Here is a 110,565-nt window from a genome sequence, read left to right on the forward strand (position 1 = left end):
CGGCAACCATCGGGTCGAGGCGCAGGCGGCGAGCGTTTTCGCGCGTCATCGGCGCGCAGACGATGCCGGAGGTGTGGCGGACCATGAAGGCCATCTGTTCCGGCGTGATCAGCGAGGCGGCAACGATCAGGTCGCCCTCGTTCTCCCGGTCGTCGTCGTCGGTAACCACAAGCATTTCGCCGCGTTCGAAGGCGCGCAGCGCCTCCGCAACGCGTGTCTGGGACATGTCCACGTTTGAAGATCCTTTCAAGCCAAGCAGGTCGTTCGGGGTCACGGCGCCACCGGTGGCGGCGGCGATCCGTTCCGCGCTTTCGCGCGAGACCCAGACGCCCGGATCGTTGCACAGGGCGGTCACAGCCGCCGGCGACAGGCCGGCGCGGCGGGCAAAGGCCGACCGGGTTTCCTTGTTGAGGGTAAGCCAAGCATCCAGACGCATGCCCGGATGCTAGTCTCGGACAATTTCAGTTACAATGAAAAATATCGAGAAATTCAGTGATACTGAATTTATCCGACCTGCCCGCGGTGGCGCAGATAGTGATCGGCGATGACGCAGGCCAGCATCGCCTCGCCCACCGGCACGGCGCGGATGCCGACGCAGGGGTCATGCCGCCCCTTGGTCCGCACATCCACTTCCTCGCCCGACCGGGTCACCGAACGGCGCGGGGTCAGGATCGACGAGGTCGGCTTGACGGCAAAGCGCGCGACGACCGGCTCGCCGGAGGAAATGCCGCCGAGAATGCCGCCGGCATGGTTGGTGAGGAACACCGGGCGCCCATCGGCGCCGATCCGCATTTCGTCGGCATTTTCCTCGCCGGTCAGGGAAGCCGCTTCGAAGCCATTGCCGATCTCCACACCCTTGACCGCGTTGATCGACATCAGGGCGGCGGCGATCTCCTGATCGAGCTTGCCGTAGAGCGGTGCGCCGAGACCGGCCGGCACGCCCTCGGCCACCACCTCGACCACGGCGCCGACGGAAGAGCCGTCCTTGCGGATCTGGTCGAGATAGTCCGACCAGCGCGCGGCCGTCGTCGCATCGGGACAGAAGAACGGATTGTTGCCGATCTCGTCCCAGTTCCAGCGGCTGCGGTCGACCTTGTGCGGCCCGACCTGCACCAGTGCGCCGCGCACCACGAGCCCCGGCACCACTTTGCGGGCGATGCCGCCGGCGGCAACGCGCGCCGCCGTCTCACGCGCGGATGAGCGCCCGCCGCCGCGATAGTCCCGGATGCCGTATTTGGCGTCATAGGTGAAATCGGCATGGCCGGGGCGGTAGCTCTCACGGATCTCGGAATAGTCCTTCGAGCGCTGGTCGGTGTTCTCGATCATCAGCGAGATCGGCGTCCCGGTGGTGCGCTGAACGCCGTGGTCGTCGCTCATCACGCCGGAAAGGATGCGCACCGCGTCCGCCTCGCGCCGCTGGGTCGTGTATTTCGACTGGCCGGGCTTCCGCTTGTCGAGAAAGGTCTGGATCTCGGCTTCGGTCAGTTCGATGCGCGGCGGACAGCCGTCGACGACGCAGCCAAGCGCCGGGCCATGGCTCTCGCCCCAGGTGGTGACACGGAAAAGATGGCCGAAGGTATTGTGCGACATCTGGGGATCCGGAACATGACCGACAAACGGACTGGCACAGGTCTTCTAAAGCGCCCGGCCGCGCAGGGAAACCGCAAAAGCGACAAGGAGCTTTCAGGCGGCAGCGCCGGACGATTGCTCTGCCAGCCGCTGCTTGAAATCCTGCGCGGCGCGCGCATAGCCGCCATCGGCTCCATCGATGAAATGGATATGGCGGTTTTCCTCAAGACTGAAGACAAGGCAGGTCATCAGCGCCTCGTCGGAGAGATGCAGGCCGTAGACCAGATGCCCCGCCGCCTCTCCCTTTTGCAGATAGGCGGTAAGAGCCTCCAGTTCGCGCCCGTCGAGGTCGAGCACGAGGCGCAGCATGTCGTCGAACTTGCGAAAGTCGGTGTTGAGCGCGAGCTGATGCAGATAGTGCTCCGGTTCGAACGGGCCGATGCGCCGGCCAGTGGCAACGCTGACGACGACGGCGACGCATGCAGCCAGCCCGGCCAGGTAGGCGCGCCACCGGCTGCGGCGCCAGCCAACCATCCGCGCCTCGATCTTCAGCCCCGCAGGGGGAAAACGGAACTTCAGCGAACTGCGGCGCACCGGAGCGCTCGCGGGGTCTGCTCCCGTCAGATCGATGCCGAGCATGCCGCGAAGATCGTCGAGAATCCCGCTCAACTCCTCCATGCGGCCGCTGGCGGGCCGCAGGAGCAGCGTCGCGATCCTGCCACGGCGCGCCGGCAGCGGCTCCCAGCGACAGGACAGGCCGTCGAGCGGCGCGGGCTCCACGACATCCGGCTCGACGAGCCGGTAGGGGGCGACGCGCGCCTCGTCCTTGAGAATCGTCTCCGCAAGCTCGATGCCGCCGCCCGAGAACATGGCCAGGTTGTTGCCCCGGCTGAGTTCGAACTTCGCGACCCGCAGATCGGCCCCCTCTGCCCGCAGGGAGACGACCGGAATGGCCGCGACCCGCAGATCGAGGCTGGCCGTCTCCCGCGCCATCGCGCGAACGGAGACGAGCGCACGACCGGCCTCCTCGGCAAGCGCCGGAGGCACCGCCACCAGCGCGCCGTCACCGCCGAACACGAACGGAAGCTCGATGCGCCCCGCCACGTTCAACACCGCAGAAACGACTGCCGCCGCAACCATATTGACATGTTTGTAGCGCCCGGCGGCGATGGCATCGCGCGAGCGGACGATGTCCGAGGCCAGAAGGATCCAGTCATCGGGAAGCGGCTCGAAGGCGGCCGCATCGCTCACTTTCGCGAACTCGCTGAACACCGGTAAGGCTTGGTAGAAGTGTCCGGTTCCCTCGGTCATATCGCTCACGACACCATCCTTCCGCCTCACGCGGCAGTGTCCGCCACCGCTGCACCGCAGGCAAGGCATTCCGCCCTGCCAGTTGCCGATATCAGGAGCGGATCGAATCTCTTCAAGAACGGATATGGGCGCCGTCAGGCCTCCAGCAGACGCTTCCGCAAAGCGTGCAGACGCCGGGAGAGATCCCTCACCTCCTCCGGGTCGAGTCCGACGGCGGCCGCGATGCAGTCGGGCACCGCGCCCGCCGCCTGCTCGAGATCGCGCCCTTTGGGCGTCAGATGAACCCGCACGACCCGCTCGTCCTCGGCGTCCCGCGTGCGCCGGATCAGCCCGAGGCTTTCAAGCCGCTTGAGCAGCGGCGTCAGCGTGTTGGACTCCAGGTCCATGTGCCGGCCGATGTCCTTCACCATGCGGTTGTCCGCCTGCCACAGCAGCAGCATCACCAGATACTGCGGATAGGTCAGGCCGATATCGGCCAGCGCCTGGCGGTAGAGATGGTTGAAGGCGTGGGATGCCGCGTAGACGGAAAAGCACAGAAGCTCTTGCGGCAGACCGCGGGTCGCCCCGTCATCGTCAAGCATGTTGGGGTCAAGCATGTTGGGGTCGGGCGTATCGGGCACCATGTCGGATCTCCTATGAGCTGGATATAGATCGCGCGCGATCTTTTATCAAGCCCCTGTTCCCGGCCATGCAAAGCCGCCGCGGCCGACGCCCTTCGCCGGCTGGCGACCCGGTCGATGCGGCGACCGGCGCCATCGAAACGCCATGCTTGACTGGCAGACTGAAAGACGTGTGGACATTGCGTCCGGGCAGGAGGCGTAGCCGCCGATCACATCGGCGAAGCAGTCACAACTGGCACCCCGCTTCAAAGCGCCGATGAACCGGCGACGTCCATTCGCGCTTCTGCCGATCCCCACTTGACGCCAGAGCCGAGGTTTTGTTCGATCCCGCCCCGGACCATAAGGGCGGGTCCACGGAGAACACGATGAAACGCATGCTGCAGATGATCCTTGCCGCCGTCATGCTGACGCTTGCCGGAACGGCCGCGTCCCTGGCCGGCGAAGTCGAGGCGACCATTGTCGAGATTCGTCCCGACGCATCGGTGATGGTGCTGTCGGACGGCCAGACCTATGCCATCCCGGTCGACTTCTTCGTCGACGACCTGAAGACCGGCATGCGGGTGCTGGTGTTCTACGACGAGACGACCAGCAACCGCATGCTGACCGACGTCCAGATCCTCGACTGACCGCCTCCGGCGGTCAGACCCACTCTATCTCCCCGTCCTTCCAGACGAGAAACCGATCCTGCGGGATGTCGAGCGTCGGGATGTCCTGAGGCGGCATCGGCAGCAGGCGGCCTTGCAGCACGCGCATCACTCCGCCGTGGGAGACCACCACGGCGGGGTGCGTGATCGTGGCGAGCCAAGCGTCGATCCGGCTCGACAGCATCCGGTAGCTTTCGCCCTCCGGCGGCACGAACCCCCACTTGTCGGCCTTTCTGGCCGCGGCCTGTTCCGGGGAGCGCGCGGCGATCTCGGGAATTGTATAGCCTTCCCAGGCGCCGAAGGTGATCTCCCGCAGCCGTTCATCGCGCTGGTAGAGATCCGTCGGCAGGTCGAGTTCGCCAAAGATCAGATCCATGGTTTCGACCGCCCGCGACAGGGGCGAGACGAAATAGGACAGGTCCTGCAGCGAGATGTCCTGTTCCTTCAGGTAGTCCCGCAGGGCGGCGCCATTGCGCCTGGCCTGGTCGCGTCCCGTGTCGTTGAGCGGGATGTCGCGCTGCCCCTGCATCCGGCCTTCGGCATTCCAGTCCGTCTGCCCGTGGCGGATGAAGATCATGAAGGGGGGAGCGAAGCGGGCCGCACCCGCCCCGGAATTGTTCCCGGACTTGTTCATTGCACCTCCGAAGACGCGCCATCGCGGCCGACGCTCACCCGCCCTTGCGGACAGGGGGACCGCTGTTCGGCGCTCTTGCCATTTCGGGAAAGGTCAGTCCTTGACCACCGAGATGTCGGGAGCATCGACTGCCTTCATGCCGACAATGTGGTAGCCGCAATCGACGTGCTGGATTTCGCCGGTGACACCGCGCCCAAGGTCCGACAGCAGGAACAGGGCGGCATCGCCCACCTCCTCGATCGTGACCGTGCGGCGCAGCGGGGCGTTGTACTCGTTCCACTTGAGGATGTAGCGGAAGTCGCCGATGCCCGAGGCGGCGAGCGTCTTGATCGGGCCGGCCGAGATCGCGTTGACGCGGATCGCGCCCTTGCCGAGGTCCGCCGCGAGATAACGCACGCTCGCCTCAAGCGCCGCCTTGGCGACGCCCATGACGTTGTAATGCGGCATCACCTTCTCGGCGCCGTAATAGGTGAGCGTCAGCATCGAGCCGCCGTCGGTCATCAGCTTCTCGGCGCGCTGCGCGACGGACGTGAAGGAGTAGCAGGAGATCTGCATCGTGTTGCGGAAGTTCTCCGCCGAAGTATCGACATAGCGACCGGTCAGTTCGTCCTTGTCGGAGAAGGCGACCGCGTGCACGAGAAAGTCGATCTTTCCCCACATCTCTTCGAGGCGGGCGAAGACGGCATCGATGGTGGTCTCGTCCAGCACATCGCAATGACCGACCACCTGTGCGCCCAGTTCGGCGGCCAGCGGCTCCACCCGCTTGCGCAGCGCATCGCCCTGATAGGTCAACGCGATCTCCGCGCCGGCATCGGCGAGCGCCTTGGCGATCCCCCAAGCGATGGACCGATTGTTCGCGACACCCATAATAAGGCCGCGCTTCCCAGCCATCAGTCCCTGCGTCATCGCCATGCTCAAGTCTCCAGCAAGTCCATACACGCGGCGTTCGCCATACGGGCCGAACGCCAACCGCCCCGCACCGCAACCGGCAGTCCGGGACGGTTCCTATGGCACAGCCCCCCCACCGCTTCAAGCCATCGCCAGCCGCCTGTCCCACATCGACTGCTTCGTAAAATGTGATATGCGTGACCCTCCACGCTCCCTGTCCTCGTTTTCCAGATCCCGGTCCAGCCATGTCCGACGCCAGCCTCCTCGCCCCGCTCATCGACATTGTCGGGCCGCGCAACGCCCTGACCGACCCTGCCGATACAGCCCCCTATCTGCGGGAATGGCGCGATCTCTATCAGGGGCGCACACCGGTCGTGCTGCGGCCGGGCTCGCGCGAGGAAGTGTCGGCGATCCTTGCCCATGCCGACAGGACAGGCCTGAAGATCGTGCCGCAGGGCGGCAATACCGGGCTCGTCGGCGGGCAAATTCCCGATGATTCCGCTACGGAAATCGTGCTCAGCCTCGGCCGACTGAACCGCATCCGCGATGTCGATGCGCAGGGCTATACGATGACCGTGGAGGCCGGGTGCACGCTGCAGGCGATCCATGACGCAGCCGGAGAGGTCGACCGCTTCTTCCCGCTGACGCTCGGCTCGCAAGGCTCCTGCCAGATCGGCGGCAACATCGCGACGAATGCCGGCGGCACCGCGGTCCTTGCCTATGGCAATACCCGCGACCTCGTTCTCGGACTGGAGGTCGTGCTCGCCGACGGCCGTGTCGTCGACGGTCTCCGGGGCCTGCGCAAGGACAATACCGGTTACGATCTGAAACAATTATTTATCGGCTCGGAAGGCACGCTCGGCATCCTCACGGCGGCGGTCCTGAAGCTCTATCCGCGCCCGCGCGCGCAGGATGTCGCCTTCGTCGGACTGGCCTCGCCGCAGGACGCGCTGGAGCTGTTCACCCGCGCCAGGGCCCGCGCCGGTGCCATGCTGACCGGGTTCGAACTGATGCCGCGCGTCGGGCTGGAGTTTTCCGTCCGCCACCTTGCCGGTGCGCGCGACCCGCTGCAGGCCCCCTCGCCCTGGTACGTGCTGATGGAGCTTTCCTCCGGCACGGACGGCGAGGAAGGCGAAAACCCGACCCGCATCCTGATGGAGACCATTCTCGGCGAGGCTTATGAAGCCGGACTGGTCGAAGATGCCGCCCTTGCCGAATCGGTCGCCCAAGCCTCCGCCTTCTGGCATTTGCGGCACGGCATGTCGGAGGTGCAGCGCGAAGAAGGCGGCTCGATCAAGCACGACGTCTCCGTCCCCGTCGCCAGCGTTCCGGCCTTTCTCGACGAGGCGATCGCCGCCGTCGAGGCCATGGTGCCCGGCTGCCGGCCGGTGCCGTTCGGCCACATGGGCGATGGCAACATCCACTTCAACGTCAGCCAGCCGGTCGGCGCCGACAAGGCCGCCTATCTGGCGCGCTGGGACGAGATGAACGACCTCGTTCACGGCATCGTCCTGAAATATGGCGGATCGATCTCGGCCGAACACGGGATCGGGCGGCTGAAGCGGGACCTGCTCGCGCAGGTCAAGTCCCCGGTCGAGCTGGAGCTGATGCGCCGGATCAAGGCGGCCTTCGATCCTAACAACACGCTCAACCCTGGGCGTATTCTCTGACCGTCAGAACAGGTCGAGCTGGCCGGCCGCGGGTCCGGCCGGCTGCTCCTTCGCTGTCTTTCCGACCGATGCCTCGCGCGACGACGGCGCCGGTCCGCCTGGCGTCTTCTCAAGGGTGATCGGCGCGGTCAGGGCTTCGTCGTCATCGCGGGCCGAATTGACCCTCCGCGACACCGGAACGGCCTCGAAGAAATCGTCCGGCGCCGGTTTGAGCAAGGCGACCGCCTCCTTGACCGGCGTGCCGCCGACATCGAGCCAGGCGTCGAAGTCCGGTCGCGCGATCACGGCCGGCATCCGGTGATGGATCGGCGCCAGCGCGCCGTTCGCCGGAACGGTCAGCAAGGCCCCGGTCTCGATCTCGCCGCCATCCGGATCGCACCACTCTTCCCAAAGACCGGCCAGGGCGACGAGGCCTCCCTGACGGGGCCGTATGTACCAGGGTTGCTTGGAGCCATCCTCGGCAAGGTGCCATTCGTAATAGCCGCTGGCCGGCACGAGGCAGCGGCGATGGCGAATAGCCGCGCGGAACGAGGGCTTGTCCGCAACCGTCTCCGCCCTTGCATTGACCAGCAGCGAGAAGGTCGAGGGATCCTTCACCCATCCCGGCACCAGCCCCCAGCGCACCAGGGCAAAGCGTCTCGCCCCATGGGCCTGGCGGATGGTCGCGATAGGCTGGGTCGGCGCGATGTTGAAGCGCGGGGGCATGCCCTCGGCGCCCGGCGCGGCGCCGAGATAGTCGAAGACGCTGCGCAACTCCTCCGAAGAGGCCTTGAGGGCAAAACGGCCGCACATGAGATCCCGATCCTGTTGCCGGTCGCCGCCGGACCATCGTTTCAAGTTGCCAGTTATCGTATTCGCGCAATTAGGCAAATCGAAACCCCATGCAGTTAAAACTGCCGAGATGAGTTCGTCAAAGGACGTCAAATGAGCCTCGCGGAACCGACATTGGGAGAAGGGCACCTATCGGCTGAGCGGCTCCTTGCGGCGAACATCAATCCGCGCACGGGGCTTGCCACCGATTACCTCAATCATTTCAACGAGGTGGTGATGCTGCTCGAGATGCTCCCGGACATGCCGGAATGCGCCGAGGACGTTCTTGACTGGCAGCCGCTCAGCTATGAGCAGCATTTCGAGGCCTCGAACTTCGCCGAGAAGCATCTGGCGATCGAGGCGTTCCAGGCGGCCCCTTCCACCGTGCGCAAGGCACTGAAGGACGTTGTCGCGACCCTGGACACCGCCGTGTGCGAGAAGCAGGGCCGTTTGCGCGAAACCGACGATATCATGGCGGTGGCGCCGGCCGTCGCCCTGCAGACCGTTGAAGAGATCAAGCCGCTGATCGCCACCGCAAGCGCGATCATTCACGGCCATCTCGATGCGTCCGATGTTTCCGAGACGGACTCGCAAGCCTCGATCGACGCCCTGTTCGCTTGAGAGCCATGGGCGGTGCGAATCACCCACGGCTCGGGGTCAGCATTCTCCTGCAACAGCGGGACGAGGTGCTGCTGATCAAGCGTGGCAAGCCCCCCTTTGCCGGCCACTGGAGCCTGCCGGGCGGGACGGTCGAGTTCGGAGAGCGGCTGCGCGAGGCGGCGGCGCGCGAACTCTTCGAAGAGACCGGGCTGTCGGCGCAACTGGAGCCGGTACCGGTCGAGATCGTCGAACTGGTGCCCGACACCGCCACCGGGACACGCCATTTCGTCATCGCCATCTTCCTCGCCCGCCAGCCGGAAGGCAGGCTGCGGCCCGGCGACGACGCCGCGGATGCCGCCTTTTTCGGTGCCGACACCCTCGGCGGGCTCTCCATGACGCCAGGAACCGCCGCGCGGATCCTCCGCCTGATCGGCGGCCTGCGCCCCGAATGAGGCGCGCCGCCTCCCCTTGCGGAACGAACCGGGACAGCGCATCTTGCCGGCCATGACCCGCCGACCCCGTTCCGCTTCCGGCTCCAAGCGCCTGCGAGCACTCGCCCTGCCGCTGGCCGTCCTGCTCCTTGCCGGGCTGGGGCATCCTGCCCTCGCCCAGGTGCCTCCCCGCACCGACGACCCGCCCTACGAGGCCGATCTGATGCGGCTTTCGGAGATCCTTGGCGCCCTCCATTACCTTCGCCCGCTCTGCGGGTCCCCGGACGGCAGCGTCTGGCGCGACCAGATGGAGGCGCTGCTGGAGGCGGAAGTGCAGGATGACGAGCGCAGGCGGCGCTTCATCGAGCGCTTCAACCAGGGTTATCGCGGCTTTTCCTCGGTCTATCTCAAGTGCACGCCAGCGGCCGAAGCCGCACTTGCGCGGTATATCGAGGAGGGCAGCGCCCTGACCCGCAATGTCACCACCCGCTACAACCGCTGAATTGCTAAACCGGCGTTAACCATATTCCGCGGATTTTAACGAACGAGTTAAGCTTTTCTTTACGGTCCCGCCGCGACTCACGCAAAGTGAGCGCATCAAAATGCCACGCCTTTTCCGGGGCGGAGGCCAGCAGGCGGGCCGAAATGCGCGACACCGACAACACCGACGCCGAGTTCGACGAGGCGACAGCCACCGACCAGGACATCCGGCGGATGGCGCTCGGCTATATCGACCATGCCTTCGCCGAGGCCGTGGCCGACGGTCTCGATTCGGCGGCGGTGGCGCATGCCGCCTTGTTTACAGCCTTTGCCGACCTTGTCATGACCTTTGGCGAGGAAGCCGTCGCGCAACTGGCGGAAGGCCTGCCGGAGCGGGTCCGGCGCGGCGACTACACCCTGTTCAAGCCCATGCATTGATCCGCCGCGCCTTTCGCGCGGCGCTTGTCGAGACGTCAGGGCAACCCACCTGACCGCCAAACCTTGGGCCCTGCTCCTACAGATACAGATGGGCGAAGATCGCGAGGCCGAACAGACAGAGCGTGCCGCCCGCCACACGGTTGATCCACAGCAGCCAGGTATCGTTCATCCGCTCGCGAAGATAGGACACGAGCGAGGCAAGAACGATCCACCAGCCCAGCGCCCCGGCCAGCACGCCGGCAACGAGAAACACCGCCCCCATATAGTTTCCCGGATCGGGCGCCCAATCGCCCAGGCTTCCGAAGATCGCCAGAAACCCCAGAACGACGCCGGGATTGGTGATGGTCATCACGAAGCCGCCGGCGAGCCCCGCCGTGAACCCCTTGGGCGCAGCGGCGCCGGCCTCGAAATGCGGTCTGGTCATCAGGACGCGAAGGCCGAACAGGATCACGATCAGACCGCCCACCGACTGGATGATCCAGCTCTGCTTCTCCACGAAATCGGACACGACGGTCACGCCAAACGCCGCAAAGGCCGCATAGAGCCCATCGGCCAGTACAGCCCCCAGGCCTGCGGACAGTCCGGGCAACAGGCCGGATCGGAAAGAGCGCTGGATGACAGCAATATTGACGGGACCGACCGGAGCACTGGTGACAATGCCGATGCCGAGGCCGATGATGAAGAAGAAGATTGGTTCCTGCAAAAGCTACCGACCCTTTGCCCGCGGATGTGACCGCAGCTTGCCCTGTCGACAATCCCTATCCAAGGGCGCTGGCAAGCTCAACAGTCCGATAGAGACATTCGTGGATAGCCGCTTCGGGCGGCCGCCCATCCCTCGAAGGGCGTGACAAACCACATACCTTGCCAAGGCGCGATTCCACCGCCAGATCACTTGGTATAGGGTCGAGTTCCACGACCTCCCCCAACGACAGGAAGGATCGACATGCACCCTGTTCCCCCGCTCGCTGCCCTCCTGCTCGCCGTCGCTTTCGGCGGCCCGGCGGTCGCGGAGGCCGCAACCGTGAAGACGGAACGGATCCAGGTGGCGCCGAGCGAGGACCCCGCAGACGGGACGCGGATCCCGTCCGACGCGCTGGAGACGCCGGCAGCGCCCCCCGAGCCCGCCACCGACGCGTCCGGCGCGCCGGGCGTGCAGCCCGAGGCCCTGCCCGAGGTGCTCTACGGCGAGGCGGACCTGCCCAAGCCCGTCGCCCGCACCCGGGCCCAGTTGCTGGAAGCCGCCTATGCGGGCGACCTCGACCGCCTGCGCATGGTGCTGGAGGCCAACGAGATGATGCCGACGCTGACCTTCGGCGAGATGGACGACCCGATCGAGTTTCTCAAGGCCAGTTCCGGCGACGGCGAAGGCCTGGAGGTGATGGCGATCCTCACCGAGATCCTTGAGGCCGGCTATGTCCATGTCGACAAGGGCACGGCACAGGAAATGTATGTCTGGCCGTATTTCTCGCGCATCCCGCTGGCCCGGCTGACCCGGGAGCAGAAGGTCGAGATGTACCGGGTGGTCACGTCCGGGGATCTCGCCGACATGGAAGCCATGGGAGCCTGGACTTTCTATCGGGTCGGCATCGGCCCGGACGGCACCTTGCATTATTTCGTCGCCGGCGACTGAGCGAGCGGCGGGCCGCAAGCAAGCGCCGCCCCGCATCGGTCCTGTCGCGGCACGCCCCTCCAGGCGAGCGCCTATTGCCGCGTCATCACGACGAAATCGGTGCCAAGGCCCGAATGCAGGTTGAACGGCCGGTCGGTCACCATCAGCGACGAGCCGAGCGCCAGGTTCTCCTCGACGAAGGCGCGTGCCTCGTCGGTCCACTCGATCCGGTCGAGAATGGCGTTGGGTGAACGGCTGCCCGTTTCCTCCGCCGCAACGGTCATCCAGCGCGGCGCGGCGCCCGGTTCGACGTCGGCGATGGCCGTGAAGAGATGGGTGCCCAGCGGCTGATCCGCGTCCTTCAGCACCACGTTGCCGGAGTAAACCTCCTTGAAGTTGCGCCGCACATAAAGGCGACCGGTGGCAGGCCCCACCTCCCCGGCTTCGGCATAGAGGGCGCGCAGCACCAGGTCGGTCGGATTGCCGGTGATCGGCAGTTCTGCCCCCTCCTGGAACAGCCGGATGGCGGCACGGGTCTTTTGTCCCAGCACCCCGTCCACCGGTCCGGGACCATAGCCGAGACGGTCGAGCACGCGCTGCATGTCGCGGATGCGCTCCTGGGGCGATGCCGGCGTCACCAGGATGCGCAGCGGCTCGGTGGGAAGCTTCAGCCCGACATCGGCGGCACCGACGGACCCGACCGTCGCCGCATCGCCGTCCGTAACGGCGCCGGGCAGGCCGGGGCGCAGTTTCACGTCAAGGCTCGCGACCGCCATCGCCGGCAGGCGGAAGGCGGGCAAGGCCGAATGGCTGACCGCGCGCGGCTCGGCGCGTTTGCGGGTGACGATCACATGGGCACCGCGATCCGTCATCGAGAAAAGCTGCTGCGCGAAGCCGCGCGGCATCCGGATGCAGCCGTGCGAGGCCGGATAGTTCGGCACCACACCCTCATGCAGGGCAATGCCGGACCAGGTCAGGCGCTGCATGAAGGGCATCGGCGCGTTGTTGTAGAGATTGGAAAAATGCCGCCGGCGCTTTTCCAGGATGCTGAAAACCCCCGTCGGCGTGCCGTGCCCGCTCTTGCCGGACGAAATGCGGCTCGTCTCGACCAGGGTCGTCCCGCGATAGACCTCGAGCATCTGGTCGTCCAGTGACACGAGGATCTGCAAGGGCATGTCCGTGGCGGGCTCGGCATCCGTGCCGGCCGCCGCGCCGGCACCCGCGACTACGGTCATCGGCGCGGGATCGCGGGCGACCGCCGGGCCGCCGGAAATGGCCAAGGCTCCAGAGGCGGTCAGCATGGCGGCAAGGGCCAGCGGAAAGCGGCTCGCCACCGGGGACGTCTTGCGTGCGTTCTCGATCATTCGCCCAACCTTCAAAGTCTCGCGGATGCGACTTGGTCCGAAACCTAGCCGAAAGCCGTAAATCCCTCGTTATTTCCAGCAGATCCTTCGCATTCGGGGCCTCAACTTACCGTGATTGCCGTCACAGGCCTGCGTTTCCCGGCGCCGGGACCGATTCGCGACTGTCCACATGAAAGCGCCCATCAACACAAAAATAACCTTGCGCAGACCGGACAGTTCCTGATTGCGACTCAGGTCGCGATTCGGAATCGTTTAACCAAGACGGCCCCTCCGGCCGGGAAGCCCAGACGACAAGACAAATGATCGCGCCGCCCAAGTCGGGGCCGGCAAAGGAGATTGCCGTGTTCAAGTGCCAGAACAGCCAGAACCGCGCCAGCACCCCGCTCTTCACGGATATCAACGACATCCGCATGTCCGATTGCCCCGTCGAGGTCGACGCCCTGCCGGCGGTGAACAGGCTGCTGCAACATCATCCCTGCTTCCGCAACATGAGCGAGACCTTCGAGGCCGGGCTTTTCGACATTTTCGAGATGAATTTCGTGGAGTGCAATCCGGTCCAGGAGCGGGCCTTGCGCGAATTGGTGCATCTGCTGTCGCGGCGCATCCTCGACATCTTCGAGGCCTCGCTCCTGATGAAGCAGCTCGCGCTGGAGGACGGCACGGCGGTGCTGGCGAGCGGCCAGATCTCCGCCTTCATCGAGACCGCCCGAGAGGAGGCGCAAATCCAGTGCCTCGACATCAACGAGTTGCGGCCGGCCTCCGAGGACCTCGCCTATGCGGCGGTGCTCAGGACGATCTTCGAGGAACTGCGCGCCTATCTCGGCTTGCCGACGCTCGATCTCGAATTCCTCATCACCGACATCAAGACCTGCATGGATCTGGTGATCCAGCGGCATGTGTGGCGGCGCATCCGCATCGAGACGGAAACCCATCGCCGGGTCGGCGAGCAGATCGAATCGCTGATGGCGCTCGCCAGCGACGCGGGACACACCCGGATCCCCCGGCTCTTCACCATTCGCCCGATCCCGGCAAGCGCCCGCATCGCATCGATCACGGCAGTCTTCGGCAGCGGTCGCGGCTCCCTGCCCAGCCCGGCCTAAGCCCGTCCCCTCGCCCGTCCTGACCGACGCGTTCAGCCGCGCGGCAAGGCTTCGTGAAACAGCACCGGCTCGCCGGTCGAGGGCGCGGCGAGGTCCCCCTGCCACATGGCAAGGCGGCCCCGCACCATCGTGCCGACCGGCCAGCCCTGAACGGACGTGCCGTCATAGGGCGTCCAGCCGCATTTCGAGGCGATCCAGCCGTTGGAGATCGTCTCGCGGCGCTTCATGTCGACGATGGTGAAGTCGGCGTCATAGCCGAGCGCGATCCGCCCCTTGCGGGCGATGCCGAAGAGCCGCTGCGGCCCGGCCGAGGTCATGTCGACGAATCGGGCAAGGCTGAGCCGGCCGGCATTCACATGGTCGAGCATGATCGGCACCAGGGTCTGCACGCCGGTCATGCCGGAGGGCGAGGCCGGATAGTCCTTCCGCTTTTCCTCCAGAAGATGCGGCGCGTGGTCGGAGCCGAAAATATCCAGCAGCCCCTGCTCCAGGCCCCACCAGAGCCGGTCGCGATGGCGCTGTGCCCGCACCGGCGGGTTCATCTGCGCCAGCGTGCCGATCCGGTCATAGGCTTCGTCGGTCAGCGTCAGGTGGTGCGGCGTCACCTCGATGGAGGCGACATCCTTGTGCGGTATGAGGAAATCCACCTCCTCCGCGGTCGACAGATGCAGGATGTGGACGCGCGCTCCGACGGAGCGGGCGATGCCGACCAGCCGCTGCGTGCAGGTCAGCGCGGCGATCTCATCACGCCAGACCGGGTGCGAGCGGGGATCTCCCGGCCGGCGTTCGCCGGCGCGCTCGCGCAGGCGGAACTCGTCCTCGCTGTGAAAGGCCGCACGCCGCCGCGTCTTCGACAGGATGCGGGCAACGCCCTCATCGTCCTCCACCAGCAGATCGCCGGTCGAGGATCCCATGAACACCTTGATGCCGGCGGCTCCCGGCAACCGCTCCAGTTCGGGCAGGTCGTCGACATTGTCGCGCGTGCCGCCCACCCAGAAGGCGAAATCGCAATGCATCCGGTGCCGGCCGCGAGATACCTTGTCTTCCAGCGCTGCGGCGCTGGTCGTCAGCGGATTGGTGTTGGGCATCTCGAACACGGCGGTGACGCCGCCCATCACCGCGGCGCGCGAGCCGGATTCAAGGTCTTCCTTGTGCTCCAGTCCGGGCTCGCGGAAATGCACCTGCGTGTCGATCACCCCGGGAAGAACGTGCAGGCCCCGGCAGTCGACCACCTCACCGGCCGAGGTTTCGGCAAAGCTGCCGATCCCGGCGATCCGGCCGGCGGAAACGGCGATATCCCGCTCGATCGCACCGTCCTGATTGACGACGGTGCCTCCCTTCAGGACGAGATCGAACGTAGGGGACATGCGGCGCTCCTTGCTGCCTGGACCTGATCGATTGCATGAACGGCGAGCCGCTCAGGCCCCAGTTCATACAGGAGATCCGGCTCGACCGCACGCCAGCGTGCGCAACGTCCTTCCAGCGGCTCGGAGGCAAAGGCCCGCCCGCCGTGGTCGAGGCAGTCGGAGAGATAGAGCGTCGGCGCCTGGCCGTCGTCGGCGAAACGGAAGGCGAAGATCCGCGCGCCATCGCTGAAGGCGCAGGTGAGGCGGATCGGCTGGCCGGCCGTCCCGCGCCGCCCGGCGATCGCCATGAGCTGTGCCAGCGTCGTGCGAAGCGCGGTCGGCGCATCCTCGTCGAGGCCGTTGGACAGCATCATCAGGAAGAACAGCTCCGAATCGGTCGTGCCCCGGCGCAAAGCGTAGTAGTCGTCGGCGATCACCGCCTCCATGTCGCGCCGCAGATGGCCGAAATTGCCGATGCCGCCGTTGTGCATGAAGGCCCAGCGCCCATGGGTGAAGGGATGGCAGTTCTCGCGGGAGGAGGCGCCGGTCGTCGCCGCCCGCACATGCGCCAGGAAGAGGCCCGAGCGCACCAGCCGGCAGATGCTCGGCAGATTGGTGTCGGCCCAGGCCGGCAGCACGTCCTTGAACAGGCCGGGTTCGGGAAGGTGGCCGTACCAGGCGATGCCGAAACCGTCGCCATTGACGCGCAGCTTCGCCTCCTGGGCATCCTGGCTCTGCACCAGCAGCGAGTGGCGCGGACGGGCGATGATGTTTTCCAGCGGAATTTCGGCACCGATATAGGCAGCCAGGCGACACATGTCAGCAAACCCCAGAAACCGCCGGACATGCCGGCTGCAGGCCAGAAAGTGGAGTACGAGTCCGGTGAGGATGGTAATGTCAATGGGGTAACAAACCGTGTCGAATTTTCGGCATCCGGTCCCGCCCTCAGGCTTTTGTGCGAATTTCCCACCGAGCGGCCACGGAGCCCGCCCTCCCCTTGTTGGCCGCGCCGTTCAGGCCTAAGTCGCCAGAAACGGATTGCGGTCGGCATGAGTCGGACTGCACCATCGGCCTTCACCGCGACGAGATCGAAGGAGCGGCCACGCGATGAGTGAAGACACTTGCAGGACGGATCCCGCCCCGGCCACCGGCCAGGGGGCAGAGACCGTCTTCGTTCCCCTTCCCGCACGCGCCGTGCTTCGCGTCGCGGGGGCGGACGCACACGGCTTCCTGCAGAACCTTTTGACCTGCGACATGGACGCCGTCGATGCGACCGGAGCCGGCTATGGCGCCCTGCTGACGCCGCAGGGCAAGATCCTGTTCGACTTCCTGGTGATGCCGACCGACGGCGGCTATCTCCTCGACACCTGGCGAGAGACGGCAAGCGAGCTGGCGCGCCGGCTCGGCTTCTACAAGCTGCGCTCGAAGGTGGACATCGCCGATGCCAGCGAGACGCTGACGGTCGCAGCGGCCTTCGGGCGCAAGCCGGAGGCGGAGAGCTGCCTCGTCGTCGCCGACCCCCGCCTTGCCGGGTTCGGCTGGCGCGTGATCGGCCCGCCCGCCATCGTCGGCGCCCTTGCCGGTGGCGAGACCGAGGCGAGCTACCACGCGCGCCGCGTTGCCTTCGGCCTGCCGGAAGCGCCGTTCGATTTCGCGCTCGGTGATGCCTTCCCGCATGACGCGGACATGGACGATCTCAACGGCGTCGCCTTCGACAAGGGCTGCTTCATCGGCCAGGAAGTGGTCAGCCGCATGCGCCATCGCGGCACGGCGCGGCGCCGCATCGTCCAGGTGACCGGCGCGCGCGACCTGCCCGCCACGGGAACGGAGATCCTCGCCGGCGACAGGCCGGCCGGGACGCTGGGGACCGTCGCCGGCGGCGCTGGCCTCGCGCTTGTCAGGCTCGACCGGATCGCCCAGGCCCGGGCTCGCGGCGAGCCGGTGACGGCGGGCGGCGTGCCGCTGGAGCCGGCCTTGCCGGCGTTCGCCCGCTTCGCCTGGCCGGAGCCCTCCGCCAGCGCCGAGACAGCCGAATGACGGCGGGCGCCGCGATGCCCCGTCCGGCACGAAAGAAGCCGGAGCCCGCGCGGGCCTGGCAGCGCATGCTGTCCGGCCGGCGGCTGGACCTGCTCGACCCCTCGCCGCTCGATGTCGAGATCGAGGACATCGCTCACGGCCTTGCGCGCGTCGCGCGCTGGAACGGCCAGACGGTCGGCGACCACGCCTTCTCCGTCGCCGAGCATTCGCTGCTGGTGGAGCGGCTCGCGCTGCGGATCGAGCCCGGACTTTCGCCGGAAAGCCGCCTGACGATCCTGCTGCACGATGCCCCCGAATATGTCATCGGCGACATGATCTCGCCGTTCAAGGCGGTGATGGGCGGCAGCTACAAGGAGATCGAGGCGCGGCTGCAGGCCGCGATCCATCTGCGGTTCTCCCTGCCCGCGACGACGCCGGCGGTCCTGCGCAAGCTGACCAAGAAGGCCGACCACATCGCCGCCTATTTCGAGGCGGTGGAACTGGCCGGCTTCGACGACGAGGAGGCCGTCCGGCTGTTCGGCGCGCCGACGGGGTTTCCGACGCGGCGCGGCCAGCCGCCCCGACTCGGCCTGCGCGCCTTGCCGGCGGCGGACGCACAAAGACTGTTCCTCGAACGATTTTCCGAGTTGGACCGACGCCGTTCCCCGTCCGGCCGGTGACAGGCCCCGCGTCACACCCTAAATAAATCGGAACCTGGAATATAGAACCTCACCGACCTCGCGAGGCGATGGGGCCGCACCGCAGACCGCCACCGGAGATGCCATGATAACCGTCTGTTCGCTCGCCCGTTTGCAGGACACCGTGGAGCGGACCGGCGCGCGCCGGATGATCACCTTGATCAATGCGGGAACGCGGGTGGATCGGCCCGAAATCATCACTACCGAGAACCATCTGTTCCTGGCCTTCAACGACATCACCGCCCCGGCGGAAGGGTTGACGCCTCCCGGCGAGGCGCATGTTCGCGACCTGCTCGATTTCGTTCACGACTGGGACCGGACGACGCCGATGGTGATCCACTGCTTCGCCGGCATCAGCCGGTCGACGGCGGCGGCCTTCATCACCACCTGCGCACTGGCGCCCACCGCCAATGAGATGGTCCTGGCGACGGCCCTGCGCCGCGCCTCCGCCTCGGCAACGCCGAACTCCCGGCTCGTCGCGCTCGCCGACGAGGTGCTCGGGCGCAACGGCCGCATGGTCGAGGCCGTCCGCTCCATCGGCCGGGGAGCCGATGCCTTCGAGGGCACGCCGTTCAGCCTGTCCGTCGCACCGCGCGACCCGCGCCCGGTTCCGGGGCGCGCATGATCGAGATCGGTCTCAACGCCGTCATCGTCTCCGTTGCCGCTCCCCAGCCGCAGGTTCTGACCATCGCGGCCCCTCCCGACACCCGCGCCCCCTCGCTCCCGTTCGGGCCCTTCGATCCGACCCGCCACCGGACCTTCGAGATCGGCCTGCGCGAATGGGTGGAGGAGCAGACCGCCTTGAAGCTCGGCTATGTCGAGCAGCTCTACACGTTCGGCGACCGGGGCCGTCACCACATCCATTCCGATGCCGGGCCGCATGTGGTTTCCGTCGGCTATCTCGCGCTGGCGCGCCAGACCCCGAAGTCCGACGAAACCCTGACCCAGCAGAACGCCCAATGGCGGTCTTGGTACTCGTTCTTCCCCTGGGAGGACTGGCGCGACGGCATGCCGGCCATCGTCGAGCGCGAGATCCTGCCCGCCCTGGAGCGATGGACGAATGCCCCCGTTCCCAGACACAGCCCGCCGCGCGGCAACACCCGCGAGGACCGGGTGCACCAGGCCTTCGCCATCACCGACGGGATGTGGAACGAGGAGCGCGTGCTCGACCGCTACGAGATGCTCTATGAAGCCGGGCTGCTGGAAGAGGCGCGCCGCGACGGGCGTCCCGCGGCGCAGGGGCGCGACAGCCTGCCGCCGCTCGGGCAGCCGATGCTGCACGATCACCGCAGGATCCTGGCGACCGCCATCTCGCGGCTGCGGACCAAGCTGAAATACCGGCCGCTGATCTTCGAGCTGATGCCGCATGTCTTCACCCTGACCGACCTGCAGCGCTGCGTCGAGGCGATCTCCGGCCGGCACATTCACAAGCAGAACTTCCGCCGGCTCGTCGAGAAGGGCGATCTGGTGGAGCCCACGGGCGAAACCTCGACCCAGACCGGCGGGCGCCCGGCTGCCCTGTTCCGCTTCCGCCACGAGGTCCTGAAGGAACGCCCGGCCCTCGGGCTGCGGGTCGGCGGGCGCTAGAGCATATTGAATCTGGGCCGATTTCTTATCGACCAGGTGGTTCCGCCCGATCGGAAAGCGCTCTAGCGCCCCGTCTTCTGCACATAGGTCTGCGTCGCCGCCTCGGCCTCTTCCAGCAGATCCCAGAGCTGCGCCACCTTGTCCGGCCCCATGGCTCGGCGCAGGGCGCCCTCAGCGCGGCGCCAGCCGGAAACTGCCACCTCGAACTCCGTCCGGCCGACCGCTGTCAGCGTAAAGCGGCGCTCGCGGCGGTCGGTCCCCGGCGCTCCCACGACCAGACCTGACGCATCGAGGCGCTCCAATGCACGGGTCAGGGTACTGCGGTCCGCCCCTACCACGTCGGTCAGCTCGGAAGCCGTCATCGCCTGGACTTCAGCAAGCGCAGCGAGAACGGCGAACTGCTGGGGCGTCAGGCCGCTGCCGCTGTCGGCGATGGCCCGCTCGTAGAGACGCGTGACGACACGTCCGGCCCGGTGGATGCGGTGACAGGAGCAAAGGAGGTTGGATGCCATGCAGCAGCCTATCACACCGACCCTATGCGTGCATAGGCACGCAGTTCCGGCATTCCCTTGATCGGAAGAAGCCCCGGCTGTTCGCCCTGCCTGTTCAGCCTGTCGCGCTTGCGCCCGCTCTCGCCTCATGTTTAGGTGCATATGCACGCTTATGAGAGGACTGACAGATGAATATCGAGACTCGGAGCTTCGGCCTTGCCGATCCGGCTGAAGCGGCAAAGCTCACAGGCATCGGGCAACTGGAGGCGATGCTGACTGGCCGCTTCCCGGCCCCGCCCATCTGCCGGACGATGAATTTCATTCTCACAGCGGCGACGGAGGACGGGTTCGCCCGTTTCGAGGGCGAGCCGTCCTTCGATCATTACAATCCGCTCGGCACGGTGCATGGCGGCTGGATCGCAGCCATTCTGGACTCCGCCCTCGGCTGCGCGGTTCACGCAACCCTCGGTGCCGGTGAGGGTTATACGACCATCGAGTTCAAGGTGAACAACGTGCGGCCGGCCTTCGAGACCAGCGGCCTTCTCACCTGCGAAGGCAGGGTGCTGCACCGGGGCCGGCGCATGGCGACCTCCGAAGCCCGGCTCGTCGACAGGGCCGGGAAGCTGATCGCCCATGGCGTCGAGACCTGCATGATCTTCCCCGCCGGCGAGCCACGCTGACAGCAAGCCGCTTGCACTGGCGCGTTCCGGCGCTATTGATCCGCTCATGTCGAGCCCGCATCAGCCCCAAGTCCGGCCCCTGCCCGAGCGCATCTATGCCCCCGCACGCGAGCCGTTCCTCGTCGTGCTGCATCGCGACGCGGACATTCTGGTGATCGACAAGCCGAGCGGCCTGCTCACCGTTCCGGGCAAGGATCCGGCGCTTGCGGACTGCGTCGCGGCGCGGGCCCTGGCGCTCCATCCGGAAGCCCGCATCGTCCACCGGCTCGACATGGACACGTCCGGCGTGCTGGTCCTCGCCCTGCACCCGGCGGCGCAGCGGCATCTCGGCCTGCAGTTCGAGCGGCGCCATGTCGCCAAGACCTATGTGGCGCGGGTCGCCGGCAATGTCGGCGAAGACAGCGGCACCATCGACCTGCCGCTGCGCTGCGACTGGCCCAACCGGCCCCGGCAGATGGTCGATCCGCAGCAGGGGCGGCCGGCGCGCACTCACTGGAGCGTCATCGCCCGCGAACCGGACGCGACACGGCTGCTGCTGGAGCCGGTGACCGGCCGGTCGCATCAGTTGCGGGTGCATATGTGCGCCCTTGGCCACCCGATTCTCGGCGACCCGCTCTATGGCAGCGCTGAGTCGCGCGAGGCCGCCCCGCGGCTGCACCTGCACGCGGCCAGCCTGACGCTGCATCATCCCGAGGGCGGAAAGCGCATCACCTTCTCCTCCCCCTGCCCGTTCTAGAAACGCCTGTCCGGCAAACCATTTCCGCCGGTTCGGCGCTCCCGGCATTAACCAAGAGAAGGCCCGCGCTCCCCCGTCCGGCGGAAGATTTCCGCGGAGTTTCGGCCCTATTAACCCTCTCTCAAGGTTAAAAGGCGACGATCAAGTCGAACGATCCCGCGTCGGCCCCTGGCTCGGCGCTCAGACCAGATAGCCGCATGGACCGGAGTTGCCGCGTATGACTGGCACGGTGCAGACATTCGAACCCCGCCAGGTTCCGAGCTGGCTCCTCACACGGGACGTCGGCCCGACGCGCAAGCGCCGGAGCGGCAAGACCCGCAGGATTGCCCGATGGCGCCTCGCGGTTCTCGCGCCGGCCGCCTATCTTGCCTGGACCGGCGGCATCGCCCAGCAGGACATCACCGCCCTCATCGAAGCGACCCGGGGCAACGCCCCGCGCTGGATGTCCGCCATCGAGGCGGCTCCGCATTCGAGCAGCATCGCGCCCAGCCTCGTTCTGGCCGATGCCTCCCAGGGGCGCACGCCCGAGACGCCCGACTACGCCGTGACCAATGCGGCTCCCGGAACCGATGCTGCCGTCATTCGCGGCCTTGAGAACTTCGCCAAGGAAAGTGCGCCGAAGGCTCCTCCCGCGCAAACGCCGGTCAACCGCAAGGTCAAGGGCGATCGCTTCGTCTCGCTCGCTCCGGACCGCCAGATGACCGGCGTCGCCGCCGGCTCGGTCTACACGATGGCCAGCCTGATCGGCACCAAGAGCCAGCCCGACCTGCCGCACGTCGCCTTCGTGCGCCCCAATCTTCCGACCGCGGCCGAAACGACGGCAGTGGCCAGCGCCAAGGGCAAGACGAAGGGCGAGGCGCTCGACCTCGTTCGCCTTGCCATGGCCCGCAACGTTGCCGCGACGAGCGTCTCCTATGCCAGCGCCTATGCGCCGCAGGGCATGGACAACGTGCGCGCGCCGTTCGAGGCGCTGCTGGGCGGCTCCGGCCTGCCGCAGAGCGCGGAAGACGAAGCGGCGCTCGAGACCAATGCCAGGAGCGATCCGTTCTGGTGGGCGGACCGGGCCTTGCCGGCAAGCGTGATCACCGCCAAGGAGCAGCGCTGCCTGGCCGAGGCCGTCTATTTCGAGGCGCGCGGAGAGCCGCTGGACGGTCAGGTGGCCGTGGCACAGGTCGTCCTCAACCGGGTTCGCAACCCGGCCTATCCGGAGACCATCTGCAAGGTGGTCTACCAGAACCGGCATCTGCGCAACCGCTGCCAGTTCTCGTTCGCCTGCGACGGCATTCCCGACGTGATCAACGAGAAGCCGCAGTGGGAGCTTGCCCAGAAGGTGGCGCGCGAGACGGTCTCCGGGCAGCGCTACCTGGAAAAGGTCGGGGCCTCGACCCATTACCACGCCACCTATGTGAACCCCCGCTGGTCGCGCTACATGAAGCGGCTGGAGCGGATCGGCCAGCACATCTTCTACCGCACGAAAGGTGGCGGCTGGAGCTGATACGCTCCGCCCGCCCGTTCCCCCTCCCGCTTTCCCGGCCGCGCGGCGGCGTTTTCCCCGCTATCCAGACGGCGAGGCTGCCGCGCTGCGCGCCGGCAGGCTTCCGTTCAGCATTTTGCCTTAAGTCGTTTTCCAGTTCCGGCGCGCCAGCGCATTGACCGCAATTCCATTCAATTGATCGATTTCCGGGAGAGGGCGGTTTCATGTTTCTCCTGTATGCACGCGCACAGCTTTCCGCAGTCATATCGTCATCCTCCACATGCAAACTGGACAGGCGTCAGTCTGAGTCGTCCTCCCTCCGTGACGGGCTGATGGCCCGCACGGTTCTGCGCGAGGCGATCGCGCCGGCGTCCTCCGGCGACGGGGGCACGAACCGCGAGGTCATCCGAAAACCTTTGGAAGACGGCCAGCGAGCAAGGGCAACCGGAATGGCAGGGGCAACCGGAATGAAAGACACAGCCGAAGGGATCGCCGGCAACCGGCGTACCGGTCCCAGCCTGCCGCTCTTCATGACCCAGGCCGAGGCCGCGCTCGACTACGCCTTCCAGCCGATCATCGACATCCATTCGGGCGAGGTCTACGGCTACGAGGCCCTGCTGAGGCAGGTCGAGAAGCTCGGCTTCCGCGCCCCCCGCGACGTTTTCGATCATGCGGCCGACATCGGATGCCTCGCCGAGATCGAGACGCTGTTGCGGCGCAAGGCGATCGCCAAATTCTCCCGCATGGGCGTTTCGGACAAGATCAAGCTGTTCCTCAACATTGACGCGAGGAATATCGCCGCGATCGACGAGATGCTCGAAGCGACCGTCTCGGCGGCCAGGGTCTACGGCCTTTCACCCGGCAACATCTGCCTGGAAATCCCGGAGATCCACGAACGGCTGGCTCAGGACGGTCTGCGCAGCCTCGTCGGCAAGGCGCGCGATCGCGGCTTCGGGATCGCGCTCGACGATTTCGGCCAGGGCTATTCGCAGCTTCGGGTGCTGTACCAGTACGAGCCGGGCATCCTCAAGATCGACCGCTTCTTCATCACCGCCCTGCAGAACGACGCGCGCAAGCGGCTGTTCGTGTCGAGCGTCGTGGAACTGGCGCATGTGCTCGGCATCCGCGTCGTCGCGGAAGGCGTCGAGACACCGTCCGAGCTGCGCGCCTGCCGGGATGTCGGCTGCGATCTTGTTCAGGGGTATGTGATCGCCCGCCCGTTCACCGACCTTGCCGAGGCCCGTTCGATCTATGCCGTTCCCACGGACCGCCCACACCGCGCCGACATGCGCAAGTCCGTCGACCGGGACTTCCTCGAACGGGAGATGGTCAGGCTCGAGGCGATCGTTGAGACCGGCAGTGTCGCGCAGGCGCTGGAGATCTTCCAGGCCAATCCCCAGCAGACGGTGCTGCCGGTGGTCAATTCAGCCGGCGAGCCGCGCGGGCTGATCCGCGAACCGGACCTCAAGAGCTTCCTCTATCTCTCCTTCGGCCGGGACCTCCTGCTCAATCCGACGATCGACAACCACCTGCGCCGCTTCATCCGCCCCTGCGCGGTGGCGGACATCAACGCGCCGCTCGACCGTCTCGTGGACCTCGGTTCTGACGACTTCTCCGACGGGCTGCTGGTGACGCGCGGCGGACGCTATGCCGGGTGCCTGCTCGCCGGTTCGCTGCTGAAGATTTCCAACGAGGTTCGCCTGCAGATCGCCCAGGACCAGAATCCACTGACCAAGCTGCCTGGCAATTCGGCGATTTCCGACTATGTCTCGCGCGCCTGTGCCGACCCGTCCCGCGACCGCGCCTTCTGCTATGTCGACTTCGACAATTTCAAGCCGTTCAACGACGCCTATGGCTTTCGCATCGGCGACCGGGCACTGATCCTGTTTTCGGAGTTGATGAAGCGCCGGCTCGACACGCTGCGCGCCTTTATCGGCCATGTCGGCGGCGACGACTATTTCGTCGGGCTGGAGGAATGGTCGCCGGATCGCACCCTTCGTCTGATGTCGGATCTGCGCGGCGAATTCGCCCGCAATGTCGAGAGCCTCTACAGTCCCGAACACCGGCGGCAGGGCTATATCCAGGCCGAAGACCGCAAGGGACGGTCGCAGACCTATCCGCTGCTGACCTGCTCCATCGCCATCCTGCACATCCCGACCGGGCTTTCGATCGAGAATCTCGACCTTCTGAGCAATCACATCGCCCGGCTCAAGCACCGGGCAAAGGCCGAGCCCGGCGGCGTCACTGTTGCCAGCTTCGGCGCCGACGGCGAGGATCGCTCCTCCAGCGAGGCCCTTCACAGGATGGCCGACAGGCTGCGCGAGGCGCTGTAATCCGCGCGGTTCAGCCGATCTCGATGTCGAGCCCCAGGTCGAGCACCGGCGCGGAATGCGTGATCCAGCCGACCGAGATCAGATCGACGCCGGTTTCGGCAATCGCGGCGACAGTGTCGAGGGTCACCCCGCCCGAGGCTTCCAGCACCACACGTCCGCCGGCGATGGCGACCGCCTCGCGCAGCGTTTCGGGGGGCATGTTGTCGAGCATCACCACGTCGGGACGCGCCTGAAGCGCCTCGCGCAACTGGTCGAGCGTGTCGACCTCCACCTCGATCCGCACGAGATGCCCGGCGAAACGCCGCGACGCCTCGATGGCGTCCCGCACCCCGCCGGCGACCGCGATGTGGTTGTCCTTGATCAGGATCGCATCATCCAGCCCGAAGCGGTGATTGGCGCCGCCGCCGCAGCGCACCGCGTATTTCTCGAAAGCCCTGAGACCCGGCGTCGTCTTGCGGGTGCAGACGATGCGCGCCTTCGTGTGGGCGATGCGGTCGGCGAACGCGGCCGTTGCCGTCGCCACGCCGGACAGGTGGCCGAGATAGTTCAGCGCCACCCGCTCGGCCGACAGCATGCCGCGCGCAGGTCCCAACACCCGCATCACGACATCCCCCGGCTCCAGCCGGTCGCCATCGCGGGCGAGCCGCTCCACCTCGATCGACGGATCGCTGAGACGGAAGGCGGCGGCGGCAAGATCCAGGCCGGACAGGCGGCCGGGACGGCGGGCGGCGATGACCGCTCTTGCGCCGATCTCCGGCGACAGCGTCGCCTGGGCAGTGATGTCGCCCGCCCTGCCCCAGTCTTCCAGCAGCGCGGCGCGCACGGCATCCTCCACCATCAGGGCAGGCAGAACCGGCAGGTTGGTCGCGGTGCCCGCCATCAGCCCTCTCCGCCGGCCGGCAGCGCGGCGACGGCCTTGCGGCCGATCTCGCTGTCCGCCGCCTCGCGCACGACGGCCGCGACATCGCTCGCGGTCAGATAGGAGCGCCGGGCGAAGGCCGCATCCTCCTGCGGATAGTCGGCGCGCGAATGGCTGCCCCGGCTTTCCTGCCGCAGCAGCGCCGCCGCGGCGACCGTCTTGCCGGCGGTCATCATGTTGCGGATCGAGCGGCGGGTGCAGCGGGTCTCGAGCGCATCGATCACGGCGAGTGCCGCCGTCAGGCCCTCGGCCGTGCGAACGACGCCGACCCCGTCGGCCATGGTCCGCCGCAGCAGGCTGATCGCCTCGCGCTCCACCTCGTTGCGCCGGCTCGGCTCCTGGATATGGTCGTCGATGCCGGGCCAGTGGGCGGTGCGCGGGTTGGGCATCTGGTTCTGGATGTCCTCGGCGACGCGCGCGGCGAAGACCACCGTCTCCAGCAGCGAGTTGGAGGCCAGCCGGTTGGCGCCATGGGCGCCGGTCGAGGCGACTTCGCCGGCCGCCCAGAGATTGTCCAGCGAGGTGCGGCCGTTGGCGTCGGTCAGCACGCCGCCCATGTGATAGTGCTCGGCCGGCGCCACCGGGATCGGCTGGCGGACGGGGTCGATGCCGGCCTCAAGGCAGGCCGCATGGACGGTCGGAAAGCGGTCCGCGAAACTCTCGCCGATCGCCTCGCGGCAATCGAGAAAGGCCCCGCGCCCGGCAAGGTTCTCCGCGAAGACGGCGCGCGCCACCACATCGCGCGACGCCAGATCCTTGAGGGGAACCTCCGCCATGAAGCGGCGGCCATCGGCATTGATCAGCGTCGCGCCCTCGCCGCGCAGGGCCTCGGAGGCGAGCGGCGCCGGATCGCGGCCGACATTGAGCGCGGTCGGATGAAACTGCACGAATTCGGCGTCGGCGATCACCGCCCCCGCATTGAGAGCCATGGCGAGGCCCTGGCCGTTGGCCTCCGGCGGATTGGTCGTGACGGCGTAGAGATGGCCGATGCCGCCGGAGGCCAGCACCACCGCATGCGCGGGAAACGCCAGGCGCTCGCGGTCGCCGCGCCGGCGGGCGAGCACGCCGGTGACGATGCGTCCTTCATGCTGAAGCTGTTCGCCGAGATAGCCCTCGACCACCCGGATCGACGGGGTCTTGCGCACCGCCGCCACCAGCGCGTCCATGATCGCCCGGCCGGCCATGTCGCCGCGCACGCGCACGATGCGGTTCATCGAGTGGGCGGCCTCGCGCGACAATTGCAGGCGGCCCTCCAGGTCCATGTCGAAGGGAACGCCATAGCCGAGCAGGTCGCGAACCCGGTCGCCGGCCTCCTCGGTCATCAGGCGGACGATCTTTTCCTCGCACAGCCCGCCGCCGACGGCGATCGTGTCGGCGGCATGGGCGGCCGCGCTGTCCTCGTCGGAGACGGCTGCGGCAATGCCGCCCTGCGCCCAGGCGGAGGAGGCGCCCTCGCCGATGGGCGAGGCGGAGAGGATGGTGACCGGGCGCGGCGCCAGTTTCAGGGCGCAGAACAGGCCGGTCAGGCCGCCGCCGAGAATGACGACATCGTCGATATGGGAAGTCACGGGACGTGGCGACGTCATGAATTTCGTCCGGAAGACCGGCTGCCGGGCGGCAGCCGGAGGAACGACGGTCGGGGCGGGCCGCCACGCGGCGCTGCCGGACGCCAAGCGCCCGGCACCGTCTCAGTTGCCGTTCGACCGGCGATCAGCTCTTGAGGTTGATCATCCGCTCGACCGCACGGCGTGCGCGGGTGGCAACCTGCGGATCGACCGTGACCTCATCCCGCATTTCCAGCAGGCAGTCGAGGATCTTCGACAGGGTGATGCGCTTCATGTGCGGGCACAGGTTGCAAGGCCGCACATAATCGACACCCGGCGTCTCCGAGGCAATGTTGTCGGCCATCGAGCACTCGGTGACCAGCATCACCTTCTCCGGCCGGTTGGTCTTGACCCAGTCGATCATGCCGGCGGTGGAGCCGGTGAAATCGGCCTCGTCGACCACCTCCGGCGGGCATTCCGGATGGGCGATGATCTTCACGCTCGGCTCGATCTCGCGATATTCGCGCAGCTCCGCCGCCGTGAAGCGCTCATGCACCTCGCAGGCGCCGGCCCAGGTCAGGATCTCGACATCGGTCTGCCGCGCGACATTCGCCGCCAGATACTGGTCGGGGATCAGCAGCACGCGCGGCGCGCCGAGGCTCTCCACCACCTGCACCGCATTGGCCGAGGTGCAGCAGATGTCGCATTCGGCCTTCACGTCGGCCGAGGTATTGACATAGGTGACGATCGGCACGCCCGGGTGCTTCTCGCGCAGCGCCCGCACATCGGCGGCGGTGATCGACTCGGCCAGCGAGCAGCCCGCCTTCATGTCCGGGATCAGCACCGTCTTGTCCGGATTGAGGATCTTCGCCGTCTCGGCCATGAAGTGGACGCCGCACTGGACGATCACGTCCGCGTCGGTCTTCGCCGCTTCCTTCGCCAGCGCCAGGCTGTCGCCGACGATGTCGGAAACGCCGTGGAAGATCTCCGGCGTCATGTAGTTGTGGGCGAGGATGACGGCGTTGCGCTCCTTCTTGAGGCGGTTGATCTCATGGATCACCGGCGCCAGCACCGGCCACTCGATCTCGGGGATCAGGTGGCGGACCTTCTCATAGATCGGCGCGGTCGCCTCGGCGACTTCCGCAGTATAGGCAAGATGAGGACGCGGCAGCATCGAATAGCCGCTGGCCCTTGCGGGTGCGGCGGTCGAGCATCCGGACATGCTGCCGATATCGAGTGCGATGGTGGCCATGGCGACCTCCTGACTTCATCCGGGCTGCGGCACCGCCGCGACACCCGCCCCCTACCGAGCGGCCTGACATCCATTGGCCTTTCGGCCGGACGAATGTCGTTTTGCTCAACTTGAGCATAAACTGGTGTTTAAAAAACGCGGCCTTAGCCGACGCTTATGCTCTCTTGGCGCATATATAGGCGTGCCGGACGCGCTTGCCAACGCGTTTGTTGATGAGAAGCCGGCTTTTTGTCGGACAAATCCGGAAAGCCCATTTTCCGCAAAGACTTGCGGCACGGATGCGGCGATGGACCGAATTGTCGCAGCCGGGGCCGACAGGCGGCCGGCGACCATCCTCCGGACGGCAAACCGGGCGCGGAAGCCGGGAGAGGTCTCCGTGCCGAGGACGGAGACCTTACGGACCTTGACTGCCGGATCGCATCCGACCGCCCCCAACTCATTCACGCCGTAAATGCAAAGCGCAAAGATCTTTCACTTTTCGACATGGGCGGCTTCCTCCATAGTCGCGATCAAACTGTCAGCCGGGCCCGGTCCAGCCGGGCCGCCGATCTCAGGACCCCCGTCATGACGTCCCCCGTCTCCGCCCCGCTTCCCAAGGCGTCCGTCAACCTGCCGCTGATCATCCTCTGCGGCTGCCTGATCGCCCTGCTCAGCTTCGGCCCGCGCTCCGCGCTCGGCCTGTTCCTCGCCCCGATGACCGAGGCGCGCGGCTGGTCGCGCGAGATCTTCGCGCTGGCGCTGGCCATCCAGAACCTCGTCTGGGGCGCGGCGCAGCCGGTCGCCGGCATGGTCGCCGACCGGTTCGGCACGGCGCGCACGCTCGCCTTCGGCGGCATCGTCTACACGCTCGGCCTGTTGCTGATGGCCCAGGCGGAAAGCCCCCTGCTGCTGCATGTCGCCGGCGGCGTGATGATCGGCCTCGGCGTCGCCTTCTCGTCCTTCTCGCTGGTGCTCGCCGCCTTCGGGCGCTCCGTCACGCCGCAGCGCCGCTCGCTCGCCTTCGGCATCGGCACGGCGGCCGGCTCCTTCGGCCAGTTCCTGTTCGCCCCGCTCAGCCAAGGCCTTATCGACGGGCTCGGCTGGCACGACAGCCTCTATGTGCTGGCCGGGCTGATGCTGCTGATCCCGTTCCTGGCCGTGGCGCTGAAGGGCAAGCCGGCCGCCTATGTGCCGGGCTCGGCCATTGCCGACCAGAAGCTCACCGAGGCGATTGCCGAGGCCTTCCGCACCCGCGGCTTCATCCTGCTGACCTTCGGCTTCTTCGTCTGCGGCTTCCACGTCGCCTTCATCACCGTGCACCTGCCGCCCTATATCGCCGACCTTGGCCTCGACCCGAAATGGGGCGCCATCGCCATCGCGCTGATCGGCCTGTGCAACGTCTTCGGGGCGCTGGCCTCGGGCTATATCGGCGGGCGCTGGTCCAAGCCCTATTTCCTGTCGCTGATCTATCTCGGCCGGGCGATTGCCATCACCCTGTTCCTGATGGCGCCGGCAACGCCGCTGAGCGTGCTGATCTTCGCCGGCACGATGGGCTTCCTGTGGCTCTCCACCGTGCCGCCGACCTCGGGCCTCGTCGCGGTGATGTTCGGCCCGCGCTACATGGCGACGCTGTTCGGCTTCGTGTTCTTCTCGCACCAGATCGGCTCGTTCCTCGGCGTCTGGCTCGGCGGCCGGCTCTACGACCAGACCGGCTCCTATGACGTGATCTGGTATCTCGGCATCGCGCTCGGCCTCTTCGCCGCCATCGTTCACTGGCCGATCAAGGAAGAGCCGGTCGCGCGGCTGGCCGGCGCACCCGCCCAGTAAGGCAGGCGGGACCGCATCACCTCCACGACACACGAAAGGGCGCGGGACCTGCCGGTTCCGCGCCCTTTGTCGTTTTGCAGTGCCTGCCGTGTCAGCCGGCGATCTTCGAGAAGTCGGCGACCTCGCGGGTCGCCTCGCGGATCTCGGCGAGCAGCCGCAGGCGGTTGAGGCGCAGGTTCGCATCCTCGGCATTGACCAGGATGTCGTCGAAGAACCGGTCGACCGGCGCGCGCAGGCCGGCCAGCGCCGTCATCGCACCGGCAAAGTCCTCGCGCGACAGCGCGGAGCGGATCTCGGCGCGCGCCGTGTCGATGGCCGCCGCCAGGGCGATCTCCGCCGGCTCGGCCAGGTGATCGGCATGCGGCGCGCCGGAAATGACAACGCCGTCCTTCTTCTCCTCGGCGCGCAGGATGTTGGCCGCGCGCTTGGTGCCGGCCAGGAGGTTCGCGCCGTCCTCGGTGGCGAGGAACGCACCCAGCGCCTCGACCCGGCGCACCACCATCAACAGGTCGTCCTGCCCCTCCAGCGCGAAAACCGCGTCGATGAGGTCGTGACGGGCGCCCTGCTCGCGCAGATGCACTTTCAGCCGGTCGGCGAAGAAGGCGAGAAGGTCGCCGCCGGCCTCCGCCATCGCGGCATTCGCGCGGACAAGAAGCCTGGACAGCGACAGCCGCAGCCCGTTCTCCAGCACGATGCGGATCACGCCGAGTGCGGCGCGGCGCAGGGCGAAGGGATCCTTCGAGCCGGTCGGCTTCTCGTCGATGGCCCAGAAGCCGGTCAAGAGGTCGAGCTTGTCGGCGAGCGCCACGGCGACGGCAACCGGATCGGTCGGCACCGCGTCGGACGGGCCTTGCGGCTTGTAATGCTCCTCGATGGCGCGGGCGACAGAGGCGTCCTCGCCTTGCCGCTCCGCATAGGTGCGGCCCATCTGGCCCTGCAGCTCGGGGAACTCGTAGACCATCTGCGTCGGCAGATCGGCCTTGGCGAGACGGGCGGCGCGCGCCGCCTTCTCCACATCGGCTCCGACCAGCGGCGCGATCTCGCGCGCCAGCGCCTCGAGGCGGTTCACCCGCGCGCCCTGCGTGCCGAGCTTCTCGTGGAAGACGACGCTGTCGAGCTTCGGCAGCCGGCTTTCCAGCGGCGCCTTGAGGTCGGTTTCCCAGAAGAAGCGGGCGTCCGACAGGCGGGCGCGGATCACCTTCTCGTTGCCGGCGATGATCGTCGCGCCGCCGTCCGAGGCAACGATGTTGGACACGGCGACGAAGCGGTTCGACAGGCGGCCGGTTGCCGGATCGCGCAGCACGAAGCACTTCTGGTTGGCGCGGATGGTCAGGCGGATGACCTCGTCGGGCAGGTCCAGGAACGCCTCGTCGAAGCTGCCGACCAGCACCACCGGCCATTCCACCAGGCCCGCCACTTCCTCCAGCAGCCCCTCGTCCTCGACCAGTTCCAGACCCAGCGCCATGGCGCGGTTGCGCGCGTCGTTGACGATGATGTCCTTGCGCCGGTCGGCATCGAGCACGACCTTGGCCTTTTCCAGCTTGTCGGCATAGTCGTCCAGCCGCCGCACCTCGAAAGCGTCCGGCGAAAGGAAGCGGTGGCCGCGCGTCGTGTTGGACGAGACGATGCCGTCGATCTCGAAGGGGACCACTTCCGGCTCCTCGGTCTCCGGCCCGAAGGTCGCGACGATGGAGTGGAGCGGGCGCACCCAGCGAAGCTGCCCGGCGCCCCAGCGCATCGACTTCGGCCAGGGGAAATTGCGGATGATGCCGGGCATCGCCTCGGCGATGATGTCTGCGGTGGCGCGGCCGGGCTTTTCGATCACCGCGACATAGAAGTCGCCCTTCTTCGGATCGGAGACGACCTGCGCCTCGTCGATGGAGGCGAGCCCCGCGCCGCGCAGGAAGCCTTCCAGCGCCTTCTCCGGCGAGCCGACACGCGGGCCCTTGCGCTCCTCGCGGGTCGGCTTCGACCCCGCCGTCAGCCCGGCGATATGCAGCGTCAGCCGGCGCGGCGTCGAAAACGCCTTGGCGCCCTCATAGGTGACACCCGCATCGACCAGCGCATTGGTCACCAGCGACTTCAGGTCCTCGGCCGCGCGGCGCTGCATGCGGGCGGGAATTTCCTCGCTGAAAAGCTCCAGGAGAAGATCGGGCATCGGGAGGTCTCGAATGGTTGCGCCGCCGGAACGCGGCGGCCAGGACTGTTGCGCGTCCGTTAGCAAGAGCGGGGGAAAAAGTCACCCCCCGCGCGAGCTGTCAGAGCATGGGCGGGGCCTACCAGCCGCCGCCGCCGCCACCGCCGCCGCCACCGCCCGAGAAGCCGCCACCGCCGCCGCCGGAGCTCGACGACTTCGGTGCCGGCAGCGAGGAGGTGAAGGTCGACGACATCGCCCCGACGCTCTTGCCGAGCGTGCCGGCGATGTTGCGCGTGTCGAAACTGCGCCCGGAATACCATTTCGGCGCATAGGAGGCGGCGACAGCCGCCCCGGCGGCGGTGAGAAGCCAGGCCTCGAACGCCTTCGACCAGGGTTTCTCGACATCGAGGGCGACCGCATAGGGCAGCAGCGTCTCGAAATGCGAGGGGCTCATCTCCGGCGCGCCCTGCATGTTCATCCGGTCCTTCTCGGCGACCTGGAGATACATCTTCAGGCCCTCGATCTCGTCCATCACGCTGCGGCCGAGCGCCGTCGGCGCGCCGATCAGGAAGTAGAACAGGAAGTTCACCGCCAGCAGCGCCACGGCGACGAGCGCCAGCGGCGGGATGTCTCCCAGCGTCTGCAGCAGCAATGCGGAGACCGTCAGATGCCCCATGGTGATGATGGCGAAGACGATGAAGATGAAGGCGATGCGCACGGTCACCCCGCGCGAGCGGCGCATGCTCTGGCCGATATGGACGGCGAACAGGACGCCCATGAAGGTCACCATGAAGATCGGGGCCATCAGGGCGACCTGGTCCTCGGTGAGGCTGCCGAAGACGAGAAGAACGAAGATGGTGATGACCGACAGGACCACGCCGGGGATCAGATAGGCGCTGTTGGCCTTGTAGTAGCGATTGCGGTTCTCGCCCTCGATGGCGCCGCGGAAGGCCTTGCCGAGCGACTGGACCGAGGTGCCGTTGGCCTTGGAGACGGTGAAGTCGCCGCCGCGCTTGTCGAGCCAGCGGGCGATCGCCTTCTCGCCGCTGGGCAGGTCGGCGTAGTCGCCGCGCGCCGCTGCCGGGCGGATCATCGTCAGGTCGCCAGCGAGGTCGTCCAGAACCAGCTTGCCCTTGACCGCCAGGCTGAGACAGGCGGCGGACAGCGCCCGCCAGCCCTCGTCGCCGAAGCCCTTGCGCGCGATGTAGTTGGACAGGGCCGGCGAGATGCCCTCCGGTCCCTCGAAACGCGGAAAGATCACGCCTTTCGGCGGATCGCGGCCGACCTGCCACCAGGCCCAGAAATAATAGCCGAACACCAGCACCAGGCCGATGCCGCCAAGGATCTCGCCGAGATGATCCTGGAGAAAGTAGCCGAATTCCTGCTGCGCGGTCGGCGGCGCCACCACTCCCTTGGGCATCTCCACGACGACGGTCAGCCCCTCGCGCGGCGCAAGCGGCCGCGTCGCGACGAAGAGCACGCTGCCGCCGCCGTCCTCGACGCGGGCAGTGGCGTCCCGCCCGGTGGCGCCATAGGCGCCGGTATAGGCGGCGTAGTCCGAGACGGTCGCCCCGCTCGGCAGCACGACGCGCGCCACCGCGCGGTCGATCGGGAAGCCCCACTCGTTGCCGGTGGCGTTCCAATAGACCTCGTCATGGGTCTCGAAGAACCTGATCTGCCGGTCCGTGCGGTAGACGATGGTGTAGGTGTAGATGCCCGGCTGCAGGAAAACATCCTCGTGGCCGATATAGATGCGCACGCCGCTGCCGCCGCGGTTGACCGAATAGCCGTCCTCCTCGCCGTCGCGGGTCACCGAGACGAGATCGAACCCGGCCCGGGCGCGGCGCCCGTCCGCCGTCTCGAAGACGAGAGGAATGTCGCGATAGATGCCGCGGCGGATCTGATTGCCTTCGGCGCGAACCCGGATCGACTCGGTGACGGTCAGTTCGCCGTCCGGGGCGACCTCCACCGTGGCGTTGAAGGCGAGGATGCGTTCGTCGGCCCGCACGGTCGCGGGGGCGAGCAGCAGGACCGCCAGGACCAGCGATGCGGCCAGGGCGTTGAGGAGAGAGAGGGCGCGCATGGTCGCGGCGCCCTCAGAAGCTGACCTTGGGCACCGCCCGGTCGGCGGGATCCTCGATCTCGAAATACGGCTCCTGGGTGAAGCCGAAACGGCTGGCGACCAGGTTGGAGGGGAAGCTCTCGACCACCACGTTGAGGGCGCGCACCGCGCCGTTGTAGTAGCGGCGGGCCATCTGCAGGGCTTCCTCGACCTTCTCCAGCGACGCCTGAAGCTCGCGGAAATTGTCGCTCGCCTTGAGGTCCGGATAGGCCTCGGCGACGGCGAACAGCCGCCCCAGCGCCTGCGACAGCAGCCCTTCCGCCTGCGCCCGGCCGGCGACGTCGTTGCGGTCGATGCCCGCCGCCCTCGCCCGCATCTCGGTGACCGCCTCCAGCGCCGCCCGCTCGTGCGTCGCGTAGCCCTTCACCGTCTCCACCAGATTGGGGATCAGGTCGGAGCGGCGCTTGAGCTGCACGTCGATGCCGCTCCAGCCCTCGCGCACCATCTGCCGCTTCCGCACCAGATCATTGTAGAGATAGACGAGATAAAGGCCGATCAGGACGATCAGGCCGAGCACGATCCAGGTAGCCATCAGGCGACACCCTCTCCGGTCACGATTGGCGCTTACGCTACTGCAAGCCGGCCGCAGTGGAAACCGCGACGACGCCGGGAGATGTGACGCAGGTCACCGGCCGGGTGTTTGTCTCCCCGTCCGGCCCGGTCTCACGCGGGAGCGTAGCCCACTCCGCCCGCTTCCGTCTCCAGGAAGGCGGCGCCGCAGGCCTTGGCGAGTTCGCGCACCCGCAGGATGTAGTTCTGCCGCTCGGTGACGGAGATCACGCCGCGCGCGTCCAGCAGGTTGAACGCGTGGCTCGCCTTGATGCACTGGTCGTAGGCCGGCAGCACCATCTGGTGGACGTTGGTCCTGGCGGCGGCGCCGGCGGCGAGAATGGCGCGGCACTCGCGTTCCGCGTCCTCGAAGTGGCGGAACAGCATGGCGGTGTCGGCATGCTCGAAATTGTGCCGCGAATATTCCTGCTCGGCCTGCAGGAAGACGTCGCCATAGGTCACCTTCTCGGCGCCCTCGCGGCCGTTGTAGTTGAGGTCGTAGACGTTATCGACCCCCTGGATATACATGGCGAGACGCTCCAGGCCATAGGTCAGCTCGCCGGCGACCGGCGCGCATTCGAAGCCCGCCACCTGCTGGAAGTAGGTGAACTGCGACACTTCCATGCCGTCGCACCAGCACTCCCAGCCGAGCCCCCAGGCGCCCAGCGTCGGGCTTTCCCAATCGTCCTCGACGAAGCGCACGTCATGCAGCGAGGGATCGAGGCCGATGGCATAAAGAGAGCGCAGGTACAGGTCCTGCAGGTTCTCCGGCGACGGCTTCATGATCACCTGGAACTGGTAATAGTGCTGCAGCCGGTTCGGGTTCTCGCCATAGCGGCCGTCGGTCGGCCGGCGCGAGGGCTGCACATAGGCCGCCTTCCACGGGCGCGGGCCGAGAGAGCGCAGGGTCGTCGCCGGGTGGAACGTGCCGGCGCCGACTTCCATGTCATAGGGCTGCAGCACGACGCAGCCCTGATCCGCCCAGAACCGCTGCAGCGTCAGGATCAACCCCTGGAAGGAGTTCTCGGGCCGCATATGCGCCGGCACCGTTTCGCTCGTCATCTGCGTCGTCCTTGAATGCAAGAATGGATTGGCCCGGCAGGGCCCGGGCGACAGGTGCCATCAACACCCGGTGCCGTCAAGGTGCGGAAGTGCCTAGATCCGCCGGTTTCGCCCAAGGCTGCAAACTGTGTCCGGGGTCACATCGCCTCAGCTCCCGTTACGTCATTCTCATGGGGCGATGACGATAGAGGAGGAAGATAAATCCCGCGCCATCGAGGACCGGACGCCGGGGATGGTCCCCGGCCCGACACTCGGAGGATTGAATCATGTTGAAACTTCGCACTCTTGCAATGGCCGGCCTCGCCACCCTGGCGATCGCCCTGATGGCCACCGGCGACATGGCCCATGCCAAGAACAACAATGGACAGGGCGGCACGTCGAGCGGATCCGATCCCTCGGGCGGCCGCGTGTGGAGCCACCAGGAACCCGCGGACGGCGTCATTCTCTGCGCCACGCGGAGCTGCATGAAATCGTCGCCCGCCGCCGCGGTGACGCATGTGCCCAACAATCCGAACGGGCGGCCGTACCGGCGGCCCATCGTCGAGAACGAGACCTGCAGCACGACGCGCTACGTCTATCCGAACGGCACGGTCATCGTGCAGTCGAGCTGCCCGCGCGCGGTGATGGGCGTCATCTCGACCCATCGCTAGGATCGGGCTTCGACGCAGATATCAGACGCCTGACAACGACCGGCAGGGGGCTGCGATCCGATCGCGGCCCCTGTCGTTTGCCTTACCGTCAGTCCTTGGGGCGGTAGCGCCCCGTCTCCGGATCCTGCTCCAGCGTCTTTGCCGGCAGTTCGCCGCCCGTCCGTCGGGCCGCCTCCGACACCCGGCGCTCGACACGGGCGATTTCGCGCCGCACCGCGCGTATCAGCAGATAGCCACCAATGGCGAGGCCCGCCGCCGCGATCACATTGACCATCCCGTCCTCCCGATCCTCACAGTCCGAAGCGGGCCCAGAGCGCGCGCTGTTCCAGCGCACCGATCGCCTCGTCCGCCCATCCCTGCGCCAGGCCGGCGCCGATCTCGACACCCACCCCCTGACGCCGCGCGAACAGCGAGCGCGGTGCCCCGATCAGCCGCATCCGCACGCTCTCGCCGAAGCGTTCGCGCAGCACCGACCGAATATCGCCGATGCGGTCGACAAGGCCAAGGTCGCGCGACGTGGTGCCGGTCCAGAACAGGCCGGAGAACAGGTCGGGCGTCTCGGACAGCACATCGCCGCGCCGCCTGCGGACCAGGGCGATGAAGCTCTCGTGCACCTCCTGCTGGATCGCCTTGAGATGCCGCACATCCTCCTCGCGCTCGGGGCGGAAGGGATCGAGGATCGCCTTGTTCTCCCCGGCCGTGTGGACCCGGCGCTCGATGCCGAGACGGGCGATCGCCTCGGCGAAGCCGAAACTCGCCGAGACGACGCCGATCGAGCCGACGATGGAACTCTCGTCGGCGATGATCTCGTCGCCGGCCAGGGCGAGCATGTAGCCGCCGGAGGCCGCCACGTCCTCGACGAAGACCAGCACCTCCTTCTTCTTCTCGCCGGCAAGCTGGCGGATGCGGTCATGGATCAGCCGCGACTGCACCGGCGAACCGCCCGGCGAATTGACCACCAGCGCCACCGCCGGCCCGTCGAAGGCGAACAGCTTGTCGATCAGCGGCGCGGCCGTTGCCAGCGACAGGCCCGGCCGCAGGGGCGAGGCCATGCCGATGGCACCTTGAAGGCGCAGCACCGGGACGGTGGTCGGGACATCGCCCCATTTTCCGGGAAGGTGCTTGCGGAGTCTGTCGAACAAGGGGTGTCCTCGGGCTCTGAGTGGTCTGGCTGAAATACCTGTGTCTTCGGCATATAGGTCTGCGATGCGGCGATAAAAGAGCCGCCGTCAGGTGCCGGAGGCCTCGTCGAGAGCCGCCCGGATCGCCAGGAAATCGCGCCAGGCATAGCGCTTCTGCACCGGGCTGCGCAGCAGATAGGCCGGATGCAGCGTCGCAACGGCACGGATCGTCGCGCCTTGCGCGGCCGGTCCCAGCGGCAGGTCGAGCCAGCGGCCGCGCAGCCGCAGGATGCCGTCCTGCACGCCGGTCAGCGCCTTGGCCGAGGCTCCGCCCAGGAACACCAGCACCTTCGGCTGCACCAGCTCGATCTGGCGCAGCACGAAGGGCTTGCAGATCTCGGTTTCCTGCGGGCTCGGCGTGCGGTTGCCCGGCGGGCGCCAGGGCACGACATTGGTGATATAGACCTCGCCGCGCGCCAGGCCGATCGCCTCCAGCATGCGGTCGAGCAACTGGCCGGAACGCCCGACAAAGGGCAGACCGCGCGCGTCCTCCTCCCGGCCCGGCGCCTCGCCGACAAACATCACCCGCGCATTGGCCGGCCCGTCGGCGAAGACCAGCGACTTGGCGGTAAGCTTGAGGTTGCAGCCGTCGAAGCGGGACAGCGTCTCGCGCAGCGCGTCCAGCGTCGCCGCCGTGCGGGCGGCCTCGCGGGCGGCAACGACCACCTCGTCTCCCGGCACGACGGCGGCACCGGCCGCCATTGCACCTTGTGCGGGAGCTGCCGGCGCCCGCATCGGTGGCTGAGACTGGGGCGGCTGAGACTGGGGCGGCATCTGCCGCGCAGCGGGCCCGGCAGTTGGGGCAGCCGGCACTCCGGCCGGCGCTGCGCGCGCGGCGGGCACCGTCTCGGACAGGGCGAAGGCGTCGGAGGGCTCCAGTTCCAGCCATCCGTCGGCGCCGGCAGAGATGTAGAAATCGAGCAGCGCCTCGAGCGCCGAGGAGACCTTGCGCTCGCCCTCGGCCACCGTCGCGGACGGGCCATCGTCGTGCCTGCGGTCTGTCGGGTCTGCGGGTTCCATGCGGCTGTTGTGCCGCATCGCTCCCGGCAGCGCAATCGTTCCCGCCTTGACGGCGAGCGACACGTTCGGAATATTCCTCTTACGTAAACGTCATATGACAGCCATTGGCTTATCGACATTGCGGCGCCTTTCGCGCTGCACTAAACAGAAAACGCTGAGACCGAGGCACGCGGCACGAGAGGGAGAGAGGCATGAGCGACACGGAGACGCTTGGCGAACGCGAAAGCATGGAATTCGACGTCGTCATCGTCGGCGCCGGACCGGCGGGACTGTCGGCGGCCATCCGGCTCAAGCAGATCGCCGAGGAAAAGGGCGAGGAGCTCTCCGTCGTCGTGCTGGAAAAGGGCTCCGAGGTCGGCGCCCACATCCTGTCGGGCGCGGTGGTCGATCCGATCGGCGTTGACAGGCTGCTGCCGGGCTGGCGCGAGGAGGCGGACACGCCGTTCAAGACGCCGGTGACTGCCGACCACTTCCTGGTGCTGGGTCCCGCGGGCTCCATGCGGCTGCCGAACATCATGATGCCGCCGTTGATGAACAATCACGGCAACTACATCGTCTCGCTCGGCAATGTCTGCCGCTGGCTCGCCGGCAAGGCGGAGGCGCTCGGCGTCGAGATCTATCCGGGCTTTGCCGCCGCCGAAGTGCTCTATGACGACACCGGCGCCGTGGTCGGCGTCGCCACCGGCGACATGGGCATCGGCCGCGACGGCAAGCCCAACGCCAATTTCACCCGCGGCATGGAGCTGCGCGGCAAATATGTGCTCATCGCCGAGGGCGTGCGCGGCTCGCTCGCCAAGGAGCTGATCGCCCGCTTCGATCTCGATGCGCATTCCGACGTGCCGAAATTCGGCATCGGCATCAAGGAACTGTGGCAGGTCGACCCGTCGAAGCACCGGCCGGGCCTCGTCCAGCACAGCTTCGGCTGGCCGCTCGACAACCGGACCGGCGGCGGCTCGTTCCTCTATCACCTCGAAGACAACCAGGTCGCGGTCGGCTTCGTCGTCCACCTCAATTACAAGAACCCCTACCTCGCCCCGTTCGAGGAGTTCCAGCGGTTCAAGACCCATCCGGCGATCCGCGAGACCTTCGAGGGCGGCAAGCGCATTTCCTATGGCGCGCGCGCCATCACCGAGGGCGGCTTCCAGTCGGTGCCCAAGCTCTCCTTCCCCGGCGGGTTGCTGATCGGCTGTTCCGCCGGCTTCGTCAACGTGCCGCGCATCAAGGGATCGCACAACGCGATGCTGTCCGGCATGCTGGCGGCGGAGGAGATCATGGCCGCGCTCGGCCGCGGCGAGGCGAATGCCGAGCTTACCGGCTACGACGCTGCCTGGCGCGCAAGCGAGATCGGCAAGGACCTGAAGAAGGTCCGCAACGTCAAGCCGCTGCTGTCGCGCTTCGGCACGCTGCTCGGCACCATGCTCGGCGGCTTCGACATGTGGACCAACGAGCTGTTCGGCATCTCCCTGTTCGGCACCGTCTCGCATGGCAAGCGGGATTCGGAGAGCCTGGAGCCGGCGGCAAGGCACAGCCCGATCGCCTATCCCAAGCCGGACGGCAAGGTGTCCTTCGACAAGCTCTCCTCGGTGTTCCTGTCGAACACCAATCACGAGGAAGACCAGCCGATCCACCTCAAGGTGAAGGACATGGCGCTGCAGAAGGCATCGGAGCACGATGTCTATGCCGGTCCGTCGAACCGCTACTGCCCGGCCGGCGTCTATGAGTGGATCGAGGAAGGCGAGGACGCCCCGCGCTTCCAGATCAACGCGCAGAACTGCGTCCACTGCAAGACCTGCGACATCAAGGACCCGAACCGGAACATCACCTGGACGGTGCCGGAAGGCGCGGGCGGCCCGAACTACCCGAACATGTAAGGGCGTTCGATACCAAGTGCAGGCAGGGGATGCCCTCAGGCAAATCCCCTGCCCGCCGCCAGCGCCTCCTCGACGAAGCCGTCGATGAATGCGTCCAGCGCCGGCCAGTCGGTGAACTCCATCTCGCCGGACGGGTCCATCTCGACGCCCTTCTGCCGCAGGATGCGGTGGATCACCCAGCGCTTGAGAAACCCCATCTGCCGGTCGCGCACGGCGCCGGCGGCAAGATGCAGGCGCGTCGGCTCCCAGTCGAGATCGTCGAACATCACTTCTACCGCCTCGCGGGCATTGTCGATGTCCTCCGCCTTTTGCGAGGAGGCGGACAGGCTGACGGAGACAAAGGCGGTCGGGACGCTCTCCAGCCGCGCCCGCTGCCGGCGGATGAAGTCGAGCATTTCGGGCTGATGCCGGCTGACATGCAGGGAGGCGGCGAGCACCGCCGCGTCGAAGGAGCCGAGCTCCAGCGAAGCCGCCGCCTTGGCGTCGACCAACGTCACGCTGTGCCCCGCGCCCTTCAGCCTTGCGGCCACCCGCTCGGCAATCTTGCGGGTCTGTCCCTCGGTCGTGGCATAGACCACGAGGAAATGTGCCATTCCGTCCATCCTGCAGCGCCGCGTCAGACATGGCAGGATGCATCAGCCGGACGAAGCTTTCATGACGGAAGTCAACACGATCATGACAAAGCCGGCAAAGGAAATCGCGCCGTCAGGCGCGATTTCGCGTCAGCGCCTCCACGGCGGCGAAGGCGGACATGTTGACGACGCCGCGTGAGGTCACCGACGGCGTCAGGATATGCACCGGCTTGGCCGTTCCCAGCAGGATCGGGCCGACATGCAGGCTGTCCGTCATCACCTTCACCAGGTTGAGCGCGATATTGGCGGCATCAAGCGAGGGGAAGACCAAAAGGTTCGCCTCTCCGGTCAGCCGCGAATCCGGCATCACCCGGCCGCGCATGGCCAGCGACAGGGCGCTGTCGCCATGCATCTCGCCGTCGACTTCCAGGTCCGGCACCATCTCCTTGAGCAGGTCCAGGGCCGCGCGCATCTTGTCGGCCGAGGCCATGTCGCGCGAGCCGAAGTTCGAGGCGGACAGCAGCGCTGCGCGCGGCGTGATGCCGAAGCGGCGGATTTCCTCGGCCGCCAGCATCGTCGTCTCGGCGATCTCGCGCGCCGAAGGATCGACCGTCACATAGGTGTCGGTGAAGAAGGTCGCGCCGTTCGAGTTGATCAGCAGCGACAGGGCGGAGAAGTCCTGCACGCCCGGCGCATTGCCGATGATGCCGCGCACATCGGCCAGGTGCTTGGAATAGCGCCCCTCCAGGCCGCAGATCAGCGCGTCGGCCTCGCCCCGGTGCAGCGCCAGCGCGCCGATCACCGTGGTGTTGGAGCGCACCATGGTGCGCGCGGCCTCCGGCGTGACGCCGCGCCGGCCGATCAGCGAGAACAGCGTGTCGACATAGTCGCGGTAGCGCGGATCGTCTTCCGGATTGGTGCATTCGAAGTCGCGGCCCGGCCGGATCTTCAGGCCGAAGCGCTCGCAGCGGCTCTCGATCACCGAGGGGCGGCCGATCAGGATCGGCCGCGCCAGCCGGTCCTCCAGCAGCACCTGCGCGGCGCGCAGCACGCGCTCGTCCTCGCCGTTGGAATAGATGATCCGCGTCTCGCTGGCGCGCGCCGCCGCGATGATCGGCTTCATGATCAGGCCGGAGCGGAAGACGAAGCGGTTCAGCCGGTCGTGATAGGCGTCGAAATCCTCGATCGGGCGCACCGCGACGCCGGTCTCCATCGCCGCCCGCGCCACTGCCGGGGCGATGCGCAGGATCAGCCGCTGGTCGAAGGGCGAGGGGATCAGATATTTCGGGCCGAAGGTCTCGGAGACGCCGCCATAGGCGCGCGCGGCCACTTCCGAGGGCTCCTCGCGGGCGAGTTCGGCGATCGCGGCAACGGCGGCGAGCTTCATCTCCTCGTTGATCGTGGTGGCGCCGACATCCAGCGCGCCGCGGAAGATATAGGGGAAGCACAGGACGTTGTTGACCTGGTTCGGATAGTCCGAGCGGCCGGTGCACATCATCACGTCGTCGCGCACAGCGAGCGCGGCCTCCGGCATGATCTCCGGCTTGGGATTGGCCAGCGCCAGGATCAGCGGCCGCGCGGCCATCGCCGCGACCATCTCCGGCTTCAGCACGCCGGCGGCGGACAGGCCGAGGAAGACATCGGCGCCGGGGATCACCTCGGCCAGCGTGCGCGCGTCGGTCTCCTGCGCGAACAGCGCCTTCCACTCGTCCATCAGGGTCTCGCGGCCCTTGTAGACGACGCCCTCGATGTCGGTGACGAAGATGTTCTCCCGCGAGGCGCCGAGCGAGACCAGCAGATTGAGGCAGGCGAGCGCCGCCGCCCCCGCGCCGGAGGCGACGATCTTGACCTTGGCGATGTCCTTGCCGGCAAGCTCCAGTGCGTTCTTGACGGCGGCGCCGACGATGATCGCCGTGCCGTGCTGGTCGTCATGGAAGACCGGAATGTTCATCCGCTCGCGCAACGCGCGCTCGATCATGAAGCATTCGGGGGCCTTGATGTCCTCCAGGTTGATGCCGCCGAAGGTCGGCTCGAGCACGGCGACCGCGTCGACGAACTTGTCGACATCGAGCTCGTTCACCTCGATATCGAAGACATCGATGCCGGCAAACTTCTTGAAGAGGACCGCCTTGCCTTCCATCACCGGCTTGGAGGCCAGCGGCCCGATATTGCCGAGCCCCAGCACCGCCGTGCCGTTGGAGACGACGCCGACGAGATTGGCGCGCGCGGTGTATTCGGCCGCAAGCGAGGGATCGCGGGCGATCTCCAGGCAGGGCGCGGCGACGCCGGGCGAATAGGCCAGCGCCAGGTCGCGCTGGTTGCCGAGCGGCTTGGTCGCCTGGATCTCCAGCTTTCCCGGGCGCGGATGGCGGTGATAGTAGAGCGCGGCCTCATCGAGATCGTTGGCGGGCAGGGTATCGGTTTTTTTCTCGGTCATCGCGATCCACTTAAGGCTGGCAGGCGGCGGGTCCGCTGGCACATCCGGTCCGCGGCGGTCACCCGCCCCTCGCGCCCCCCGGCTCGGCGGCGCGGGCGAGCGGCGCGAACAGGACGAGGATGCGAATCAGCAGGTACAGGACCAGCGCGTTCAGGCAATGCCATACGAAATGCGTTCCCAAAGGGAAAGACGGGCAAAATGGGATATCGCTCATTCTGAAAGCAAGCGAAATCACGAAAACCGTGCCCGCAAGCGCCAGCGGCGCGCTGGCCGGCGGGCAGCGCCGCGCTGCAAGGGCGGCAACGCCGAAGATGGCGAGCGCGGCCGGTGCATAGCCGGCGGAGGATCCGAGGACCCCGGAGAGCTGCGGCGCCACGCCGTAGCTGGCGGCGAGGAAGGCCAGCGTCGCCCCGATCGACCAGCCGAGGCCGAGGCCGAGGATGCGCCGCATCGCCAGGAAGAAATAGGCGTAGATGAAGACCGCGATCGGCACCACGTCGGCCAGCGCCGACCAGCGATTGGCGAAGGTGTGGAACAGGAAGGAGCCGATGCCGACCACGGCGACCACCACGACCAGAAACAGCACCCCGGCATCGCCCGGCGCCCTGCGCCGCCACAGCAGCCAGGCGAAAAGGGCGGCGATCAGGAAGGCGCCGTTGGTCACCGCGTTGACCGGCTCGGCCCAGAATTCCGGTCCCAGCCGCTCGCAATAGGCATTGATCGGTCTCGTCCAGTCCATCGTCCGCTCCTCGTGCCGCCCCACCGGTCCCCTGCCAGTCGGTCCTCGCTGGCGCCCGAGTGTGACCCGCCCTATCCTTGCGGGCAAATAGCAACCATCGCCTCAGGGCAGGGCCCTGCGCTCCACGAGGATCATCACGCCGATGCATCGCATTGATGACAGCCGTCCCTTCGTTCCGCTCAACATCGCCGTCCTCACCGTCTCCGACACCCGCTCGCTGGAGGAGGACCGCTCCGGCAGCACCCTTGCCGCGCGGATCGAGGAGGCCGGCCACCGCCTGGCGGACCGCGCCATCGTCACCGACGACGTGGAGAAGATCCGCGCCGTGGTTAGCGCCTGGACCGCCTCGCCCGATGTCGACGTGGTGATCACCACCGGCGGCACCGGCTTCACCGGCCGCGATGTCACGCCGGAGGCGATCGAGCCGCTGTTCGAGAAGACAATGGACGGTTTTTCCGAAGTCTTCCACCGCATCTCCTACGACAAGATCGGCACCTCGACCATCCAGTCGCGGGCGACCGGCGGCGTCATCCGCGCGACCTATGTCTTCGTGCTGCCCGGCTCGCCGGGCGCCTGCAAGGATGCCTGGGACGGCATCCTCAAGTGGCAGCTCGACTACCGGCACATGCCCTGCAACTTCGTCGAGATCATGCCTCGGCTCGACGAGCATCTGAAGCGCGGCAAGCTGCGCGAGGCGTGAGACGCGGGGCCGCGGATCCACGCATCCTCTTCACGGATGCGTGAGCGCCGCTTTCCGTCATGCCCGGCGGGCCTAAGTGCCGCTGGGGAGCCTTGGGATCAATGGGAGGGTTTACGGACATGATCGAACTCAGCCTCAACCGCAGGACGCTGCTGACCGGCGCCGCCGTCACCGCTCTTGCCGCCCCCGCCATCGTCTCCGGCAGCGTGCGCGTGCGCGCCGAAGCGCCGATGCTCGGCGCCGCCGGCCCCACCTTCAACCGCATCAAGCTCGGCGACTTCGAGGTCACCACCCTGCTGGACGCCGCGCGCGCGATGGACGGGCCGCATCCGATCTTCGGCGAGAATCAGGAGGCGGCGGCGGTCGCCGAACTGCTCGACGCGAACAACCTGCCGTCCGACAAGATGGTCAACGGCTTCACGCCGGTTCTCGTCAACACCGGCGCGCAACTCGTCCTCTTCGACACCGGCCTTGGCGGCGATGCCGGCACGCTGACCGCCCAGCTTGCCGCGGCCGGCTACACGCCCGAGCAGGTCGACATCGTCGTGCTGACCCACATGCACCCGGATCACATCGGCGGGCTGATGACCGGCGATGCGCCGGCCTATCCGAACGCCCGCTATGTCGCCGGTCAGGCCGAATACGACTTCTGGTCCGCCGAGGAGCGCCTGTCCGGGCCGACCGAGCGCGTCGCAACGCTGGTGCGCTCCAACGTGACGCCATTTGCCGAAAACATGACCTTCATCGGCGACGGCGGCGAGGTCGTCTCCGGCATCACCGGCATCGACACGTCCGGCCACACGCCGGGGCACCTGTCCTTCCATGTGGAGAGCGGCGGCAAGCGGCTGCTGATCTGGGGCGACGTCGCCAACCATTTCGTCGCCTCGATCCAGCGTCCCGACTGGCATGTCCGCTTCGACATGGACAAGGAGAAGGCGGCGGCGACCCGCAAGCGCGTCTTCGACATGGTCGCAGCCGACAGGATCCCGGTGACGGGCTATCACATGCCCTTCCCGGCGCTCGGCTATGTCCAGGCGAGCGGCGAGAGCTATCGCTGGCTGCCGGCCGCCTATCAGTTCGCTCTCTGAGCAGACGCTCGCCGGCGCCCTTCGCCACCCCTTTGGCCCTCCCGGACGGCGCACCGCGCCGAGCCGGGGCGGGCTGGGGGGGCAGGACCGGCGGAAACGATGCACAGGCCGGCGCCTCGCCCACAGGCTGTCATCCCGGCCAAAGGCGAAGCCGGAGAGCCGGGAACCATTGGCACCCTCAGTGGGTGTTTGTCGCTCCACCCTCTCCTTGCGTCTTCCCGGGCGTCTTCCCGGGCAAGGCGCAGCGCCGAGCCGGGAGGACGAAGGAGGGGGCGGAGCGCGTGGAGGACCGCATGGGTGAGGCAATGCCGTGGGGGCACGGCGTGTCCTCGCACCCGCTCCGGGAACGAATGGTCCCCGGCGCGCGCTTGCGCGCGGCCGGGGTGACGGACTGACCAAAAGGCGCGATCTCTCCTCACTCTGTAGCCCCAACCGATCCCGTTCCGACCTCAGCGCTGCCACTGGGGCGGAAGGCAACAGCCCTCGCATCGGCCTGACATTTTCAACAATGCTTTATCTACCTAAGTAACACAAAGTATCTCATCCAATTTTCGCCCGATTCCCCTCATAACGGCGCGGCTTTTCTGCTCACATTCCGGTCACATCTTCGTTATGCCATGTTTTTTCCCCGAAATAACCCTGCATACACCGCGGACGAGCCAAGATGGGCTTCCAGTTTTTGCCTCGTGGACGGCACGACGCCGCCACCGGCGCCAACAGACCAAGACCTGCGGCACCGAATACTGAATGCTCACGGAGGCCAATATCATGAAGAAGTTGCTCATCGCCCTTGCGGCTCTGACCTTTTCCGGCTCCGCTTACGCTCAGGACACGTCCTTCGCGTCGGCCGATCTCGACCAGAGCGGCGACCTGACCTTCAGCGAGGTGATCGCCGTGCTGCCGAATGTCACCGAGGAGGCCTTCGCCGCCGCCGATGCCGATGGCAATGGCGTGCTCTCCGAGGCCGAGTACACGGTCCTGCTCGAGAGCAGCGGCGGCTGACACCGCTCCCTCTTCCTGCCCGGTCGCCCTGTTTCCCCTGCCGGAAACGGGGCGATCTGCCGTCTGCCCCCGACACGTCTCGCCTGCCCGCTTCCCAGGTCCATTTGTTCCTGTTATGTTCCGAGTATCGACAACAGGGAACATCCGGGACCTCCCATGGCCACTCCGGCACCGTTGCGCAGCACCATCCCCGATCCGACGGACGCCTCCGAGGAGGCGCTGTCGGCCAGCGTCAACGCCCATCGCGGCCGCGGCCGGGCCGCCGGCCTCAACATGGCCGGCCGCTACGAGCGCGAAAGCCGCGACAGTTTCGACGATGGCTGGGGCTCGCTGGACGACCTGCCGCCGCTCAAGACCCATGTGCAGGAAGAGCGGGCGCGCACCATCATCACCCGCAACGAATCGCCCGACATTTCCTTCGACCGCTCGATCAATCCCTATCGCGGCTGCGAGCATGGCTGCATCTACTGCTTCGCCAGGCCGAGCCACGCCTATATCGGCCTGTCGCCCGGCCTCGACTTCGAAACCCGGCTGACCGTCAAGCCGAATGCCGCCGAGCTGCTGGAGCGGGAGCTGTCGCGGCCCGGCTACAGCCCGCGCACCATCGCCATCGGCACCAACACCGATCCGTACCAGCCGATCGAGCGCGAGCGGAAACTGATGCGCGAGATCCTCGCCGTGCTCGACCGCTGCAACCATCCGGTCGGCATCGTCACCAAGTCGGCCCTGGTGCTGCGCGACCTCGACATCCTGGCGCCGATGGCCGAGCGCGGGCTGGTGCGCGTCGCCCTCTCCGTGACGACGCTGGAGCGCAAGCTCGCCCGCGCCATGGAGCCGCGCGCGGCAACGCCGGCCAAGCGGCTGGAGGCGATCCGCGGCCTGTCGCAGGCCGGCATTCCGACCTCGGTGATGGTCGCGCCGGTGATCCCGGCGCTGACCGATTCGGAGATGGAGAAGATCCTGGAGGCGGCCAGCGAGAACGGCGCCATCGGTGCCGGCTACATCCTGCTGCGGCTGCCGATCGAGGTCAGTCCGCTGTTCCGCGACTGGCTGCTGCGGCACCGGCCGGACAGTTTCCGCCATGTCATGAACCTCATCCGCTCGATGCGCGGCGGCAAGGACTACGATGCTGCGTGGGGCAAGCGGATGCGCGGCGACGGGCCCTATGCCAAGCAGCTCGCCAACCGCTTTGCGCTCGCCTGCAAGCGGCTCGGCCTCAACCGCAACCGCAAGCCGCTGGCAACGGATCTGTTCCTCCCCCCAACCGCCGGCGGCGTCCAGCTCCAGCTCTTCTAGGCCTGCCGGTCCTTTGCCGGCCCCGGACGTCAGCCCGCCGGCCTGCGGCGGCCAATGCTTCGGTGCATTTCGCGAAGATTTCTGTTGCGCGTCGGCGCCGGCGCCGGAACGGTGGGCGCATGGTCTTCGCGCTCTCGTCCACCCTTCAGCTTGCCCTGCCGGCCACGCTCGACCCGGCGGCCGAGCGGGAGCTCTCCCGCCGTTTCGACCGGCGGCTCGCCGGCATCGACGAGGCCGGCCGCGGCCCCTGGGCCGGTCCCGTCGCCGTTGCCGCCGTCATTCTCGACCACGCCGCGGTTCCGGACGGGCTCGCCGATTCGAAGACCCTCAGCGAGGCGCGGCGCGAACGGCTCTACGAGGAGATTCTCGCGACCGCCGCCGTCGCCGTCGCCCTCGCCTCGCCGCGCGAGATCGACGCCCGCAACATCCGCGCGGCAACGCTGCAGGCGATGGCCCGCGCTGCCCGCGCCCTGCCGCTCGCCCCGCTCGCCTGTCTGATCGACGGACGCGACGTGCCGCCGGGCCTGCCCGCCCCCGGACAGGCGGCGGTGAAGGGCGACGGCCGCCTGCTCTGCGTCGCCGCCGCCTCGATCGTCGCCAAGGTCACCCGCGATCGGCTGATGACGCGGATGGACAGCCTGTTTCCCGGCTACGGCTTTGCCGGCCACAAGGGCTATGGCACCGCGCAGCATGCCGCCGCGCTTGCCCGCCAGGGTCCCTGCCCGCTGCACCGGCGCAGCTTCCGCCCGGTCGCCGTGGCGCTCGGCCTGCGCGAGGCGTAATGGACGCGCGCGACGCGCGCGCGCCCTGCGCCGCCATCCCGCATGCACGCCCCCTCCCGGCGTCCTCCCGGACGGCGCTCGCTCTCGCGCACCACCCCCTCCCCGCGTCATCCCGCACGCAGCGAAGCTGCAGATGCGGGATCGGAGAGCCGAGGGCGTTTGTGGAAATGCGTCACACCTGCCTCAGGCACCGTGCCTCCCCGGTCCCGGATCGTCGGCCTTCGGCTTCGTCCGGGAAGACGCAAGGAGAGGCCTCGGTAGAAAACGCAAGTCCGAAGGGGCCGCACCCGAACCCGGTCAACCTTCACGCCGCCCCAAACGAAAACGGCCCCGCGAAGGGGCCGTCTCGAAGCGGAATGGGAAGGTGCCGGCTCAGTTGAGGCGGGTCTTCACTTCCTGAATGCTCTTGGCGAGCAGGTCGTCGCCAACGCTGCCGGCGACCTTCTTGGCGAGGATCGTCTCGGCGGCGGCCACCGCGATATCGGCGGCGCGCGAGCGCACCTCGGCGATCGCCTGGGCCTCGGCCTGGGCGATCTTGCGCTCGGCGGCCACGGTGCGGCGGGCGATCAGATCCTCCAGGGCCGCATTGGCCTCCAGCGTCAGGCGGTCTGCCTCGCGCTTGGCCTCGGCGACGATGCCCTCGGCCTCGCTCTCGGCCTCCTGGCGGCGGCGCTGGTAGTCGGCGAGCAGGGCCTGGGCCTCCTCGCGCAGACGGCGGGCGTCCTCGAGTTCCTTGCGGATCGTGTCAGCCCGCTTGTCCAGCGAGGACCCGACCATGCCGGGGACCTTCATGTAGACGATCAGCCCGAGAAAGATGACGAGGCCGACGAGAGCCCATGCAGAAGCGTCCATCAGGCTGTCCTCACTTCATCGCCGTATCGACGGCCTTGTTGAGTTCGGTCGCGGTCGGCGCCTTGCCGATCAGGGCCTCGACCAGCTCGCTGGTGGTGTCGCGGGCGATCTCGCTGACGTTGCCCAGCGCGGCGGCCTTGACCTCGGCGATGCGGGCCTCGGCCTGCGCCAGCTTCTCGGAGAGACCCTTCTCGGTCTCCGCGCGGCGACGGTCGATGTCGGCCTTCAGCTTCTCGCGGGTGTCCAGGGCGATCTTATGCGCGTTGTTGCGAGCCTCCGCCAGCGCCTGCTCATAGGCGGCGATCGCGGCGTTGCTCTCGTCGTTCAGGCGGTTCGCCTCGGCGATGTCGCCGGCGATCCGGTCGCGGCGATCCTCCAGGATGCCGCTGAGGCGCGGCAGCGCCACCCTGGTCATGATCCAGTAGAGCACGCCGAAGGTTATCGCCAGCCAGAGAAGCTGCGATGCGTAGGTCGCCCCGTCGAAAGGAGGGAACGTGCCGACCGAATGTTCGTCGGCCGGGATCTCGATGACAGCGTGGGTAGAGCTATCGTGTTGGGTCTCGGCGCCGGTCGTGGCCATTATCATCTCCAATGCCGCAGCCATGCACGCATCGCGGCTTGCGCGAAGCGCCGGCCGGGCGCGTCATGCCCCCGGCCGGAGAATTTGCGTCGCTGACGCAATCCGACGTCTTAGACGGCGAAGAGCAGGAGAAGGGCGACGAGAAGCGAGAAGATGCCGAGCGCCTCGGTCACGGCGAAGCCGAAGATGAGGCGGCCGAACTGGCCATCGGCGGCAGACGGGTTGCGCAGGGCGCCCGACAGGTAGCTGCCGAAGATATTGCCGAGGCCGAGAGCGGTACCGGCCATGCCAAGGCAGGCGAGACCCGCACCGATGTACTTTGCTGCTTCAGCTTCCATGACACTAGCTCCTTGAGGTGAGATTGCAGCGACGTAACGACGGCCCCGCCTTATTGCGGGGCCGAACCAAACTGACTCTTAGTGGCTCGGATGCAGGGCATCGTTGAGGTACATGCAAGTCAGAACCGTGAAAACATAGGCCTGCAGGAACGCCACCAGGAATTCCAGGCCGGTCAGCGCGACGGTCATCGCCAGCGGCAGGATCGAGAACACCGGACCCATGATGCCGAGGCCCTCGGCCGCGATCAGCGAGGTGACGAAGCCGGCGAAGACCTTCAGCGTGATGTGGCCCGCCAGCATGTTGGCGAACAGACGAACCGACAGGCTGACCGGGCGCGACAGGAACGAGATGATCTCGATCGGCGTCACCAGGATGTACAGCACCGGCGGCACCCCGGCCGGGGTGAACAGCTTCAGGAACTTCGCGCCGTGCTTGGCGAAGCCGTAGACCATCACCGTGCCGATCACCAGCATCGCCAGGGCGAAGGTGACGATCAGGTGGCTGGTGACGGTGAAGAAGTAGGGGAACATGCCGATCAGGTTGGCGATCAGCACGAACATGAACAGCGAGAACACCAGCGGGAAGAAGCGCATGCCCTCGTTGCCGGCGGCATTTCTCAGCGTGTTCGCCACGAATTCGTAGGACATTTCCGCGACCGACTGCCAGCGCCCCGGAACGAGCCCGCGCCCGCTGGTCGACAGGATCAGGAAGGCCGCGACGACCGCCGTGGTCGCCACCATGAACAGCGAGGAATTGGTGAAGGAAAGATCGAGGCCGCCGACCTCGATCGGAACGAGCTTGGTGATCTTGAACTGCGAGATCGGATCGTTCGCCACCGGGTCAGCCCCTCGTCTAGCGGTCGCATGACATGCCGGCGCGCGAACCCGTCGCGAACCGGCCTGAATTCAGCTTCGAACTATCCGTCGCGCGACCCGTCATGCGGCTCGGCCACCAGACCGGCGGACCGCAAGACGTTCAGCACGCCCGCGACAAAGCCCAACAGGAGGAAGACGATCAAGCCCCAGGGGCTCGTCCCGAACCCCTTGTCGATCATCCAGCCGATGGCAGCCCCTACCAGAACGCCGGCGACGAACTCCGTCGACAGCTTCATGGCCTGAGCATACCCCTGTCCCGTGCCCGAGGACGACCCGCTTTTCGGCCCTTCGGCCTGCGTCGCCTTTTCCTCGAGCGCCCGTGCCAGCCGGCTTCTTCGCTCGGACAGTTCCGCTTCCGTTGGCCGCAATCCGCGCGAACCCGGTTCGTCCTCGTCGGGAGACATCGCTAAAGTCCCCTTTCCCGATACGCTCCGGCGCAGGTCGCCGACCCCTGGAAGCCGGGCGCACCATAGTCGGCGCCCCTGCCCCTGTCAAGAACACGCAAAAAACCTTCAAGCCCCTGTAATATCACATCTTTCATGGCAAAAGACGCCCTGCGTCGAACTGTCCGGGAGCCGTCTTCGCAAGACCGTGCTGCATTGCACGGCGCGGGAGGCGCTCACACCGCCTCGCGAAACCGCTCCGCGGTCTGCAGATCGACGGACACGAGCTGCGAAACCCCGCGCTCGGCCATGGTGACGCCGAACAGGCGGTTCATCCGCGCCATGGTGATCGGGTTGTGGGTGATCACCACGAAGCGGGTGGCGGTGCTGCGGGTCATCTCGTCCAGGAGGTCGCAATAGCGCTCGACATTGGCATCGTCGAGCGGCGCGTCGACCTCGTCGAGCACGCAGATCGGCGCCGGATTGGTCAGGAACACGGCGAAGATCAGCGCCATCGCCGTCAGCGCCTGCTCGCCGCCCGACAGCAGCGTCATGGTCTGCGGCTTCTTGCCCGGCGGGCGGGCGATGATCTCGAGGCCGGCGTCGAGCGGGTCTTCCGCATCGACCAGTTGCAATTCGGCCGTGCCGCCGCCGAACAGATGGGTGAACAGGCGCTGGAAATGGCCGTTCACCGTGTCGAAAGCCGACAGCAGGCGCTCGCGCGCCTCGCGGTTGATGTTGGAGATCGCTCCGCGCAGCCGCTTGATCGCCTCGATCAGGTCGTCGCGCTCGCTGATCAAGGTGCCCCGCTGGCCCTCGATCTGCGACAGTTCCTCCTCGGCGCGCAGGTTGACGCCGCCGAGCCGCTCGCGCTCGCCCTTCAGCCGCTCCACCCGCCGCTCGATGCCGTCCGGATCGGGCAGCGGCGCGCCCTCCCTCAGCCCGGCCAGTCCCGGCAGGGCGGAGACGGCGACTTCCAGCGTCTCGTCGATTCGCGCCTCGATCTCGCTCTTGCGGCTCGATGCGGCGGCCAGCCGTTCCTCGGCGCGGATGCGCCGCTCGCGCGCCTCGCCCAGCATCGCCAGCGCCTGATGCGCCTGCTGGTCGGCCTCGCGCTGTTTCGCCTCGGCGGTGGCGAGCGCGTCGTCGGCGGCGCGGCGCGCCTCCTCGGCGGCCGAAATCTCCCCGAGCAGCGCCCGGCGCTTCAGCTCGATGTCCTCCGGCGCCTCCATCAGCGCCATCCGCTCGTCCTCGGCGGCGGCGATGCGTTCGCCCAGCACCTCGATCTGCTGGCGGGCGCCGGCCGCGCGGGCGATCCAGCTCGCCCGTTCGCGGGCGATCGCCTCCATCCGGCGGCGGCGCAGATCGCTCTCGCGCGCCAGACCATCGGCGGCGGCCTGTTCGCGCGACAGCGCCGCGCGCGCTTCCGCCGCTTCCGCCCGCGCCGCGTCGATCGCGCCCTGCAATCCCTCGCTGCCGGAAATCTCCTCCAGCGCCGCCGCGGTCATTTCCGCCGCCTCGCGCGCCTCGGCCAGATCGCCGGCGAGCCGCTCCACGGTGGCGCGCAGGCCCGCAAGCCGCGCCTCGGCCTCGGCATGGGCGCGCTCCAGCCGCAGCACCTCCTGGCGCGCCGCATCGGCGGCCGCGCGGGCCGCGCGTACCTCCTGGCGGGTCCCGTCCTCGGCATCGGCCGCCATGCGCAGCGCCGCCTCGGCGGCCGCGAACGCCTCGCGCAAGGCGTCCATCCGCTCGGCAGCCGCGGCGATCTCCAGGTCCAGCGCCGCCAGCCGGTTCTTGCGGGCAAGGCGCTGCGCCGCCGCCGTCGGCGCATCGGCGGAAACCACAAAGCCGTCCCAGCGCCAGACGGCGCCGGCACGGCTGACCAGCCGCTGGCCGGGCCTGAGCTGCCGCATGAGACGCTCCGCGTCGCCCTCCTCGACAAGGCCGATCTGGGCCAGCCGCCGCGCCAGCGCCACTGGGGCCCGCACCACCAGCGACAAGGGTCGGCAGCCCTCGGGCAGCTTCGGATCGGCGGCGAGTACCTCGCCGTCCGCGGCCTCCGCGCTCCAGCGCATCGGTGCCTCGCCGCCCACCGGCGCGTCGAGATCCTCGCCGAGCGCGGCGCCCAGCGCCGTCTCGAAGCCCGGCTCCACCGTCATCGCCTCGACCACCGCCGGCCATTCGCCGGCCTGTCCGGCGGACAGAACCTCATTGAGCGTGCGCGCTTCCGTTTCCAGCCGCGACAGCGCCGCCTCCGCGTCGCTGAGCGGCTGGCGCGCGGCCTCGACGGCGGCGCGGCGGGCGCGGGTGCGCTCTTCCGTCTCCAGCACCCGCTCTTCGGCGAGATCCAGCCGGCCTTCCGCGTCGAGCAGCGCCTCGCGGCCCATTTCCAGCGCCGGCGCGCCCTCGATATCCGCCTCCAGCGCCACCACCTGCGCTGCCGCCTCGCCATGCTGGGCAAGGAGCCGCTCGGCCCGCTGGACCGCCGTGCGATGCGCCTCCTCGAGCTGCCGCCGCCGCGCGACGATGCCGGCCTGTTGCTGGGTCAGCGCCGACAGCCGCTCCTCGGCCGCCGCGACCAGTTCGCCCGCCGCCGCCACCGCGAGCCGCGCCTCCTCGGCGCGTTCCTCCTGCGACAGGTCCTCGCCGCGCAGCTCTTCCTCTTCCTCGGCGAGCAGCGACAGGTGCTCGTCGTTCTCGCCGACCAGCGCCTGTTCGCGGGCGATGTCCTGCTGGAGCTGCTGCAGGCGGCCGGAGAGGTCCGACAGGCGCTCGCGGATACGGCGCTCCTCGCCGTCCAGCTCGTTGCGGGCAATGACCAGCCGCTGCACCGCCGCCCCGGCGCGGGCCGAGGCCTCGCGCATCTCCGGCACCTTGTGGGCGGAGATCGCCTGGTTCTTCGCCGCTTCCGCCTGGGCCAGCGCGACCAGCCGCACCCCCTCCTCGGCTTCCGCAAATTCGGCCTCCGCCGCCTTCAGCCTGTCGCGGCAGTCGAGCCAGCGCAGGTAATAGAGCCCGGCCTCGGCCGAGCGGATCTCGGCGGAGAGGTTGCGGAAGCGGCTCGCCTGGCGGGCCTGGCGGCGCAGGTTGTCGAGCTGGCCGTCGATCTGGACGAGAACGTCCTCCAGCCGGTCCAGGTTCTGCTCGGCGGCGCGCAGGCGCAGCTCCGCCTCGTGGCGGCGCGAATGCAGGCCGGAAATGCCGGCGGCCTCTTCCAGGATCTGGCGGCGGGAGGTCGGCTTGGCGGCGATCAGCTCGCCGATCTGGCCCTGGCGCACGAGCGCGGGCGAGCGGGCGCCGGTCGAGGCGTCGGCGAACAGAAGCTGGACGTCGCGTGCGCGCACGTCGCGGGCGTTGATCTTGTAGTTGGAGCCCGCCTCGCGCTCGATCCGCCGGGTCACTTCCAGCGCGTCGCTGTCGTTGAAGCCGGCCGGCGCGGTGCGGTCGGCATTGTCGAGGAACAGCGTGACTTCGGCGGTGTTGCGGGCCGGGCGGTTGAGGCTGCCGGAGAAGATCACGTCGTCCATGCCGGACGCGCGCATGTTCTTGTAGGAATTCTCGCCCATGACCCAGCGCAGGGCCTCGACGAGATTGGACTTGCCGCAGCCGTTCGGCCCGACCACGCCGGTCAGGCCGTCGCCGATGATGAATTCCATCGGTTCGACGAAGGACTTGAAGCCGAGGACGCGGAGCTTGCTGAACTTCATCGCGGCGGCGTCACAGGCGTTGCCGAAGGATCGGGCCGGGCAATACGCCAGGCACTACGTCAGGCGCGACGCCGGGCGCTACATCAGGCGCGACGCCGGCCACAGGATCTCTGCGGCCGGCGTCAGCGGTCCTAGAGATACTTGGCAGCCTGCTTGTCGAGTTCGTCAGGCGAGATCGCACCGCTGACCTTGTTCCCGTTGAAGAAGAACGTCGGCGTCGAGTTGACGCCGAACTGGCTGGATGCACGGTCGCGCGTCGCATTGATCGCGTCAAGCAGAGCCTGATCGGTCAGGGTCTTTTCGAAGGTCTCCTGGGTGAAGCCGATCTGCTTGGCGAAGTTCAGCAGCGAGTTGTAGGGGTCCTGGGTGAAGGCCCAGGCCCGCTGCTCGGCGAACATGAACTCGATCACGTCGAAGTATTTTTCCTCCGGCACCGCCCGCGCCAGCATGAAGGCGGCGGAGGCAACCGGATCGAGCGGGAACTCGCGGAAAATCAGGCGCGCCTTGCCGGTGTCCAGATATTCCTTCTTGAGATGCGGATAGGTGTTCTTGTGGAAATTGGCGCAGTGGCCGCAGGTCATCGAGGAATATTCGACGATGGTGAGCGGCGCGTCCTCGCTGCCCAACACCTTGTCGGGAAGCGCGCCCGGCTGCATCAACTCCTCGACATTGACCGTCTGGGCGAAGGCGGGCAGCGCCGGCAGCACGGTGCCGGCCACAAGCAGGCCGGCGGAGGAACGCAGGATCAACTGACGACGGTTCAGGCTCACGGGTCTCTTCCCACTCAGTGAAAGGGTCTATCGGCGTTAGGTCGTGTTAATCGCCTTTTGCGCGAATTTCAAACGACACCCACATTGTGGCGGCATTGGGAGCGCGGAAACCGGCGGAGTTCTGCCTGCTTCACAAGATCGCGAGCAGGTTCAGCGGGTGCGGGCGAGCACCGCCCGGCCCAGCCGTTCCAGCGCGGCGCCGAGCGGCGTGCCCTCCACGGCGACCAGCCGCTCGGCAAGCTCGGCCTCCTCGGCGCCAGTGAGCGGGCGCAGCTTCGGCGGCGGCTTGCGGCGGCGGTCGGTGACCGGGCGCTGCAGGATGCGGATGCGCTCCACCGCGGCCCAGCCGAAGAAGCCGTTGATGCGCTCGACGAGCTGCGGCATCTCATGGGTCAGCAGCAGCGCGGTCGCCCCATCGGTCTGCACCACCAGCGTCGCCGGGCGCGGCACGTCCTCGAAGGCGCTGTCCCGGCCGCCGCGCGGCCAGTCGAGCCGCACCGGCTGCACCCGGCCGGCATAGCGCTCGCCGACGATCTCCGGCCAGTCGGACAGCAGATCGGCGGCGGCAAAGCCGCGCTTGCGGCAGGCCGGCTCCAGCGTCTTGCCGATCAGGTCGGCAAGCGGGCGCGCGCGCGTCACCCGGCGCATATAGCCGGGGCTCGCTCCTGCCTTCGGTCGAGAGTGCCGCGAATCAGACATGTCTCCTTTTTCATGCATGAATTGCGACCCTTTTGCGACAGTTCGCGCGCAAGGACCGGTTCGTCACCGCTGTCCCCGGAACCCCGCCATCCACAGATCGCAGGCCCGCGGGGGGAGCGCGCCCTTGCAATCGCGCCCGCAGCACCGATTCTGATGTCCCATGACCGCACCGCACCTTGCCCCCGCAGCCGATCTCGCCGCCGCCCTGCTTGCCTGGTACGACCGCCACGCCCGTGTGCTGCCCTGGCGCGTCGCCCCGCGCGACCGCCGGCAGGGTCAGGCGCCCGATCCCTACCGGGTCTGGCTCTCCGAGATCATGCTGCAGCAGACCACGGTGCAGGCGGTGAAGCCCTATTTCGCCGCCTTCACCGAGCGCTGGCCCACGGTCGCGGATCTTGCGGCGGCCGACGAGGCCGAGGTGATGAAGGCCTGGGCCGGGCTCGGCTATTATTCGCGGGCGCGCAATCTCAAGGCCTGCGCCGAGGCCGTCGTCGCCGCGCATGGCGGCGTCTTTCCAGACACGGAGGACGCCTTGCGCGCCCTGCCCGGCATCGGCCCCTATACGGCGGCGGCCATCGCCGCCATCGCCCATGACCGGCCGGCCACCGTCGTCGACGGCAATGTCGAGCGCGTCACCTCGCGCCTGCATGCCATCGAGACGCCGCTGCCCGCCTCCAAACCCGACATCCGCGCCGCCGTCGAACGGATGGTGCCGCGCGAGCGGCCCGGCGACTTCGCCCAGGCGATGATGGATCTCGGCGCCAGCCTCTGCAGTCCGCGCAAGCCCGCCTGCGCGCTCTGCCCCTGGTCCGCCCCTTGCGAGGCGAGACGCCTCGGCATCGCCGAGACCCTGCCGGTCAAGCAGCGCAAGGCGGCCAAGCCCACCCGCTTCGGCCTCGCCTTCGTCGTGAAGCGCCAGGACGGCGCGGTGCTGCTGCGCCGCCGCCCGCCGAAGGGCCTGCTCGGCGGCATGAGCGAGCCGCCGGTGAGCGCCTGGGGAGAGGACATCGACGGCGGCGACGTCACCTTGCTGCCGCCGGAGCTTGCCGCCGCGCGGCTGCGCTGGAGCCGCGTTGCCAGCGACGTGCGCCACACCTTCACGCATTTCCATCTGGAGCTTGCGGTCTGGCATGCGTCGGCGCCGATGAGCCTTGCCGCACCCGAGGGATGCTGGTGGTCGGCGCCATCGGAACTGGCCGGCGAGGCGCTGCCGACGGTGATGCGCAAGGCGGTCGAGGCGGGGCTTTCCGCCTGACGCAAGGGGCCCTCCCAATTCGATTGCGTTTTCCGGGGAACTGCCGCATAGACGCGCAACTTTCGCCGTTGCGGAGACTTCGGCCGATGTTCACGCGTTCCATTCCGGCATTGTTTTCCAAAGAAGAAGCCCGCGAGGTCATCCGTCTTGCGGACGAGGCGCAGATGGCGGCGGGCGGCCTCGTCGGCGGCCAGCAGCATCAGGACATCCGCCGGGCAAGGATCGCCTGGCTCGACGACACCGGCAGCGCCGCCTGGGTGATGGAGCGGATCGTTGCGGGCGTGGCCGCGGCCAATCGCGAGCATTTCGACTTCGCCATCACCGAGTTCGGTGAGCGGCTACAGGTCGCGACCTATGACGAGAGCGATGCCGGCCATTACGACTGGCATTCCGACATCGGCGACGGCCCCATCGCCCGGCGCCGCAAGCTGACCATCGTCGTGCAGCTCAGCGAGCCGGCCGCCTATCGGGGCGGCGAGTTGCAGATCAACCTCGGCAGCGCGCTATGGACGGCCGAGCGCGGCATCGGCGACGCCACGCTGTTCGCCTCCTTCATGCTGCACCGGGTGGCGCCCGTCTCCCTCGGCCGGCGGTACTCGCTGACCTGCTGGTGCCACGGGCCGCAGTTCCGCTGAACGCGGCGGCGTCCCTTTTTACTGGAACGCCGTCTCGGCGAAGGAGCGCAGCTTTCTGGAGTGGAGCCGCTCGCGCGGCATCGCCCGCAGGATCTCCATGCTGCGGATGCCGATGCGCAGATGCTGCGCCACCTGCCGCTTGTAGAAATCCGTCGCCATGCCCGGCAGCTTGAGTTCGCCGTGCAGCGGCTTGTCGGAGACGCAGAGCAGCGTGCCGTAGGGCACGCGGAAGCGGAAGCCGTTCGCCGCGATCGTCGCCGATTCCATGTCGAGCGCGATGGCCCTCGACTGGGAGAAGCGCTGCACCGGCTCGCGGTGGTCGCGCAGTTCCCAGTTGCGGTTGTCGATCGAGGCGACCGTGCCGGTGCGCATCACCCGCTTCAGCTCATAGCCGGCAAGGCCGGTGATCTCCTCCACCGCCCGTTCCAGCGCCACCTGCACCTCGGCCAGCGGCGGGATCGGCACCCAGGTCGGCAGGTCCGCGTCCAGCACATGGTCCTCGCGGACATAGCCATGCGCCAGCACATAGTCGCCGAGCTTCTGGCTGTTGCGCAAGCCGGCGCAGTGGCCCAGCATCAGCCAGGCATGCGGGCGCAGCACCGCCACATGGTCGGTGATCGTCTTGGCGTTGGACGGGCCGACGCCGATATTGACCATGGTGACGCCGGAGGATCCCGGGCGCACCAGGTGATAGGCCGGCATCTGCGGCAGCCGCTGGCCCGGCCCGTCGCACCGTTCGCAGCCCGCCTCCGTCACCAGGTTGCCCGGTTCGACGAAGCGGGTGTAGCCGCTGGCCGGATCGGCCAGGAGTTCCTGGGCCAGCCGGCAGAACTCGTCGATATAGAACTGGTAGTTGGTCAGGATGACGTAGTTCTGGAAATGCTCGGCCGCCGTCGCGGTGTAGTGCTGCAGCCGGTGCAGCGAATAGTCGACGCGCGGCGCGGTGAAGGGCGCCAGCGGCCGCGGCGCGCCGGGCGGCGCCTCATAGGTGCCGTTGACGATGGCATCGTCCAGGATCGACAGGTCCGGCAGGTCGAAGACATCGGCGAGCGGGCGCTGCAGCACCTCGGCCGCCCCTTCCACATGGGTGCCGTCATAGAAGGCGAAATGCAGCGGGATCGGCAGGGCGCTGGTCCCCACCTCCACCGGCACCTCGTGGTTGCGCAGCAGCAGCTCGATCTGCTCCTTCAGATAGGAGCCGAACAGGTCCGGGCGCGTCACCGTCGCCGCATGGACGCCCGGTCCCGACACGAAGCCATAGGACAGCCGGCTGTCGATGCGCGAATGGGTGGCGGTGGCGATCCGCACTTCCGGATAGCAGGCCCGCACCCGCCCTTGCGGAATGCGGCCGGCGAGGAACTCGGCGAAGGCCTCGCGCAGGAAGGCGGTGTTGGCCTCGAACAGTTCCCGCAGTCGCTCGACGGCGGCCCCGGCATCGGTGAAGGCCTGATACGGCGTGTGCGGCGGTTCGAGCACCGCTAGGTCTTCCGGACGGTCCATGTTCGAGGTGTCGATGCCCATGAGGTGCCTTTCTTCTGTTGTTATTCTGGCAAGCCAGTATGAAATTTATTTCATGTCCCGAAAAGATTTTTCTGAACGGCCACTGCAGCCGCTTCCTGTCCGGCCGCCGTTAACCTTCCGGGCGCCGGGGTCTTGCATTCCGCAACAGCGCCGGCCCGGCACCGCGAAAATCCGCAAGCGCTCCAGAGCATTAGGCAAAACTTGCCGGGAGGCCCCTTGCGCCCTCTCGTTAACGAAGCGAAGCAGTGCGCCCGCGACGGCCGGGAAAGGTAAACAGAGGATTGATTCAAAAGGCGTTTTTTCTCCAGCGCCTTAACTCCCGATTTACCAGACGCGGTAACCATGATGCTCGTAATTGCGTGAGGTTCTGCGTCGCAATGAGTGTACAGCGTATCGGGGTGCCCGTCGTGGCACCCCACTCCTTCCGAGCCCGATCGACCGCCCCCAATGCCGCTTCCGGCGCAGACTGGCTGGACACGATCATCAAGGGCGACTGCGTGGCGGCTCTCGAGCGCCTGCCGAGGGCGTCGGTGGATCTCGTCTTCGCCGACCCGCCCTACAATCTCCAGCTCGGCGGCGATCTGCACCGCCCGGACCAGTCGCGGGTCGATGCCTGCGACGATCACTGGGACCAGTTCGACAGTTTCGAGGCTTACGACGCCTTCACCCGCGCCTGGCTGATGGCCGTGCGCCGCGTGCTGAAGCCGGACGGCGGCCTGTGGGTCATCGGCTCCTATCACAACATCTTCCGCGTCGGCGCGATCCTGCAGGATCTCGGCTTCTGGATCCTCAACGATGTCGTGTGGCTGAAGACCAACCCGATGCCGAATTTTCGCGGCAAACGCTTCACCAATGCCCATGAGACGATGATCTGGGCGTCGAAGTCTAGGGACGCGAAATACACCTTCAACTACGAAGCCCTGAAGACGTTCAACGACGATTTGCAGATGCGCTCCGACTGGAACCTGCCGATCTGCACCGGCGGCGAGCGGCTGAAGGATGGTTCGGGGCAGAAGGTGCATCCGACCCAGAAGCCGGAAAGCCTGCTCTACCGGGTGCTGCTTGCCTCCAGCAATCCGGGCGACGTGGTGCTGGACCCCTTCTTCGGCACCGGCACCACCGGTGCGGTCGCCAGGCGGCTCGGCCGTCATTTTGTCGGCATCGAGCGCGAGCAGGACTATATCGACGCCGCCCATGCCCGCATCGCGGCGGTCACGCCGGCGGAGGACACGGCGCTCGCCATCAGCCAGGGCAAGCGCGCCGCCCCGCGCATTCCCTTCGGCAACCTGCTGGAGGCCGGCCTGCTGGCACCGGGGGCGGAGCTGACCTGCGCCAAGGGCCGCAAGCGCGCCACCGTGCGCGCCGACGGTTCGCTCGCCAGCGGCAGCCATGCCGGCTCGATCCACAAGGTCGGCGCCCTGGTGCAGGGGCTGGAAGCCTGCAACGGCTGGACCTACTGGCACTATGAGGACGCCGGCACCTTGAAGCCCATCGACGCGCTGCGCGAGACGCTGCGCGGCGCCAACGCCGCCTGAGACCCGATCCGGCGCCTTACCATTTCTGAGAAGCGCTTCCCCGCGCGATGGGCCGCCTCCGACCGGACACTCCGGCGGGGGCGGTTCCGCATCCAGCGTTCGGATCACGAGACGCCGAGAGGCCCCTCGCCGCGCTCGATCATCAGGGGCACGATCAGGTCTTCCTCGTCGTCGAGATGCCGCAGCAGGCCGGTCACCAGCAGGTCGCTGTCGGCGGCATAGGTGTCCGCCGCCCGGCGGATGCGGTCGCTGTCGCCGCCCTCCAGCAGGCCCAGCAGCCCGTTGGCGCTGGCGATCACCCGGCCGATGCGCTCGTGGATCAGCTCGTGATCGTTTTCCAGGATGTCGAAGCCGCGTTTGAGCCGCGTCTCGGCCGCCGCGAAGACCGGGAAATAATGCTGGTCCTCGATCATGTGGTGGTGGTGCAGCTCGCTCAGGAAGTGCTGCAGGCGCGGCGCGAAATAGCCGCCGAACTGCATCGCCTCGACCTCGCCCTCGCGAAACCGCGTCAGCGCATCGCTCAGCGCCCCGCCGAGCTGGCGGAAGGCATCGTGCCGGGACAGCCAGAAGCGGGCGAGATCGCCAAGACCGGCATTGTCGTCCCAGCCCTCGCGCGGATGGCGGCGCAAGAGATACAGCAATTCCTCGTTGAGCCCCTGCCGCCTGTCGAGATCGTCCGTCACACCGCCGCTCCTGACGTTTCGCTGCCCGCCTCATGCGGCAAGATGGGGTGCAAGGTCAAGGCGACGACGCCGGATCGGGCAGCGATGCCCCTCCTTGCGAACCGCACGCATCGCCCTCTCCTTCGTCAATCCCGGACGCAATCCTCTCGGTTCGTCATCCCGGGCAAGGCGAAGCCGCGACCCGGGATCGGCGAGCCGAGGGCCTTACGAAGGCACTCGCGAACGAACCCGCAACCGCCGTGCCTCCCCGGTCCCGGATCTTCGGCCTGCGGCCTCGTCCGGGAAGACGCGGGGAGAGGCATGTGCGTCAGGAACGGCGGAAACGACACGCCGACGCGAACCCCACCCGCAGGATGTCGTCCCGGTTCCGGCGCAGCCGGAGACCGGGAACCAGTAACCTCGAACGGTTTGAGTGAGGACTCAACATTGCCGCCGGAAGGCGGAAAGCTTCTGCCTTCGCGCCGCCATAGGCCGCAGCGGATACTGGATACCTGCCTTCGCAGGTATGACAGCCGGGGAGGTGGCGAAGCGCTCCCGCCTCGCACCCGCTGAGGTTGCCAATGGTTCCCGGATCTTCGGCCTTCGGCCTCGTCCGGGACGACGTCCATGGGGGAGGCACGGCCTCGCATCCTCTCTGCCGTCACACCGGGCAAGCGCAGCGCGACCCGGTGCCCATTGGCTGCCAGAGCGGTCGCGACGGCACACCGCCGCTCCTGACGTTTCGCTGCCCGCCTCATGCGGCAAGATGGGGTGCAAGGTCAAGGCGACGACGCCGGATCGGGCAGCGATACCCCTCCTTGCGAACCGCACGCATCGCCCCCATTACGGCGGCTGAGGGCACCAATGGTTCCCGGCTCTGCGCTACGCGCGGCCGGGATGACCTCCGAGGGGGAGGCTGGACCGGGATAACAGCCGGGCAGATTGGCGAAAGGCCTTGCATCCCCTCGGCTGTCACACCGGGCAAGCGCAGCGCGACCCGGTGCCCATTGGCTGCCAGAGCGGTCGCGACGGCGCGCAGATCCTTTCCCGCCCCCCAAACGAAAACGCCCGGCGCGGGGCCGGGCGTTCGTGTCGTTCAGCCGGCGCAAATCCCCCGGCGTTACTCCGCGGCCTGCGGCTGCACCGCGGTCGCTGCCGGGCGCTCCCACTTGAGCACGGGGCTGCGCGCTGCCCGCGTCTCGTCGAGGCGCCCGCGCGGGGCATGGAACGGCGCCCCCTTGAAGCGGTCCGTCTCGCCCTTCTGCGCGCTCATGACGAGGTCGCGCATGGTGGCGATGAACAGGTCGAGCGAGGCGCGGCTTTCCGATTCCGTCGGCTCGATCAGCATCGCGCCGTGGACGACCAGCGGGAAATACATGGTCATCGGGTGGTAGCCCTCGTCGATCATCGCCTTGGCGAAGTCGAGCGTGGTGACGCCGGTGTCCTTGAGGAAGCTGTCGTCGAACAGCACCTCGTGCATGCACCAGCGCTGGCCGAAGGGCAGGCTCATCAGGTCCTGCAACCCGACGCGCACATAGTTGGCGTTGAGCACCGCGTCCTCGGAGGCCTGCTTCAGCCCGTCGGCGCCGTGGCTCTTCATATAGGCGAGCGCGCGCACATACATGCCCATCTGGCCGTGGAAGGCGGTCATGCGGCCGAACGGCTGCTCGCCGTCCTTGAGCTCGGCATCCGTTTCCACCCACTCGATGCCGCCCTCGCCCTTGCGCAGGAAGGGCAGCGGGGCAAACGGCGCGAGGCGCTCCGACAGCACCACGGGACCGGCACCGGGACCACCGCCGCCATGCGGGGTGGAGAAGGTCTTGTGCAGGTTGATATGCATGGCATCGACGCCGAGATCGCCCGGACGGGCCTTGCCGACGATGGCGTTGAAATTGGCGCCGTCGCAGTAGAAATAGCCGTCCGCCGCATGGATCGCCTCGGCGATGGCGATGATGTCGCGCTCGAACAACCCGCAGGTGTTGGGGTTGGTCAGCATGATGCCGGCGATGTCGCCCGCATGCTCGGCAATGCGCGCCTTGACCGCCGCCGGATCGACCGTGCCGTCCTCGCGCGCCTCGATGGAGACCACCTTGTAGCCGAGGAGCGCTGCCGTCGCCGGGTTGGTGCCATGGGCCGATTCCGGCACCAGGACGATCTTCGGGTCGCGCCCGGCCGCCTGGTGCGCGGCCTTGATCGCCATCATGCCGCACAATTCGCCATGGGCGCCGGCCTTCGGGCTCATCGCCACCGCGCTCATGCCGGTCATGGTGACCAGCCAATGCGCCAGCTCAGCGATCAGATCGACCGCGCCGGTCACCGTCGACAGCGGCTGCAGCGGATGCACGTCGCCGAAGCCCGGCAGGCGCGCCATCTTCTCGTTGAGGCGCGGATTGTGCTTCATCGTGCAGGAGCCGAGCGGGTAGAGGCCCGCGTCGATGGCGTAGTTCTTCGAGGACAGGCGCACATAGTGGCGCATCGCCTCCGGCTCGGTCAGCGCCGGCAGGTCCGGCACCGCCTTGCGGGCATGACCGCCCAGCGCCGGCGCGAAGTCCTCCGCCTCGTCGAGGTCGACGCCGCACACATCCATGCGGCCGATCTCGAAGAGCAACGGCTCTTCCATGGCGAGCGCCTTGTTGCCGGTGAAGGTCGCACGCTCGCTGGTGATCGCCGTCTCGCTGGGCGCGGACGGACGGCCCTGAGTGTTCATGCTCATGCCAGCACCTCCTTCAGTGCCGCGACGAAGGCCGCGCGGTCCTCATCGGAATTGACTTCGCTCGATGCCACGAGCAGCAGGTCGGCGAGCTCGGCCTTGCCCGGCTCCAGCCGCGACACCGGCACGCCGCCGAGCACGCCCTTTGCGGCCAGCGCCTCGACCACCTCGGCCGCCGGCTTCGGCAGCTTGACGGTGAACTCGTTGAAGAAGGCGTCGTTGAGCACGCTTACGCCGGCAACGCCGTCCAGCGCGCCCTTCAGCTTCACCGCGTTGGCGTGGTTGATGCGGGCGAGCTTCGCCAATCCGTTGCCGCCGAGCAGCGTCATGTGGATGGTGAAGGCGAGGCAGCAGAGCCCCGAATTGGTGCAGATGTTCGAGGTCGCCTTGTCGCGGCGGATGTGCTGCTCACGGGTCGACAGCGTCAGCACGAAGCCGCGCTTGCCATTGGCATCGACCGTCTCGCCGCACAGGCGCCCCGGCATCTGGCGGATGAACTTCTGCCGCGTCGCGAAGAGGCCGACGTAGGGACCGCCGAAATTGAGGCCGTTGCCGATGGACTGGCCTTCGCCGACGACGATGTCGGCGCCCTGCTCGCCCGGCGCCTCGATCAGGCCCAGCGACACCACCTCGGTGAAGACGGCGATCAGCAGCGCGCCATGGGCATGGGCCTTCTCGGCGATCGGCTTCAGGTCGATGAGCTGGCCGTAGAAGGACGGCGACTGCACCACCACGCAGGAGGTCTCGTCATCGATGGCGGCGAGAATGTCCTCGGTCCCAGTGGGGTCGGCCGGCAGCGCCGCGACCCGGTCGCCGGCCATCGCGCTCAGCCCCTCGACCACCTGGCGGTATTGCGGGTGCAGGCCGCCGGACAGCACCGCCTTGTTGCGGCGGGTCACCCGGTGCGCCATCAGCACCGCCTCGGCCGTGCCGGTCGAGCCGTCATACATGGAGGCGTTGGCGACCTCCATGCCGGTGAGCGCGGCGACCTGGGTCTGGAACTCGAAGAGATATTGCAGCGTGCCCTGCGTCACCTCCGGCTGGTACGGCGTGTAGGAGGTGAGGAATTCGGAGCGCTGGATCAGGTGGTCGACGCTGGCCGGCACATGGTGCTTGTAGGCGCCGGCACCGACGAAGAACGGCACCGAGGAGGCGGCGACGTTCTTGCCCGCCATGCGGGTCAGGTCGCGCTCGACGGCGAATTCGCTCTGGCGGCGCGGCAGGTCGAGCAGCCCGTCGATGCGGGCGCTTTTCGGGATGTCGACGAAGATCTCGTCCACATCGGAAATCCCGACCCGCGCCAGCATGTCGGCGCGGTCGGTATCGGACAGCGGCAGATAGCGCATGTCACGCTCCTTGGGGGTTGTCGGCAAGCGTGGCGGGCAAGGCCTCGACCACGATCTCGCTTTTCACGGAATTGGCGATGAAACAGGCCTCGTGGGCCTGGTGATGCAGGGCGTCGAGCCGGCCCGGCTCGGGCAGCGCGTCGCCGGCCAGCACGATCCGCGGGCGCAGCACCACACGGGTCACGGCCATCTTGCCGGGGCCGACCCGCTCCATGATGCCCTCGGCCGCGTCGCGGTAGCTCTCGACAGTGAGCCCGTCGCGGCGGGCAAGGTCGAGGAACCACAGCATGTGGCAGCTCGAGATCGCCGCGACGAAGGCCTCTTCCGGGTCGATCGCCGCCTCGACGGAGTTGGGCAGCGGCACGACGCTCGGCGAGGCCGAGGCCGGCACGGTGATGCCGCCGTCGAAGGACCAGTCATGGCCGCGGCTATAGGCATTGGCGGCGAAGTCGCCCTGCCGCCGCCAGCTCACATCGGCCCGGTAGAGATGCCGTGCCATCGCTCAGAGCGTCTCGATATAGGCCTTGTAGGCCGCCGCATCCATCAGGTCGTCGAGCTGCGAGGCATCGGACATGCGGATCTTGACGAACCAGGCCGCGCCTTCCGGATCCTCGTTCACCTTGCCCGGCTCGTCGGCCAGCACGCTGTTGGCCTCGACCACCTCGCCGTCGAGCGGGGCATAGACCTCGGAGGCCGCCTTGACGCTCTCGACGACCGCCGCCTCGTCGCCCTTGGAGACCGTGCGGCCGACCTCGGGCAGTTCGACGAAGACGACATCGCCGAGCTGTTCCTGGGCGTAAGTCGTGATGCCGACGGTGGCGACGTCGCCGGCGACGGTGATCCACTCGTGATCTTCGGTGTAGCGGGTGCTCATTTCACTTGTCCTCCGGAAGGCCTTCAGGCCGCTTCAGGTTATCTGCAACGATGGAGTTTCGAGGCCGTCAGGCCGACGGCTTGCGATGGTAGCGCTGGGGAACGAAGGGCATGTCGGCGACGTTCGCCTCCAGTTCGCGGCCGCGCACGACGAGCTTCACCGGCGTGCCGACGCCCGCATGGGCCGGGTCGACATAGCCCATGGCGATGGGGGCGCCCAGCGTCGGCGCGAAGCCGCCCGAAGTCAGAACGCCGATGGCGCTGCCGTCGGCCGAGCGGATTTCCGCGCCCTCGCGGGCCGGGGCACGGCCGGCGAGCGTCAGGCCGACGCGCACGCGGGAGGGTCCCTCCGCCAGTTCGGAGAGGATGCGGGCAGCGCCCGGGAAATTGGCCTCGTCCTTGCGGCGCTTCTGCAGCACGAAGGTGATCGCGCCCTCGACCGGCGAGGTGGTCTCGTCGAGGTCGTGGCCATAGAGACAGAGCCCGGCCTCGAGGCGCAGCGAATCGCGCGCGCCGAGGCCGATCGGGGCGACGCGCTCGTCGGCGAGCAGGGCGCGGGCCAGCGGCTCGGCAGCCCCCGCCGGCACGGAGATCTCGTAGCCGTCCTCGCCGGTATAGCCGGAGCGCGACACATAGACGGCGATGCCGTCGAATTCCATTTCGGCAACGCCCATGAAGGCCATGTCCGCGGCGGCCGGCGCATGGGCGGCCATCACCTCGGCCGCCATCGGCCCCTGCAGCGCGATCAGCGCCCGGTCCTCGATCGGCTCCAGCCTCACGTTGCCCGGAAGACCCGCTGCAATCAGTTCGTAGTCGACCGCCTTGCGCGAGGCGTTGACGACCAGGAACAGCCGGCCGTCATTCTCCGCGCCTTGCGGCCGCGCCACCATCAGATCGTCGACGATGCCGCCCTCCTGGTTCAGCAGCACGGTGTAGCGCTGGCGGCCGGGCTTCAGCACGGCGACGTCGGAGGGAACCATCGCCTCGAGCGCGCGGGCCGTCGTCGCGTGGTCCGGGCCGATGAGCCAGGCCTGGCCCATATGCGACACGTCGAAGAGGCCGGCCTTCTCGCGGGTGTGGCTGTGCTCGGCGATGATGCCGGCGGGATACTGGACCGGCATCTCGTAGCCGGCGAAGGGCACGAGACGCGCACCGAGCTCGCGGTGCAAATCGGTCAGGGGCGTTGAAAGCAGGGATCCGTCGGCGTGATCGGCCATGTGGTCGTCCTGGCGCTAGAGGGTCTGGTGACGCGAACACGTTTCGTATCCACGCACCCCCTCTGTCCTGACGACCTGAGAGATTTCCCGCCCGGCCTCCGGTCCGTGACCGGCGCCCGAATGTGAGGCGGTTACTCCTTCGGTGAGCCCGGTCCCGACCCGAAGGGCGGTCCGGACTGCTTTCCAGAGCGTTGCTCGACCTGCGGTCCTTTTGCCTGAGAGTTTCCGGGGCGGTTGCTCCTTCGGCGCCGGCATCCGGGATGCCGACCTCTCCCGCAAGTCCTTGAAGCAGGATCGCGAAGACGTGCCGTCTTCAGGTCCCTGCCGGCGGCGCACAACGTCCACGCCGCCTTGTCACCCATATCTGAAGTTCGTCACGTTTCACAGCACGCTCTGAACGAACTTCAGATATGGGCGACAGGAAAATTCACGTTTTCTGGTGCGGTTTTCGAATTTGAAATACGCTCTCAGCCTGCTGCCACCCGAAGGCGTATTTCAAATTCACCGCACCAGCATGTCGCATTGTCGACAGCGCCTGTCGCCCTGTCAACACGCCCCTCCTATTGCCGCCGTTTTCCCTTCTCGTCCAGCGCAATCTGCACCTTGGTCGAAGCGGTCTGGGGAATAGCGACATTCTCCTCCACCAGCGCCCATTGTTCGGCCGGCGACCCGGCGCCCAGCGTCACCGGCACGGCGAGCTGGCGCACCACCGGCTTGGGACCGCCGGGCGCGGTGTTGACGATGGACAGGCGGATCGGCAGCAGCACCTCGCCGCCCTGCCAGGCCGGGCCCGGCGTCACGCGCCCGGAGACGCCGACGGTCATCAGCACGCCGTCGCCGCCGTCGCGCACGCAGCGCCGCGCCCAGTTCTCGATATTCGCCTGGTAGCGCAGCGCCTTGGGGTCGTCGTCCTTGCCGCGGTCGTGGATCATCAGCAGATAGTGGCCCGGCTCCACCTCCAGCGGCGGACAGGGAACCTCCCGGCGGAACGTGTCGGGGTTGATCCCCTCGACCACCGACTTGTCGGAGGCGTTGCCGGAGATCACCGTCTTGGCGACATCGTCGCCGACGCCGGAGATATCTGCGCCGCAGCCGGCAACGGCAAGGCCAAGCGCCAGCGAGGCGAGCGGGCCCGTACGGCGGATCCAGTCGGCGTGCTGCATGCCAATCTTCCCAATTCTGCTCAAGGACGCGAACTCGTTCGGGCAACGTCTATATCAGGCGGGCCGCCGCTTGGCGAGCCGCCGCCGCCGGGCGCCTGTCCAGCGCCGACCGGGTGCCGGATCGCGAGCCGGCAAAGCCGCGCTGTTGCGCCCCGCCCGCCTTGCCCACCCCTTGACACGCCCTGCCCCCGTACCTCTATTGCCAGCAAAGCCCGTGCGTCGCGGCTCCCCGCCGGCGCCGACTGCAAGGAGGCCCTGTTGGCTTCACACCCGACCGCCGGAAACCGCCCGCCGCTCCAGGTGCTGCTTTGCGCGCCGAGGGGCTTTTGCGCCGGCGTCGACCGCGCCGTGCAGATCGTCGAACTGGCGCTGGAGCGTTTCGGCGCGCCGGTCTATGTCCGCCACGAGATCGTGCACAACAAGTTCGTCGTCGAGAGCCTGAAGGCCAAGGGCGCCGTCTTCGTCGAGGAGCTGGACGAGATCCCGGACGGCGACCACGACCGGCCGGTGGTGTTCTCCGCCCATGGCGTGCCGAAGTCGGTGCCCGAGGACGCGCGCGCCCGCAACATGTTCTATCTCGACGCCACCTGCCCGCTGGTCTCCAAGGTCCACAAGGAAGCGGAGATCCATTTCCGCCGCGGCCGCGAGATCGTGCTGATCGGCCATGCCGGCCATCCGGAGGTGATCGGCACCATGGGCCAGTTGCCCGAGGGCGCGGTGCGTCTCGTCGAGACGGTGGAGGACGCGCGCCGCTTCGAGCCGGCCGGCGACCGGCCGCTCGCCTGGATCACCCAGACCACCCTGTCGGTCGACGACACGGCCGAGATCGTCGAGGTGCTGGCCGCCCGCTTCCCCGACATCGTCGCCCCGCACAAGGACGACATCTGCTACGCCACCACCAACCGGCAGGAGGCGGTGAAGGCCGTCGCGCCGCAGGTCGAGGCGCTGATCGTCGTCGGCGCGCCGAATTCGTCGAACTCGCAGCGCCTGCGCGAGGTCGCCGAGCGTGCCGGCTGTCCGGTGGCGCTCCTCGTCCAGCGCGCCGCCGATATTCCCTGGGACCTGCTGCCGCCGCTCACCCGCCTCGGCATCACCGCCGGCGCCTCCGCGCCCGAGGTGCTGGTGGAGGAGATCATCGCCGCCTTTGCGCAGCGCTACGAGGTCACCGTCGACAGCGTGCGCACGGCCGAGGAGACGATTTCCTTCAACCTGCCGCGCGCCCTGCGCGAGGCCGCCGCCGAGTAGCCCCGCCCATCCATCCCGCGCGTCCCGCGTCCTTCAAGCGAACACGAAACCGGCACCCATGGCAGTCTATACGGACGTCTCGGACGAGGACCTTGAGGCCTTCGTCGCCCTCTACGACATCGGCGATACGCTCGCCCTCAAGGGCATCGCCGAAGGCGTCGAGAACTCGAACTTCCTGCTGCACACCACCGCCGGCTATTTCATCCTGACGCTCTACGAGAAGCGGGTGGACCCGGCCGACCTGCCGTTCTTCCTGGAGCTGATGCGCCATCTGGCGGCGCGCGGCATCTCCTGCCCGCAGCCGGTCGCCGCCCGCTCCGGCGCGATGCTCGGCGAACTCGCCGGCCGGCCGGCGGCGATCATCTCCTTCCTCGACGGCATGTGGGTGCGCCGGCCGAAGCGGGTGCATTGCGCCGCGCTCGGCGAGGCGCTCGCCCGCTTTCATCTCGCCGGCGCCGACTTTGCCGGCCGGCGCCGCAACACCCTGTCGGTCGACAGTTGGCGGCCGCTGCTCGGCGCCTCGCTCGACCAGGCCGACACGGTGGTGGAGGGGCTCGGGGCCGAGCTCACCGCCGAGCTCGACCATCTGGAGAGCCGCTGGCCGAGCGGCCTTCCCTCCGGCGTCATCCATGCCGATCTCTTCCCCGACAATGTCTTCTTCATCGGCGAGCGCCTGTCCGGGCTGATCGACTTCTATTTCGCCTGCACCGATGCCTTTGCCTATGACGTCGCCATCTGCCTCAATGCCTGGTGCTTCGAGCCGGACCTCTCCTTCAACGTCACCAAGGCCCGCGCCCTGCTCAACGGCTATCGCCAGGTGCGCGACTTCACCGCCGCCGAGTTCGACGCTCTGCCGCTGCTGGCGCGCGGCTCGGCGCTGCGCTTCCTGCTGACGCGGCTGCACGACTGGCTGCGGGTGCCGCCGGGCGCGCTGGTGACGCCGAAGGACCCGCGCGAATACCTGCGCAAGCTGCGCTTCCACCAGGGCGTCGCCACCGCCTCCGATTACGGGCTCGCCCCGTGAGCGAGGCGGACGGGCAGATGCGCGTCACCATCCACACGGACGGGGCGTGCTCGGGCAATCCGGGGCCGGGCGGCTGGGGCGCGATCCTGCGCTTCGGCGCGCATGAGCGCGAATTGTGCGGCGGCGAGGCGCAGACCACCAACAACCGGATGGAGCTGACCGCCGCCATCGAGGCGCTCAACGCGCTGAAGCGGCCGTGCAAGGTCGAGCTGCACACCGACAGCACCTATGTGCGCGACGGCATCACCAAGTGGCTCTACAACTGGAAGCGCAATGCCTGGCGCACCGCCGACAAGAAGCCGGTGAAGAATGCCGAACTGTGGCAGGCGCTGGATGCGGCGCGTGGCCGCCACGACGTCACTTGGCACTGGGTCAAGGGCCATGCCGGCCACGACGACAACGAGCGCGCCGACGAACTCGCCCGCAAGGGCATGGCACCGTTCAAGAAAAGATAGGCCGGGAAAGCACCCCGCGCCGTCAATCCTCGACGAGCTTGCGCAGCCGGCCGATGGCGTCGTCCCATTGCCGCGAGGCCCGCTCCAGATAGCGGCCGGCCTCGGCCAGTGCGGCCGGCCGGATGGCGAAGCGGGTTTCGCGGCCGACGCGCGCGCTGGCGACGACGCCCGCCTCCTCCAGCACGGCAAGATGCTTGCTGATGCCTTGCCGGGTCAGGCCGGTGCCCTGGGTCAGCTCGACGACCGACTGCGCCCGTCCCTCGGCCAGCCGCGACAGCAGCGTCAGGCGGGTCCTGTCCCCCAGCGCCGCGAACACCGAGGCGGCGGACGACGTCTCGGCCTCACTCGGCAACATGATGGGCGATGTTCTCCGCCTGAATGTTCCAACCTTGCGTGTTGCCGCGCAGGACCTCGAGGCGCCGATGCTCCGGCAGCGCCTCGAAGCCGCTTTCGGTGATCGTCAGCAGGGTTCCTCCCGCCACCGGCTCGAGCCGGAACTCGACCAGCGTTGTCGGCTGGTCGGCGACGGCAAGCCCGGACGCCTCGTCGAAATCGTGCCAGCGGAACGAGAGCAGCCTCTCGGACTCCATCTTCTCCACAGTGGCGAGCCAGGGATAGTGTTCGTAGCCGGGATAGGTCATCCGGCCGGTCGAGATGCCACCTGGCACGAACGGCCCGTCGAGCCTGACCCGGAACCACGCGCCGAACTCCTCATGGTCCGACAAGGCCCGCCAGACCCGCGACACCGGCGCTCTCAGCTCTACCGTCTTGACGATCCTGTCACTCATTGCGCAACCCTCCGGTTGCCTTTCACCTTACAGCAAGCGGATTAAAAGGCAACCATTCAGTTGCCTTTGTGGAATTGGGAAAAAGGGACCCGAAGTCCTCGCGCGGCCTACGCCCGCAGCGCGTCCATCTCGGCCTGCAGCATCCTGGTCGCCTGGGCCGCTTCCATCGGCTGGCCGAACAGGAAGCCTTGCGCGTATTCGCAGCCGAGCTGGTGCAGTTCCAGCGAATCCGACTCGCTCTCCGCCCCTTCCGCCACCACCTGCATGCCGAGATCGTGGCCGAGCGCGATGATCGAGCGCAGGATCACCGGCCGGGCGCTGCGGCCGTTCGGGCGCACGAAGGACTGGTCGACCTTGATCGTGTCGAAGCGGAAGCGCTGCAGGTAGCTGAGGCTGGAATAGCCGGTGCCGAAATCGTCCAGCGACAGGCCGGCGCCGAGCGCGCGCAGCCGCTCCAGCATCCGCGCCGAATATTCCGGATTGGCCATCACCACCGATTCGGTCAGCTCCAGCTTCAGCGTTCCCGGCGCCAGCGACGAGCGCGACAGCACCGACTTGACGTCGTTGATCAGGTCGTGGCGCAGCAGTTGCAGCGAGGAGATGTTGACGCTGGCGAACAGCGGCAGCGGCAGGCGGAAGCTCTCCTGCCACTCGGCCAGTTGCCGGGCGCCCTTGTCCAGCACGAACAGGCCGAGTTCGTTGATCAGGCCCGACTGTTCGGCGATGGGGATGAACTCGGTCGGCGAGATCGCCCCGCGCGTCGGGTGGTTCCAGCGCGCCAGCACCTCGAAGCCGGCGATCGAGCGGTCGACCAGGCGGACGATCGGCTGGTAGAACACGGTGATGCCGTCGGTCTTCAGCGCCTTGCGCAGGTCGCCCTCCAGCTCGGCGCGGCTGCGGGTGCCGGTCTGCAGCGTCGGGCGGAACACCTCGACCCGGTCGCCGCCGAGCCGCTTGGCGTGATGCATCGCCATGTCCGCCTCGCGCATCAGTTCGGCGGCGGAGGTGCCGTCCGCCTCGTAGATGGCGATGCCGACGGAGGCGGTCAGGAACACTTCCCGCTCGCCGAAGGTGATCGGCGAGCGCACCGCGCGGCGCACCGCATCGGCGAAGGCGGCGATGCGGTCGGCCGACTGTTCGGACAGAAGCAGCAGCGCATAGGTGTCGCCGGAAAGGCGCGACAGCGAATCCTGCGGCTTGAGCTGGCGCGACACCCGCCGGGCGATGGTCAGCAGGATGCTGTCGCCGGCCGACAGGCCGATGGAATCGTTGACCTGCTTGAAGCGGTCGAGATCGACGATCAGCACGGAAGGACGGCCGAGCTTTTCCGCGCGAGAGCGGGCGATCGCCGCCTGCAGCCGGTCCATGAACAATTCGCGGTTGGGCAGGCCGGTCAGGTTGTCATGCACCGCGTCGTGCAGCAGCCGTTCCTCGGTCACCTTCTGGTCGGTGATGTCGAGCAGCGTGCCGACGCAGCGGATCACCTCGCCGTCGGAGCCGACGATGGGGCGCGCGCGCAGGCGGAACCAGCGGAAATGACCGTCGTCGGCGCGCAGGCGGAAGGCCTGCGAGATGCGCCCGCGGCGCTGGTCGATCACCGCGTCGAGCGTCGAGCGGAACGTGTCGCGGTCCTGCGGATGCAGCACGTCGAGCCAGTCGCGCGCCGGCCCCTCCAGGAGGCCGTGCTTGAGGCCGAGCAGGTCCTCCACCTCGTTGCCGGTGGAGATGCGGTCGCGGTCGACGTCCCAGTCCCAGATGATGTCGCCGGAGCCGGTCAGCGCCAGCGCCCGCCGCTCCACGTCGGAAATCAGCCCCTGCGCGATGGCGCCGCCGGCGAAGGCGTGCTGCATCACCGTGAAGCCGATCAGCAGCACGATCAGCACCAACCCGCCGGCCAGCGCCGGCTGGACGATGTCGTTGGCGAGCGACCCGGTCACCGTCATCGCCGCGCCGACCAGCCAGGACAGCAGCAGCACCCAGGTCGGCACCAGCATGATCGCCCGGTCGTAGCCCTGCAGCGCCAGCGCCGCGATCACCGCGAAGCCCAGCACGCCGATGATGCCGAGCGAGATGCGGGCGATGCCGGCGGCGACCGAGGGGTCCCAGACGGCGATGCCGAGCAGGCTGAGCACCAGGATCAGGGTGCCGAGCGCCAGGTGGCTGTAGCGGATGTGCCAGCGGTTGAGGTTGAGATAGGCGTAGAGGAAGATGATCAGGCTCGCCGCCAGCGCCACCTCGGCGCAGGCGCGGTAGAGCTGCTCGTCGCCCGGCGTGATCTGCAGGACCTTGTTCCAGAACCCGAAATCGATGGTCAGATAGGCCAGCACCGCCCAGGCCAGCACCGCCGTCGCCGGGAACATGATGGTGCCCTTGACCACGAACAGGATGGTCAGGAACAGCGCCAGCAGGCCGGAAATGCCGAGGATGATGCCGCGATACAGCGTATAGGCGTTGACCGTGTCCTTGTAGACGGTCGGCTCCCACAGGCGCAGTTGCGGCACCTCCGGCGTGCGCAGTTCCACCACATAGGTCACCACCGCGCCGGGATCGAGGGTGATCAGGAAGACGTCCGCCTCCTGGCTCGACTGCCGCTCGGGGGCGATGCCCTGGCTCGGGGTGATCGAGGCGATGCGCGAGGCGCCGAGATCCGGCCAGATCAGCCGCGAGCCGACGAGCTGGAAGAACGGCGCGACGATCAGCCGGTCGATCTGCTCGTCGCCGGGATTGGACAGGGCGAACACCGCCCAGCTCGTGTTGGTGCCGTCGCGGGAATTCACCTCGATGCGCCGGACGATGCCGTCGGCGCCGGGCGAGGTCGAGACCTGCAGGCTGGGGCCCTCATAGGGATAAAGGTCGAGGGCGCGGGTCAGGTCCAGCGCGTCGGTGGAAGCGCGGACCTCGACGGCCTCGATTGCCGCTGCCGGGGCGAAGGCATACAGCCACGCCGCCAGCGCGACCATTAGGAGCCTGAACAGGGGCAAGCGGTTATCCCGTTTCACTTCGCACATCTTACGGTGCCGGAGACTTATCGGCATCCATTCCATCTCACAAGATTTCTTTCTCTCCGGCGGCGCCGCTGGTCCCTGTTCCGGGCCCCGTTCCGGCCCCTGTTACGGCCCCCGATCCGGCCCGCACCTGCCAGGCGGCAACGCTCGCGGCGGAGATGGTGGCAAGCCCCTCGGACGCCGCGGTGTCGCCGGCAAGACGGGCGAACAGCAGGTGGTCCTGCCACTCGCCGGCGATGCGCAGGTAGCGGCGGGCATAGCCCTCGCGGCAAAAGCCGGCATTTTCAAGGAGCCGGCGCGAGGCGACATTATGCGGCAGGCAGGCCGCCTCGATGCGGTGCAGCGACAGGTCGGAAAAGGCGAAGCCGAGCAGCGCCCGCACCGCCCGGCCCATATGGCCGCGTCCGGCATGGGGGGCGCCCATCCAGTAGCCGAGCGAGGCGGTCTGGGCGACGCCGCGGCGGATGTTGGAGAGCGTCGCCCCGCCGATCAGCACCCCGTCGGCAAGGCGGAACAGGAAGAACGGATAGGCCCGGTCCTCGCGCATCTCGCGGGCATGGCGGCGCAGCCGGCGGCGATAGGCGGCGCGGGACAGTTCGTCCGCCGCCCATTGCGGTTCCCAGGGCTGCAGGAAGGCATGGCTCGCCTCGCGCAGCGCCGCCCACTCACCATAGTCCTGCGGCTGCGGCTGGCGCAGCAAGAGGGCGTTCTCCCCCTCCCCCGCCACCAGGGTCCGGACCGGCTCTGAGCCGGAGAAGACCCGGAACAGGGACATCGCCGCCTCCGCGCGGGTCTCAGGCGCCGACGGCGCGGGCCGGCCGGTGGCCCAGCCGCTCGGCCACCGCCGCCGCATCGAGGGCCAGCGGCAGGCCGCTCGTCTTCGGCCCGACCACCGACAGGCTCGGCGTTCCGGCGAAGGTCTTGGCGGCGGCATTGCGCACCGTCTCCAGCGTCACCGCGCCGATGCGCGCCTGGATCTCCTCCAGCGACAGCACCTCGCCATGGATCATCAACTGGCGGGCGATCTGGCCGGCGCGGGCGGCCGGGCTTTCCAGCGACATCATCAGGCCGGCGCGGATCTGCGCCTTCGAGCGGTCGATATCCGCCTGCTCGATGTCCTGCGCGGCGCGGCCGAGTTCGTCGACGAGCACGGGGAACAGTTCGCCGATATCCTCCTCGCCGGTGGCCGCGTGGATGCCGAACAGGCCGGTGTCCTGGAACGCCCAGTGAAACGCATAGATCGCGTAGCACAGGCCGCGCTTCTCGCGGATCTCCTGGAACAGGCGCGAGGACATGCCCCCGCCCATCACCGAGGCCAGCACCTGGGTGGAATAATAGTCCGGCGCCCGGTAGGGCACGCCCTCGAAGCCGAGGACCAGTTGCACCTCCATCAGCTCGCGTTCCAGCAGCGTGCTGCCGCCGGTGTAGCGGGCCGGCGCCGGCGCCGCGCCCGGCGTGCCGGCGAGGGCGCCGAAATGCTGCTGTGCCAGCGCCACCACCGCGTCGTGATCGACCGCGCCGGCCGCCGCCAGCACCATGTTGTCGGCCCGGTAGTGCTCAGCAAGGTAGGCGCGCAGGTCCTCGGGCGAGAACGACATCACCGTCTCGCGGGTGCCGAGGATCGGCCGGCCGATCGCCTGCCGCGCCCAGGCCGTCTCCTGGAACTGGTCGAACACCTTGTCGTCGGGCGTGTCGTGGGCGGCACCGATCTCCTGCAGGATGACGTGCTTCTCGCGCGCCAGTTCCTCGGCGTCGAAGCTGGAATTCTGCAGGATGTCGGCGAGCAGCTCGACCGCCAGCGGCACGTCCTCCGCCAGCACGCGGGCATGGTAGTTGGTGTGCTCGACGCTGGTTGAAGCGTTGAGCTCGCCGCCGACCGCCTCGATCTCCTCGGCGATCTGGCGGGCCGAGCGCGTCGCCGTGCCCTTGAACGCCATGTGTTCCAGCAGATGGGTGATGCCGTTCTGCTCCGGCAGTTCGGAGCGCGAGCCCGCCCCCACCCAGACGCCGAGCGCGGCGGTGCGCAGATGCGCCATGGTGTCGGTCACGACCCTGAGGCCATTGGCCAGCCTCGTTACCCGCACCTGCATCACGACACCTCCATCGTCGCCGCGCGCGCCGTGTCGAGGACATGCCGTTCCACCGCACCCCGTTCGGCCGCCACCTTCGTAAAGCGCTCGGGCGCGCTCATCATCGGCTCCAGCTCCGGCGGCAGCGCCGGGCGTACGCCGCAGGCCGCCTCCACCGCATCGGGGAACTTCGCCGGATGCGCCGTCGCCAGCACCACCATCGGCGCGGCGCCCTCCCCCTGTTGCTCGGCGACATGCAGGCCGATCGCCGTGTGCGGGTCGAGCAGGTAGCCGGTCTCGCGCAGCGTCCGCTCGATGGTCGCGGCCGTCTCCGCCTCGCCGCAGCGCCCGGCATCGAAGCCCTCGCGGATCGCCTTGAGCGGCCCTTCCGCCAGTTCGAAGCGGCCGGACTGGCCGAGCCGCGCCATCAGCGAGCGGATCTCGCCGCCGTCGCGTCCGTGCACCTCGAACAGCAGCCGCTCGAAGTTGGACGAGATCTGGATGTCCATCGACGGCGAGGTCGTCGGCACCACGCCGCGGGTCTCGTAGGCGCCGGTCTCCAGCGTGCGGGCGAGGATGTCGTTGGCATTGGTGGCGATCACCAGCCGCTCGACCGGCAGGCCCATCTTGGCGGCGACATAGCCGGCGAGGATATCGCCGAAATTGCCGGTCGGCACGGTGAAGGAGACCGGGCGGTGCGGCGCGCCGAGCGCGGCGCCGGCAACGAAATAATAGACCACCTGCGCGACGATGCGGGCCCAGTTGATCGAGTTGACGCCGGCAAGCTGCACCCGCTCGCGGAAGGCGGCATGGGTGAACATGCCCTTGAGGATCGTCTGGCAGTCGTCGAACGTGCCGGAAAGCGCCAGCGAATGGACATTGGCTTCCGTGGGCGTCGTCATCTGCCGGCGCTGCACGTCGGAAACGCGCCCGTCCGGGAACAGGATGAACACGTCGGTGCGCTCGCGGCCGCGAAACGCCTCGATCGCCGCCCCGCCGGTGTCGCCCGAGGTGGCGCCGACGATGGTGGCGCGCTTGCCGCGGGCGGCCAGCACATGGTCCATCATCCGGCCCAGCAACTGCATCGCCACGTCCTTGAAGGCAAGCGTCGGGCCGTGGAACAGTTCCAGCACGAAGCGGTTCGGCGCCACCTGCACCAGGGGCGTCACCGCCGGGTGGCGAAAGCCCGCATAGGCCTCGCGGATCATCGCGGAAAGATCCTCGCGGGCGATGTCGTCGCCGACAAAGGGCTCGATCACCGCCTGCGCGACTTCCCGATAGGGACGCCCGGCAAAGCCGGCAATGGTCTCGCGCGACAGTCGCGGCCAGGTTTCGGGAACATAGAGGCCGCCATCGGCGGCGAGCCCGGTCAGAAGCACATCGGCAAATCCGAGAACCGGCGCCTCGCCCCTCGTACTGACATATTTCACGGTGGCGATATCCTCCAGAAGTCCTGCCCCGGCAGCCAGCGCCGGCCGCGCAGGGCGCCTCGCCCGTCCGCGGGTTCGAGGCGCGGTCACATCCGCGCACCCTATCTCCCCGACCGGGGTGCGGGCAAGCCGGATGCTTTGCCGGCAGGAATGCGCGTTCCGGGCACCGGCGCGCGCCCCAGGCAAACCCGCTCCCGGCGCGCCGGATAGCGTGGCTTTCGAGAACCGGAGCGCAGCGTACATACAGCTACGTGAGCACCGGAAGCGCAGAAAGCTGCGCTCAGGCGTGGCCGGCTTCGCTGGACAGCATGCCAGGCGCGATACCGATCTTGGCGAGCGCCCGGTCCCACTTGCTGTCGAGCGCGGCGTCGAAGACGATGGCCTCGTCGGCCGGGCCGGTGATCCAGCCGTTTTCCTGGATTTCCGCCTCCAACTGGCCGGCGCCCCAGCCGGCATAGCCGAGCGCCAGCATCGCCTGCCGGGGTCCGCGCCCCTCGGCGATGGCGCGCAGGATGTCAAGCGTCGCCGTCAGGCAGATGCCGTCCTGCACGGCCATCGTCGAGTTGGCGATGACGAAGTCGCCCGAATGCAGCACGAAGCCGCGCCCGGTCTCCACCGGCCCGCCGCGATGCACCTGCATGCGGTTCGCCGGCGCCGGCAGGCGGATGTTCTGATCGTCGGGGATGATGTCGAGCTGGCGCAGCAGTTCGGGAAAGCTGAGGCTCGGCGCCCGCTGGTTGACGATGATGCCCATCGCCCCTTCCGCCGAATGGGCGCACAGATAGATCACGGAATGCGCGAACCGCTCGTCCGCCATCCGCGGCATTGCGATCAGCAACTGCCCCGCAAGGGAGGTGCGACCGAGGTCATCGCTTCTCATGCCGTCGTTCCTGCCTGTTGTTCCAGTGCGTCGTTCCAGTCTGTCGTTTCAGTCTGTCGGTCCAGTGCGTCGTTCCGGTCTCGCCCTCGGGGCCCGTCCTCAGGGTCCGCCCTCGGGGCCCGTCCTCAGGGTCCGCCCTCGGGGCCCGCCCTCAGGTTCCCTCTGGCAGCAAGGGCGGTCCCGCGCCCGCGCGCAAGGCCGGCCTGGGAGGGGCCGGCGCCGCGTCGCGGGCACCGCTCCATCTTACGCCCTGCGCCGCCCCATGTTAACTGCCGCCGTCCCCCCGATCACGCAGATGTGGTGCCGCGCCAGTGGACCCGCGAGGCGATTTGCGCCAAGACTGCCGCTCCGCGCAAGCCGGACGGGCGGCGCCGGACGGGTGCCGTATAAGGCCGGGCAGTTGGAGCAGGTCGCAGCGATGGTCGCGCAGCGCAGGACAGTTTTCGCCAATCCTTTCAAGAGCCTCAGCGCCGGCCGCCGCGCGCCCTGCCGCGCGCGCGCCCTCCGTCTGGCGCTGGCCTTGATGCTCGCGCAGGGCGCCTTTGCCGTCCGCGCCGAGGCCGGCGAGAGCCCGTGGGTAAAGGCCGGGGCGGCCGAGGTCCGTCTCGTCTCCACCGGCCCCGGCGACGCGGCCTCGCCGTTCGGCGACGCGGCGCTGGAGATCCGCCTGGACGAGGGCTGGCACACCTATTGGCGCTTTCCCGGCGAGGCCGGCATTCCGACCTCGGCGGATTTCGGCGCCTCGTCCGGCCTTGCCCTCGCGCGGCTGCGCTTTCCCCCGCCGGCGCGCTATTCCGACCCTTACGCCACCTCGCTCGTCTATCACGACCGCATCGTGCTGCCGATCGACCTTGTGCCGGCGGCCGGCGAGACCGCCCCGGTGCTGCGGGCGCATGTCAGCTTCGGCATCTGCCGGGAGATCTGCGTGCCCGGCGAGGCGAGCCTCGAACTGCCGCTGGCCGAAGGCGGGCCGGATTTTGCCGCCCGCCTCGCGATTTCCGCCGCAAGGGCCGCCCTGCCGCGGCCGCAGGACGAGGCGCCGCCGCGCATTGCCGGCATCGAGCACCGGCAGCTCGCCCCGGCCGAGGGCAAGGCACCCCAGAAGGCGCCCCAGGAGACCTTCGTCATCACCGCCGAGCTCGCCTCGCCCGACGCGCCGGTCGATCTGTTCGCCGAAGGGGCCGACGGCTCCTACAACGGCGTGCCGAGGTTGCTGGAGCGCAACGGCCGGTTCGCGCGCTTCGCCCTGCCGGCGACCGGCCTTGCCGCCAATGGCGACGGCACCCGCCCGCTGGCGCTGACGCTGGTGGAGGGATCCAGCGCGGTGGAGCACCGCATCGACCTGCCGCCGGCCGGCAACTGAAAACCCGGTTCCCCGCTCGACGGACGCGCGCGAACACCCTATGTCTCAGGCGGACACGGTGCGGCGTCCTGCCGCGCCGGGACGCTTCCTTGCTCATTTTCCGGGAGATTTCAGACCATGACGATCCAGGTTGGCGACACGCTGCCCGAGACCAAGTTCAAGATCATGACCGCCGACGGCCCGGCGGAACGCAGCAGCGCCGAGCTCTTCGGCGGCCGCACCGTGGTGCTCTTCGCCGTTCCCGGCGCCTTCACGCCGACCTGCCACAACAACCACCTGCCCGGCTTCCTCGAGCAGGCCGACACGATCCTGTCGAAGGGCGTCGACGAGATCGCCGTCGTCTCGGTCAACGACGTCTTCGTGATGAGCGCCTGGGCCAAGGCCACCGGCGCCGCGGACAAGATCACCTTCCTCGCCGACGGCAGCGCCGACTTCGCCAAGGCGATCGGCCTGGATCTCGACGCCACGGGCGCCGGCCTCGGCATCCGCTCCAAGCGCTATGCGATGATCGTCAAGGACGGCAAGGTCACGGCCCTCAACATCGAGGACATGCCGGGCAAGGCCGAGATCTCGGGCGCCGCCGGCATCCTCGCCGCGCTCTGATCCTGCATCCTCGGCCGGAGCCTTTCGCGCTCCGGCCGGGGCTCTCGCCTGCCTCACGCCGACCGAGGGTGCCAATGGTTCCCGGCTCTCCGGCTTCGCCTGCGGCCGGGATGACGTCCTGAGAGAGAAGCACGGCTTCGCATCCCCACAGGTGGTCACCCCGGCCGCGCGCAAGCGCAGAGCCGGGGCCTATTGGCTGCCAGAGCGGGTGCGAGAATGCTCGGCCCCTCCCCAGCGTCATCCCGCACGCAGCGAAGCGCAGATGCGGGACCGGAGAGCCGAGAGCCTATGGGGCGCGCACCCGAACGTCCCCACAACCGCCGTGCCTCCCCGGTCCCGGATCGTCGGCCTTCGGCCTCGTCCGGGACGACGGCCTGAGAAAGAGGCACGGCCTCGCATCCTCTCGGCCGTCACACCGGGCGCGCGCTAGCGCGACCCGGTGCCCATTCGTTCCCAGAGCGGTTGCGGGAGGCGTGTGTCCCTCCTTGCGTCCTCCCGGACGGCGCGTCAGCGCCGAGCCGGGACCGGAGAGCCGAGGGCCTCACGACGGCACTCCCGAACGACCCACGACCGCTGTGGCTCGCCGATCCCGGGTCTCGCGATGCTCGCCCGGGAAGACGACCTAGAGGGCGGAGCGAGAGGCGTGGGAGGCACGGCTGAGACAACAGCTCGCGAGGTTGGCAAAGGCTCGCATCCCCACAGCCGTCACACCGCCCCTACGCCTGCGGCGGGCGGCGCGTCTCGCTGCGGGCGAAGGCGATGAACACGCCGATCAGCACCAGGCCGAGCCCGTACCAGGTGACCGCGTATTGCAGGTGGTTGTTGCGGAAGGAGACGATCGTCTCGCCCGCCTGCGGCAAGCCGCCCTCGGGCGTCGCCTCGGCCCTGAGGTCGACGCTGAAGGGGGCGAGCGGCGCATCGTCGATGCCGAGCGAGGCCGCCATCTTCGGCGCCTCGCGCACGAACCAGACCCGCGTCTTCGGGTCCGCGTCCAGCGTGAACATGTTGCCGCGCTCGTCGCGCCGCCACAGGCCGGTGATCTCCGCCTCTCCTCCCGGCGGCTCGCTGCCCGGCCGGCTCTCCGGCAGGCGGCGGGCATCGGGCACGAAGCCGCGATTGACCATCACCACGGGGCCCGCATCGGTGCGGAACGGCGCATAGACCAGATAGCCCGGCCCGCCGAGGGGTCCGCGCGGTTCGGTGAGCGCCAGATAGTAATAGACCTCGCCGTCAAGAAAGCGGCCGGAAAGCCGCACGGGCCGGTAGTCCCAGGCGTCGTCGTCGAGCCCGGCCCACGCCTGCGGACCGGGCAGATCGACCGGAGCAAGGCCGACGCGCTCCTCGACCCGCTCGATCAGGGCGAGCTTCCATTGCAGCCGCAGGACCTGCCAGGTGCCGAGCGCCATCAGCGCGCAGAACACGATGAAGGCGACGAGGCCCGGCAGCAGCAGGCGGCGGCGTGCGGGCGGGCTGGACGCGTTACTCGTCAACCCGTCCCTCCTGCGCGCTGTGCCTGTATTGCTGGGCGATCATCAGCCCCTTGAGCGGACGCAGCATCCCGAGGCCGAGAATGAGGGTCAGCGGCAGCCACAGCATCATGTGCAGCCAGATCGGCGGGCGCATCGACACCTCGACCGCCAGCGCCAGGCCGACGACGATGAAGCCGACGATCATGATGATGAACACCGCCGGCCCGTCGCCGCTGTCGGCGAAGTCGAAGCTCAGCCCGCAATTGGAGCAGGCCGGCCGCGTCGCCAGATAGCCCTTGAACAGGCGGCCCTGGCCGCAGCGCGGGCAGCGCCCGGCAAGGCCGGTGCGCAGCGGATCCTGCGGCGGATAATGCGCGCGGTCGACAGTCGGCTCACTCATCTGCATCGCGCTCCTGGCGCAGTTTTCCCGGCCCCGGAATGGGGTCAGGGACGGATCTCGATCGGCGTGCCGTTGGGGACGAGACGCCAGATCTCCTCGATTTCCTCGTTGGTGACGGCAATGCAGCCGTCGGTCCAGTCGGCATAGTGATGCAGCGCGCCGAGCCAGCCGAGCCCGTTGCGCAGGCCGTGGATCATGATCATCCCGCCCGGCTCCTCGCCGCGCTCGGCGGCCCGCCGGCGATCGGCCGCGTCCGGATAGGAGATGTGCAGCGACAGGTGATAGGCGCTTTGCGGGTTGCGCCAGTCGATGGTGTAGCGCCCTTCCGGCGTGCGCCCGTCGCCCTCGCGCTGCTTGGGACCGACCGGGTCGCGGCCGAGCGCGATCGTGTAGCTCTTCAGCACCGTACCGGCCGCATCGACCAGGTGCAGGCGGCGCTCGGCCTTTTCGACGAGGACCGTCTCGACCGGACCTGTCTGGACCGAGACTTTCTCGGCTGGCACCGGCGCGCCGGCGAAAGCGGCGTCCGCGGCGACGCCAGCCGCCGCGGACAGGATCAGGGCCGCCGCGATGATGCGGAGGCGCATGGCGTCAGCCTTCCGTCAGTGGCCCGGACCGGCCGCCCAGACATAGATCGAGACGAACAGGAACAGCCAGACCACGTCGACGAAGTGCCAGTACCAGGCCGCCGCCTCGAAGCCGAAATGCTTCTGCGGGGTGAACTGGCCGATCGAGGCGCGGATCAGGCAGACCACCAGGAAGATGGTGCCGACGATGACATGGAAGCCGTGGAAGCCGGTCGCCATGTAGAAGGTCGCGCCATAGATCGAGCCGGAGAAGCCGAAGGCCGCATGGCTGTACTCATAGGCCTGGACGATCGAGAACAGCACGCCGAGCAGCACCGTCAGCGTCAGGCCCCACTTCAGCCCCTCGCGGTCGTTGTGCAGCAGGGCGTGGTGCGCCCAGGTCACCGTGGTGCCGGAGGTCAGCAGGATCAACGTGTTGAGCAGCGGCAGGTGCCAGGGATCGAAGGTCTCGATGCCCACCGGCGGCCAGACGCCGCCGGTCGCCTCGACACGGGCGAACTGCGCCGCTTCGCCGGTGAACAGCGAGGCGTCGAAGAAGGCCCAGAACCAGGCGACGAAGAACATCACCTCCGAGGCGATGAACAGCAGCATGCCGTAGCGCAGGTGAAGCTGCACCACCGGGGTGTGGTCGCCGGCCAGCGATTCGCGGATGGTGTCGCGCCACCAGCCGAACATCACATAGAGCACGAGCAGCGTGCCGACGGCGAAGATGCCCCAGCCGGACAGATCCATGCCGAACAGCAGGAAGTCGTTGCCCTGGGTGTAGCGGAACAGGCCGACCGCGCCGAGCGCCATGATGAAGGCGCCGATGCCGCCGAGGAACGGCCAGGGGCTCGGATCGACGATGTGGTAGTCGTGGTTCTTGGCATGCGCCATGGGTACACTCCCCCGATTATAGTCATGCCGCCGTCGGGCGGGCCTGCGCACTCACATGCGGTTGCTTGGATCCGGCGTCACGGCAGGGGCCGCTGCCACCGGCGTTTCAGGTCCCTTTGCAGGGTAGAAGGTGTAGGAGAGCGTGATCTCCTTGACATGCTTCAGGCTCTTGTCGTCGTCCATCGCCGGATCGACGAAGAACACCACCGGCATCTCGACGGACTCGCCGGCAGCGAGCGGCTGCTCGGTGAAGCAGAAGCATTCCAGCTTGTTGAAATAGATGCCGGCCTCGAACGGCGTCACGTTGAACACCGAGGTGCCGACGGTCGGCGCGGCGGAGCGGTTGGTCGCCACATAGGCGGTCTGCCGGCTCTCGCCCATGCGCAGGGTGATCGAGCGCTGCTGCGGGCCGAAGGACCAGGGCAGGGCCGAATTGACGTTGCCGTCGAAGCGCACGGTGATCGTGCGGTCGATGATCGTGCCGGTCGGCGCGTCGGCGCGCTGGGTGGTGCCGCCATAGCCGGTGACCTGGCAGAACAGCTCATACAGAGGCACGGCGGCATAGGCGGCGCCGGTCATCATCGCCACGGCGCCGAGCACCGCCACCGCGATCCGCCGGTTCTTGCGGGCGAGATCCCCCGCCGCAAGATTGGCCGCGCGCGCCCGCGCGGCGTCGGACGTCTCGATACCGGCGGTATCGGTGCCGGAGATGTCGGTCTCTCGCGTCATGCGGGCGTCCTTTCCTCTCCTGGATCCGTCACAAGGGACGATTGAGCACGGCCGGTCCCATCTTGACCAGCGTGATCACGTAGAACAGCAGGATCAGCCCGGCGATGGTCAGGCCGATGGCGATCGAGCGCTTGCGCTGGCGCCGCTTCTGCTCTTCCGTCGGGCGGATGCCGTCGTCGTCGCTCACAGCCAGCCTCCCGCGATCAGCCGCGCGGCGATGCTGTCGGCGAGCAGCAGCGCGAAGATCAGGAACAGGTAGACCAGCGAGAAGGCGAACAGCCGCACCGCCGCCTTGCGCGCGGCATCGCCCTCGCGCCTGGCATGGACGCGGACGGCATACCAGACGAAGGCGATCCCGAGCGCGGCGGCGGCAACGCCATAGGCGAGCGAGGCAAAGCCCAGCAGCGCCGGGGCGACGCCGATCGGCGCCAGCAGCACGGAATAGACCAGGATCTGCGTACGCGTCGCATCCTCGCCAGCGACGACGGGCAGCATCGGCACGCGGGCGGCCTCGTAGTCGCCGCGCTTGAACAGCGACAGCGCCCAGAAATGCGGCGGCGTCCACATGAAGATGATCAGGAACAGGACGATGCTTTCCACCGACACGGTGCCGGTGACGGCGGCCCAGCCGATCATCGGGGGGAAGGCGCCGGCGGCGCCGCCGATGACGATGTTCTGCGGCGTCGAGCGCTTCAGCCACATCGTGTAGACGACGGCATAGAAGAAGATGGTGAAGGCCAAGAGGCCGGCGGCCAGCCAGTTGACGGCAAGGCCGAGCACCAGCACCGAGAAGGCGGCGAGCGTCAGGCCGAAGGCCAGCGCCTCCTCGCCCGTGACCTTGCCGGCCGGGATCGGGCGGCGGGCGGTGCGCGACATGATCGCGTCGATGTCGGCGTCGTACCACATGTTCAGCGCGCCCGAGGCGCCGGCCCCGACGGCGATGCACAGGATCGCGACGGCGCCGAGCACGGGATGGATGCCGCCGGGGGCGATCAAGAGCCCGACCAGCGCGGTGAAGATGACGAGCGACATCACCCGCGGCTTCAGCAGCGCCAGGTAGTCGCCGACATCGCCCTGTCCGCCATGGGCGGCGGTCTCGAGCCTGCGGTCCTGGTAATCTGCGAGCGACATGTGTCTTCCCGGTTCTGTCTCGTGCGTCCCGCCCTCGCGGAGCGGTCTCTCAAGCGTCTGTTTGGCACGCCCGTTCGGCCTGTCTGCCTGGGCGTCTGTTGGGGCGGCCGCGCCGGGGTGCCGGCGCGGCCTGTCTTGCGTGAGCTGGCGCGATCAGCGGATGCGCGGCAGCGTCTCGAACTGGTGGTACGGCGGCGGCGAGGACAGGGTCCATTCCAGCGTCGTCGCGCCCTCGCCCCACGGGTTGTCGGCGGCCTGGCGCTTCTTGGCGAAGGCCTCGAAGATGCCGTAGAGGAACACCAGCACGGCGAAGGCCGAGATGTAGGAGCCGTAGGACGACACCGCGTTCCAGCCGGCCATCGCGTCCGGATAGTCGACATAGCGGCGCGGCATGCCGGCCATGCCCAGGAAGTGCTGCGGGAAGAACACGAGGTTCACGCCGACGAAGGTGATCCAGAAATGGGCCTTGCCGATGGTCTCGTTGTACATGTAGCCGAACATCTTGGGGAACCAGTAGTACCAGGCTCCGAAGATGCCGAACACGGCCCCCAGCGACAGCACGTAGTGGAAATGCGCGACCACGTAATAGGTGTCGTGCATCGCCCGGTCGAGACCGGCATTGGCGAGCTGCACGCCGGTCACGCCGCCGACGGTGAACAGGAAGATGAAGCCCACCGCCCACAGCATCGGCGTGCGGAAGGAGATCGAGCCCTGCCACATGGTGGCGATCCACGAGAAGATCTTCACGCCGGTCGGCACCGCGATGACCATGGTCGCCGCGACGAAATAGGCCTGCGTGTCGACGTCGAGGCCGACGGTGTACATGTGGTGCGCCCACACGATGAAGCCGACGACGCCGATCGCGACCATGGCATAGGCCATGCCGAGATAGCCGAAGATCGGCTTGCGGGCGAAGGTGGAGATGATGTGGCTGACGATGCCGAAGGCCGGCAGGATCAGGATGTACACCTCCGGATGACCGAAGAACCAGAACAGGTGCTGGAACAGGATCGGGTCACCGCCGCCGGCCGGGTCGAAGAAGGTCGTGCCGAAGTTGCGGTCCGTCAGCAGCATGGTGATGGCGCCGGCCAGGACCGGCAGCGACAGCACCAGCAGGAAGGCGGTCACCAGCACCGACCAGGCGAACAGCGGCATCTTGTGCAGCGTCATGCCCGGGGCGCGCATGTTGAAGATGGTGGTGATGAAGTTGATCGCGCCGAGGATCGACGAGGCGCCGGCCACGTGCAGCGCCAGGATCGCCAGGTCCATCGCCGGTCCGGGCTGGCCGGAGGTCGACAGCGGCGGATAGATCGTCCAGCCGCCGCCCACGCCATAGGCGCCCGGAGGACCTTCGACGAACAGCGACAGCAGCAGCAGCAGAAAGGCCGGCGGCAGCAGCCAGAACGAGATGTTGTTCATCCGCGGGAACGCCATGTCCGGCGCCCCGATCATGATCGGCACGAAATAGTTGGCAAAGCCGCCGATCAGCGCCGGCATCACCATGAAGAAGATCATGATCAGGCCATGCGCGGTGGTGAACACGTTGAACGTGTGCGGATCGGTGAAATACTGCATGCCCGGCTCTTGCAGCTCAAGGCGAATGCCGACGCTGAGCGCGCCGCCGATGATGCCCGCCATGATCGCGAAGATCAGATAGAGGACACCGATATCCTTGTGGTTGGTCGAATAGACCCAGCGCGTCCATCCCGTAGGACGGTCCTGATCGCCGTGGGCATGCGCCGCAGTGGCCATCTTCCAGCTCCCTCGTTAGAGAATTTTACCTCGGCCCGGGCGACCGGGGACAAGCCCGGCGCGATCCCGATCCGATCCGAATCCGGCGGCGTGCGGGGAGAAGCCCTCGCACGCCTTGCATGATCAGCGCGCGGCGACGGCCAGCGAACCGGAGACCGGAGCGGCGGCGGTGCCGGCCGGCTTTTCCAGCGTCGCCATCAACTGGCGGGTCGCCTCCTCGACGTTCTCCTTGGCGGCTTCCGCCCAGGCCTCGTACTGCGCCTCCTCGACCACCCGGATGGCGATCGGCATGAAGGCGTGGTCCTTGCCGCAAAGCTCAGAGCACTGGCCGTAGAAGATGCCGGTCTGCTTGGCGTTGAACCAGGTCTCGTTCAGGCGGCCGGGGATCGCGTCCATCTTCACGCCGAAGGCCGGCATGGCGAAGGAATGCATCACGTCGGCGGCGGTGATCTGCAGGCGGACGGTCTTGCCGACCGGCACGATCACCTCGTTGTCGACGGCGAGCAGGCGCGGATACTCCTCGATCGGCCGGCCGAACTCGGCGGCACGCTCGGCGCGCTCGGCGTCCTCGCGCAGCATGATCGATTCGAAGACGACGTTCTCCATGCCCTCGTCGGTGTATTCGTAGCCCCAGTACCACTGGTAGCCGGTCACCTTGATGGTCATGTCGTATTCGGGAATCTCGATCTGCTTGTAGAGCAGGCGGAACGAGGGAATGGCGATCATCACCAGCACCAGGATCGGGACCAGCGTCCACACCACCTCGATCAGGGTGTTGTGGGAGGTCCGCGACGGCGTCGGGTTGGCCTTGGAGTTGAAGCGCAGGATGCACCACACCAAGAGGGCCAGCACGAAGAGGGTGATGATCGTGATGATCACCAGCGTGAAATCGCTGAACCAGGTGATGTCTTCCATCACTTCCGTGGCGGCGGGCTGGAAGCCCATCTGCCAGGGTGTCGGCTGGGCGGCCGACGCCGCACCGGCAAAGGCGAGCGGGGCGAGCGCCGCCGCCGCAATCTTCGTCAGACGCTTGACCAGTCCTGTCACGTCCGTGCTCCCTTCCTGATCCCGCCGGCCGACTTCGCCTTAGCGGAATCCATGTCCTGTCTCAAACGACGCCGCGCCGTGCCCCGGCGCCCCGTCCTGTCGGTCCCGTCATTCCGGTCCCGCCGATCCGGTCCCGGCAGGCCTGCCTCGCGGGCCGGCCTGCTGATCCGTTTCCGGGTCCATCCTCTTTCCGGGGCATCCTCTCCGGCGCCTGCCGCCGCTAGCCTATCGCATGTCGGCGTGGCCGGAAGGGGCGTCAAAACGCCGCAAGGGCGAATTGACCCCGGTTTGATCGATGTCAAAGTCGGCCTGAAAAACCATAAGCTGGCGCGTTGCGCAATCCAGTAGTTTCGTGAATGCCCAAATTCCGGCCAATTCCTCGCCACCCTTCCGGCGGTGCCGTTCGGGCCGCTTCGACTGACGACTTTCGCGAAAGCGGGGACGGCCGGGCGGTTTCGCCTTGAAATCGACCTTTCCAGGGCCGACAAAGCGGTTCGTGCGCTGTTTTGCGCGAATCAGGCGAGGATCGCCGAGCCCTGATCGTGGCCGCTGCCAGCGTCCCGCGGGACAGGCGCCGCCCGGATCACGCGAAGACCGGGAACCGAAAGATCGGGAAACCGAACAACCGGGAAACCGGCCAGGGAATTGTACCGCTGCGAACCTACGGAGTCTCGCCCGTGCCTGTCTTGTCCAAGCCGATCACGTTCCGCCTCGCGGCCGTTCTCGCCCTTGTGGCCACCGTTCTGGCCAATGTCGTGGCCGCCCCGCTCGCCCATGCCCAGGGCGCGGTCCGCTCCGTGCATGGCGACTGGCAGATGCGCTGCGACACGCCGGCCGGCGCGCAGGAAGAGCAATGCGCGCTGATCCAGAACGTCACCGCCGACGACCGCGAGAATGTCGGCCTCTCCGTCATCGTGCTGAAGACCGCCGACAAGCAGTCGCGCCTTTTGCGGGTGCTGGCGCCGCTCGGCGTGCTGCTACCGATGGGCCTCGGCCTGCGCGTCGACGATGCCGATGTCGGGCGCGCCGGCTTCGTGCGCTGCCTGCCGAACGGCTGCATCGTCGAGGTGGTGATGCAGGACGACCTGATCGAGAAGATGCAGACCGGCAGTGCCGCCACTTTCGTCATCTTCCAGACGCCGGAGGAAGGCATCGGCATCCCGATCTCGCTGACCGGCTTCTCGGAAGGCTTCGCCGCCCTGCCGTGAGCGGGCGCGCGCTCCGCCAGAGCTGACATCGGCCGTATACATATCGGCCAACAGACATCGAAAAGCGGCCGCCGGCGTCCCGGTCGGCCGCTCTTTCGGTCCGGCGCGCGCTCAGCGCGTCGTGATCGTCCGCGTCGTCGCCACCTGGCGCAGGGTCGCGCTGCGCATCGCCTGCAGGGTCGCGCCCGGAATCTGGCTCATCGAGGCGCGATGCTGCTTGTCGCAGGCATTCATGCCGGAATTGGCGCAGGCATGGGCGGCGTCGGTGTTCTTCTTCTTGTTGCAGGCCGAGATCACGTGATTGTAGCAATCGCCGAGCGACTTTCCGGCATTGCCGGCCATCGCCTGCGTCGAAACCATGGGCGTGGCAATACCCATCGCCAGCGCGAGCGTCATCGCCATGGTCATTTTCTTCATGTTATTTCCTTTCTATCTCTTTCCATTTTCCGGCAGAGGTTTTCATCTGCCTGCATGGAAACAGATAGGCCCTGTTCCGGCGCGCGCACGTGCTGAACATCACAGGAAGGGCGCTTGCGGCGACCGGCGTGACCGGCGTGACCGGCGGCCGGCGCGCTGCCACACGCCGCCGGGACTGTGCAAGCGCCGCCCGAACCCCTAGTTTCTCCTCACACACCCTCTTTCGCGGGATACGACCGATGAGCGATGCGACGACCGACCTGATTGCCGGTGCCGGCCTGAGCGAGGAGCAGGCGCGCAGCGTGCTCGCCCGCGCTCTCAAGGGCGCCGACGACGGCGAGCTCTTTCTCGAATACCGGCAGTCGGAGAGCCTCGTCTTCGACAACGGCCGGCTGAAGGGCGCCAATTACGACACCAGCCGCGGCTTCGGCCTGCGCGCCGTGGCCGGCGAGGCGGCCGGCTACGCTCATTCCGGCGAGATCTCCGTTGCCGCGCTCGAGCGCGCCGCCGATGCGGTCTCGGCCGTCGCCTCCGGCCATTCGGGCACCTATGCGGAGGCCCCGCCCCGCACCAACGCCAAGCTCTACGGCGACGGCAACCCGATCGCCTCGCCGGTCTTCGCCGACAAGGTCGCGCTGCTGCAGCGGATCGATGCCTTTGCCCGGGCCCGCGATCCCAGGGTGCGGCAGGTCAGCGTCTCGCTCGCCAGTTCCTGGCAGGTGGTGGAGATCCTGCGCGCCGACGGGCATAGGGTGCGCGACGTGCGCCCCCTGGTGCGCTTCGGCGTCTCGGTGGTCGCCGGCGACGGCAGCCGGCAGGAAAGCGGCTCGCACGGCTTCGGCGGGCGCGACATGGTCGAGGCCTTCCTGACCGAGGAGAGCTGGAAGCATGCCGTCGACGAGGCGCTGCGCCAGGCGCTGGTCAATCTCGAAGCCGTGCCCGCTCCGGCCGGCAGCTTCGACGTGGTGCTGGGCCCCGGCTGGCCCGGCATCCTGCTGCACGAGGCGGTCGGCCACGGGCTGGAGGGCGACTTCAACCGCAAGAAGACCTCCGCCTTTGCCGGGTTGATGGGCCAGCGCGTCGCCTCCAAGGGCGTCACCATCGTCGACGACGGCACCATCGGCGGGCGGCGCGGCTCGCTCACCGTCGATGACGAGGGCACGCCGAGCGGGCGCACCGTGCTGATCGAGGACGGCATTCTCACCGGCTATATGCAGGACCGGCAGAACGCCCGGCTGATGGGCGTCGCCCCGACCGGCAACGGCCGGCGCCAGTCCTTCGCCCATATTCCGATGCCGCGGATGACCAACACGGTGATGCTGGCCGGCGACCGCGACCCGGCCGAGATCCTGGAAGGCGTCAAGGACGGCATCTTTGCCGTCTCCTTCGGCGGCGGCCAGGTCGACATCACCAGCGGCAAGTTCGTCTTCTCCTGTACCGAGGCCTACCGCATCGAGAACGGGCGCATCGGCGCGCCGATCAAGGGCGCCATGCTGATCGGCAACGGGCCGGACGCGCTGACGCGGGTCGAGGCCATCGGCAACGACCTGGCGCTCGATCCCGGCATCGGCACCTGCGGCAAGCAGGGCCAGGGCGTGCCGGTCGGCGTCGGCCAGCCGACCCTGCGCATCAACAAGATGACCATCGGCGGCACCGCGGTCTGAGGCGGGGGCCTCAGTTGGCGGCGGGTGGGGCGCACCGCCGCTTCCTTGAAGCCCCTCGCCCCGCCCTCTCCGGCGTCTTCCCGGACGGCGCACGAGCGCCGAGCCGGGATCGGCGAGCCACGACGGTCGTGGTGTCTTTCGGGAGCGCTGCCGACAGGCTCTCGGCTCTCCGATCCCGCATCTCCGCTTCGCTGCGTGCGGGATGACGACAGGAGGGGCTTGCGTGCAGCATGACGACAGAGAGGATGCAAGGCGCTGCCTCCCTCTCGGACGTCATCCCGGTCCAGCGCAGCGCAGAACCGGGAACCATTGGCAACCCCGGCCGGCATGTGACGGAAGACCCTCTCGCAGCCACCCCAGCCCCGCTCCTCCCCCTCCGGCGTCTTCCCGGACGGCGCACGAGCGCCGACCCGGGATCGGCGAGCCACGACGGTCGTGGCATTTTTTTAAGAGCGCACCTCATACGCCCCCCCGGCTCTCCGATCCCGCATCTCCGCTTCGCTGCGTGCGGGATGACGCAGGAGGGGCTTGCGTGCAGCATGACGACAGAGAGGATGCAAGGCGCTGCCTCCCTCTCGGACGTCATCCCGGTCGCAGGCGCAGCCGCAGAACCGGGAACCATTGGCAACCCCGGCCGGCATGTGACGGAAGACCCTCTCGCAGCCACCCCAGCCCCGCTCCTCCCCCTCCGGCGTCTTCCCGGACGGCGCACGAGCGCCGACCCGGGATCGGCGAGCCACGACGGTCGTGGCATTTTTTTAAGAGCGCACCTCATACGCCCCCGGCTCTCCGATCCCGCATCTCCGCTGCGCTGCGTGCGGGATGACGCAGGAGGGGCTTGCGTGCAGCATGACGACAGAGAGGATGCAAGGCGCTGCCTCCCTCTCGGACGTCATCCCGGTCCAGCGCAGCGCAGAACCGGGATCCATTGGCAACCCCGGCCGGCGTGAGGCGGGACGCGCGCGCCGCCGCCCCGCCCTCGCTCCACCCTCTCGGGCGTCATCCCGGGCAAGCGAAGCGCGACCCGGGACCGGCGAGCCACGACGGCCGTGGCATTTTTCCGGAGCGCACCTCATACGCCCCCGGCTCTCCGATCCCGCATCTCCGCTTCGCTGCGTGCGGGATGACGAAGGAGGGGCTTGCGTGCGGGATGACGTCAGGAGGGGGTCCGGTGTCCTCGCCACCTCGTCAAAAGAACGCGATCACGCCTCCTCCAAAAAGAACGGCAGCAGCGCGGCGAGCGTTGCCGCCGGGGCCTCCTCAGGCAGGAAATGGCCGGCATCGACGCCGTGCCCGCGCACGTCGTTCGCCCAGCGCGACCAGGTCTCGACCGGGGTCGCGGTCTTTTGTGCGAGACCCCCGTTGCCATAGAGCGTCAGCAGCGGGCAGGCGATCTTGCGGCCCGCCTCGCGGTCGGCACTGTCGAGCGCCATGTCGATGGTCGCGCCGGCCCGGTAGTCTTCGCAGGCCGCGTGCTGGCGGGCCGGCTGGGCGAAGGAGGCCCGGTAGTCGGCAAGCGCCCTGGGATCGAAGGCGGTCAGGTCCTTGCGCGCCGTCCAGCTCGCCAGCGTGTGGTCGAGATAGAAGTCGGGGGCACCACTGATCAGCCGTTCGGGCAGCGGCTTCGGCTGGGCGAGGAACAGCCAGTGATAGATGGCCATGCCGTAGCGCCAGTCCATGTTCTGCCAGTAGTCGTAGGTCGGCAGGATGTCGAGCACGGCGAGCCGCCGCACCTTGTCGGGGTGATCGAGCGCCATCCGGTAGCCGACCCGCCCGCCCCGGTCGTGGCCGGCGACCATGAAGCTGTCGTGACCGAGCCCGGCCATGACCGCAACCATGTCGGCCGCCATCGCGCGTTTGGAGTAAAGGTGATGGTCCGCATCGCCCTCCGGCGCGCTGGAGCGGCCATAGCCGCGCAGATCCGCGACGACGACGGTGAAGTGGCGCGCAAGATCGCCGGCAACAGTGTGCCACATCGCATGGGTCTGGGGATAACCGTGCAGCAGCAGCAGCGGGGGGCCCTTGCCGCCACCGATGCGATAGAAGATGTCCACGCCCTCGCCGCGGGATATCCCCGCCGCGAAGCCTGGAAAGAGATCGTCGCCGCCCTGCATCGCAGCCTCCCGCGCCATCCGGTCGGCAGGCCCTCCTCGCGGAACCTGCTCGGGCGCGATTGAAGCGCCTGCGGCCGTCCGGCGCAATCGGCGATTTTGAGAGGCGATTCTCAAAATTTGCGGATTTCGAGACGGAATTTCGCAAAATCCGTCTCGAAATTCTGCCACCGCCGAAAAACCGCCCTCAGGCCGTGCCGTCCTCGCGCGCGACCGCCCGCCAGCCGATGTCGCGGCGGCAAAAACCTTCAGGCCAATCAATGCGTTCGATGGCGGCATAGGCGCGCTCGCGGGCTTCCGCGACGGTGCGGCCGAGCGCCGTGACGTTGAGCACGCGCCCGCCATTGGCGAGCAGCCGGCCGTCGTCGTCGCGCCGCGTTCCGGCATGGAAGACCTTGAGCGCGGGGTCGCCTTCGAGACCCTCCAGACCGTGGATAACCGTGCCCTTGTCGTAGATGCCGGGGTAGCCGTTCGCGGCCAGCACCACGGTCAGCGCCACCTCGTCGCGCCAGCGCGCGCCGACCGTGTCGAGCGTCCCGTCGATGCAGGCGAGCATCAGGGTGACGATGTCGTCCTTGAGCCGCATCATCAGCACCTGGCACTCCGGATCGCCGAAGCGGACGTTGTATTCGATCAGCTTCGGGCCGTCCTTGGTGATCATCAACCCGGCATAGAGCACGCCGACGAAGGGCGTTCCCTCGCTTGCCAGCGTCGCCACGGTCGGCTCGACGATCTCGCGCATGGCGCGCGCAGTGAGTTCCTGCGTCATCACCGGCGCGGGGGAATAGGCGCCCATGCCGCCGGTGTTCGGGCCGGTATCGCCCTCGCCCACGCGCTTGTGGTCCTGGGCGCTGGCGAGCGGCAGCACGTTGCGGCCGTCGGACAGCACGAAGAGGCTCGCCTCCTCGCCTTCCAGGAATTCCTCGACCACGACCTCGGCGCCGGCAGCGCCGAATTCTCCGTCGAAACAGGCATCTATCGCGGCAAGCGCCTCGGCCTCGGTCATCGCCACGACGACGCCCTTGCCGGCGGCGAGCCCGTCCGCCTTGACGACGATGGGGGCGCCGACCCTGGCGACATAGGCCTTGGCAGCAGCAGCATCCGTGAAGCGGCCATAGGCGGCGGTGGGGATCGCCGCACGGGTACAAAGGTCCTTGGTGAAGCCCTTCGAGCCCTCCAGGCTCGCCGGTGCCTTGCGCGGGCCGAAGGTCTTGATGCCGGCGTCCATCAGCTCGTCGACAAGGCCGGCGACCAGCGGTCCCTCCGGCCCGACGACGACGAGGCCGATCTCCTGATCGCGGCAATAGGCGACGACGGCCGAAGGGTCGGAGGTGTCGAGCGCGACACAGGTCGCCTCCTCAGCGATGCCGGCATTGCCGGGGGCGACGTGGAGGCGGCCGGTCAGCGGCGAGTTGGCGATGGCCCAGGCCAGGGCGTGTTCGCGGCCGCCGGATCCGATCAGGAGGATATTCATCTGTCGCTCACCCCGTCGCGAGGATTCAAGGATTGCCGCCTCCTAGCCTGCGCTGGCACTGCAGACAAGCCCCGCTCTTTCAACGGCGCGGCAAAGGCGGTATCACGTCGCGCTGGATAGCCGACAGGTGAGGCGATGCAAAACGACACGATCGCGGGCCGGGTGGCGGATGCCGTACGGGGACATTGGGTCGACACGCGGGCGCCGGAATGGCTGCGGCCCTATGCGAGACTGGCGCGCTGGGAGCGGCCGATCGGCTGGTGGCTGCTGCTGTGGCCGTGCTGGTGGTCGGCCGCGCTTGCGGGGATAGCCGGCGGCCGGGCCTTTCCCGACCCCTGGCATCTGGCGCTGTTCCTGATCGGCGCCATCGCCATGCGCGGCGCCGGCTGCACCTATAACGACCTGGTCGACCAGGACATCGACGACAAGGTCGCGCGGACCCGCTCGCGGCCCCTCCCCTCCGGCCAGGTGACGCGGATGCAGGCCAAGACCTTCCTGCTGCTGCAGGCGCTGGTCGGGCTTGCCGTGCTGGTGCAGTTCAATGGCTTCGCCATCCTGCTCGGCATCGCCTCGCTGGCGGTGGTCGCCGTCTATCCGTTCATGAAACGGGTGACCAACTGGCCGCAGCTCTTTCTCGGCCTTGCCTTTTCCTGGGGCGCGCTGATGGGCTGGGCGGCGGCGTTCGGCCGTCTCGACTGGCCGGCGGTGGCGCTCTATTGCGGCGGCATCCTGTGGACGATCGGCTACGATACGATCTACGCGCATCAGGACAAGGAGGACGACGCGCTGGTCGGCGTGCGCTCGACCGCGCGCCTGTTCGGGGCGTGGACAAAGCCGGCGCTCGCCGCCCTTTACGGCGGGGCGACGGTGCTGTTCGCGCTGGCGCTGGCCGGGGTGGATGCGGGGCCGGCCGCGTTCCTCGGCCTTGCCATCGGCCTTGCCCATCTGGTCTGGCAGATCGTCCGACTCGACATCGACGACCCGGACCAGTGCCTGAAGCTGTTCCGCTCCAACACGAGCTATGGCTGGATCCTGTTCGCCGGCCTGGTGCTGGACGCGATGGTCCAGGCACTTCTTTAAAAGCGGATTGTTTTCAGTCAGTTGCGGGCGATCATCTCGCGCTCGCCGCGATGGACGGCGGGGGTCTGCGAGCGGCTGCCCGGCTTGCGGCGCAGCAGGAAGCGCGGCCGGCGCGCAGTCAGCGCGGCGACGCGGCGGCGGGCCGGCGCCATCGGCGAGCGCCCCGAATGGCCGGGACCGTCGATGCGGCTGACGCTGCCGTCCGGCTCGACCAGGAGCAGCGGCAGGCCGAGGGCCTCGCCCCAGGCGCACCAGTCTTCGGCAAGCCCTTCGAGACGGTCGTCGCTGGCCAGTTCGATGGACATGGCCGGATCGCGGTGCATCAGGCCGATGCGGGCCTTCAGCGTGCCCGGCGCCTCGCCGGGCGTGACCTCGGCGAAGACGCCGAGGAAGACGGCGACCGGCTGGGCAAGGGTCAGCGGCAGGCCGGCGAGCCGGCGTTTGACGATGACCTGCTGGCGGTCGATATAGACGTCGAGTTGCGTCGGCTCGCAGGCCGTGCCGCGCGCCGCGAAGCGATGCGGCATCTGCGAGGGATCGAGCCGCGCGGTGCGGCCCGATCCCGTTGCAGTGGCGTCCTGATGTGCTGTTTGACGGCTCAATTCGCTCTCCATCGGGCCACTGTTTTTGTCTGGCCTCTGATGGGTTCACACTAGCAGGCAGGCGTCCCAAACCGCTTAACAAGCACGGTTAACGATTTTCCGTTGCAACCAGGGTTAGGGATTGGTCACCGAATACGGCAAACAAAACCTGAACCGCCTCCGCGACCGGCTTGCCGAAGCGCGGCCCCGGCACTACGGTCGCCACCGACCGTTCAGCGGACCGCCTCCCCCGCAAGGATCACGAGATGCAGCACCCGATTGACCAGACCCGGCTGATGGACGAGGCCCGCACGCTTGTCGAGGCCGCCCTCAAGGCAGGCGCCGACGCGGCCGACGTCGTCGCCGCCACCGGCGTCTCGCTTTCCGTCGAGATGCGCGAGGGCAAGCTTGAGGAAAGCGAACGCTCGGAGGCCGACGACGTCACCTTGCGCGTGTTCTGCGGCCACCGGGTCGCCAGCGTCTCCTCCAACGATTTCCGCGAGGGCGCGACGCTTGCAGAACGCGCCGTCGCCATGGCCCGCGCCGCGCCGGAAGACCCGTTCGCGGGGCTTGTGCCGGCGGGCGAACTCGCCAGCGTGTTTCCCGATCTCGAACTGCTCGACGGGGTAGAGGTGGGCGCCGAGGCGCTTGCCGAGCGCGCCCGCGAGGCGGAGGCCGCGGCCCTTGGCGTCAAGGGCGTCAGCCGCTCGGGCGGGGCCAGCGCCTCCTTCCGCCTCAGCGGCATCGTGCTGGCGACCAGCGAAGGCTTCTGCGGGGGATATCTGGTCTCGCGCCACGGCGTCTCGGCGACGGCGGTCGCCGGCGAAGGCACGGGAATGGAGCGGGACTACGACTTCGACAGCCGAGGATTTCTGTCCGATCTTGCCGACCCGCGCGAGATCGGCCGGCGCGCCGGCGAGCGGGCGGTGGCACGGCTCAACCCGCGCAAGCTCTCGACCCGCACCGCCGACATCGTCTACGAGCCGCGCGCGGCGCGCTCGCTGCTCGGCCATTTCGCCGGCGCCATCAATGGCGCGGCGATTGCCCGGGGCACCAGCTTCCTGAAGGAGAAGATGGGCGAGCGGATCTTCGCTGCGGGGATTGCCATCACCGACGACCCGACCCGGCCGCGCGGCCCGGCGAGCCGCCCGTTCGACGGCGAGGGCCGGCCCGTCGCCCCGCTGGTGCTGGTGGAGGACGGCATCCTCAAGACCTGGCTGCTCGACACGCCGGCAGCGCGCGAACTCGGCCTTGCCCCCAACGGCCGGGCGGTACGCGGCGGGGCCGGCACCAGCCCGTCGACCACCAATGTCACCCTGTCACCCGGCGCCCGCTCGCAAGCCGAGATGCTGGCCGAGATCGGCACCGGCCTCCTGGTCACCGACCTCATCGGCCACGGCGTCAATGGCGTCACCGGGGATTACTCGCGCGGCGCCTCGGGCTTCTGGATCGAGGACGGCGCCATTGCCTATCCGGTCTCGGAGATCACCATCGCCGGCAATCTGATCCCGATGTTCGCCTCGCTGGAGGCGGGCAGCGACCTCGACACCCGCTCCGCCTACCAGGTGCCGAGCCTGCTGCTGAGGGGCCTCACCATTGCCGGCGCGTGACACGACCGCCAATCTCGACGACATGGAGCTGATCGCCCGCGCGGCCCGCGAGGGAGGCGAGATCGCCCTGTCCTATTTCCGCAAGGACCCGCGTCGCTGGACCAAGGAGAACGACTCTCCCGTCTCCGAGGCCGACCTTGCCGTCGACCGGCACCTTGCCCAGGCGTTGAAGGCGGCGCGTCCCGACTATGGCTGGCTGTCGGAAGAGACCGCGGACGACCGCTCGCGGCTGGCGGCCCGGCGCAGCTTCGTCGTCGACCCGATCGACGGGACGCGCGGTTTTCTCGCCGGTTCCGGCGAGTGGACCGTGGCGATCGCGGTGGTCGAGGACGGCAGGCCCGTCGCGGCGGCGCTCTACCGGCCGGTCGGCAACGATCTCTACACCGCGACCCTCGGCCAGGGAGCAAGGCTCAACGGGCGCGAGGTTGCCGTTTCCGGCCAGCCGGTGCTGTCGGGCGCCAGCGTTGCCGGTCCCAAGTCGATCACCGGCCAGGGGCCGATGATGCGCACCGGCATTTCCCATGCCGGCTACATTCCCTCGCTGGCCCTGCGCCTGGCGCTGGTCGCACAAGGCCTGATCGACGCCGCCGTGGTCCGGGAAAATGCCTGCGACTGGGATCTTGCGGCGGCCGACCTTTTGGTGCAGGAAGCGGGCGGCCGGCTTGAGGATCTCGAGGGGCGGCCGCTTGCCTACAACCGGGCGAGCGTCCGGCACCCGGCGCTGGTCGCAGGGCCGCCGGCCCTGGCCGTGCCGCTCCGGCCGATCCTCGCGCAGCTCTTGACGAACCCGTGATGCCGGCCGGACAGTCCGGCCAGATCCTTGCGAACCCCGTTCCCGGAGTGACGTTCATGACGACCACCGAACCCGGCAAGCAGCTTCTCCATCTCGTCTTCGGCGGCGAGCTCGAACGTGTCGACGGCCTGACCTTCCGCGATCTCGAGAAGCTCGACATCGTCGGCATCTACCCCAACTATGCCGCGGCCTATGTGGTGTGGAAGCAGAAGGCGCAGCAGTCGGTCGACAACGCCCACATGCGCTACTTCATCGTCCATATGCACCGCCTGCTCGACCCCGAGACCGAGGGCCAGTAAACCCTTGGTACGACGTCTTTCCCGGAGGCCGGCCGCACGGCCGGGCGGATCATGCTGAAGCGCGCCGGACGCAGCCCCCTGCTGCAGCGGCTGGTCGGCAACGCGCTGGCCGGCTACCTGCTCGCCGTGCGCAAGACCAGCTCCTTCCGCCTGGACCCGCCCGACCTCTACGAGCGGATCGAAGACGACCTGCCGGCCATCGTCGCCATGTGGCACGGCCAGCATTTCGCCGTGCCCTTCGCGCGCCCGCCGAGTTATGACGTCCGGGTGATGATCTCGCGCTCCGCCGACGGCGAGATCAACGCGATTGCCGCGCGCAAGCTCGGCCTTGGGCTCATCCGCGCGTCCGGTGCCCATCACGCCCACCAGGTGAGCAAGCGCGGGGGCCTGCGCGGTTTTATCGAGGCGATGCGCTGCCTGAAGGAAGGCGCCAGCGTGGCGATGACGGCGGATGTGCCGAAGGTGTCGCGCGTCGCCGGGCTCGGCATCGTCCAACTCGCCCGCCATTCCGGCCGGCCGATCCTCCCGATAGCGGTCGCCACCAGCCGCCATGTCGACCTGTCGAGCTGGGACCGGGCAACGATCAACCTGCCGTTCAGCCGGATGGTGGTGGCAGCCGGCGACATGATCCGCATCGCCCCGGATGCCGACGACGCCGCGCTGGAGGAGGCGCGCCAGGCGGTGGAGGCCTCGATGAACGAGACCACCGCCCGCGCCTACGCCCTGGCAAAGTCCAGATGACGACCGACGGCCCGGACAGGACCGCTGTGCCGGCCGGCCTCGCCCGCGCCGGAGTGCCGTCGCGACTGATCGGGGAGATCCTGCTCCTGCTCTATCGCGGCTTCGGCCATGCGGTGGCGCCGCTGCTGCCGCTGCTCTTCGCCCGCCGGGCGCGGCGCGGCAAGGAGGATGCCGGCCGGCGCGGCGAACGCTTCGGCCGCGCCTCGCGGCCGCGCCCCGACGGACCGCTGGTCTGGCTGCATGCGGCCAGCGTCGGCGAGATGAACGCCTCGCGCCCCCTGGTGCGCGCCCTGCGCCAGCGCGGGCTCGCCGTGCTGCTGACCACCGGCACCGTCACCTCCGCCCGGATCGCCGCCGCCGAGGTGGATCCCGGCGTCATCCACCAGTTCGTGCCCTATGACACGCCGCCGGGCATCGACCGCTTTCTCGACCACTGGCGGCCCGACCTTGCCATCACGGCGGAATCGGAAATCTGGCCGACGACCATCTCGTCGCTGGCCCGGCGCGGCATTCCGCTTGCCATTGCCAGCGCCACCATGTCGCCGCGCTCGGCCAAGGGCTGGCGGCGGATGCGGCCCTTCGCCCGCGCCATCTTCTCGCGCATTCCGCTCTGCCTCGCCCAGACGCCGGAGGACGGGGAGCGGCTCAGCGAGTTCGGCGCCCCCCGGGTGGAGGTCTGCGGCAACCTGAAGTTCGACGGCGGCGACCTGCCGGTCGACGCGCAGGCGCTGGACGCGCTGACGCAGGCGCTCGCCGGACGGCCCGTGTGGCTCGCAGCCAGCACCCATGAGGGCGAGGAAACGCTGGTCGCCGAGGTTCACGAGGCGCTGCGCGCCGAACTGCCGGGCCTGCTCACGGTCATCGTGCCGCGCCATCCGGAGCGGGGAGCCGCCATCGCAGACACCCTCGCGGCGCAGGGGCTGCGGCTCGCCCGGCGCTCGCAAGGTCTGCTGCCGGACCCGGACTGCGACATCTATCTCGGCGACACGATCGGCGAGATGGGCCTCTACTATCGCATCGCGCCGGTCGCCTTCATCGGCAAGTCGCTGGTGCCGGAGGGCGGGCAGAACCCGCTGGAGGCCGCCCGCCTCGGCGCGGCCATCGTCACCGGCCCGCATGTGTTCAACCTGCTCGACATCTACACTCCGCTGTTTACGGCGAAGGGGGCGGAGATCGTCCGGGATGCGCGCGAACTGGCCGACGCCGTGCGCGCCCTGCTGGGCGACAGGCGGCTTGCCAGCGAACGGGCGGCCATCGCCGCCAATGTCGGCCGGGCCGGAAGCGGCGCGCTCGACGCAAGCCTTGCCGCGCTTCGCCCCCTGCTGCCACCGGCACGGGATCCGGCGCCGTGAGCGGCGGACTTGAAGCCCCGTCCTTCTGGTGGCGGCCGCCCGGCCCTGCCGCCGTCGCGCTCGCCCCGTTCGGCTGGATCTATGGCGCGATCACAGCAATCCGCATGGGGCGCAAGCCTGCCTACACCGCCGCCGTGCCGGTGATCTGCGTCGGCAACTTCACCGTCGGCGGCACCGGCAAGACGCCCTTTGCCCTGGCGCTTGCCGAGATGCTCAAGGCGCGCGGCGAGCGCCCGGTCTTCCTCACCCGTGGCTATGGCGGGCGGCTCTCCGGCGGGCCGCCGGTGCAGCTCGACCCAGTGCGCCACGGCCCCGCGGAAGCCGGCGACGAGCCCTTGCTGCTTGCTGCCAGCGGCCCGGTGGTGATCTCCGCCGACCGGCCGGCCGGCGCAAGGCTCGCGGAAGGGCTCGGCAGCGTCATCCTGATGGATGACGGGCTGCAGAACCCGGCACTGGCCAAGACCGTGTCGCTGGCGCTGGTCGACGCCACCGCCGGCACCGGCAACGGCTTCTGCCTGCCGGCCGGCCCCTTGCGCGCGCCGGTGGAGCGGCAGCTTGCCCATGTCGATGCGCTGGTGGTGATCGGCGACGGCGAGGCGGCAAAACCGGTCGAGGCCGCCGCCCGGCGTCGCGGCCTGCCGGTCTTTCGCGCAAGTCTGGCTGCGCTTGAGGAGGATTGGCTGGCGGGGACCCGGGTGCTCGCCTTTGCCGGGATCGGCCGGCCGGAGCGGTTCGTGGACAGCCTGCGCGGTGCCGGGGCCGAGATTGTCGAGACGCGGTTCTTCGGCGATCATCACGCCTTCACCGACAGCGAGGCGCAGGACCTGCTCGACCGCGCCGCGCGGTCAGGACTGACCCTCGCCACCACGGCAAAGGACCAGGTGCGGTTCGGCACGGGCGAAGGCGACACCGCGCTTGCCCGGCTGGCAAGGCAAGCGCAGGTGCTCAAGGTCGAGATGCGGCCCGAAGATCCCGAAGCCCTTGCCGCGTTTCTTGGCGCCCGCCTTGATCAGGGCGTGTTGCCGCATTCCTGATAGCGGGACAGGGCAGCCTGCGCATCGGCATAGGCCTCCTGGCGCGACACGCTCCAGTACTTCAGCTCATCGAGCGGGAGCGTCTGGCCGGTGACGGCGCAGCGCACGAAGGTGCCCGGCGACAGGATCTGGAAATCGGCGTCCAGATAGCGGATGCGCGCCTCGCCCGGCACGCGCGGGGTCTCGTATCGGTTCATGCGTGTGGTGCCTTTCGCGGCCCGTCGCGGCCGCCTTTGGGTCCTGAATACAGGCCTGCCGGCTCCTTGGCCACCCCTTGCCGTGCCGCCGCGTCTCATGCCGCCCTACCTCTTGGAAGACCCCTTGCCGCCGCCCTCGCGGATCGGCGACAGGTGTCATCCGCAAGTTGCCCGATTCCTCCGTTAAGCGAAACCGAACGGATGCGGTCGGCAGCCTGTGCGCCTTCGCCGGCTTGACCCGCGCCGGCGGGCGCGAAACCATCGGGACGGGGAATGCCCCACACAGGAGACGTCATGACCACGGTACGGATCGGACTGGCACTCGGCGGCGGCGGGGCGCGCGGCATGGCTCATGTCCCGGTGATGGAGGCCTTCGACGACCTCGGCATCCGCCCGGCGGCGATCGCCGGCACCTCCATCGGCGCGATCTTCGGAGCGGCCTTCGCCACCGGCCTCGACGGCGCGGCGCTGCGCGAGATCTCGCAGGCGACCTTCGCCGACCGCAATGCCGTACTCGCCCGGCTGTGGAAGCTGCGCCCGCGCCGGCTCGGCGACCTGTTCGGCAATCCCGGCATCATGCAGTTCAACGCGCTCAAGGTGCTGGAACAGTTTGTCGGCCAGCACATTCCGGCAAGCTTCGAAGAGTTGCAGACACCGCTCACCCTGATCGCCACCGACTTCTACCTGTGCCGGGAGGTGCGGCTGCAGCAGGGCTCGCTGCACCATGCCGTTGCCGCCTCCATTGCCATCCCGGCGCTGTTCAAGCCGGTCACGGTCGAAGGGCGCATCATGGTCGACGGCGGTCTCGTCAACCCCCTGCCCTTCGATGCGCTGCCGCCCGACATGGACATCGTCGTCGCCAGCGACGTGGTCGGCTCGCCGATCCCGCGCAAGGGCCGCAACCTGCCGGGGGCGGGCGATGCGGTGTTCGGCGCGACGCAGATCCTGATGCAGTCGATCGTTCAGGAAAAGCTGAAGAACCGCCAGCCGGACGTGCTGGTGAAGCCGGACATTTCCGGCTTCCGCGTGCTCGACTTCATGAAGACCGGCACCATCCTGGAGGCGGCCGAGCCGATGCGGGAAACGGTCAAGCGGCAGGTCGCCGCCGCCATCGAGGCCTTCGAGGCCGGGCGCGCGATACCTTGAAGCGAGCGGCCAGGGCGCTATCCTAACCTTGCGGCACGCCAGCAGGGAGCCTTGCGATGGACCTGACGACCTTCTCCGCCCCCCTCCGCCCGCTGCGGACGATGGCGCGATCTGCGCTTGCCGGGCTTGCCGGGCTTGTCGGCACCTTCGCCCTTGCCGGCGGACAGGCCGCCGCCTCCTGCCAGTTGCTCGCCGACGGCTGGATCACCGCTCCCCCACCTCTGGTGCGGCAGGCGGCACTGGCGATGGACCAGGTCGGCATCACCTTTGTCGGACACGCCACGTTCGAGATCGAGACGCCGAAGGGCGTGCGCATCGCCACCGACTACAACAACGTGCACCGGCCCGCGCGGCTGCCGCGCGTCGTCACCATGAACGGTGCCCATTCCACCCATTTCACCCTCAATCCGGATCCGGCGATCGAGCATGTGCTGCTCGGCTGGAACCCGGACGGTGGGCCGATGGACCACGACCTCACCGTCGAGGACGTGCGCATCCGCAACCTGCAGACCAATATCCGCGGCTGGGACGGCCAGACGCGCCTGCTCGGCAACTCGATCTTCGTCTTCGAGGTGGCGGACCTGTGCATCGCCCATCTCGGCCATCTGCACCACCGGCTGACACCCGAGGACCTTGCCCGGCTCGGCACGATCGACATCGTCTTCGCCCCGGTCGACAACGCCTCGACGCTCAGGCTCGACAGCCTGGTGGAGGTGATCGGCGCCGTTTCGCCGCGCATCGTCATCCCGATGCATGCCTATACCTACGGCTCGCAGGAAACCTTCGTCGCCCGCATGGCGAGCGAAGGCTTCCGCGTCGAGATGTCTGAGAGCCCGCTCTATGTGGCCAGCCGCGCGGCGCTCCCAGCGGAGCAGACCGTTCTGGTATTGCCGGAGCGCTGAGGGAGCGCCGCCTCACCCGTGCAGAGCGATGCTGTCTTCCGGCGCCTCGTCACGCGCGCTCATGCCGTAGTCGCGGATGACGGCGGCCACGCGCAGGCGATAATCGGCGAAATGGGTCTTGCGGCCGGCCGCCTGCGCCATGCGGTGGCGCGCCTCGTGCCGCCACTTCGACAGGGCCTCCTCATCGCGCCAAAACGAGAGGGAGAGCAGCTTTCCCGGCTCGGTCAGGCTCTCGAACCGTTCCACCGAAATGAACCCGTCCTGCTCGGCGAGCAGCGGCTTCAACCCCGCCGCGATGTCGAGATAGGCGCCCGTGTGGCCCTCCTTCGGCCAAAGCTCGAAGATCACCGCAATCATGTTCTCTCCCTCCGTGTTTGGTGACGCTGTCCGGCGACGCGGCCCCTCGTGCCTGCCGCCCGCCGGTGTCTTTCAGTCGCGCCGTGCCTTGAAAAAGCTGCGCAAAAGCTCCGCCGCGTCGCGCTCGGCAAGCCCGGAATAGACCTCCGGCGCATGGTGGCAGGTGGCCTGGGAATAGAAGCGCACGCCGTTCTCAACCGCGCCGCCCTTGGGGTCCTGTGCGCCGAAATAGAGCCGGCGGATGCGGGCGAAGGAAATCGCCGCCGCGCACATCGGGCAGGGTTCGAGCGTGACGTAGAGATCGCAGTCGGGCAGCCGCTGGCTGCCGAGCGCGGCGGCGGCACGCCGCATCACCAGGATTTCCGCATGGGCGGTGGGGTCGCTCAGCTCCAGCGTGCGGTTGCCGTCGGCGGCCAGAACCTCGCCGCCGCGCACCAGCACGGCGCCGACCGGCACCTCGCCCCGCGCCGCCGCCGCCCGTGCCTCGGCCAGCGCCAGATCCATGAAGCTGCCGCCCGCGGCAGGCCTGTCGTTCCCTGTCATGGCCGCGACCCTACAGCCCCGGAGCGCCGTTTGGAATCGCCAACTCGGCCCTCCTCCCGCCCCTTGCGCAAAACGCGGGGGCAGGCGCTGAAAAAGCGCGCTTCCCGCAGCCCTGCCGCTCTGGTATGACGCGGCACCATGACCGAAGACAATCGACCCTCGCGGCCCCCGCGCCGCGCCCCCGCGCCGGGGAAATCCGGCAGCGGACGCCCCGGCAACGGCAAGCCCCGCGCAGCGCGCGGCACTGACGGCGCACATCGTTCAACGGACGGTGCCGAGGCACGCGCTCCGCGCAAGAGCTTCGGCGCAAAGCCCGCCGGCGACCGGCCGGGTGCGGACAAGCGGAGCGGTGGCAAGCCCTTCTCCGACAAGAAGAGCTCTGGCGGCAAGAAGAGCTTCGGTAGCAAGAAGAGCTTCGCTGATCGCAAGGGCGCGCCGAAGCGCGACAAGACCCCGCCGCCGGGCGCAGCGCCGCTGGCCGCGCGCACCGAGGATGCCGAGCGCGTCGCCAAGGTGATCGCCCGTGCCGGCCTGTGCTCGCGCCGCACGGCGGAGAGCTGGGTGGTCGCCGGGCGCGTTGCCGTCAACGGCACGGTGCTGACCTCGCCGGCCGTCACCGTGACCGACGCCGATCGCATCACCGTGGACGGCGAGCCGCTGCCGGAGCGCGAGCGCACCCGCCTCTGGCTCTACCACAAGCCGCGCGGCCTGGTGACGACCAATTCCGATCCGGAAGGCCGGCCGACCGTGTTCGAGCGGCTGCCCAAGACCCTGCCGCGGGTGCTGACCGTCGGGCGTCTCGACATCAACACCGAAGGCCTGC

108 protein-coding genes and 1 riboswitch (2 of these 109 only partly in view) are annotated in these 110,565 nt (G+C 68.2%); of the genes, 44 read left to right on the forward strand and 64 right to left on the reverse strand.

Translation table 11 applies throughout. From position 1 onward, the window contains the following. The 4 genes from ribB to TSB10P1A_RS05470 all read right to left on the reverse strand — a co-directional run. A protein-coding gene (gene ribB, locus TSB10P1A_RS05455; RefSeq protein ID WP_186386894.1) for a 3,4-dihydroxy-2-butanone-4-phosphate synthase crosses the window boundary here: on the reverse strand, nt 1-436 show its 5' portion. It extends 884 nt beyond the left edge of the window; the window shows 436 of its 1,320 coding nt (coding positions 1-436); the start codon lies at nt 434-436; the stop codon falls past the left edge of the window. A 68-nt stretch (nt 437-504) separates the two neighbouring features. Next, the gene (gene aroC, locus TSB10P1A_RS05460; RefSeq protein WP_186386895.1) at nt 505-1,590 is read right to left on the reverse strand and encodes a chorismate synthase; all 1,086 of its coding nucleotides are present in this window, start codon (nt 1,588-1,590) and stop codon (nt 505-507) included. A gap of 93 nt (nt 1,591-1,683) precedes the next feature. Then, entirely contained in the window at nt 1,684-2,880 is a 1,197-nt protein-coding gene (locus TSB10P1A_RS05465) for a DUF3095 family protein (protein ID WP_186386896.1), read from the reverse strand. Nucleotides 2,881-3,014: 134 nt separating this feature from the next. Continuing rightward, nucleotides 3,015-3,503 (reverse strand): MarR family winged helix-turn-helix transcriptional regulator, encoded by a 489-nt coding sequence (locus TSB10P1A_RS05470; RefSeq protein ID WP_186386897.1) that lies wholly within the window; start codon nt 3,501-3,503, stop codon nt 3,015-3,017. Nucleotides 3,504-3,865: 362 nt separating this feature from the next. Between TSB10P1A_RS05470 and TSB10P1A_RS05475 the strand changes: the two genes are divergently transcribed. After that, complete coding sequence (locus tag TSB10P1A_RS05475; RefSeq protein WP_186386898.1) at nt 3,866-4,126, forward strand: DUF1344 domain-containing protein; 261 nt, start codon at nt 3,866-3,868, stop codon at nt 4,124-4,126. A gap of 13 nt (nt 4,127-4,139) precedes the next feature. Here TSB10P1A_RS05475 and TSB10P1A_RS05480 read toward each other — a convergent pair whose 3' ends face one another. Both TSB10P1A_RS05480 and fabI read right to left on the reverse strand, forming a co-directional pair. Then, nucleotides 4,140-4,778 carry a histidine phosphatase family protein gene (locus TSB10P1A_RS05480; protein ID WP_186386899.1) on the reverse strand — a complete coding sequence of 213 codons (639 nt, stop codon included), beginning with the start codon at nt 4,776-4,778 and terminating at the stop codon, nt 4,140-4,142. Between the two features lie 93 nt (nt 4,779-4,871). Next, a complete protein-coding gene (gene fabI / locus TSB10P1A_RS05485; RefSeq protein WP_186386900.1) occupies nt 4,872-5,690 on the reverse strand; it encodes an enoyl-ACP reductase FabI in 819 nt (272 codons plus the stop codon). 221 nt (nt 5,691-5,911) lie between these two features. Here fabI and TSB10P1A_RS05490 point away from each other — a divergent pair, with 221 nt between their 5' ends. After that, nucleotides 5,912-7,336: an FAD-binding oxidoreductase gene (locus tag TSB10P1A_RS05490; protein WP_186386901.1), complete on the forward strand. Its 1,425-nt coding sequence runs from the start codon at nt 5,912-5,914 to the stop codon at nt 7,334-7,336. Between the two features lie 3 nt (nt 7,337-7,339). On the opposite strand, the gene TSB10P1A_RS05495 is transcribed toward TSB10P1A_RS05490, so the two are convergent. After that, nucleotides 7,340-8,128 (reverse strand): SOS response-associated peptidase, encoded by a 789-nt coding sequence (locus tag TSB10P1A_RS05495; protein ID WP_186386902.1) that lies wholly within the window; start codon nt 8,126-8,128, stop codon nt 7,340-7,342. Nucleotides 8,129-8,260: 132 nt separating this feature from the next. Here TSB10P1A_RS05495 and TSB10P1A_RS05500 point away from each other — a divergent pair, with 132 nt between their 5' ends. From TSB10P1A_RS05500 to TSB10P1A_RS05515, 4 genes are all read left to right on the forward strand, one after another. After that, the gene (locus TSB10P1A_RS05500) at nt 8,261-8,767 is read left to right on the forward strand and encodes a hypothetical protein (protein WP_186386903.1); all 507 of its coding nucleotides are present in this window, start codon (nt 8,261-8,263) and stop codon (nt 8,765-8,767) included. A 5-nt stretch (nt 8,768-8,772) separates the two neighbouring features. After that, entirely contained in the window at nt 8,773-9,198 is a 426-nt protein-coding gene (locus TSB10P1A_RS05505; RefSeq protein ID WP_186386904.1) for an NUDIX hydrolase, read from the forward strand. Between the two features lie 52 nt (nt 9,199-9,250). Next, nucleotides 9,251-9,679, forward strand: a complete 429-nt coding sequence (locus tag TSB10P1A_RS05510; RefSeq protein WP_186386905.1) for a TIGR02301 family protein — start codon at nt 9,251-9,253, stop codon at nt 9,677-9,679. 143 nt (nt 9,680-9,822) lie between these two features. Then, complete coding sequence (locus tag TSB10P1A_RS05515; protein WP_186386906.1) at nt 9,823-10,095, forward strand: hypothetical protein; 273 nt, start codon at nt 9,823-9,825, stop codon at nt 10,093-10,095. Nucleotides 10,096-10,171: 76 nt separating this feature from the next. On the opposite strand, the gene TSB10P1A_RS05520 is transcribed toward TSB10P1A_RS05515, so the two are convergent. Continuing rightward, nucleotides 10,172-10,798, reverse strand: coding sequence for a LysE family translocator (locus TSB10P1A_RS05520; protein WP_186386907.1), 627 nt, complete (start codon nt 10,796-10,798; stop codon nt 10,172-10,174). A 240-nt stretch (nt 10,799-11,038) separates the two neighbouring features. On the opposite strand from TSB10P1A_RS05520, the gene TSB10P1A_RS05525 reads away from it, so the two are divergent. Beyond that, nucleotides 11,039-11,725: a hypothetical protein gene (locus TSB10P1A_RS05525; RefSeq protein ID WP_186386908.1), complete on the forward strand. Its 687-nt coding sequence runs from the start codon at nt 11,039-11,041 to the stop codon at nt 11,723-11,725. Nucleotides 11,726-11,796: 71 nt separating this feature from the next. On the opposite strand, the gene TSB10P1A_RS05530 is transcribed toward TSB10P1A_RS05525, so the two are convergent. Beyond that, the gene (locus tag TSB10P1A_RS05530) at nt 11,797-13,068 is read right to left on the reverse strand and encodes a L,D-transpeptidase family protein (RefSeq protein WP_186386909.1); all 1,272 of its coding nucleotides are present in this window, start codon (nt 13,066-13,068) and stop codon (nt 11,797-11,799) included. A 299-nt stretch (nt 13,069-13,367) separates the two neighbouring features. Here TSB10P1A_RS05530 and TSB10P1A_RS05535 point away from each other — a divergent pair, with 299 nt between their 5' ends. Continuing rightward, nucleotides 13,368-14,168 (forward strand): hypothetical protein, encoded by an 801-nt coding sequence (locus TSB10P1A_RS05535; RefSeq protein WP_186386910.1) that lies wholly within the window; start codon nt 13,368-13,370, stop codon nt 14,166-14,168. A gap of 32 nt (nt 14,169-14,200) precedes the next feature. Here TSB10P1A_RS05535 and TSB10P1A_RS05540 read toward each other — a convergent pair whose 3' ends face one another. Both TSB10P1A_RS05540 and TSB10P1A_RS05545 read right to left on the reverse strand, forming a co-directional pair. Continuing rightward, the gene (locus TSB10P1A_RS05540; RefSeq protein WP_186386911.1) at nt 14,201-15,535 is read right to left on the reverse strand and encodes a dihydroorotase; all 1,335 of its coding nucleotides are present in this window, start codon (nt 15,533-15,535) and stop codon (nt 14,201-14,203) included. Further along, on the reverse strand, nt 15,508-16,332 hold the full coding sequence (locus TSB10P1A_RS05545; RefSeq protein WP_186386912.1) for a class II glutamine amidotransferase: 825 nt from the start codon (nt 16,330-16,332) through the stop codon (nt 15,508-15,510). Before TSB10P1A_RS05545 ends, TSB10P1A_RS05540 begins: the two co-directional genes overlap by 28 nt. Nucleotides 16,333-16,621: 289 nt before the next feature. Here TSB10P1A_RS05545 and TSB10P1A_RS05550 point away from each other — a divergent pair, with 289 nt between their 5' ends. The 4 genes from TSB10P1A_RS05550 to TSB10P1A_RS05565 all read left to right on the forward strand — a co-directional run bounded on the left by TSB10P1A_RS05550 (nt 16,622) and on the right by TSB10P1A_RS05565 (nt 19,815). Next, nucleotides 16,622-17,551 carry a folate-binding protein YgfZ gene (locus TSB10P1A_RS05550; RefSeq protein WP_186386913.1) on the forward strand — a complete coding sequence of 310 codons (930 nt, stop codon included), beginning with the start codon at nt 16,622-16,624 and terminating at the stop codon, nt 17,549-17,551. Further along, the gene (locus tag TSB10P1A_RS05555; RefSeq protein ID WP_371515070.1) at nt 17,548-18,210 is read left to right on the forward strand and encodes a hydrolase; all 663 of its coding nucleotides are present in this window, start codon (nt 17,548-17,550) and stop codon (nt 18,208-18,210) included. The genes TSB10P1A_RS05550 and TSB10P1A_RS05555 overlap by 4 nt, the downstream gene beginning before the upstream one ends. A 103-nt stretch (nt 18,211-18,313) precedes the next feature. Next, nucleotides 18,314-18,853, forward strand: a complete 540-nt coding sequence (locus tag TSB10P1A_RS05560) for a tyrosine phosphatase family protein (protein ID WP_186386914.1) — start codon at nt 18,314-18,316, stop codon at nt 18,851-18,853. Continuing rightward, entirely contained in the window at nt 18,850-19,815 is a 966-nt protein-coding gene (locus TSB10P1A_RS05565; RefSeq protein ID WP_186386915.1) for an NAD regulator, read from the forward strand. The genes TSB10P1A_RS05560 and TSB10P1A_RS05565 overlap by 4 nt, the downstream gene beginning before the upstream one ends. 62 nt (nt 19,816-19,877) lie before the next feature. On the opposite strand, the gene TSB10P1A_RS05570 is transcribed toward TSB10P1A_RS05565, so the two are convergent. Beyond that, nucleotides 19,878-20,327, reverse strand: coding sequence for a MarR family winged helix-turn-helix transcriptional regulator (locus TSB10P1A_RS05570; RefSeq protein WP_186386916.1), 450 nt, complete (start codon nt 20,325-20,327; stop codon nt 19,878-19,880). A gap of 167 nt (nt 20,328-20,494) precedes the next feature. Here TSB10P1A_RS05570 and TSB10P1A_RS05575 point away from each other — a divergent pair, with 167 nt between their 5' ends. From TSB10P1A_RS05575 to TSB10P1A_RS05590, 4 genes are all read left to right on the forward strand, one after another. Then, the gene (locus TSB10P1A_RS05575; RefSeq protein WP_186386917.1) at nt 20,495-20,986 is read left to right on the forward strand and encodes a PaaI family thioesterase; all 492 of its coding nucleotides are present in this window, start codon (nt 20,495-20,497) and stop codon (nt 20,984-20,986) included. A 46-nt stretch (nt 20,987-21,032) separates the two neighbouring features. Next, entirely contained in the window at nt 21,033-21,722 is a 690-nt protein-coding gene (locus tag TSB10P1A_RS05580) for an RluA family pseudouridine synthase (protein ID WP_186386918.1), read from the forward strand. 217 nt (nt 21,723-21,939) lie between these two features. After that, complete coding sequence (locus tag TSB10P1A_RS05585) at nt 21,940-23,217, forward strand: cell wall hydrolase (RefSeq protein WP_208987015.1); 1,278 nt, start codon at nt 21,940-21,942, stop codon at nt 23,215-23,217. A gap of 446 nt (nt 23,218-23,663) precedes the next feature. Continuing rightward, entirely contained in the window at nt 23,664-25,529 is a 1,866-nt protein-coding gene (locus TSB10P1A_RS05590; RefSeq protein WP_186386919.1) for a GGDEF domain-containing protein, read from the forward strand. A 10-nt stretch (nt 25,530-25,539) separates the two neighbouring features. Here the strand turns inward: TSB10P1A_RS05590 and nadC are convergent, their stop codons facing one another. The 3 genes from nadC to nadA form a co-directional block, all read right to left on the reverse strand. Continuing rightward, nucleotides 25,540-26,409, reverse strand: coding sequence for a carboxylating nicotinate-nucleotide diphosphorylase (nadC, locus tag TSB10P1A_RS05595; protein ID WP_186386920.1), 870 nt, complete (start codon nt 26,407-26,409; stop codon nt 25,540-25,542). After that, a complete protein-coding gene (locus tag TSB10P1A_RS05600; protein ID WP_186386921.1) occupies nt 26,409-28,034 on the reverse strand; it encodes an L-aspartate oxidase in 1,626 nt (541 codons plus the stop codon). Before TSB10P1A_RS05600 ends, nadC begins: the two co-directional genes overlap by 1 nt. A 124-nt stretch (nt 28,035-28,158) precedes the next feature. Beyond that, complete coding sequence (gene nadA / locus TSB10P1A_RS05605; RefSeq protein ID WP_244293008.1) at nt 28,159-29,214, reverse strand: quinolinate synthase NadA; 1,056 nt, start codon at nt 29,212-29,214, stop codon at nt 28,159-28,161. A gap of 594 nt (nt 29,215-29,808) precedes the next feature. On the opposite strand from nadA, the gene TSB10P1A_RS05610 reads away from it, so the two are divergent. Next, nucleotides 29,809-31,050 (forward strand): MFS transporter, encoded by a 1,242-nt coding sequence (locus TSB10P1A_RS05610; RefSeq protein ID WP_186386923.1) that lies wholly within the window; start codon nt 29,809-29,811, stop codon nt 31,048-31,050. Between the two features lie 91 nt (nt 31,051-31,141). Here the strand turns inward: TSB10P1A_RS05610 and glyS are convergent, their stop codons facing one another. The 4 genes from glyS to TSB10P1A_RS05630 all read right to left on the reverse strand — a co-directional run bounded on the left by glyS (nt 31,142) and on the right by TSB10P1A_RS05630 (nt 36,920). Next, nucleotides 31,142-33,208: a glycine--tRNA ligase subunit beta gene (gene glyS / locus TSB10P1A_RS05615; RefSeq protein WP_186386924.1), complete on the reverse strand. Its 2,067-nt coding sequence runs from the start codon at nt 33,206-33,208 to the stop codon at nt 31,142-31,144. 118 nt (nt 33,209-33,326) lie between these two features. Then, nucleotides 33,327-35,270 (reverse strand): DUF2207 domain-containing protein, encoded by a 1,944-nt coding sequence (locus tag TSB10P1A_RS05620; RefSeq protein WP_186386925.1) that lies wholly within the window; start codon nt 35,268-35,270, stop codon nt 33,327-33,329. Between the two features lie 13 nt (nt 35,271-35,283). Further along, a complete protein-coding gene (locus TSB10P1A_RS05625; protein WP_186386926.1) occupies nt 35,284-35,841 on the reverse strand; it encodes a LemA family protein in 558 nt (185 codons plus the stop codon). Between the two features lie 131 nt (nt 35,842-35,972). Beyond that, complete coding sequence (locus tag TSB10P1A_RS05630; protein ID WP_186386927.1) at nt 35,973-36,920, reverse strand: glycine--tRNA ligase subunit alpha; 948 nt, start codon at nt 36,918-36,920, stop codon at nt 35,973-35,975. A gap of 266 nt (nt 36,921-37,186) precedes the next feature. Here TSB10P1A_RS05630 and TSB10P1A_RS05635 point away from each other — a divergent pair, with 266 nt between their 5' ends. Then, the gene (locus tag TSB10P1A_RS05635; RefSeq protein WP_186386928.1) at nt 37,187-37,570 is read left to right on the forward strand and encodes a hypothetical protein; all 384 of its coding nucleotides are present in this window, start codon (nt 37,187-37,189) and stop codon (nt 37,568-37,570) included. Between the two features lie 88 nt (nt 37,571-37,658). Here the strand turns inward: TSB10P1A_RS05635 and TSB10P1A_RS05640 are convergent, their stop codons facing one another. The 3 genes from TSB10P1A_RS05640 to TSB10P1A_RS05650 all read right to left on the reverse strand — a co-directional run bounded on the left by TSB10P1A_RS05640 (nt 37,659) and on the right by TSB10P1A_RS05650 (nt 39,834). Continuing rightward, a complete protein-coding gene (locus TSB10P1A_RS05640) occupies nt 37,659-37,844 on the reverse strand; it encodes a hypothetical protein (RefSeq protein ID WP_186386929.1) in 186 nt (61 codons plus the stop codon). Nucleotides 37,845-37,860: 16 nt separating this feature from the next. Continuing rightward, entirely contained in the window at nt 37,861-38,712 is an 852-nt protein-coding gene (locus TSB10P1A_RS05645; RefSeq protein ID WP_186386930.1) for a S49 family peptidase, read from the reverse strand. An 87-nt stretch (nt 38,713-38,799) separates the two neighbouring features. Further along, nucleotides 38,800-39,834, reverse strand: coding sequence for a uracil-DNA glycosylase family protein (locus TSB10P1A_RS05650; protein ID WP_244292998.1), 1,035 nt, complete (start codon nt 39,832-39,834; stop codon nt 38,800-38,802). A gap of 128 nt (nt 39,835-39,962) precedes the next feature. On the opposite strand from TSB10P1A_RS05650, the gene TSB10P1A_RS05655 reads away from it, so the two are divergent. Then, nucleotides 39,963-41,642, forward strand: coding sequence for an electron transfer flavoprotein-ubiquinone oxidoreductase (locus tag TSB10P1A_RS05655; RefSeq protein ID WP_186386931.1), 1,680 nt, complete (start codon nt 39,963-39,965; stop codon nt 41,640-41,642). Nucleotides 41,643-41,677: 35 nt separating this feature from the next. Here the strand turns inward: TSB10P1A_RS05655 and TSB10P1A_RS05660 are convergent, their stop codons facing one another. The 3 genes from TSB10P1A_RS05660 to TSB10P1A_RS05670 form a co-directional block, all read right to left on the reverse strand. After that, nucleotides 41,678-42,235: a flavodoxin domain-containing protein gene (locus tag TSB10P1A_RS05660; RefSeq protein WP_186386932.1), complete on the reverse strand. Its 558-nt coding sequence runs from the start codon at nt 42,233-42,235 to the stop codon at nt 41,678-41,680. Nucleotides 42,236-42,347: 112 nt separating this feature from the next. Continuing rightward, nucleotides 42,348-44,651, reverse strand: a complete 2,304-nt coding sequence (locus tag TSB10P1A_RS05665) for an NADP-dependent malic enzyme (protein WP_186386933.1) — start codon at nt 44,649-44,651, stop codon at nt 42,348-42,350. A 58-nt stretch (nt 44,652-44,709) separates the two neighbouring features. Further along, the gene (locus TSB10P1A_RS05670; protein WP_186386934.1) at nt 44,710-45,390 is read right to left on the reverse strand and encodes a ceramidase domain-containing protein; all 681 of its coding nucleotides are present in this window, start codon (nt 45,388-45,390) and stop codon (nt 44,710-44,712) included. 142 nt (nt 45,391-45,532) lie between these two features. Between TSB10P1A_RS05670 and moaB the strand changes: the two genes are divergently transcribed. The 5 genes from moaB (at nt 45,533) to TSB10P1A_RS05695 (ending at nt 50,258) form a co-directional block, all read left to right on the forward strand. Then, nucleotides 45,533-46,090, forward strand: a complete 558-nt coding sequence (moaB, locus tag TSB10P1A_RS05675; protein WP_186386935.1) for a molybdenum cofactor biosynthesis protein B — start codon at nt 45,533-45,535, stop codon at nt 46,088-46,090. 119 nt (nt 46,091-46,209) lie between these two features. After that, the gene (locus TSB10P1A_RS05680; protein ID WP_186386936.1) at nt 46,210-47,178 is read left to right on the forward strand and encodes an MBL fold metallo-hydrolase; all 969 of its coding nucleotides are present in this window, start codon (nt 46,210-46,212) and stop codon (nt 47,176-47,178) included. Between the two features lie 768 nt (nt 47,179-47,946). Then, nucleotides 47,947-48,180, forward strand: a complete 234-nt coding sequence (locus tag TSB10P1A_RS05685) for a hypothetical protein (RefSeq protein ID WP_186386937.1) — start codon at nt 47,947-47,949, stop codon at nt 48,178-48,180. Between the two features lie 156 nt (nt 48,181-48,336). Next, on the forward strand, nt 48,337-49,476 hold the full coding sequence (locus tag TSB10P1A_RS05690) for a PA0069 family radical SAM protein (protein ID WP_186386938.1): 1,140 nt from the start codon (nt 48,337-48,339) through the stop codon (nt 49,474-49,476). Nucleotides 49,477-49,595: 119 nt separating this feature from the next. Beyond that, complete coding sequence (locus TSB10P1A_RS05695; protein ID WP_186386939.1) at nt 49,596-50,258, forward strand: ribonuclease HII; 663 nt, start codon at nt 49,596-49,598, stop codon at nt 50,256-50,258. Between the two features lie 372 nt (nt 50,259-50,630). On the opposite strand, the gene TSB10P1A_RS05700 is transcribed toward TSB10P1A_RS05695, so the two are convergent. The 8 genes from TSB10P1A_RS05700 to TSB10P1A_RS05735 all read right to left on the reverse strand — a co-directional run bounded on the left by TSB10P1A_RS05700 (nt 50,631) and on the right by TSB10P1A_RS05735 (nt 58,463). Next, on the reverse strand, nt 50,631-51,110 hold the full coding sequence (locus TSB10P1A_RS05700) for a F0F1 ATP synthase subunit B (RefSeq protein WP_186386940.1): 480 nt from the start codon (nt 51,108-51,110) through the stop codon (nt 50,631-50,633). A 10-nt stretch (nt 51,111-51,120) separates the two neighbouring features. Further along, a complete protein-coding gene (locus TSB10P1A_RS05705) occupies nt 51,121-51,690 on the reverse strand; it encodes a F0F1 ATP synthase subunit B (RefSeq protein WP_186386941.1) in 570 nt (189 codons plus the stop codon). A 110-nt stretch (nt 51,691-51,800) separates the two neighbouring features. Continuing rightward, on the reverse strand, nt 51,801-52,028 hold the full coding sequence (locus tag TSB10P1A_RS05710; protein WP_067220716.1) for a F0F1 ATP synthase subunit C: 228 nt from the start codon (nt 52,026-52,028) through the stop codon (nt 51,801-51,803). 78 nt (nt 52,029-52,106) lie between these two features. Continuing rightward, nucleotides 52,107-52,865 carry a F0F1 ATP synthase subunit A gene (locus tag TSB10P1A_RS05715; protein ID WP_186386942.1) on the reverse strand — a complete coding sequence of 253 codons (759 nt, stop codon included), beginning with the start codon at nt 52,863-52,865 and terminating at the stop codon, nt 52,107-52,109. A gap of 80 nt (nt 52,866-52,945) precedes the next feature. Continuing rightward, nucleotides 52,946-53,308 carry an AtpZ/AtpI family protein gene (locus TSB10P1A_RS05720; RefSeq protein WP_186386943.1) on the reverse strand — a complete coding sequence of 121 codons (363 nt, stop codon included), beginning with the start codon at nt 53,306-53,308 and terminating at the stop codon, nt 52,946-52,948. Nucleotides 53,309-53,523: 215 nt separating this feature from the next. Continuing rightward, on the reverse strand, nt 53,524-56,994 hold the full coding sequence (gene smc, locus TSB10P1A_RS05725; RefSeq protein ID WP_186386944.1) for a chromosome segregation protein SMC: 3,471 nt from the start codon (nt 56,992-56,994) through the stop codon (nt 53,524-53,526). A gap of 131 nt (nt 56,995-57,125) precedes the next feature. Next, nucleotides 57,126-57,764, reverse strand: a complete 639-nt coding sequence (locus tag TSB10P1A_RS05730; RefSeq protein ID WP_186386945.1) for a DsbA family protein — start codon at nt 57,762-57,764, stop codon at nt 57,126-57,128. 150 nt (nt 57,765-57,914) lie between these two features. After that, nucleotides 57,915-58,463, reverse strand: coding sequence for a DUF721 domain-containing protein (locus tag TSB10P1A_RS05735; protein WP_208987016.1), 549 nt, complete (start codon nt 58,461-58,463; stop codon nt 57,915-57,917). A gap of 160 nt (nt 58,464-58,623) precedes the next feature. On the opposite strand from TSB10P1A_RS05735, the gene mutY reads away from it, so the two are divergent. Together mutY and TSB10P1A_RS05745 are read left to right on the forward strand one after the other, a co-directional pair. Then, the gene (mutY, locus tag TSB10P1A_RS05740) at nt 58,624-59,718 is read left to right on the forward strand and encodes an A/G-specific adenine glycosylase (RefSeq protein ID WP_186386946.1); all 1,095 of its coding nucleotides are present in this window, start codon (nt 58,624-58,626) and stop codon (nt 59,716-59,718) included. An 86-nt stretch (nt 59,719-59,804) separates the two neighbouring features. Then, on the forward strand, nt 59,805-60,353 hold the full coding sequence (locus TSB10P1A_RS05745) for a 2OG-Fe(II) oxygenase (protein ID WP_186386947.1): 549 nt from the start codon (nt 59,805-59,807) through the stop codon (nt 60,351-60,353). An 18-nt stretch (nt 60,354-60,371) separates the two neighbouring features. Here the strand turns inward: TSB10P1A_RS05745 and TSB10P1A_RS05750 are convergent, their stop codons facing one another. Further along, nucleotides 60,372-61,874, reverse strand: a complete 1,503-nt coding sequence (locus tag TSB10P1A_RS05750) for an AMP nucleosidase (RefSeq protein ID WP_371515071.1) — start codon at nt 61,872-61,874, stop codon at nt 60,372-60,374. Nucleotides 61,875-62,251: 377 nt separating this feature from the next. Between TSB10P1A_RS05750 and TSB10P1A_RS05755 the strand changes: the two genes are divergently transcribed. Then, nucleotides 62,252-63,409 (forward strand): site-specific DNA-methyltransferase, encoded by a 1,158-nt coding sequence (locus TSB10P1A_RS05755; RefSeq protein WP_186386948.1) that lies wholly within the window; start codon nt 62,252-62,254, stop codon nt 63,407-63,409. Between the two features lie 104 nt (nt 63,410-63,513). Here TSB10P1A_RS05755 and TSB10P1A_RS05760 read toward each other — a convergent pair whose 3' ends face one another. The 7 genes from TSB10P1A_RS05760 to TSB10P1A_RS05790 form a co-directional block, all read right to left on the reverse strand. Further along, nucleotides 63,514-64,092: a hemerythrin domain-containing protein gene (locus TSB10P1A_RS05760; protein ID WP_186386949.1), complete on the reverse strand. Its 579-nt coding sequence runs from the start codon at nt 64,090-64,092 to the stop codon at nt 63,514-63,516. A gap of 1,099 nt (nt 64,093-65,191) precedes the next feature. Next, a complete protein-coding gene (gene gcvPB / locus TSB10P1A_RS05765) occupies nt 65,192-66,784 on the reverse strand; it encodes an aminomethyl-transferring glycine dehydrogenase subunit GcvPB (protein ID WP_186386950.1) in 1,593 nt (530 codons plus the stop codon). Then, nucleotides 66,781-68,127: an aminomethyl-transferring glycine dehydrogenase subunit GcvPA gene (gcvPA, locus tag TSB10P1A_RS05770; protein ID WP_186386951.1), complete on the reverse strand. Its 1,347-nt coding sequence runs from the start codon at nt 68,125-68,127 to the stop codon at nt 66,781-66,783. The genes gcvPB and gcvPA overlap by 4 nt, the downstream gene beginning before the upstream one ends. A 1-nt stretch (nt 68,128) precedes the next feature. Then, nucleotides 68,129-68,626 carry an OsmC family protein gene (locus tag TSB10P1A_RS05775; RefSeq protein WP_186386952.1) on the reverse strand — a complete coding sequence of 166 codons (498 nt, stop codon included), beginning with the start codon at nt 68,624-68,626 and terminating at the stop codon, nt 68,129-68,131. Between the two features lie 3 nt (nt 68,627-68,629). Continuing rightward, the gene (gene gcvH, locus TSB10P1A_RS05780; protein ID WP_186386953.1) at nt 68,630-69,001 is read right to left on the reverse strand and encodes a glycine cleavage system protein GcvH; all 372 of its coding nucleotides are present in this window, start codon (nt 68,999-69,001) and stop codon (nt 68,630-68,632) included. Between the two features lie 67 nt (nt 69,002-69,068). After that, on the reverse strand, nt 69,069-70,217 hold the full coding sequence (gcvT, locus tag TSB10P1A_RS05785) for a glycine cleavage system aminomethyltransferase GcvT (RefSeq protein WP_186386954.1): 1,149 nt from the start codon (nt 70,215-70,217) through the stop codon (nt 69,069-69,071). A gap of 193 nt (nt 70,218-70,410) precedes the next feature. Next, nucleotides 70,411-70,503, reverse strand: a riboswitch (glycine riboswitch). Between the two features lie 274 nt (nt 70,504-70,777). Next, nucleotides 70,778-71,380 (reverse strand): hypothetical protein, encoded by a 603-nt coding sequence (locus TSB10P1A_RS05790; RefSeq protein WP_186386955.1) that lies wholly within the window; start codon nt 71,378-71,380, stop codon nt 70,778-70,780. 258 nt (nt 71,381-71,638) lie between these two features. Here TSB10P1A_RS05790 and ispH point away from each other — a divergent pair, with 258 nt between their 5' ends. The 3 genes from ispH to rnhA are packed head-to-tail and all read left to right on the forward strand — an operon-like array spanning nt 71,639 to nt 74,104. Then, nucleotides 71,639-72,625, forward strand: coding sequence for a 4-hydroxy-3-methylbut-2-enyl diphosphate reductase (gene ispH, locus TSB10P1A_RS05795; RefSeq protein WP_186386956.1), 987 nt, complete (start codon nt 71,639-71,641; stop codon nt 72,623-72,625). A 58-nt stretch (nt 72,626-72,683) separates the two neighbouring features. Next, nucleotides 72,684-73,649, forward strand: a complete 966-nt coding sequence (thrB, locus tag TSB10P1A_RS05800; protein ID WP_186386957.1) for a homoserine kinase — start codon at nt 72,684-72,686, stop codon at nt 73,647-73,649. A 17-nt stretch (nt 73,650-73,666) separates the two neighbouring features. Next, the gene (gene rnhA, locus TSB10P1A_RS05805) at nt 73,667-74,104 is read left to right on the forward strand and encodes a ribonuclease HI (protein ID WP_186387112.1); all 438 of its coding nucleotides are present in this window, start codon (nt 73,667-73,669) and stop codon (nt 74,102-74,104) included. Between the two features lie 22 nt (nt 74,105-74,126). On the opposite strand, the gene TSB10P1A_RS05810 is transcribed toward rnhA, so the two are convergent. The 7 genes from TSB10P1A_RS05810 to TSB10P1A_RS05840 form a co-directional block, all read right to left on the reverse strand. Further along, nucleotides 74,127-74,459, reverse strand: a complete 333-nt coding sequence (locus TSB10P1A_RS05810; RefSeq protein WP_186386958.1) for a helix-turn-helix transcriptional regulator — start codon at nt 74,457-74,459, stop codon at nt 74,127-74,129. After that, entirely contained in the window at nt 74,446-74,892 is a 447-nt protein-coding gene (locus TSB10P1A_RS05815) for an SRPBCC family protein (protein WP_186386959.1), read from the reverse strand. Before TSB10P1A_RS05815 ends, TSB10P1A_RS05810 begins: the two co-directional genes overlap by 14 nt. 107 nt (nt 74,893-74,999) lie before the next feature. Next, on the reverse strand, nt 75,000-77,873 hold the full coding sequence (locus tag TSB10P1A_RS05820) for an EAL domain-containing protein (RefSeq protein WP_186386960.1): 2,874 nt from the start codon (nt 77,871-77,873) through the stop codon (nt 75,000-75,002). A gap of 64 nt (nt 77,874-77,937) precedes the next feature. Next, a complete protein-coding gene (locus tag TSB10P1A_RS05825) occupies nt 77,938-78,672 on the reverse strand; it encodes a GNAT family N-acetyltransferase (protein WP_186386961.1) in 735 nt (244 codons plus the stop codon). A gap of 19 nt (nt 78,673-78,691) precedes the next feature. Continuing rightward, the gene (locus tag TSB10P1A_RS05830; RefSeq protein ID WP_186386962.1) at nt 78,692-79,987 is read right to left on the reverse strand and encodes a pitrilysin family protein; all 1,296 of its coding nucleotides are present in this window, start codon (nt 79,985-79,987) and stop codon (nt 78,692-78,694) included. After that, the gene (gene thrC / locus TSB10P1A_RS05835; RefSeq protein WP_186386963.1) at nt 79,987-81,396 is read right to left on the reverse strand and encodes a threonine synthase; all 1,410 of its coding nucleotides are present in this window, start codon (nt 81,394-81,396) and stop codon (nt 79,987-79,989) included. The genes TSB10P1A_RS05830 and thrC overlap by 1 nt, the downstream gene beginning before the upstream one ends. Nucleotides 81,397-81,676: 280 nt before the next feature. Beyond that, complete coding sequence (locus TSB10P1A_RS05840; RefSeq protein WP_186386964.1) at nt 81,677-82,276, reverse strand: YqgE/AlgH family protein; 600 nt, start codon at nt 82,274-82,276, stop codon at nt 81,677-81,679. 418 nt (nt 82,277-82,694) lie between these two features. On the opposite strand from TSB10P1A_RS05840, the gene TSB10P1A_RS05845 reads away from it, so the two are divergent. Continuing rightward, nucleotides 82,695-83,639: a protein-disulfide reductase DsbD domain-containing protein gene (locus TSB10P1A_RS05845; protein WP_186386965.1), complete on the forward strand. Its 945-nt coding sequence runs from the start codon at nt 82,695-82,697 to the stop codon at nt 83,637-83,639. 117 nt (nt 83,640-83,756) lie between these two features. Beyond that, nucleotides 83,757-84,242, forward strand: coding sequence for a peroxiredoxin (locus TSB10P1A_RS05850; RefSeq protein ID WP_186386966.1), 486 nt, complete (start codon nt 83,757-83,759; stop codon nt 84,240-84,242). 716 nt (nt 84,243-84,958) lie between these two features. Here the strand turns inward: TSB10P1A_RS05850 and TSB10P1A_RS05855 are convergent. The 9 genes from TSB10P1A_RS05855 to coxB all read right to left on the reverse strand — a co-directional run bounded on the left by TSB10P1A_RS05855 (nt 84,959) and on the right by coxB (nt 92,233). Beyond that, on the reverse strand, nt 84,959-85,732 hold the full coding sequence (locus TSB10P1A_RS05855; RefSeq protein WP_208987018.1) for an SURF1 family protein: 774 nt from the start codon (nt 85,730-85,732) through the stop codon (nt 84,959-84,961). Beyond that, nucleotides 85,722-86,111 (reverse strand): DUF983 domain-containing protein, encoded by a 390-nt coding sequence (locus tag TSB10P1A_RS05860; RefSeq protein ID WP_186386967.1) that lies wholly within the window; start codon nt 86,109-86,111, stop codon nt 85,722-85,724. Before TSB10P1A_RS05860 ends, TSB10P1A_RS05855 begins: the two co-directional genes overlap by 11 nt. Before the next feature lie 44 nt (nt 86,112-86,155). Continuing rightward, entirely contained in the window at nt 86,156-86,698 is a 543-nt protein-coding gene (locus TSB10P1A_RS05865) for a murein L,D-transpeptidase family protein (RefSeq protein WP_186386968.1), read from the reverse strand. Nucleotides 86,699-86,713: 15 nt separating this feature from the next. After that, a complete protein-coding gene (locus tag TSB10P1A_RS05870; protein WP_186386969.1) occupies nt 86,714-87,574 on the reverse strand; it encodes a cytochrome c oxidase subunit 3 in 861 nt (286 codons plus the stop codon). A gap of 51 nt (nt 87,575-87,625) precedes the next feature. Then, on the reverse strand, nt 87,626-88,303 hold the full coding sequence (locus TSB10P1A_RS05875) for a cytochrome c oxidase assembly protein (RefSeq protein ID WP_186386970.1): 678 nt from the start codon (nt 88,301-88,303) through the stop codon (nt 87,626-87,628). A gap of 28 nt (nt 88,304-88,331) precedes the next feature. Next, nucleotides 88,332-88,490 carry a hypothetical protein gene (locus tag TSB10P1A_RS05880; protein ID WP_186386971.1) on the reverse strand — a complete coding sequence of 53 codons (159 nt, stop codon included), beginning with the start codon at nt 88,488-88,490 and terminating at the stop codon, nt 88,332-88,334. Next, nucleotides 88,487-89,434 carry a heme o synthase gene (locus TSB10P1A_RS05885; protein ID WP_186386972.1) on the reverse strand — a complete coding sequence of 316 codons (948 nt, stop codon included), beginning with the start codon at nt 89,432-89,434 and terminating at the stop codon, nt 88,487-88,489. The genes TSB10P1A_RS05880 and TSB10P1A_RS05885 overlap by 4 nt, the downstream gene beginning before the upstream one ends. Nucleotides 89,435-89,587: 153 nt before the next feature. Beyond that, nucleotides 89,588-91,186: a cytochrome c oxidase subunit I gene (gene ctaD / locus TSB10P1A_RS05890; protein ID WP_186386973.1), complete on the reverse strand. Its 1,599-nt coding sequence runs from the start codon at nt 91,184-91,186 to the stop codon at nt 89,588-89,590. 123 nt (nt 91,187-91,309) lie between these two features. Continuing rightward, entirely contained in the window at nt 91,310-92,233 is a 924-nt protein-coding gene (gene coxB / locus TSB10P1A_RS05895) for a cytochrome c oxidase subunit II (RefSeq protein ID WP_371515072.1), read from the reverse strand. Between the two features lie 677 nt (nt 92,234-92,910). On the opposite strand from coxB, the gene TSB10P1A_RS05900 reads away from it, so the two are divergent. Next, nucleotides 92,911-93,441 (forward strand): invasion associated locus B family protein, encoded by a 531-nt coding sequence (locus tag TSB10P1A_RS05900; RefSeq protein ID WP_244292999.1) that lies wholly within the window; start codon nt 92,911-92,913, stop codon nt 93,439-93,441. 111 nt (nt 93,442-93,552) lie between these two features. Here the strand turns inward: TSB10P1A_RS05900 and TSB10P1A_RS05905 are convergent, their stop codons facing one another. Then, entirely contained in the window at nt 93,553-93,858 is a 306-nt protein-coding gene (locus TSB10P1A_RS05905) for a hypothetical protein (protein ID WP_186386974.1), read from the reverse strand. A gap of 239 nt (nt 93,859-94,097) precedes the next feature. Between TSB10P1A_RS05905 and tldD the strand changes: the two genes are divergently transcribed. Next, a complete protein-coding gene (gene tldD / locus TSB10P1A_RS05910) occupies nt 94,098-95,522 on the forward strand; it encodes a metalloprotease TldD (protein WP_186386975.1) in 1,425 nt (474 codons plus the stop codon). Between the two features lie 1,202 nt (nt 95,523-96,724). Here tldD and TSB10P1A_RS05915 read toward each other — a convergent pair. Both TSB10P1A_RS05915 and purD read right to left on the reverse strand, forming a co-directional pair. Then, nucleotides 96,725-97,654, reverse strand: coding sequence for an alpha/beta hydrolase (locus tag TSB10P1A_RS05915; RefSeq protein WP_244293000.1), 930 nt, complete (start codon nt 97,652-97,654; stop codon nt 96,725-96,727). Between the two features lie 166 nt (nt 97,655-97,820). After that, complete coding sequence (gene purD, locus TSB10P1A_RS05920; RefSeq protein WP_186386976.1) at nt 97,821-99,107, reverse strand: phosphoribosylamine--glycine ligase; 1,287 nt, start codon at nt 99,105-99,107, stop codon at nt 97,821-97,823. Between the two features lie 135 nt (nt 99,108-99,242). Here purD and ubiA point away from each other — a divergent pair, with 135 nt between their 5' ends. Then, complete coding sequence (gene ubiA / locus TSB10P1A_RS05925) at nt 99,243-100,187, forward strand: 4-hydroxybenzoate octaprenyltransferase (RefSeq protein ID WP_186386977.1); 945 nt, start codon at nt 99,243-99,245, stop codon at nt 100,185-100,187. A gap of 17 nt (nt 100,188-100,204) precedes the next feature. Here the strand turns inward: ubiA and TSB10P1A_RS05930 are convergent, their stop codons facing one another. Then, on the reverse strand, nt 100,205-100,789 hold the full coding sequence (locus TSB10P1A_RS05930; RefSeq protein ID WP_208987019.1) for a DUF6101 family protein: 585 nt from the start codon (nt 100,787-100,789) through the stop codon (nt 100,205-100,207). 245 nt (nt 100,790-101,034) lie between these two features. On the opposite strand from TSB10P1A_RS05930, the gene TSB10P1A_RS05935 reads away from it, so the two are divergent. The 6 genes from TSB10P1A_RS05935 to lpxK are packed head-to-tail and all read left to right on the forward strand — an operon-like array spanning nt 101,035 to nt 106,597. Further along, complete coding sequence (locus TSB10P1A_RS05935; protein ID WP_186386978.1) at nt 101,035-102,378, forward strand: TldD/PmbA family protein; 1,344 nt, start codon at nt 101,035-101,037, stop codon at nt 102,376-102,378. Then, the gene (locus TSB10P1A_RS05940; RefSeq protein ID WP_244293001.1) at nt 102,365-103,171 is read left to right on the forward strand and encodes a 3'(2'),5'-bisphosphate nucleotidase CysQ; all 807 of its coding nucleotides are present in this window, start codon (nt 102,365-102,367) and stop codon (nt 103,169-103,171) included. Before TSB10P1A_RS05935 ends, TSB10P1A_RS05940 begins: the two co-directional genes overlap by 14 nt. 56 nt (nt 103,172-103,227) lie before the next feature. Then, on the forward strand, nt 103,228-103,470 hold the full coding sequence (locus tag TSB10P1A_RS05945) for a DUF4170 domain-containing protein (RefSeq protein ID WP_186386979.1): 243 nt from the start codon (nt 103,228-103,230) through the stop codon (nt 103,468-103,470). A gap of 51 nt (nt 103,471-103,521) precedes the next feature. Beyond that, complete coding sequence (locus tag TSB10P1A_RS05950; RefSeq protein ID WP_186386980.1) at nt 103,522-104,211, forward strand: lysophospholipid acyltransferase family protein; 690 nt, start codon at nt 103,522-103,524, stop codon at nt 104,209-104,211. After that, a complete protein-coding gene (locus TSB10P1A_RS05955; RefSeq protein WP_186386981.1) occupies nt 104,208-105,563 on the forward strand; it encodes a 3-deoxy-D-manno-octulosonic acid transferase in 1,356 nt (451 codons plus the stop codon). The genes TSB10P1A_RS05950 and TSB10P1A_RS05955 overlap by 4 nt, the downstream gene beginning before the upstream one ends. Then, on the forward strand, nt 105,560-106,597 hold the full coding sequence (gene lpxK / locus TSB10P1A_RS05960) for a tetraacyldisaccharide 4'-kinase (protein ID WP_186386982.1): 1,038 nt from the start codon (nt 105,560-105,562) through the stop codon (nt 106,595-106,597). The genes TSB10P1A_RS05955 and lpxK overlap by 4 nt, the downstream gene beginning before the upstream one ends. On the opposite strand, the gene TSB10P1A_RS05965 is transcribed toward lpxK, so the two are convergent. Beyond that, the gene (locus tag TSB10P1A_RS05965) at nt 106,573-106,794 is read right to left on the reverse strand and encodes a DUF2093 domain-containing protein (RefSeq protein WP_186386983.1); all 222 of its coding nucleotides are present in this window, start codon (nt 106,792-106,794) and stop codon (nt 106,573-106,575) included. The two genes, lpxK and TSB10P1A_RS05965, sit on opposite strands and share 25 nt — an antisense overlap. A 294-nt stretch (nt 106,795-107,088) precedes the next feature. Between TSB10P1A_RS05965 and TSB10P1A_RS05970 the strand changes: the two genes are divergently transcribed. Together TSB10P1A_RS05970 and TSB10P1A_RS05975 are read left to right on the forward strand one after the other, a co-directional pair. Then, nucleotides 107,089-107,940, forward strand: coding sequence for a patatin-like phospholipase family protein (locus TSB10P1A_RS05970; RefSeq protein ID WP_186386984.1), 852 nt, complete (start codon nt 107,089-107,091; stop codon nt 107,938-107,940). 56 nt (nt 107,941-107,996) lie between these two features. Next, nucleotides 107,997-108,842, forward strand: coding sequence for an MBL fold metallo-hydrolase (locus tag TSB10P1A_RS05975; RefSeq protein WP_208985397.1), 846 nt, complete (start codon nt 107,997-107,999; stop codon nt 108,840-108,842). Nucleotides 108,843-108,854: 12 nt separating this feature from the next. Here TSB10P1A_RS05975 and TSB10P1A_RS05980 read toward each other — a convergent pair whose 3' ends face one another. Continuing rightward, nucleotides 108,855-109,199 (reverse strand): antibiotic biosynthesis monooxygenase, encoded by a 345-nt coding sequence (locus TSB10P1A_RS05980; RefSeq protein ID WP_186386985.1) that lies wholly within the window; start codon nt 109,197-109,199, stop codon nt 108,855-108,857. A 72-nt stretch (nt 109,200-109,271) separates the two neighbouring features. Beyond that, nucleotides 109,272-109,742: a nucleoside deaminase gene (locus tag TSB10P1A_RS05985; RefSeq protein ID WP_186386986.1), complete on the reverse strand. Its 471-nt coding sequence runs from the start codon at nt 109,740-109,742 to the stop codon at nt 109,272-109,274. A gap of 138 nt (nt 109,743-109,880) precedes the next feature. Between TSB10P1A_RS05985 and TSB10P1A_RS05990 the strand changes: the two genes are divergently transcribed. Then, nucleotides 109,881-110,565: the 5' end (the start) of a pseudouridine synthase gene (locus TSB10P1A_RS05990; protein WP_186386987.1), read on the forward strand. Its footprint extends 1,346 nt past the window's final position; the window shows 685 of its 2,031 coding nt (coding positions 1-685); it begins with the start codon at nt 109,881-109,883; its stop codon lies beyond the right edge, outside the window.

The sequence above is a fragment of the Stappia sp. TSB10P1A genome (assembly GCF_900185725.1).
Lineage (GTDB): Bacteria > Pseudomonadota > Alphaproteobacteria > Rhizobiales > Stappiaceae > Stappia.

Coding starts and splice junctions, on each gene's coding strand:
- mutY (WP_186386946.1), top strand. CDS start 58,624: ATGACCGCACCGCACCTTGCCCCCGCAGCCGATCTCGCCGCCGCCCTG.
- TSB10P1A_RS05515 (WP_186386906.1), top strand. CDS start 9,823: ATGCGCGACACCGACAACACCGACGCCGAGTTCGACGAGGCGACAGCC.
- gcvT (WP_186386954.1), bottom strand. CDS start 70,217: ATGGCCGATCACGCCGACGGATCCCTGCTTTCAACGCCCCTGACCGAT.
- purD (WP_186386976.1), bottom strand. CDS start 99,107: ATGAATATCCTCCTGATCGGATCCGGCGGCCGCGAACACGCCCTGGCC.
- TSB10P1A_RS05845 (WP_186386965.1), top strand. CDS start 82,695: ATGGTCGCGCAGCGCAGGACAGTTTTCGCCAATCCTTTCAAGAGCCTC.
- ctaD (WP_186386973.1), bottom strand. CDS start 91,186: ATGGCCACTGCGGCGCATGCCCACGGCGATCAGGACCGTCCTACGGGA.
- TSB10P1A_RS05705 (WP_186386941.1), bottom strand. CDS start 51,690: ATGGCCACGACCGGCGCCGAGACCCAACACGATAGCTCTACCCACGCT.
- nadC (WP_186386920.1), bottom strand. CDS start 26,409: ATGGCGGGCACCGCGACCAACCTGCCGGTTCTGCCTGCCCTGATGGTG.
- TSB10P1A_RS05570 (WP_186386916.1), bottom strand. CDS start 20,327: ATGGCATCCAACCTCCTTTGCTCCTGTCACCGCATCCACCGGGCCGGA.
- TSB10P1A_RS05905 (WP_186386974.1), bottom strand. CDS start 93,858: ATGAAGAAAATGACCATGGCGATGACGCTCGCGCTGGCGATGGGTATT.
- TSB10P1A_RS05750 (WP_371515071.1), bottom strand. CDS start 61,874: ATGGGCATCGACACCTCGAACATGGACCGTCCGGAAGACCTAGCGGTG.
- ubiA (WP_186386977.1), top strand. CDS start 99,243: ATGCAAAACGACACGATCGCGGGCCGGGTGGCGGATGCCGTACGGGGA.
- fabI (WP_186386900.1), bottom strand. CDS start 5,690: ATGGCGATGACGCAGGGACTGATGGCTGGGAAGCGCGGCCTTATTATG.
- TSB10P1A_RS05560 (WP_186386914.1), top strand. CDS start 18,314: ATGATAACCGTCTGTTCGCTCGCCCGTTTGCAGGACACCGTGGAGCGG.
- aroC (WP_186386895.1), bottom strand. CDS start 1,590: ATGTCGCACAATACCTTCGGCCATCTTTTCCGTGTCACCACCTGGGGC.
- TSB10P1A_RS05840 (WP_186386964.1), bottom strand. CDS start 82,276: ATGAGAAGCGATGACCTCGGTCGCACCTCCCTTGCGGGGCAGTTGCTG.
- TSB10P1A_RS05985 (WP_186386986.1), bottom strand. CDS start 109,742: ATGACAGGGAACGACAGGCCTGCCGCGGGCGGCAGCTTCATGGATCTG.
- TSB10P1A_RS05590 (WP_186386919.1), top strand. CDS start 23,664: ATGAAAGACACAGCCGAAGGGATCGCCGGCAACCGGCGTACCGGTCCC.
- TSB10P1A_RS05620 (WP_186386925.1), bottom strand. CDS start 35,270: ATGCGCGCCCTCTCTCTCCTCAACGCCCTGGCCGCATCGCTGGTCCTG.
- TSB10P1A_RS05470 (WP_186386897.1), bottom strand. CDS start 3,503: ATGGTGCCCGATACGCCCGACCCCAACATGCTTGACCCCAACATGCTT.
- TSB10P1A_RS05550 (WP_186386913.1), top strand. CDS start 16,622: ATGAGTGAAGACACTTGCAGGACGGATCCCGCCCCGGCCACCGGCCAG.
- TSB10P1A_RS05815 (WP_186386959.1), bottom strand. CDS start 74,892: ATGAGTGACAGGATCGTCAAGACGGTAGAGCTGAGAGCGCCGGTGTCG.
- TSB10P1A_RS05530 (WP_186386909.1), bottom strand. CDS start 13,068: ATGATCGAGAACGCACGCAAGACGTCCCCGGTGGCGAGCCGCTTTCCG.
- TSB10P1A_RS05935 (WP_186386978.1), top strand. CDS start 101,035: ATGCAGCACCCGATTGACCAGACCCGGCTGATGGACGAGGCCCGCACG.
- TSB10P1A_RS05950 (WP_186386980.1), top strand. CDS start 103,522: ATGCTGAAGCGCGCCGGACGCAGCCCCCTGCTGCAGCGGCTGGTCGGC.
- TSB10P1A_RS05510 (WP_186386905.1), top strand. CDS start 9,251: ATGACCCGCCGACCCCGTTCCGCTTCCGGCTCCAAGCGCCTGCGAGCA.
- TSB10P1A_RS05535 (WP_186386910.1), top strand. CDS start 13,368: ATGATCGCGCCGCCCAAGTCGGGGCCGGCAAAGGAGATTGCCGTGTTC.
- TSB10P1A_RS05735 (WP_208987016.1), bottom strand. CDS start 58,463: ATGTCTGATTCGCGGCACTCTCGACCGAAGGCAGGAGCGAGCCCCGGC.
- TSB10P1A_RS05955 (WP_186386981.1), top strand. CDS start 104,208: ATGACGACCGACGGCCCGGACAGGACCGCTGTGCCGGCCGGCCTCGCC.
- TSB10P1A_RS05565 (WP_186386915.1), top strand. CDS start 18,850: ATGATCGAGATCGGTCTCAACGCCGTCATCGTCTCCGTTGCCGCTCCC.
- TSB10P1A_RS05495 (WP_186386902.1), bottom strand. CDS start 8,128: ATGTGCGGCCGTTTTGCCCTCAAGGCCTCTTCGGAGGAGTTGCGCAGC.
- rnhA (WP_186387112.1), top strand. CDS start 73,667: ATGCGCGTCACCATCCACACGGACGGGGCGTGCTCGGGCAATCCGGGG.
- TSB10P1A_RS05635 (WP_186386928.1), top strand. CDS start 37,187: ATGTTGAAACTTCGCACTCTTGCAATGGCCGGCCTCGCCACCCTGGCG.
- TSB10P1A_RS05875 (WP_186386970.1), bottom strand. CDS start 88,303: ATGACGCGAGAGACCGACATCTCCGGCACCGATACCGCCGGTATCGAG.
- glyS (WP_186386924.1), bottom strand. CDS start 33,208: ATGCCCGATCTTCTCCTGGAGCTTTTCAGCGAGGAAATTCCCGCCCGC.
- TSB10P1A_RS05525 (WP_186386908.1), top strand. CDS start 11,039: ATGCACCCTGTTCCCCCGCTCGCTGCCCTCCTGCTCGCCGTCGCTTTC.
- TSB10P1A_RS05945 (WP_186386979.1), top strand. CDS start 103,228: ATGACGACCACCGAACCCGGCAAGCAGCTTCTCCATCTCGTCTTCGGC.
- TSB10P1A_RS05830 (WP_186386962.1), bottom strand. CDS start 79,987: ATGCAGGTGCGGGTAACGAGGCTGGCCAATGGCCTCAGGGTCGTGACC.
- tldD (WP_186386975.1), top strand. CDS start 94,098: ATGAGCGATGCGACGACCGACCTGATTGCCGGTGCCGGCCTGAGCGAG.
- TSB10P1A_RS05915 (WP_244293000.1), bottom strand. CDS start 97,654: ATGGCGCGGGAGGCTGCGATGCAGGGCGGCGACGATCTCTTTCCAGGC.
- TSB10P1A_RS05670 (WP_186386934.1), bottom strand. CDS start 45,390: ATGGACTGGACGAGACCGATCAATGCCTATTGCGAGCGGCTGGGACCG.
- TSB10P1A_RS05500 (WP_186386903.1), top strand. CDS start 8,261: ATGAGCCTCGCGGAACCGACATTGGGAGAAGGGCACCTATCGGCTGAG.
- TSB10P1A_RS05545 (WP_186386912.1), bottom strand. CDS start 16,332: ATGTGTCGCCTGGCTGCCTATATCGGTGCCGAAATTCCGCTGGAAAAC.
- TSB10P1A_RS05655 (WP_186386931.1), top strand. CDS start 39,963: ATGAGCGACACGGAGACGCTTGGCGAACGCGAAAGCATGGAATTCGAC.
- TSB10P1A_RS05690 (WP_186386938.1), top strand. CDS start 48,337: ATGGCCACTCCGGCACCGTTGCGCAGCACCATCCCCGATCCGACGGAC.
- TSB10P1A_RS05465 (WP_186386896.1), bottom strand. CDS start 2,880: ATGACCGAGGGAACCGGACACTTCTACCAAGCCTTACCGGTGTTCAGC.
- TSB10P1A_RS05710 (WP_067220716.1), bottom strand. CDS start 52,028: ATGGAAGCTGAAGCAGCAAAGTACATCGGTGCGGGTCTCGCCTGCCTT.
- gcvPA (WP_186386951.1), bottom strand. CDS start 68,127: ATGCGCTATCTGCCGCTGTCCGATACCGACCGCGCCGACATGCTGGCG.
- moaB (WP_186386935.1), top strand. CDS start 45,533: ATGCATCGCATTGATGACAGCCGTCCCTTCGTTCCGCTCAACATCGCC.
- TSB10P1A_RS05865 (WP_186386968.1), bottom strand. CDS start 86,698: ATGCGCCTCCGCATCATCGCGGCGGCCCTGATCCTGTCCGCGGCGGCT.
- TSB10P1A_RS05720 (WP_186386943.1), bottom strand. CDS start 53,308: ATGTCTCCCGACGAGGACGAACCGGGTTCGCGCGGATTGCGGCCAACG.
- TSB10P1A_RS05540 (WP_186386911.1), bottom strand. CDS start 15,535: ATGTCCCCTACGTTCGATCTCGTCCTGAAGGGAGGCACCGTCGTCAAT.
- TSB10P1A_RS05970 (WP_186386984.1), top strand. CDS start 107,089: ATGACCACGGTACGGATCGGACTGGCACTCGGCGGCGGCGGGGCGCGC.
- TSB10P1A_RS05775 (WP_186386952.1), bottom strand. CDS start 68,626: ATGGCACGGCATCTCTACCGGGCCGATGTGAGCTGGCGGCGGCAGGGC.
- TSB10P1A_RS05695 (WP_186386939.1), top strand. CDS start 49,596: ATGGTCTTCGCGCTCTCGTCCACCCTTCAGCTTGCCCTGCCGGCCACG.
- TSB10P1A_RS05580 (WP_186386918.1), top strand. CDS start 21,033: ATGTCGAGCCCGCATCAGCCCCAAGTCCGGCCCCTGCCCGAGCGCATC.
- TSB10P1A_RS05505 (WP_186386904.1), top strand. CDS start 8,773: ATGGGCGGTGCGAATCACCCACGGCTCGGGGTCAGCATTCTCCTGCAA.
- TSB10P1A_RS05680 (WP_186386936.1), top strand. CDS start 46,210: ATGATCGAACTCAGCCTCAACCGCAGGACGCTGCTGACCGGCGCCGCC.
- TSB10P1A_RS05640 (WP_186386929.1), bottom strand. CDS start 37,844: ATGGTCAATGTGATCGCGGCGGCGGGCCTCGCCATTGGTGGCTATCTG.
- TSB10P1A_RS05585 (WP_208987015.1), top strand. CDS start 21,940: ATGACTGGCACGGTGCAGACATTCGAACCCCGCCAGGTTCCGAGCTGG.
- gcvPB (WP_186386950.1), bottom strand. CDS start 66,784: ATGAGCATGAACACTCAGGGCCGTCCGTCCGCGCCCAGCGAGACGGCG.
- TSB10P1A_RS05745 (WP_186386947.1), top strand. CDS start 59,805: ATGTTCACGCGTTCCATTCCGGCATTGTTTTCCAAAGAAGAAGCCCGC.
- thrB (WP_186386957.1), top strand. CDS start 72,684: ATGGCAGTCTATACGGACGTCTCGGACGAGGACCTTGAGGCCTTCGTC.
- TSB10P1A_RS05555 (WP_371515070.1), top strand. CDS start 17,548: ATGACGGCGGGCGCCGCGATGCCCCGTCCGGCACGAAAGAAGCCGGAG.
- TSB10P1A_RS05825 (WP_186386961.1), bottom strand. CDS start 78,672: ATGTCCCTGTTCCGGGTCTTCTCCGGCTCAGAGCCGGTCCGGACCCTG.
- TSB10P1A_RS05755 (WP_186386948.1), top strand. CDS start 62,252: ATGAGTGTACAGCGTATCGGGGTGCCCGTCGTGGCACCCCACTCCTTC.
- TSB10P1A_RS05870 (WP_186386969.1), bottom strand. CDS start 87,574: ATGGCGCATGCCAAGAACCACGACTACCACATCGTCGATCCGAGCCCC.
- TSB10P1A_RS05630 (WP_186386927.1), bottom strand. CDS start 36,920: ATGACGAGCGAAACGGTGCCGGCGCATATGCGGCCCGAGAACTCCTTC.
- TSB10P1A_RS05850 (WP_186386966.1), top strand. CDS start 83,757: ATGACGATCCAGGTTGGCGACACGCTGCCCGAGACCAAGTTCAAGATC.
- TSB10P1A_RS05810 (WP_186386958.1), bottom strand. CDS start 74,459: ATGTTGCCGAGTGAGGCCGAGACGTCGTCCGCCGCCTCGGTGTTCGCG.
- TSB10P1A_RS05885 (WP_186386972.1), bottom strand. CDS start 89,434: ATGTCGCTCGCAGATTACCAGGACCGCAGGCTCGAGACCGCCGCCCAT.
- TSB10P1A_RS05685 (WP_186386937.1), top strand. CDS start 47,947: ATGAAGAAGTTGCTCATCGCCCTTGCGGCTCTGACCTTTTCCGGCTCC.
- TSB10P1A_RS05660 (WP_186386932.1), bottom strand. CDS start 42,235: ATGGCACATTTCCTCGTGGTCTATGCCACGACCGAGGGACAGACCCGC.
- TSB10P1A_RS05610 (WP_186386923.1), top strand. CDS start 29,809: ATGACGTCCCCCGTCTCCGCCCCGCTTCCCAAGGCGTCCGTCAACCTG.
- TSB10P1A_RS05575 (WP_186386917.1), top strand. CDS start 20,495: ATGAATATCGAGACTCGGAGCTTCGGCCTTGCCGATCCGGCTGAAGCG.
- gcvH (WP_186386953.1), bottom strand. CDS start 69,001: ATGAGCACCCGCTACACCGAAGATCACGAGTGGATCACCGTCGCCGGC.
- nadA (WP_244293008.1), bottom strand. CDS start 29,214: ATGTCCGGATGCTCGACCGCCGCACCCGCAAGGGCCAGCGGCTATTCG.
- TSB10P1A_RS05480 (WP_186386899.1), bottom strand. CDS start 4,778: ATGAACAAGTCCGGGAACAATTCCGGGGCGGGTGCGGCCCGCTTCGCT.
- TSB10P1A_RS05625 (WP_186386926.1), bottom strand. CDS start 35,841: ATGGCTACCTGGATCGTGCTCGGCCTGATCGTCCTGATCGGCCTTTAT.
- TSB10P1A_RS05965 (WP_186386983.1), bottom strand. CDS start 106,794: ATGAACCGATACGAGACCCCGCGCGTGCCGGGCGAGGCGCGCATCCGC.
- TSB10P1A_RS05600 (WP_186386921.1), bottom strand. CDS start 28,034: ATGACGTCGCCACGTCCCGTGACTTCCCATATCGACGATGTCGTCATT.
- TSB10P1A_RS05790 (WP_186386955.1), bottom strand. CDS start 71,380: ATGCAGCACGCCGACTGGATCCGCCGTACGGGCCCGCTCGCCTCGCTG.
- TSB10P1A_RS05975 (WP_208985397.1), top strand. CDS start 107,997: ATGGACCTGACGACCTTCTCCGCCCCCCTCCGCCCGCTGCGGACGATG.
- smc (WP_186386944.1), bottom strand. CDS start 56,994: ATGAAGTTCAGCAAGCTCCGCGTCCTCGGCTTCAAGTCCTTCGTCGAA.
- TSB10P1A_RS05475 (WP_186386898.1), top strand. CDS start 3,866: ATGAAACGCATGCTGCAGATGATCCTTGCCGCCGTCATGCTGACGCTT.
- TSB10P1A_RS05700 (WP_186386940.1), bottom strand. CDS start 51,110: ATGGACGCTTCTGCATGGGCTCTCGTCGGCCTCGTCATCTTTCTCGGG.
- TSB10P1A_RS05490 (WP_186386901.1), top strand. CDS start 5,912: ATGTCCGACGCCAGCCTCCTCGCCCCGCTCATCGACATTGTCGGGCCG.
- TSB10P1A_RS05980 (WP_186386985.1), bottom strand. CDS start 109,199: ATGATTGCGGTGATCTTCGAGCTTTGGCCGAAGGAGGGCCACACGGGC.
- TSB10P1A_RS05860 (WP_186386967.1), bottom strand. CDS start 86,111: ATGAGTGAGCCGACTGTCGACCGCGCGCATTATCCGCCGCAGGATCCG.
- TSB10P1A_RS05665 (WP_186386933.1), bottom strand. CDS start 44,651: ATGACCGAGAAAAAAACCGATACCCTGCCCGCCAACGATCTCGATGAG.